Genomic DNA, 113779 nt, shown 5'->3' with positions numbered 1-113779 from the left:
CCAGGTCGCGGGGCGGGACCGTCTCGCCCTTCACCCCAGCGCGGTCCGCGAGCGGATGTCGGCCGAGGAGGCGCCGACCAGGACGTCGTACGTGCCGCTCTCCACCACCCACTTCGACCGGGTCACGTCCCAGTGTGCGAGGTCCTTCGTGTGCAGCGGGAGCCGGACCCGCTTCGTCCGCCCCGGCTCCAGCGACACCCGCTCGTACGCCTTGAGCTGCTTGAGCGGCTGCTCGTCGCGGGAGGCGCGCTGGTGGGTGTAGAGCTGCACGACCTCGTCGCCCGCGCGCGTGCCGGTGTTGGTGACGGCGACCTCGTACCCGCCGTCGACGCGCTTCACCTCGCCGTAGCGGAAGGAGGTGTACGACAGCCCGTACCCGAAGGGGTACAGCGGCCGGCCCTCGCACTCCGGTGAGTCCCGTCCGCCCGCTCGTCGCGGAGCGCCGCGCAGCGGCCGTCGAACCGGTTCGACGGTTCACGTCGAAGCGCTTCGACGGGGGAAGGTAGGTGGGGCCGGAAGCGCGTCAATGGGATGCGCGTGAATTGCGACGGAGGTTCGACGGGCCGGACGGGGCGGAAGGGGGCGAGGGCGGCGGCGCAGGTCCGGACGCGGCCCGGTGAGGGGCGCAGGCGGCTGCCGGAGGCGGAGCGGCTCAGGCCCGGACGCGGCCCGCCAGGGCGATCAGCAGGGCCAGGGCCGCCGCCGCCACCGGCACGCCGTAACCGGCCCGCGCCGACACGTGCTCCACCAGCCAGCCGCCGAGCGCCGAGCCGCCGGCGATCCCGCCGAGCAGCCCGGTCACCGCGAGCGTCATGCCCTCGTTCAGCCGCCCGCCCGGCGTACGGCCCTGCACCAGCGTCATGCCGGTGACCATCGTCGGGGCCGTCGCCATCCCGGCCACCAGCAGCGACGCGGCGAGGACCACCAGCGAGCCGGTGAGCGCGGCCGCCAGCAGCGGCAGCGTCATCAGGGCGGTCATGGCGGCGAGGGCCACGGGGTAGCGGCGCCCGGCCGGGCCCGCGGGCCGCCACGCGCCGTACACCAGCCCGGCCGCGCACGAGCCCGCCGCCTGGAGCGCGAGGATCACGCCCGCCGCCGACCTGTGCCCCCGGACGTCCGCGAACGCGATCGTGACGACCTCCAGCGACCCGAACACCGCGCCCGTGGCGAGGAACCCGGTCAGCAGCGCGGGCATGCCGGGCGTCCGCAGCAGGCTCGGGGCCCTGCCGCCACCCGCCGGGCGCGGCCGCGGCGGCGGTTCCGTGGCGCGCTGCGCGGCGAACACGAGCACGCCCGTGACCAGCAGGACCACCCCGGTCAGCGTGCCCGCCTCGGGGAAGAGTGCCGTGCACAGGAACGCGGCGAGCACCGGTCCGAGCATGAAGCACAGCTCGTCGGCGGCCTGCTCGAAGGAGTTCGCGGTGTGCAGCGCCCCGGAGTCGCCCTTGAACAGGTGCGCCCAGCGCGCCCGCGACATGCCGCCCGTGTTCGGCGTCGTGGCGGTCGCCGCGTACGCCGCGAACAGGGTCCAGTCCGGCGCCCCGTACCGCACGCACAGCAGCAGGGCGAGCGAGCCCAGCGCGGCGAACAGCGTGGCGGGCACGGCGATCCGGGCCTGTCCGAAGCGGTCCACCAGGCGCGCCGTCCAGGGGCCGACCACCGCCGTGGCCGCCAGGCCCGCCGCGGTGACGGCGCCGGCGAGGGCGTACGAGCCGCGCGAGCCCGCGATCATGACCACGGCGCTCACGCTGAACATGCCCATGGGCAGCCGCGCGATCAGGTTCCCGGCGGTGAAGGCGCGGGCGCCGGGGACGGAGAAGAGCCGGAGGTACGGGTTCCGGACACGCTCGCCGCGGGACGTACGCGAGGACGCGTTCGGGGACGTGCCCGAGGATGCGTCAGGGGACGTGCCTGAGGATGCGTCAGGGGACGCGCCGGAGGGGGCGTCAGGGGACGTGCCGGAGGGGGCGCCTGGAGCCGTGTCCGGGGAGGACCAGGAGGGGGCGCCCGGAGACGGACCCCGGAACGTGCCGGAAGGCGCACCTGAAGAGGCACCCGAAGTCGTGCCGGAAGGCGCACCCGAGGTCGTGCCCGGGAACACGCCGGAAAGGGCGTCCGGAGACGTGCCGGCGGAGGAGCGGCGGGGTGATCGATGCATGGGTCAACGGTCGGCCGGGCCGCTCTCGGGGGTCCAACACTTTCTCCGTGGCCGTTCACGCGGCCGCGTTGTAGATTCGCGCGGTGCCCGATCCCGACCGTCCGCGGGCGGCCCTGCCGGCCCACCTCGAACCCCGCCTGCTGCGCGCCTTCCTCGCCGTCGCCGACGAACTGCACTTCACCCGCGCCGCCGCCCGTCTGTACGTCGCCCAGCAGGCGCTCAGCCGCGACATCCGGCGGCTGGAGCGGGAGCTCGGCACCGTCCTCTTCGTCCGCACCACCCGGCAGGTGGCGCTCACCGCCGACGGCGAGCGGCTGCTGCCGTACGCCCGCCGGGTCCTGGAGGCGCAGGACGCGCTGCTCGCCGCCTTCGCGCGGGGCGGACCCGACGCGGACCGCCCGCTGCTGGTGGACGTGAACAGCCCCGGACTCGTCACCGGCCGCATCCTGGAGCGGGCCCGCGAACTCGCCCCCGACTGCGAGCTGATGGCCCGCTTCGAGAGCGGTCTGACGGGCGCGGCCGCGGAGATGCTCGCCGGACGGCTCGACGCCTCGTTCGGGCGGTTCGCGGGCCTGGACCCGGCGGTGCGCGCCCGGCTCGTCCAGCAGCCCGTGCGGTACGAGCCGATGGCCGTCGTCCTGCCCGAGGACCACCGGCTGGCCGGTTTCGGGGAGGTGCCGCTGGCCGCGCTGGCGGGCGAGACGGTGTACGCGGGCGCGGGGAACCCCCGAACGCTGGAATGGACCGATCTGGCCCGTCACCTCTTCGAGGGACGCGGCATAGAGGTCGCGCCGCCGGCTCCGCTCGCCGTGGGGGTCGAGGAGTTCCGGAGGATCATGGCCAAGACGCGTACCCCCGTTTTGGCGACTGTGAATTTTCCGGCCATGCCGTACACGGTGGTGCGGCCGCTCGTCGATCCGGTGCCGCTGTCACCGTTGTCGCTGGTGTGGCTGAAGGGGCTGGTGCATCCTGGTATCGATGCGCTTCGATCGGCTGCCCTCGAACTGGCGAACGACAAAGGGTGGCTCAAAAGGCCGGGCGGTGGTTGGATTCCAGCCATCGACGCACTCATCATGACGAGTCGGAACTGACGCACTGCGACGCCCGTCACCGGCGTGCGCTACATTCGTGGCCGAGCGCAATGTGGTAAAGGGGGCACTGGGGGCGGATGGGGTCGTCGTCATCCTGACGCGCTGGGGGGCGATGCGGACGTGCGGCGGCATGAGTGGAGGCCGGACGACGCCGGGGTGAATGCCGTTGGCGGCCTGACGAGGAGTGTTACCGCCCGTATACCGACATGCCTCTTATGTTCAACTGCGCCCGGTTATATATGGTTCTGGTGCGTGAAGGAATGTTGAAGAGCGCTGGTAATTTGTGAGGACGCCGGACTGCCGGGTCAGTGGTCGACTCGCAGTCGTGTCGATGGTGGGCGGGGCGGGCTCTCGTACGCCTGCCTGCGCGAGAGGTGTCGAATGCGAAGGGGGATGTGGTGACGCCGACGGGGGGTGGGGAGGAGCCTCGGGAGCCGGACGCCACCATGCAGCTGAAGCAGTTGAAGGTGCCCGATTCGCCCACGGCGGACGAGACCATGCAGTTGCGGGTACCGTCACCGGACGGGGCCGACGCTGGAGGGGAACCGGAGATATCCGGAACGACCGTCCCTTCGGGGGCGGAGCCGTCGCACCGAATACGCAGCGGCGGCACGACCGGACGACCCGGCCGCCGCAGAAGCCGGAACCCGCGCAAGGCGCCCGCCCCCTCCCTCCGCTCCCGCCTCGCCGCCGCCCCTCACCTGGCATCCCTGCTGGGAGCCCTTGCTGCGCTCGCCGCCCGCCTCGCGCCCTACGCCCGCCGTGTGCGGCCGCAGTACCCCAGACCCGGACGCACCGGACTACGCCGATGGCTGCCCTCCTGGCGGCAGTGGCTCGGCGCCTCCCTCGCCGGCGTGGGCCTCGGCGGACTCTTCCTGACCGTCGCCTACGCGGCCACCGACATCCCGGACAATCTCAACTCGTACGCCACCCAGCAGGACAACGTGTATTTCTGGGCCGACGGGACGCCCATGGCCCGTACCGGCTGGGTGCAGCGGCAGGCGATGTCGCTGAAGAACATTCCGGCGGACGTCCGCTGGGCGGTCCTCGCGGCCGAGAACGAGAGCTTCTACAGCGATCCCGGTATCTCCTTCAAGGGCATCAGTCGTGCTCTGCTGCGCACGCTCGGCCAGGGCGACACCCAGGGCGGCTCGACCATCACCCAGCAGTACGTCAAGAACGTCTACCTCAACCAGGACCAGACGGTCCGCCGCAAGCTCACCGAGGCGATGATCGCCCTGAAGCTCGACAACCGGATGAGCAAGGACGAGATCCTCGAGAGCTACCTCAACACCAGCTGGTTCGGCCGCGGCACCTACGGCATCCAGCGCGCCGCCCAGGCCTACTACGGCAAGGACGTCGACGACCTCAACGCCAGCGAGGCCGCGTTCCTGGCCTCCCTGCTCAAGGGCGCCGGACTGTACGATCCGACCCTGAGCAGCGCCAACCGTGCCCGGGCCGAGGAGCGCTGGTCCTGGACCCTCGACCGCATGGTCGAGATAGGCAAGCTCTCGAAGGCCGAGCGTGCCACGTACCGGAAGTTCCCCGAGCCGCTGGAGAGCAACCCGCTGTACGACACCGGTGAGCAGAGCGACTATCTGGTCGAACTGGCCTCCCAGTACGCCAAGAAGGCCGGGAAGATCTCCGAGAAGGACTTCGACCTCGGCGGCTACCAGATCTACACGACCTTCGACAAGGAGCGGGAGAAGCAGCTCACCGACGCTGTCACCGAGGCGCGCGAGAAGACTTCGAAGGACCACCCGAAGACCGCGAAGGCCGCGCACTACGGGGCGGCCTCGGTGGCCGCCGACGGCCGGATCCTCGCCGTCTACGGCGGCCCCGACCACCGTAAGCAGGGCTACAACGAGTCCAACGCCAGCACTGTCCCGGCCGGCTCGGCCTTCATGCCGTTCGTGTACGCGGCCGGTCTGGAGCACGGCGTCCGCAGGACCCGTGACGGGGAGACGGCCCCGGTCACCGGGGACTCCCTCTACAACGGTGACGACGACGTGCCAGTGACCACGCCGGAGGGGCCGTACTGGGACCGGGGCGGCCGCAAGGTCGCCGCCAGCAACGACGGAGACGAGTCCTACGGGCAGATCTCGCTCCACCGCGCGCTGGAGCTGTCGGTGAACACACCGTTCATGCAGCTCGGCATGGACACCGGCCTGGACAAGGTGCGTGCCACCGCCGAGGCCTCGGGTCTGCTGCCCTCCAGCATCGGGGCCCAGGTGCCCGCACTGTCGACGGGGAGTTCCACACCCAGCGCCATCCGTATGGCCAGCGGCTACTCCACGTTCGCCGCGGCCGGCAAGCATACCGAGCCGTACTCGGTGCGCCGGATCACCCACAACGGCTCCGGGGTCCCCCTGGACCTGCCCGACCCGAGCCGGGCGGTCCGCGCCGACGTGGCCGAGGAGGTCACCTCCGCGCTCACCGACGCCTTCCGCACAGCCCACCCCGACGACGCGCCCGCCACCGCGCAGGTGGCGGGGAAGGTCGGGACCACGCAGGACGACAACGCCGCCTGGTATGTCGGTACGCACGAGTCCGTCTCCACGGCGGTCGTCGTCTACCGCATCGACCTCGCCAAGAGCCTCGAACCGCTGCCGTTGGAGGGCATCGCCGGTGCTGCCGGTGACAGCGTCCCCTACCGCATCTGGTTCGGCGCCACGAGGCCCCTCGGCTGACCACCGACGGGAGCCGCAGCCCTCAATCGTCTGGAGAATGAGCCGCACATGAAGCAACCGTCGGGGCGCCGCCGCAAGGCCCGGGCACCGCGCCGCACCGCTGCCCTCCGTCCGGGGTTCCTGGCCCTGGCGGCGCTTCTCGTGCTCGCCTCGCTCACGGCTGGTTACCTGGTGCTGAACCGCACGGACACCACCGCGCCGACCGCGTCCTCAGGGGGGCAGAAGAAGACGGGGACGGTCAAGGAGCCGCAGTGGGACGGGAAGACGGAGGTCCTGGGGGACGGTTCTACGTCCTACACCGGCCCGAAGAAGGACCAGCTGAAGCCGGAGCCGCTCAAACCGGGTGAGAAGCCGCCCCAGTTCGTCGTCTTCTCCTGGGACGGCGCGCTGCAGGGCGACGACGAACTCTTCTCGCACTACCGAGAGCTGGCCGAGCAGTACGACGCCCATATGACGTTCTTCCTCACAGGGATCTACCTGCTGCCCAAGGACAAGAAGACGCTGTACGACCCGCCCCAGCACGAGAAGGGGGAGGCAGCGATCAGTTACCCCACCGACGAGCACATACGCACCACGCTGGAACAGCTCGGCAAGGCCTGGGAGGAGGGGAACGAGATCGGCACCCATTTCAACGGGCACTTCTGCGACGCGAAGGGCGGCGGCGACTGGAGCGTCGCGGAGTGGAAGAGCGAGATCGACCAGTTCAACTCCTTCGTGCAGAAGTGGAAGACCAACACCGGTTACACGGATCTGCCCCCACTGCCCTTCGACGTCACCAAAGAGGTCGTCGGCGGCCGCGCCCCCTGCCTGGAGGGCCAGGAGAACCTGCTGAAGGCCATCAAGGACTACGGCTACCGCTACGACGCCAGCTCGGCGGGCGACTTCCAGATATGGCCGACCAAGAAGAACGGCATATGGGACTTCCCGCTGCAGATGCTCCCGTACGAGAACGGTGACTATCAGGGCCTCTCCATGGACTTCAACTTCCTCTACAACCAGTCCGGCGGCGAGACCGAGAGCGATCCGGCCCAGTACCTCCAGTGGGAGAAGGAGACCGTCGACACCTACATGGCCGGGTTCGACCGCGTGTACTACGGCAGCCGGGCGCCCCTGTTCATCGGCAACCACTTCGAGGACTGGAACGGCGGCATCTACATGAAGGCCGTAGACCAGGTCATCGAGAACGTGTGCACCAAGAAGGACGTCAAGTGCGTGTCCTTCAAGGAGCTCGCGGACTGGCTGGACGTGCAGAAACCCGCGACGCTGGAGCGTCTGCGCTCCCTGGACCCGGCCCAGTCCCCGAACTGGTCGACCGTCGTGCAATGACGTTCTTCTAACGTTCTCGGTCCACAGGCGCATCCCCCTTCACAAAGGCCTCACACGCCATGCAAGGATGCGCTTCCCCGGCATCCCATCGCCGGGGACAAGAGGGGAACCATCAGTGAAGTCAAGGAAGATAAGGCGCACACGACGCCGCGTCACCATAGGCGGAGCAGCGGTGGCCTCGGTCGCCGCCGGAGCGGCGCTGCTGCCCAACTGGAGCGCGGGTGCCGCGGTCACCGACGATCCCACGGTGGACGCCAGGACCAAGGCCACCTTCCAGCGGCTGGCGGACGCGGTCCTGACCGACCGTACGGAGGTCCTGGTCGACGGCGGACAGGACAACCGAAAGAAGCCGCTGACCGACGCCTTCTCCGGGAGGGTCCGGCTGTCCTCGGGCACGGCCCGCGGCGAGGACTCCGCCCTGTCCACGCTGAAGCAGCGCAAGGACAAGCTCGCGAAGCTGGGCGAGAAGTACAGCAAGGCCAGCACGACCGTCACTCTGGACGCCACGAGTGTGAAGGGCCGCAAGGCCAAGGTCGCGGTCACCGAGACCACGACCCTCACCTACGAGAAGGTCCGCGGCGACGAGCCGAAGAACACCGGCTTCCAGGCCCACCACGAGCTGACGTTCACCGCTGACCGGCACGGCAACTGGCAGCTGACCGGGATCCGGGCGACCGACGAGGGCGACCTCGCGGTGAACCAGCCGGTCAAGCCGGACGTCGGGCCCGTGACCGTGGAGACCGCCGACGACACGATGCCCTCGGCCCCCAAGGCGTCGACCGCGTATCCCGGTCCGGCCAACGCCAAGAACTTCACCGCCAGCGGCTTGAACTACCAGGCGATGGCCGACTACGCGAAGAAGTACTGGTCCAACTACAACCCGGACTACCCGAACTTCAACGGGCAGGGCGCGGGCGGCGACTGCACCAACTTCGTCAGCCAGGCGCTGAAGGCCGGCGGCTGGAAGCACGTCCCCGGCTACGTGTACGACTACACCAAGTGGTTCGGCAACGCCGACATCCAGTCGGACTCGTTCGTCGGCGTCAACGAGTGGTCCTGGTTCGCCCAGAACTCGAAGCGGACGACCAGCCTCGCCAACGTCTACCAGATGGACATCGGCGACGTGCTGCAGGTCGACTTCGACAAGGACGGGTCGAAGGACCACACCATGGTCGTCACGTCCCGCACCCGGGGTGTGCCGTACCTGACGTACCACTCCACCAACACCTACAACAGGTCGGTGGCGAGCATCATCGCGTCGTACCCGAACGCCTCGTACTACGCGTACCGGACCTGATCCGGGCGGGCCCGGTCACCGCGGACGACGCGGCGGACGCCTCCGTCCCCGGCCGCGCGCGCCGGAGGCCGACGCCCGGTGCCGCGGTCCCTGGTGGGATGCCGGGGACCGCGGCGCGCAGGAGTGGCTCAGAACGCCAGGGTCCAGCTGTTGAGGGTGCCCGTGGCCCCTTGGGAGATGTCCTCGACGCGAAGCTTCCAGATGCCGTTCGCAGGGGAGGCGCCGGCGTCGACGGTGTAGATCTGCTGGATGGTTCCGCCGCTCTCCGTCGAGGAGTCGGGCTTCACCGGGTACAGCTTGCCGTTCGGATCGACCAGGTGGATCTCCAGGTCACCGCGCCACTCGTGCGTGGCGTCCACGTACACCCGCAGCTTTTTCGGAGCGGCCCCCGTGAGCCCGCTGACGGTGACCGGCGAGCTCAGGCCGCCGGGGTCGGGCACGCTGTACCTGGTCTGGTTCTCATACGAGGGGAATGCCAGCGACCATCCGTTGAGGGTGCCGGTGGCGCCGTCGGACGCGTCCCGGACCTGGAGCTTCCAGGTGCCGTTCGCAGGGGAGGTGCTGGCGTCGACGGAGTAGGTGGCCTTGATGTCACCGCCGTTCTCCGTCCCGGACGTCGACTTGACGGGGTACGACGTGCCGTCGGGGCCCACCAGGTCGATCTTCACGTCGCCGCGCCACTCGTGGGTGACGTCCACGTATACCTGCAGCGCGGAGGGCGCGTTGCCGGAGAAGCCGGACACGGTGATCTCGGAGGTGACGGTGCCAGGGTCTGGGATGGCGAAGGAACCGGTCTTCGTGAACGGGGTGGGGAACGTCAGCGACCAGTCCTTGAGCGTGCCGGTGGCGCCCGAGGAAGTGTCCTGCGCCTGGAGCGTCCAGGTGCCGTTGGCAGGAGAGGCGCTGGCATCGACCGTATAGGTGGTGTCGATGGTGCCGCCGTTCTCCGTCGGGGACGTCGTCTTCAACGGGTACAGCTTGCCGTTCGGATCGGCCAGGGAGATCTTCAGTTCGCCGCGCCACTCGTGCGTGGCCTCCACGTGCACCTGGAGGTTCTTCGGCGCGTTGCCGGGGATGTTGGCCACCGTGATCGGTGACTGGGCCGTTCCCGGATCGGGGACGGCGTAGTCCGTATTGTTCACGATCACGGAGGGCCTGGGCTTGGCGGTCGGCTCGGGCTCCGGGGCCGGCTGCGTTCCATCCAGTGCCGCGCCGATGTCGATACGCGGGGTGCCGGCGCCGGTGTAGGTAATGGTCTTCCCGGTGGACTCCAGGAGCGACTCGAGCTCCTGGACGCTCTTGGTCGGGAACGCCTCCCGGAGAATCGCGAAGGCACCGGCCACGTGCGGCGCGGCCATGGAGGTGCCGTTCTTCGAGGCGTAGCCATCGCCGGGAACGGAGGAGACGATGCCCGTGCCGGGGGCAAGGACGTCCAGCAGCGTTCCTCGGTTGCCGAACGAGGACAGCTGGTCGTCGTCGGTGGTGGAACCGACCGCGATGGCGGAGGAGATGCAGGCGGGGGCGCTCACCGCGTCGCCGTAGCCGTTGTTCCCGGACGCGACCACGGTGGCGACACCAGAGGTGAACAGGTCGTCGATGGCCAGTTTGCGCGGGTCCGTCTCGCAGGCGGCGGTGTACCGCCCGCTGCCGAGGCTCAGGTTGGCCGCGACGACGGGAGTGCCGGACCGACGGAGCTGCAGCACCTTCTCCAGCGCAGCGATCTGGGCGCTGGTGAAGCTGAGCACGCAGGGTGCGGCACCGGGACCGCAGAAGTCCTCGGAGGTGAACTTGCTGAAGATCTGGATGGCGACGATATCGGCGCCGGGGGCGACACCTCGCGCGGGGGCTCCGGCGATGCCGGTGCCGTTGCCCGCGGCGATACCGGCCACGTGCGTCCCGTGGGAACAGGCGTCGATGGTTGCGCACGCCCCGGTCTCGGAGTCGGCGGTGCCGGGGCCCTCCTCCGCCGCGGTGCCGTCCGGGCAGAGGCTGGTCGCGGAGTACTCGTCGTCGGCCGGCGAGAAGCATGCCTCGGCGATGACCCGATCCTGCAGGAACGGGTGGCCGGTGGCGACGCCGGTGTCTAGGACGGCGATGGCACTGCCCGTACCGGTCATGCCCGCCGCGGCCGCCTTGGTACCGCCGATGAGCGGGACGCTCTGGTCCAGGCTCGGCGGTACCGGTACGTCCTCGGTGACGCTGACCACGCCGGGCTGGGCGGCCAGCTCGTCCAGGCCGCTTCTGCCGACCTTGAGGGTGATCACCGGCAGGGTGTCGAAGGACTGCAGTGTGTCACCGGCCTCCGCCGCGTCGACCAGGTCCGTGCGGCTCTCGGTGACGACGTTGACGCGGACGGTGCCACCGTCAGCGGTCTCGTCGTACAGCGGCGGGTCGACCGGACCGTTCATCGCTCCGGCCGCTGCGGTGCTGCTTGGCGGCGCGGCCGCATGGGCCGGTGCCGCACCGAGGGACGCGGTGATCATTGCTATGACGACCGCGGACCATATCGGTCTCTTCACTTTGACTCCGTCAGAGAAGCGGGCATGCCGATGCCCGAGGGATGGGCGTGAAGCCGGAGGCCGGACGGCGGGGGAAGCCCGCCGTCCGGCCTTCGTGCCTGAGTCGTGTCGCTCGTCAGTGGGTGCGCTCGAGGATCAGGTCGCTTTCGCGCCGTTCTTCGCCCGGCCGAACACCGTCACCGCCGCGTAGTACAGGTTGGCGGTGGAGCGGCAGGGGCTCTTGAAGAAGTAGCCGTTACAGGTCTTGGTGTAGAGCGAGGTCCAGAAGACGCCGTCCACGTTGAGTCCCTTGTTGCGGGATAGGTACTTGTAGTAGCCCTTGTACGAGTTACCGATGGTGCCGTAGCCGTAGTCGTGCTGGTCGCAGGCGGGACGGAAGTCGTAGCCGAGCGGCCTGTCGGGAGCACTGGTGCAGTGGTCGTGGTTGATGCCGCGCACCTTGGTGCCGTTCGGGAGCTTCTTCCACGAGGGGGAGTGCCAGCCGTAGTGCGCGACCTTGGTGGTGCAGCCGGACTTCGTGTAGTACATCCAGCTCGTCGCGGTGCTGCACTTCGACGGGTACGACTGCGGACCCGAGAGGTCGTCGTCGACGAACTCCGAGGCGGCCGGCGGGTCGGTGAGGGTGGAGTCCGGGCTTGGGGCGTCGCCCTCGACCGCGGCGCCCGGGGTCGGCACCGCCTCTCCGGTGGGGGTGGCGCCCGGCAGGGCGGACCCGGCCGGGAAGTCCAGATGCCAACTGCCGTTGGTCGTCGAGGTGACGTCGGACAGCCGGTCGGTGGAGTCGTAGGCGTACGTGGCCTGCGGATCGCCGGACTCGGCCGGGTTGGTGACGATGCGCAGCAGGCCGGACGAGTCGTAGGCGTACCGGGCGAGGGTCTGTGTGGTGGCGCCCTCGGTGACGGTGATCTCCTTGACCTGGCCGGCGTAGTCGCCGGCCGAGGAGGACGTGGCCGTGGTCGCGTTGGCGTAGGTGACCGTGGTGGACGTCTCCGGCTTCTCACCGAAGGCCGGGTTCGTGATCTCGGCGACGCGTCCCCGGGCGTCGTACTCGACGTCGGTGGCGTAGATGTTGCTGCCGACACTGGTGACACGCCAAGTGTCGACGCCAGTGCCGGCCTGCTCCCACTTGTAGGTGGGCTTGAGGTCCGCTGCTGGGATCGGCGCGCCGGACGCGTCGGTGAAGGCGTCGTCACCCTCCGCAGTCGTGGCGAGGTCTACACCGATGACCTCCATGACGGAGGTCTCCAGGGCTCCTTTCGCCTCATTCCATCTGGAGGTCTCGGTGAGCTGCGACCCGTCCGAGGTCGCATACTTTTTCACGCCGCCACCGCTGGGGTAGTCGACGCTGGACCTGAGCTTGTACTGCAGCGTCTCGTTCACTCCGAGGTCGGTCACCAGGATGGTGTTGTCGCGCTGCTCCAGCTTCCGGTTGAGCTGGCCGCCCACGAACTCGGCTTCCCAGCTGGGGCCGAAGACTCCCATGTCGGCACGGGTGTCCGGGGCGTCCTCGGGGGAGGCGACGCCGTCGGCCCCGGCCCTCACCGAGTGCCTGCGGTTGAGGAGGATGCCGGGCACGTCGGTCTCGGTGACCTCGAAGGACCGGGTCTCGGAAAGATACTGGCCGGGGCCGACGTCCTGGGTCGTTCCCTCGGCCAGCGGCTGGTCGATGGTCTCTGCTGCTAGCGCCTGATGTTGCGGAAGCATCAGCGATATGCCGAGCACGACGACAACAGGCAGCGCAGTTCTGCGCACAAGTCCCCCCTGTGAAGATCCTTTGAGTGATCGCGAGGTAACGTAAAGTACTTGTAAGAGCTTCCGCAAGGGTTAGTAAGGGGAGGTGGGGGATCCGATTGGTTGCGGCAGTGAAAACCGTCAAATACGGATAAAGGATGGTAGATCGGGCGCGCCCTCTGTGCGGTGGGTGGTGGGGCGGGAACAATCCGTGATGCGGTTGCCTGCTCCGCCGTTGTCCCCTCATGGGTCCATGGTTCGCAGTCGTGAATCAAATGAAGCGACCGCAGGTAAATGTGGCCCTGATCACTTGCGCGTTGCATGAGTGAGGCGCGGTTCGAGGGTGCCCGGCGGGCGGCCGGCTCCGTCCTGTCGGCAGTCGCTTGCCCATGGTGTCCGCCCCGGTGCGGTGGTCGAGCCCACTCCGCACGGCATGCCACAGGCGGAACTCCGGTACGTCCTGAAACTCCCGTACGGAGCTGAGTACTTGTACTCATGTCTGGGTGTGCTTCCAGGGCCATCGTAGGGAACGCCGATCCCGGACCGACCCGAAGGAACCCGCGATGCCGCACGCCTCCCGCCCGTTCCGCCTCCCGCGTCTGCACCGGCTCCTGAAGCTCGCCACGGGCAACCGGGCCGCCCGGGGTTATCTGGCCGTCCTCGCCGCCTCGGTCTTGGCCGTGTTCCTTTTCCCGGAGGGCGGTCTCGACCTGATCCCCCTGCTGCTCACCGCTCCACTCTCCTTCCTGGCCGTGGTCCTCCCCTTCGGTCCGGGAACCGAGGGCGGCACGGCGGTCGAGGCGCTGGCCGTCGGTTCCTGGGTCGCCTGGCTCCTGGTGTGCGCCCTCGTGAACGCCGCCATGCTCGGCGGCCTCACCAAGGGGTCCGTGACCGCCACGCCGCCCGACGTGCGCGCTTCCCGCCCGCACGTCCCACACCCCTCCTGGCGGGAGGGAGCGGACACGGCGCGTTCCGCGGCTCCCCGCCCGCGGGGGGTTCGGACCTTGCTGGCGCCCGCGGTGGACAACTGGCTCGCGCGCGGATACCTCGCCGTGGTGGTGGCGTCGCTGGGGTTCTTCCTGTACGCCGCCTACTTGTCGCAGGACCCGGGGTTCGCCGGGATCTGGCCGCTCGTCACCACGGCGCCGCTCGGCATCGTCGCCTCCGTACTGGCGGCACCCGTCGACTGGGTTCCCTCGTTCTCCTGGCTGAGCCCGTTGGTCTTCACCACTGGTACCGCCCTGTCCGGACTGCTCAACGCCGTGCTGATCGGTCGGCTCGCACACAGGATCCGGAGGGAACCGCACGCGGCAGCCTGAGGGGCGCAGGACCGGTCGGCCGGATCGTTCGTTCCCGGTGCGGCCGGTCCGTCTCTCCCGCGATGAAGCGCTTCCACGCCAAGAGAGGTATTCATGGGTCACGACCCGCTGCAGTTACGCACCGCCACTCCGGGGGACCTCGAGTGGATCCACGAACTGCGCCACCGGGTGTACGCACAGGAGCTGGGCCAGCATGCGCCGGATCCGGCCGGGCGGCTCCGCGACGGACTGGACGGCGACAACGTCTATCTGGTCGCGGCGCGGGGCAGGGCCCGGGTCGGTTTCGTCAGCCTGACGCCGCCCTGGCTCGGGCAGTACGGGCTGGACAAGTACCTGACCCGTGAGGAGCTGCCGCTGCTGGCCGAGGACGATATGTTCGAGGTGCGTATCCTCACCGTCGAGCCGCGCTGGCGGGGCTCCGCGGCGGCACCACTGCTGATGTACGCGGCGCTGCGCTGGATTGCCGCCCGGGGCGGTCGCCGGGTGGTGGCGATGGGGCGCACCGAGTTGCTCAGCATGTACCTGGCCGCCGGCCTGCGTCCGGTCGGCCGTACCGTCCGTAGCGGCGCGGTGACGTTCGAGGTGCTGACCGGCGACGTGGCCGAACTGACGAAGCTTGCGACGGACCGTTACGCCACCCCGCTGGAACGGCTGCGTTCCACGGTGGACTGGCGGCTGGACGTGCCGTTCGCGCCCAGATCGGACGGCTGCGAGCACGGAGGTGCCTCATTCACCGCCGTCGGCACGGACTTCCGCAATCTGCACCGGCGTCACGAGGTGGTCGCGGCCGACGTGCTGGACGCCTGGTTCCCGCCGGCCCCGGGGGTACGGGCCGTGCTCACGGAGGATCCGGGCTGGGCCGCGCGGACCTCACCGCCGGCCGGTGCCGAGGGCCTGCTGGCGGAGATCGCCGCGGCCCGGACGCTGCCGGCGGAGACACTCGCGGTCGGCGCCGGCTCGTCCGACCTGATCTTCAGAGCGTTCGGCCGGTGGTTGACCCCGCGGAGCAGGGTGCTGCTGATGGATCCCGGCTACGGCGAGTACGCCCATGTCACGGAGAGGGTGATCGGATGCAGGACGGACCGATTCCGGTTGAGCCGTGAGGATGGCTGGCGGATCGATCCGGACCGGCTGGCCGCCGCCGTCGGCTCCGGCCGCTACGACCTCGTGGTGGTGGTCAACCCGAACAACCCGACCGGACGCCATCTGCCGGCCGTGCGGCTGCGCGCGCTGATCGCCGCCGCGCCGGCCTGCACCCGCTGGTGGATCGACGAGGCGTACCTGGGCTACGTCGACCCGGACGAATCGCTCGCCGGCCTCGCCGTGACGGACCCGCGTGTGGTGGTGTGCACCTCACTGTCCAAGATGTACGCGCTCTCCGGCATGCGGGCCGCGTATCTGGTGGCCGAGCCGACCACCGCGGCGCAGCTGCGCCGATGGACGCCGCCCTGGCCGGTCAGCCTTCCGGCGCAGCTGGCCGCGGTGGCAGCCCTGCGCGATCCGGCGTACTACGGTGACCGCTGGCTCCGCACCCACGCGCTGCGCCGGCAGCTGGCCGCCGGCCTGGCCGGGGCGGACGAGTACGTGGCGGTCGAGGAGGCCGTGGCGAATTTCCTGACCGTGACCCTGCCGTCCGGCGGACCGAGTGCCGCCCAACTGGTGGACGCGTGCCGCCGCCACGACGTGTACCTGCGCGACCTGTCACCGTTGTCGCCGCAGTACGAGGGGCGCACCGTACGCATCGCGGTCAAGGACACCGCAGGGAACGCACGCGTCGTGGCCGCCTTCCGGGCCGCCCTGGACGAGCTGAGGCCAGGACCGGCCCCGCTTGTCGCGACGCCCCGGTCCGTTGCGGCTGCCGGACCCGTCCGGTGATCACTGCGACGTCGCTGATGCCCTACCTCGGCGGGGCACTGGCGCTGGGCGGCGTCGCGGTGGCGGCATCCCGGCGCCGCGAGTTGATGGTCCGGTGGTGCGCCTGGGCGGTCGGGGTACCACTGGTCACCGGTGCGTTCTGGCTGGGCCGACCGGGAGCCGCGGCCGTCGCCGGCGCGGCTGGAGTGATCGCCTCGCTGGAGTTCGGCGGGCTGATGCGGCTGGGACGGACGGACCGGGTGGTGCTGGCCGCGGCGGTGACAGGCGTGGTGCTGGCCGCCTGGCTGGCGCCCGGACAGGTGCTCCGGGCGGCCGCAGCCGGAGCGCTCGCGGTGGCCGCGGTGCCGCTCCTGGCCGGCGACACCGATTACGGTCTGCACCGGCTCGGCGCCGGGCTGCTCGGGTTGTCCTGGCTCGGGGTGCTGGCCGCGCTCGTGCCGCTCGGCGCGAGCGCGCTTGCGCTGTTCGTCGCGGTCTCGATCGCCGACATCGTGGCGTACTTCGTCGGCCGGAGGATCGGCGGACCCCGGCTTTCGCCCCTGTCACCGGCCAAGAGGTGGAGCGGAACCCTGGCCGGGGCCGCGGCCGGCCTCGGCGTGCTCGCCCTGCTGTCCGCACTGAGCTGGCCGACGGCGGTGGCGGTGGCAGTGGGCGGTCCGGTCGGGGACCTCCTCGAATCCATGGTCAAAAGAGGTGCGCAGGCCAAGGACGCCGGCCGCTGGCTGCCCGGCTCCGGTGGTCTGCTGGACCGGATCGATTCGCTGCTCGTCGCGCTGGCCGTCCTGCTCGTCCTGCGCTGATCCTCACCGGGCGGCGGCGAGGGGGACCGTAGGCACCGCAACGGCGAGCCCCCTTCCACCGTCCGCGCGGAGCCCGGCTCAGCCGCGCGCCGGGGCCGGCGGAACGACGGCGTACGCGAGAAAGTTCGCCCAGACGGGGGAGCGACGGCGAGTCGGGAGCCGTCGGCGTTCTTCGGGTCGCGTATGCGGACGGCGTCGGGGTGGCGGCTGCCTCAAGGCAGTGCGGCTTTGGCGCTGTAGGCCGACTTCTGCCAGGCGAGTTCGGGCACTGCGGCTCCTCAGAGGTCTCGGGCATGCGGCGGACGAGGTCCCGGGACTGCGCGTCGGGCGGGGCTCGGGATTCCATCCGGTCCGGTACACGGCGGTAGCGATCCGGTCGTGCTTCGGCGTCGAGGAACTCACAGCCGTGGTCGGTGTCCAGGGCCACGGTGCCGAGCGGAGGAATCGGCCCGTGCGCGTAGGCGACGGGCTGCCCCGAGGAGGGAAAGCCCGTCTGCCCGAAGGGGATCACCAGGACGGTGGCCTTGTCCAGCTCGCTGCTCGTGGAGTCGCCACGGTGCTCGTGAAGTCGCCGATGTGGTGAAGCTGCTGGTGTCCGAGCTGGTCACCAACGCCTACCGCCATACGAGAGGGCTCGCCTCACTGCGGCTGACCGCACCGGCGGGCGGCCGGTACGGCAGAAATGTCACGGAGAGTGTCAGCCGGTGACAGGGAAACGTCTAGCCCGACTCCATTTAGGCTAACCGGAGTCGGGCTGAGCGGACGCCGAGCCGTCCCGACCTCTCACCCCGCCCCCGCCCGCCGTGAGAGCAACGTTCCACCGCGGTCACCCGCAGCCACAGCGCGGAAACGCGCCCTCCCTACCTTCAGGATCACCACCCGGTGATACGTGGAGCACGTGGAGGCGTGAGATGACAGCCCCGAGCAGCAGCACCGCATCGCGCAAGGGGGGCCGCTGGATCGAGCAGTGGGACCCGGAGGACGAGGCCTTCTGGAAGGAGAAGGGCGAGAGGATCGCCAACCGGAACCTCCTCTTCTCCGTCCTCTCCGAGCACATCGGGTTCTCGGTCTGGACGCTGTGGTCCGTGCTCGTCCTCTTCATGGGGCCGGAGTACGGGCTCACCCCCGCCGACAAGTTCCTGCTCACCTCGATGGTGACCCTCGTCGGCGCCGTCGTGCGGGTGCCCTACACCTTCGCCGTCGCGCTCTTCGGCGGGCGGAACTGGACGATCGTCTCCGCCGGTCTGCTGCTCGTCCCGACCGTCGCCGCCTTCACGGTGATGGAGCCGGGCACCTCCTTCTCGACCTTCCTGATCGTCGGCGTCCTCGCGGGCATCGGCGGCGGCAACTTCGCCTCCTCCATGACCAACATCAACGCCTTCTTCCCGCTGCGCAGGAAGGGGTGGGCCCTCGGGCTCAACGCCGGCGGCGGCAACATCGGCGTCCCGGTCATCCAGCTGATCGCGCTCGCGATCATCGGGGCGAGCGGCGGGCCGCGCGTGCTGCTCGGGATCTACATCCCGTTCATCCTCCTCGCCGCCGTCCTCGCCGCGCTCTTCATGGACAACCTCGCGTCCGTGAAGAACGACACCGGCGCCGCCCGGGACGCCGCCCGCGAGGGGCACACCTGGATCATGTCCTTCCTCTACGTCGGGACGTTCGGGTCGTTCATCGGCTACAGCTTCGCCTTCGGGATGGTGCTGCAGAACCAGTTCGGGCGGACCCCGCTGCAGGCCGCGTACCTGACCTTCATCGGGCCGCTGCTCGGGTCCCTGATCCGGCCCGTGGGCGGGTGGCTCGCCGACCGGTACGGCGGCGCCCGCATCACCCTCTACAACTACGTCGGCATGGCCGCCGCCACCGCCCTGCTCATCGTCGCCGGCATGCAGGACTCGCTGCCCGTCTTCGTCGCCGTCTTCGTCGTGCTGTTCGTCCTCAGCGGGCTCGGCAACGGCTCCACCTACAAGATGATCCCCGGGATCTTCCAGGCGAAGGCGCAGGCGAAGGGGTTGCGCGGAGAGGAGGCCGCTGCGTACGGGCGGCGGCTGTCCGGGGCCTCCATGGGGCTCATCGGGGCCGTCGGCGCGCTCGGCGGCGTCGGCATCAACCTCGCCTTCCGGCAGTCCTTCCTCTCCTACGGTTCCGGCACCGGCGCCTTCGTGGCCTTCCTCGCCTTCTACGCCGCCTGTTTCGCGGTGACCTGGGCCGTATACCTTCGCCGCCCGATCGGCGGGAAGGCCGCCGCACCCGCTCCGGGTACGAAGTCGCAGCTCAGCTACGCGGAGGTGTGACGTAACACGGGCGACATAGAGTCGAACCGGGCCTGTCACGCGCCGTTGACAGGCTCGTCCGACTGCCGACGCACTCCTCTCTAGCCGCGGGACGACCCTCATGTACGACGAACTGCAGCGAACGGACCACGGGCCCCTCGCGGGCTTCACCGTCGGAGTGACGGCGGCCCGGCGCGCCGACGAGCTCGGGGCCCTGCTGCGCCGGCGCGGGGCCGCGGTCGTGCACGCGCCCGCCCTGCGCATCGTGCCCCTCGCCGACGACGGCGAACTGCTGGACGCCACCAAGGAGCTGATCGACCGGGCCCCGGACGTCGTGGTCGCCACCACCGCCATCGGCTTCCGCGGCTGGGTCGAGGCCGCCGAGGGGTGGGGGCTGGGCGAGGCCCTGCTCGACCGGCTGCGCGGCGTCGAGCTGCTCGCCCGCGGCCCCAAGGTCAAGGGCGCCATCCGGGCCGCGGGGCTCACCGAGGAGTGGTCCCCGTCGTCGGAGTCCATGGCCGAGGTGCTCGACCGGCTGCTCGGCGAGGGCGTCGACGGGCGGCGCGTCGCCGTCCAGCTGCACGGCGAGCCGCTGCCCGGCTTCGTGGAGTCGCTGCGGGCCGCGGGCGCCGAGGTCGTCGGCGTGCCCGTGTACCGGTGGATGCCGCCGGAGGACCTCGGGCCCGTGGACCGGCTGCTCGACGCCACCGTCTCCCGCGGCCTGGACGCGCTGACCTTCACCAGCGCCCCCGCCGCCGCGTCCCTGATCGGCCGGGCCGAGGACCGCGGACTGCTGCCCGAGCTGCTCGCCGCCCTCCACCACGACGTGCTGCCCGCCTGCGTCGGGCCGGTCACCGCGCTGCCGCTGCAGGCCCGCGGCGTCGACACCGTGCAGCCCGAGCGCTTCCGGCTGGGCCCGCTGGTCCAGCTGCTGTGCCAGGAGCTGCCCTCCCGCGCCCGTACGCTGCCCGTCGCCGGCCACCGGGTGGAGATCCGCGGGCACGCGGTGCTGGTCGACGGCGCGCTGCGGCCCGTACCGCCCGCCGGGATGGCGCTGCTGCGCGCGCTGGCCCGCCGCCCGGGGTGGGTGGTCTCCCGGGCCGACCTGCTGCGGGCGCTGCCCGGCGCGGGCCGCGACGAGCACGCGGTGGAGACGGCGATGGCCCGGCTGCGCACGGCGCTCGGCGAGTCCAGGCTGATCCAGACGGTCGTCAAGCGCGGCTACCGGCTCGCCCTCGACCCGGCGGCCGACTCCAAGTACGGCGACGCCTGACCGGACACGGCCGCCACCGGCCGGCTCCGCTCGCTCCGGTACGGCGCTGTCCCTCGTGCCGACGGCCCACCGCCGTCGGCGGTACGAGGACTTCCGGTCGCGCCCCGGGAAAGGCACTGTAGGAGGACGGACCTCCGCCGTCCCCCCCGGCGGCCCGGACCTCCTGCGGCCCGGGTCCCCGCGTGGTCCGTCCTGCCGGTACCCCCCGAGGCGGTGACAGGCACATGGCATCCGGTGCGGCCACGCCCGCGTACGAGCTGCGGTTCGACTCCGGGCGGATCTGCCTGGACCTGGTGGCGACCACGCACCCCGGGGAGCGGCTCGACTCGGCGGACCGGCTGCGGGCGTGGATCGCGGGGGCCGGGCTCGTGCCGGCGGGCACGTCGCTGGCCGCGGTGGACGCGGGCTGGCTGCCGCCGTTCCGCGAGTTGCGCTCCTGCGTGGGGGAGCTGGTGCGCGGCGGGCCCGTCCCCGCCGACGGCGCGCTGACCCGGGTCAACGACCTCGCCCGCCCCGCGCCGCCCGCGCCCCGCGCCGTCCGCGCCGCCGACGGCACCCTCGTCCGCGTCCTGTACGCCCCGCCCGGCCGGGCCGAGCTGCTCGCCGCGGTCGCCCGGGACGCCGTGGACCTGCTCACCGACCCCGCCGCCCGGGCCCGGCTGCGCCAGTGCGAGGGCGACGACTGCCCCATCGTGTACCTCGACACCTCGCGCGGCCGGCGCCGCCGCTGGTGCTCCAGCGAGGTGTGCGGCAACCGGGAGCGGGTCGCCCGCCACCGCCGCCGCGCCGCCCTCGCCCGCGCGTGAACCGGACCACGGCGCGGCCACCGCAGGGGACATGACGACCCATCAGCATCACTTGCATCGCAAAACATCACCCGCCCCGGAAGTTTTGAGGCCGCTTTGAACAGCGGGCCCGCCGCGTGCGTATCCGACGGTGAGCGACCGACTGGGGGAACCCCCGGACACCGGAGGTAGGCGTGCGCAAGGATTCCGCCGTGGCTGACGAACGAAGGCGCAGGGCCCGACATCGCATGACACCCTCCTCGCCGGCTTCGTCGACCGAACCGGACGAGGAACTGATGCGCGCGCTCTACCGCGAACACGCCGGTCCGTTGCTCGCCTACGTCCTGCGGCTGGTCGCCGGAGACCGCCAGCGCGCCGAGGACGTCGTGCAGGAGACGCTCATCAGGGCCTGGAAGAACGCCGGTCAGCTCAACCGCGCGACCGGCTCGGTACGCCCCTGGCTGGTGACGGTCGCCCGGCGCATCGTCATCGACGGTCACCGCAGCCGGCAGGCCCGGCCGCAGGAGGTCGACCCGTCGCCGCTGGAGGTCATCCCCGCGGAGGACGAGATCGACAAGGCGCTGTGGCTGATGACACTGTCGGACGCACTGGACGACCTGACCCCGGCCCACCGGGAGGTACTGGTCGAGACGTACTTCAAGGGGCGTACGGTCAACGAGGCCGCCGCGACGCTGGGCATACCCAGCGGCACGGTGCGCTCCAGGGTGTTCTACGCCCTGCGTTCGATGAAGCTCGCACTGGAGGAGCGGGGGGTGACGGCATGAGCATTTACGGGGGATTCGGAGCGGGTAGTCCTGGATCCATGCAGGGATCGCAGGGCCCGAACGACATGCACGAGACCGTCGGCGCCTACGCCCTCGGCATCCTGGACGACGCCGAGGCCACCGCTTTCGAGGCGCACCTCGCCACGTGCGAGTGGTGCGCGCGGCAACTGGACGAGCTGGCCGGCATGGAACCGATGCTGGCGGCGCTCGCCGACATGCAGACCTCCCAGGGGTCCCAGGGCAGCCCGGCCGTCGCGGAGTCGCTGTCCGCCAAGCCGAGCCCGCGCCTGGCGGAACGGCTGGTCGACGAGGTCGCCGAGCGGCGCGCGAGGAAGCGGCGGCGGGGCATGTACCTGGTCGCGGCCGCGGCGGCGCTGATCATCGGCGGGCCGCTGACGGTCGTGGCGGCCTCCGGCGGCGAGACCGAGGACGTCGCGCGGCCGGGCCCGGCGGCCTCCTCCGCGAGCCTCCTGGCGGACATGGGCGAGAAGGTGTCGGCCACCGACCCGACCACCAAGGTCAGCGCCACGGTCGGCATGACCGGGAAAGCCTGGGGCACCGACGCCCTGCTGGAGCTGAGGAACGTCACGGGACCCGAGAAGTGCTCCCTGGTCGCCGTCGGCAAGAACGGCGAGCGCGAGACCGTCAGCTCCTGGTCCGTGCCGAAGTGGGGCTACGGCATCCCGGGCAGCACCCACGAGAAGGCCAGGGACCCGCTGTACGTGCAGGGCGGCGCGGCCTTCGACCGCGACGACATCGACCGCTTCGAGGTCGTGACGTTCGACGGCGACGTGCTCGTGGAGGTGGACGCGTGAGCCGCCCGGCGGCGCACGCGTAGCACCGCCGGGCCCCCTTCGCGTACGGTTGACGGCTGCCATGCACGTCAGAAGGGGGCCAGGTGGCCGCTCAGCAAGCCGCGATCGACTCGGTCGGGGACTCCGTACGCGACCGGGAGATCGGCGTCGAACAGGAACACCTGGACCGGGTGTACCGGCGCCTCGAGGAGAAGATCCACGAGGCCGAGTTCCTCATGAACGACGCGGCCAAGCGCGGCCAGGTCGGCACGCCCGGCGCGCTCGCCGAGCGCGACGCCCAGGTCTTCCGGGCCGGGATCCACCTCAACCGGTTGAACAACGAGTTCGAGGACTTCCTCTTCGGCCGCATCGACCTGCTGCTCGGCAAGGACGGCAAGAAGGGCCCGGACGGCGCGTACACCGCGGTCGAGCCGGCCGAGGGCGCCGTCCGCGACGACAACACCGCCGACATCGCCGAGACGCTGCACATCGGCCGCATCGGCGTCCTCGACGCGGACTACGCGCCGCTGGTCATCGACTGGCGGGCGCCCGCCGCCGCGCCCTTCTACCGCTCCACGCCCGTCGACCCGGGCCGGGTGGTGCGCCGCCGCGTCATCCGCTCCAAGGGCCGCAGGGTGCTCGGCGTCGAGGACGACCTGATGCGCCCCGAGCTGCGGGCGAGCCTGGACGGGCAGGAGCTGGCGGTGGTCGGCGACGGCGCCCTGATGGCCGCGCTCGGCCGGGCCCGCAGCCACTCCATGCGCGACATCGTCGCCTCCATCCAGGCCGAGCAGGACCTGGTGATCCGGGCTCCCGCCGCCTCCGTGACCTACGTCGAGGGCGGCCCCGGCACCGGCAAGACGGCCGTCGCCCTGCACCGGGCGGCGTACCTGCTCTACCAGGACCGCCGCCGGTACGCGGGCGGCATCCTGGTCGTCTCGCCGACGCCGCTGCTCGTGGCGTACACCGAGGGCGTCCTGCCCTCCCTCGGCGAGGAGGGCCAGGTCGCGATCCGCGCGGTCGGCTCGCTCGTCGACGGCGCCGAGGCCACCCTGTACGACTCCCCGGCCGTGGCCCGGATCAAGGGCTCGTACCGGATGCTGAAGGTGCTGCGGAAGGCGGCGCGCGGGGCGCTGGAGACCCCGGCCGCCCCCGCCCCGGCCGCCCCCGCGCAGGGGCAGCTCGCCCTCGGCGAGGACGACGACGCCCCCGCCGCGGCCGCCGGTACGCCCACCCGGCTGCGCATCGTGGCCTTCGGGCGGCGTCTTGAGCTGGAGGCCGAGGAGCTGGACCGCGTCCGGCGCACCGCGCTCGGCGGCACCGCGCCGGTGAACCTGCTGCGCCCGCGCGCCCGCAAGCTGCTCCTGGACGCCCTGTGGGAGCGGTCCGGCGCGGGAACCCGGCACACGGACCCGGAGCTGGCCGCCGAGCTGCGCTCCTCCTTCGACGAGGACGTCACCGGCGAGGACTCCTTCACCGCCTTCCTCGACGCCTGGTGGCCCGAGCTGACCCCGCGCGGGGTGCTCGCCGCCATGGCCGACGAGAAGCGGCTGGGCCGCTGGGCGCGCCGGGTCCTCAACCCCGGCGAGGTGCGCCGCGTGGCCAAGTCGCTGAGGCGCGACGGGCTGTCCGTGCACGACGTGGCGCTGCTCGACGAGCTGCAGGCGGTCCTGGGCACCCCGGCCCGCCCCCGCCGCAGGCGCGAGCTCGACCCGCTGGACCAGCTCACGGGTCTGGAGGAGCTGATGCCCGTGCGCGAGGAGTCGCAGCGCGAGCGGGCCGAGCGGCTGGCGCAGGAGCGCACCGAGTACGCGCACGTCATCGTCGACGAGGCGCAGGACCTGACGCCCATGCAGTGGCGCATGATCGGCCGCCGCGGCCGGCACGCGACGTGGACGGTCGTCGGCGACCCCGCCCAGTCGTCCTGGTCCGACCCGGACGAGGCGGCCGAGGCCCGCGACGAGGCCCTCGGCACCCGCCCGCGCCGCCGCTTCACGCTCACCGTGAACTACCGCAACCCCTCCGAGATCGCCGAGCTGGCCGCCCGGGTGCTGGCGCTGGCGATGCCGGGCTCCGAGGCGCCGTCGGCCGTCCGCTCCACGGGCGTGCGGCCGCGGTTCGCCGTCGTCGGCGAGTCGCTGGGCCGCACGGTCCGCGAGGAGGCGGCGCACCTTCTGGACCAGGTGGACGGCACGGTGGGCGTCGTGGTCGCCATGAACCGCCGCGAGGAGGCGGCCCGCTGGCTGGCGGGCCTGGGCGACCGCGTGGTGGCGCTCGGCAGCCTGGAGGCCAAGGGCCTGGAGTACGACGCCACGGTCGTGGTCTCGCCCGCGGAGATCGCCGACGAGTCGCCGGCCGGCCTGCGCGTGCTGTACGTGGCGCTGACCCGGGCCACCAGGCAGCTGACGGTCGTCTCGGCGGACCGCGACGAGCCCGACGCGGACGGGGTGCCCGACCTGCTGCGGGACTGACCGGGCCGCCCCCGGAAGAGGCGACCCCGCCTCTTCCGGGGGCGGCCCGCGCGGTTCCGGCCGGGGGCGGAGCGGGTGACCGCGGGGCGAACTTCCGGGACGGGAATTGCCTTACGGGGATCGTTTGTTACCTTGGATGTGGCACCGGCCCGATCCAAGCCCCCGGGCCCAACCTTCGTCGCTACGAGCGACCACTTGCCGCGAGGCGAGCATGGCGGGTCGGTGTCACTGAACGTTCGAAGAGGTCCACGTCACCGTGACGTGGACCTCTTTCGTCTGTCCGGCCATTGCCCTTCTTTCTCGTATCGCGGAAACTTCTTTCCGATAGTGTCGCCCGGGCGTCCGTAATACCACGGATACCGGCGAACAAAACGTTCGCAACCCGGGGCGGCTAACACGTACTCCGCGGTAGGTGCGACGATCGGACGACGCCTGTGGCGCACACGCGCTCCGGGCGTGACAGCGACACACGGTGAAAGCAGAGGAAGTCGGCCATGGCAACGGCGCCCAGCGTCTCCTACTCGATGACGGTCCGGCTGGAGGTACCCGCGAGCGGAACGGCGGTCTCCCAGCTCACCACGGCCGTGGAGTCCTCCGGAGGCTCGGTCACCGGCCTCGACGTCACGGCCTCCGGCCACGAGAAGCTCCGCATCGACGTCACCATCGCCGCCACCTCGACCTCGCACGCGGACGAGATCGTGGAGAAGCTGCGCGGCATCGAGGGCGTCACGCTGGGCAAGGTCTCCGACCGTACGTTCCTGATGCACCTCGGCGGCAAGATCGAAATGGCGTCCAAGCACCCCATCCGCAACCGTGACGACCTGTCCATGGTCTACACGCCGGGTGTGGCCCGGGTGTGCATGGCGATCGCGGAGAACCCCGAGGACGCCCGCCGCCTGACCATCAAGCGCAACTCCGTGGCGGTCGTCACCGACGGCTCGGCCGTGCTGGGCCTCGGCAACATCGGCCCCAAGGCCGCGCTGCCGGTGATGGAGGGCAAGGCGGCCCTGTTCAAGCGGTTCGCCGGCATCGACGCCTGGCCGATCTGCCTGGACACCCAGGACACCGACGCCATCGTGGAGATCGTCAAGGCCATCGCGCCGGGCTTCGCGGGCATCAACCTGGAGGACATCTCCGCGCCTCGCTGCTTCGAGATCGAGGCCCGGCTGCGCGAGGCCCTGGACATCCCCGTCTTCCACGACGACCAGCACGGCACCGCCATCGTCGTGCTCGCGGCGCTGACCAACGCGCTGCGCGTGGCGGGCAAGGACATGGGCGACATCCGCGTGGTGATGTCCGGCGCGGGCGCGGCCGGCACCGCGATCCTGAAGCTGCTGCTGGCGGCGGGGGTGAAGAACGCCGTGGTGGCCGACATCCACGGCGTGGTGCACGCCGGGCGCGAGGACCTGGTGGACGCCGACGGCGACTCGCCGCTGCGCTGGATCGCGGACAACACCAACCCCGAGGGTCTGACCGGCACCCTGAAGGAGGCCGTGCGCGGCGCGGACGTGTTCATCGGCGTCTCCGCCCCCAACGTCCTCGACGGCGACGACGTGGCCGCGATGGCCGAGGACGCGATCGTGTTCGCGCTGGCCAACCCCGACCCCGAGGTCGACCCGGCCGTCGCCCGCCAGACGGCCGCGGTGGTGGCCACCGGCCGCTCGGACTTCCCCAACCAGATCAACAACGTGCTGGTCTTCCCGGGCGTCTTCCGCGGCCTGCTGGACGCCCAGTCGCGCACCGTCAACACCGAGATGATGCTCGCCGCCGCGGCCGCCCTGGCCGACGTGGTGAGCGAGGACGAGCTGAACCCGAACTACATCATCCCCAGCGTCTTCAACGACAAGGTCGCGGGCGCCGTCGCCGGCGCCGTGCGCGACGCGGCGAAGGCCGCCGGGGCGACGGTGGCGGGCGCGGCCTCGTCCTGAGGCCCTGAACTGCACGGCTGTGACGGGCACCACGCCCGCCGCCGGTCCGGCGCGTCGCGGAATCCGCGCTTCCCGCCACCCTCTAGGGTGGCGGCCGGGCGCGGGTCGCGCGCACCTGCGGACCGCTGCCGGAGGCGGACGGAGCGTCACCGTTTCCGGTCGGTGGCGCTTTTCGTGTGACTCTCATGGGTGCCGGATTGGCTTTACCGCCGCAGGTGGGGGCAGGATGCATCCCCAAGGGCTTCGTCCCGGGGCAACCTCCGGGACGCGGGGGTCGTGAGAACGGACCCGGGCCCGGGCAGGCATCGACGGCCCTGGCAGCATCGGCTTCGATCTCACGCCCCAATGGCAAGAAAGACACGGGAGTAACAACATGAACCGCAGTGAGCTGGTGGCCGCGCTGGCCGACCGCGCCGAGGTGACCCGCAAGGACGCCGACGCCGTTCTGGCCGCGTTCGCCGAGACCGTCGGCGAGATCGTCGCCAAGGGCGACGAGAAGGTCACCATCCCCGGCTTCCTCACCTTCGAGCGCACCCACCGTGCCGCCCGCACCGCGCGCAACCCGCAGACCGGCGACCCCATCCAGATCCCGGCCGGCTACAGCGTGAAGGTCTCCGCGGGCTCCAAGCTCAAGGAAGCCGCCAAGGGCAAGTGAGCCGCGCCCGTGCGCCACGGGACGGCGCACGGCACGAGCGGACGCCGAGGGGCGGCCACCCGGCACCGGGTGGCCGCCCCTCCGGCGTTCCCGCACGGCCCCGGAAGGCCCCGCGCGCGGGCGGGGAACGCATGTGCGGGTCCTGGCCGGAACAGGCACCCTGACACCCCCTGCGCGGGCCGTGGGAACGCCGACGGGCCCGGCGCACGAGGCGACCGGGCCCGTCGGGCGGAGGAGGCCGTCAGGCGTCGGCCGAGGGCCTCACCGGGCGGCGGAGGGCGTCAGCCGAGGGCCTTGCCCGGCAGCTCGACCTTGGCGCCCAGCTCCACGAGCTTCTCCATGAAGTTCTCGTAGCCGCGGTTGATCAGGTCGATGCCGTGCACCCGCGAGGTGCCCTGCGCGGCCAGCGCCGCGATGAGGTACGAGAAGCCGCCGCGCAGGTCGGGGATGACCAGGTCGGCGCCCTGCAGCTTGGTGGGGCCCGAAACGACCGCCGAGTGCAGGAAGTTGCGCTGGCCGAAGCGGCAGTCGGAGCCGCCCAGGCACTCGCGGTAGAGCTGGATGTGCGCGCCCATCTGGTTGAGCGCGGAGGTGAAGCCGAGCCGGGACTCGTACACCGTCTCGTGGATGATCGACAGGCCCGTGGCCTGCGTCAGCGCCACGACCAGCGGCTGCTGCCAGTCGGTCTGGAAGCCGGGGTGCACGTCCGTCTCCAGCGCGATGGACTTCAACTGGCCGCCCGGGTGCCAGAAGCGGATGCCCTCGTCGTCGATCTCGAAGGCGCCGCCCACCTTCCGGTAGGTGTTGAGGAACGTCATCATCGAGCGCTGCTGGGCGCCGCGCACGTAGATGTCGCCCTCGGTCGCCAGCGCGGCGGACGCCCAGGAGGCGGCCTCCAGCCGGTCCGGTATGGCCGCGTGCGTGTAGCCGCCCAGCGAGTCGACGCCGGTGATCCGGATGGTCCGGTCGGTGTCCATGGCGATGATCGCGCCCATCTTCTGCAGCACGCAGATGAGGTCCTCGATCTCGGGCTCCACGGCCGCGTTGGACAGCTCGGTGACGCCCTCCGCCAGGACGGCGGTCAGCAGCACCTGCTCGGTCGCGCCCACGGACGGGTAGGGCAGCTTGATCTTGGTGCCGCGCAGCCGCTGCGGGGCCTCCAGGTACTGGCCGTCCGCCCGCTTGTCGATCGTCGCGCCGAACTGCCGCAGCACGTCGAAGTGGAAGTCGATCGGCCGGCCGCCGATGTCGCAGCCGCCGAGGCCGGGGATGAACGCGTGCCCGAGGCGGTGCAGCAGCGGGCCGCAGAACAGGATCGGGATGCGCGAGGAACCCGCGTGCGCGTCGATGTCGGCGACGTTCGCGCTCTCGACGTGCGTCGGGTCGAGCACCAGCTCGCCCGGTTCGTCACCGGGGCGGACCGTCACGCCGTGCAGCTGCAGCAGTCCGCGTACGACGCGCACGTCACGGATGTCGGGGACGTTGCGCAGCCGGCTCGGAGCGCTGCCGAGCAGGGCGGCGACCATGGCCTTCGGTACGAGGTTCTTCGCACCGCGGACACGGATCTCGCCCTCCAGCGGGGTTCCGCCGTGGACAAGCAGGACATCGTCGTTGACGGTCATGTATCTCGCGTTCCGATGAGTTGGGCTGGGTCCGGAGAGGCAAGCGTAATGGCCGTACACCCCCCTGGAGTAAGTGAAGGCGGGTCCGGGGCACGTCATGGATTCGCCACAATACGAACCGTTCCGGCGCGGGCACGGTGGGTCACCGGGGCGCCTGTGCGCCGGGGCCGCCCCCACGCGCCCTGAGCTGCGACCGCCCGCGTCGCGGCATTGGCTCCCCACACCGGGGGTACTTGCGGGATCATGTCTGGCATGACCGAGGTGTCCTCGCTCACAGGGCGGCTGCTCGTGGCCACGCCCGCCCTGGCGGACCCGAACTTCGACCGCGCGGTCGTGCTCCTCCTCGACCACGACGAGGAGGGCTCGCTCGGCGTCGTCCTCAACCGCCCGACCCCGGTCGGGGTGGGCGACATCCTCGAAGGCTGGGCGGACCTCACCGGCGAGCCCGGCGTCGTGTTCCAGGGCGGTCCGGTCTCCCTCGACTCGGCCCTCGGCGTCGCCGTCGTCCCGGGCGGCGGCGACGCGGGGGAATCGGCCCCGCTCGGCTGGCGGCGCGTGCACGGCGCGATCGGCCTGGTCGACCTGGAGGCCCCGCCGGAGCTGCTCGCCTCGGTCCTGGGCTCGCTGCGCATCTTCGCGGGGTACGCGGGCTGGGGCCCGGGCCAGCTGGAGGACGAACTGGTCGAGGGGGCCTGGTACGTCGTGGAGTCCGAGCCGGGCGACGTCTCCTCGCCGGCGCCGGAGCGGCTGTGGCGCGAGGTGCTGCGCCGCCAGCGCAACGAGCTGGCGATGGTGGCGACGTACCCGGACGACCCGTCCCTGAACTGACGGACGCCCCCGTCCCGGACCGGCGGGTGCCGGCCGCGAGGCGGTGGCGGGGCCGCCCCGGCCGGTGCGTGCCGGGCGTACGGACGGGCCCGGTCCCGTGAAGCCGCGCGGGTGGATTCTCCGTACCGGAACGCCTCGCCCGCGCCCGGGCGCCCGCGGCCGGCGATTCAGTACCCTTGGCTGTTATGAGCACTCTTGAGCCCGAGCGCGGGACTGGTACGGGGACCCTCGTCGAGCCGACGCCGCAGACCTCGCACGGCGACGGCGACCACGAGCGCTTCGCCCATTATGTCCAGAAGGACAAGATCATGGCGAGCGCACTCGACGGGACGCCCGTCGTCGCGCTGTGCGGCAAGGTGTGGGTGCCGGGCCGCGACCCGAAGAAGTACCCCGTGTGCCCCATGTGCAAGGAGATCTACGAGTCCATGGGCTCCGGCGGGGACAAGGACAAGGGCGGCGACGGCAAGTAGCCGCCCGCGCCCGCGGTCCCCGCGCCGGGTGTGACCGCGGCACCCCGTCACCGGGGTGCCGCGGTTTTGTCATGCCCTTCTGCGGTTTCCACGGTTTTCCACGGGCCTCCCGTTGCAGGGAGTGCTTCCGGTGGTCACAGAGTGGTTGAGACCTCTTGTGGGCATGTTCATGTACTTCTAGCCTCCGACGTGTTGTGCAGAGCGAAACCCTTATTGCACATGGTGCAACGCGTGCCCGCTCGGAGGACGCTGATGAAGCTCTCTGCCCGTATGTCCGTTTCCGTGGCGGCGCTGCTCGCCGCCGGACTGACCGCCACCGCCTGCGCGCCGCAGACGAGTGACAACGGCTCTGCCGGGGACGAGAAGAGCGGCACGCTGCGCGTGTGGCTCTTCCAGGAGGTCAACAACAAGCCGAAGGAGAAGGTCGTCGACAGCGTCGTCGCCGCCTTCGAGAAGGCCCACGACGGCACCGAGGTGGACGTCGAGTACATCCCCGTCGAGACCCGCGCCCAGCGGATCAAGGCCGCCTTCAACGACCCGGAGAGCGCTCCGGACCTCGTCGAGTACGGCAACACCGACACCGCCGGGTACGTCGAGGACGGCGGACTGGCGGACGTCACCGAGGACTTCGCCGGCTGGAGCGAGGCGAAGGACACCGACCCCACGGCGAAGAGGTCCGTGACGGTCGGCGGGAAGGTGTACGGGGCCCCCTACTTCGTCGGCGTACGGGCGCTCTACTACCGCACCGACGTCTTCGAGGAGCTGGACCTCGACGTCCCGAGGACGCAGAAGGAGCTGATCTCCACCGCGAAGGAGATCCGGCGGGCGAGGCCGGACCTGTACGGCCTCGCGGTCGGCGGCGCGTACACCTACGGGGCGATGCCCTTCATCTGGGCCCACGGCGGCGAACTCGCCGAGGAGAAGGGCGGTTCGTACGTCTCCGCCGTCGACGGCGCGGACGCGAGGAAGGGCATCGAGGCGTACACCTCGCTCTTCGGCGACGACAACTGCCCGGCCGCCAAGTGCGCGGGCATGGGCGGCAACGACACCGTCACCGCCTTCGCCTCCGGCAAGGCCGCCATGGCCATCGGCGGCGACTTCAGCCACCAGGCGGTCGAGGCGGGGAAGGTCAAGGGCGAGTACGCGGTCGTGCCGCTGCCCGGCGTGGAGTCCGGCGAGATCGCCCCGGCGTTCGCGGGCGGCAACAACCTCGGCGTCCTCAGGAGCACGTCGCACCGCACCCTCGCGGTCGACCTGATGAAGCGGCTGGCCTCGAAGGAGGCGCAGGAGGACCTCTTCGACGCGATGGGCTTCCTGCCGACGTTCACGGACGTGCGCGGGAAGGTCGCGCAGAAGGAGCCGTTCGTGGAGCCCTTCGTCGAGACGCTGGACGCGGGCACCGAGTTCGTGCCCGCCTCCCCGGCGTGGGCGCGGATCGACTCCTCCCAGGTGCTGCCGACGATGTTCCAGGAGATCGTCAGCGGCCGGAAGGACGTCGGCGCCGCCGCGCGGGACGCGGCGAGGAAGATGGACGACGCCTTCGGCTCCGCGGGATGAGGCGCGCGACCGAGCCCGCGGCGTCCGGCCCCGCCCGGGGAGCGGACGCCGCGGCGGACGCCCCGGCCGTGCCGGTACCGGTGCCGGGCGCCCGTACCGGCGCGTCCGCCGGGCCGGGGGCCGGACCCGCGAAGAGGTCCCGGGGAGGGTCCCCGGGGCGCCCGTCCCGCCCCGGCGGCACCGGCGCCTCGGCCGGGCGGGCCCGCCGGGGGAGCGGCGGCTGGACGCCGTGGCTCTACCTCGCCCCCGCCCTCGTCGTCCTCGCCGGACTGCTCGTCTACCCCATCTACCAGCTCGGTCTGATCTCGTTCCTGGAGTACACCCAGGCGCAGGTCAGCGGCGGCGAGCCGACCACGTTCCAGGGCCTCGGCAACTACGCCGCGCTCTTCGGGGACGGCGAGTTCTGGCGGGTGCTGCTGGCGACCGTGCTGTTCGCGGCCGCCTGTGTCGTGTCCACCCTCGCCGTCGGCTGCGCCCTGGCCGTGCTGCTCACCCGGGTGCGGGCGGTGCCCCGGCTGGCGCTCGTGCTGGCCGCGCTCGGCGCCTGGGCGACCCCGGCGATCACCGGCTCCACGGTCTGGCTGTTCCTCTTCGACCCCGATTTCGGTCCGGTCAACCGGGTGCTGGGACTGGGCGATCATTCGTGGACGTACGGCCGTTTCAGCGCCTTCGCCCTCGTACTCCTCGAAGTCGTCTGGTGTTCCTTCCCGTTCGTCATGGTGACGGTGTACGCCGGTATTCGCGCCGTGCCCTCGGAAGTGCTGGAGGCGGCGGCCCTGGACGGCGCCTCGCAGTGGCGCGTCTGGCGTTCGGTGCTGGCGCCGATGCTGCGGCCCATTCTGGTGGTCGTCACCCTCCAGTCCGTCATCTGGGACTTCAAGATCTTCACGCAGATCTACGTGATGACCAACGGCGGCGGCATCGCCCAGCAGAATCTCGTGCTGAACGTGTACGCGTACCAGAAGGCCTTCGCCTCCTCGGAGTACAGCCTCGGTTCGGCGATCGGCGTGGTGATGCTGCTGATCCTGCTGGCGGTCACGCTGGTGTATCTGCGGCTGCTGCGCAGACAGGGGGAGGAACTGTGAGTACGCCGAGTGCGCCGACTTCCCCGGGACCGTCGGTTCCGCCGGTTCCGGTCCGCGCGGCACGGCCCGCGCGCCGGTTCGTGCGCCGGCCGTGGCGCCTCGCGGCCGAGGCGTCCGCCCTGATCGTCGCGGTCGTCGTGGCCTTCCCGCTGTACTGGATGGTGCTGAGCGCCTTCAAGCCGGCGGGCGAGATCGAATCGAGCGAGCCGCGCCCGTGGACGCTCTCACCGTCGCTCGACTCCTTCCGCCGCGTCTTCCAGCAGGAGGAATTCGGCCGGTACTTCGTCAACAGCGTGGTCGTCGCGGTGAGCGTGGTCGTCGTCTCGGCGCTGATCGCATTCCTCGCCGCGACCGCCGTGACGCGATTCCGTTTCCGCTTCCGCACCACTTTGCTGATCATGTTCCTGGCCGCGCAGATGGTGCCCGTGGAGGCACTGGCGATTCCGCTCTTCTTCCTGATGCGGGACTTCGGCCAGCTGAACACGCTGGGGTCGCTGATCCTGCCGCACATCGCCTTCTCGCTGCCCTTCGCGATCTGGATGCTGCGCGGTTTCGTGAAAGCCGTTCCCGAGGCGCTGGAAGAGGCCGCGTACATCGACGGCGCGAGCCGCGCGCGATTCCTGTGGCAGATCCTTTTCCCGCTGGTGTTCCCGGGGCTCGTCGCCACGAGCGTCTTCTCCTTCATCTCGGCCTGGAACGACTTCCTGTTCGCCAAGTCCTTCATCATCAGCGACACCTCGCAGTCCACGCTGCCGATGGCGCTGCTGGTGTTCTACAAGCCGGACGACACGGACTGGGGCGGCGTGATGGCCGCGTCGACGGTGATGACCGTCCCCGTGCTGGTCTTCTTCGTGCTGGTGCAGAGACGGCTGGTGTCGGGGCTCGGCGGAGCCGTGAAGGACTGAGGGCGGGCGGGGCACGGGACCACCGGGGACATGACCGGTACGGCGGAGAAGGCACACCGGTACGGCGGACAGGAGTACGGAGCGTATGGAGACCGACACGGCCGCGGCGCGGCTGATTCCCGCCCCCCGCAGCGTGCGGGAGGTACCCGGCGGGGGCGACTTCGTCCTGGACGCGGCGACGGTGGTCGACGCCGGTCCGGGCACCGGGGCGACGGCGCGCTGGCTGCGCGGCGCGCTCGGCGCGGCCACGGGGTTCCCGCTCGACCCGGCGCCGGGCGGCGGCCACGGCCGGGACGGCGGTGTGATCCGGCTGCGCACGGCGTCCGGGGACGCCGCGGGGGAGGCGGCGGGCGAGGCCGCCGGGCTCGGCCCCGAGGGCTACCGGCTGACCGCAGGTCGGGACGGCGTGAGCATCCTCGGCGGCGGCCCGGCCGGGGTCTTCTGGGGTGCCCAGACGCTGCGCCAGCTGCTGGGCCCCGCCGCGTTCCGCCGCGCGCCCCTCGCCCGCGGCGGCCGGTGGACCGTGCCGGCCGTCGCCGTCGAGGACGCGCCCCGCTTCCGCTGGCGCGGGCAGATGCTCGACGTGGCCCGGCACTTCACGCCCAAGGACGGCGTCCTGCGGCAGCTCGACCTGATGGCCGCGCACAAGCTGAACGTCTTCCACTTCCACCTCACCGACGACCAGGGCTGGCGGGTGGAGGTCAAGGGCCGCCCCCGGCTGACGGAGGTCGGGGCCTGGCGGGCACGCACCAAATCCGGCCACCGCGCGTCGCCGCTGTGGGAGGACAAACCGCACGGCGGCTTCTACACCCAGGACGACCTCCGCGAGATCGTCGCGTACGCCGCCGAGCGGCACATCAGCGTCGTGCCGGAGATCGACGTACCGGGCCACTCGCAGGCCGCGATCGCGGCCTACCCGGAGCTGGGCAACACCGACGTCGTCGACACCGCCGCCCTCTCCGTCTGGGACACCTGGGGCGTCTCGCCCAACGTCCTGGCCCCCACCGACACCGTCCTGCGCTTCTACGAGGAGGTCTTCGAGGAGCTGCTCGGCCTGTTCCCCGCCGACGCCGCCCCGTTCTCGCACTTCTTCCACATCGGCGGCGACGAGTGCCCCAAGGACCAGTGGCGGCGCTCGCCGGCCGCGCAGGCCCGCATCCGGGAGCTGGGGCTCGACGGCGAGGACGGGCTGCAGTCGTGGTTCGTCCGGCACTTCGACGGCTGGCTCGCCGCGCGCGGCCGCCGGCTGATCGGCTGGGACGAGATCCTGGAGGGCGGACTCGCCGAGGGGGCCGCCGTGTCGTCCTGGCGCGGCTACGGGGGCGGCGTCGCGGCCGCGCGCGCGGGCCACGACGTCGTCATGTGCCCCGAGCAGCAGGTGTACCTGGACCACCGCCAGGACGGCGGCCCGGACGAGCCGGTGCCGATCGGCTACGTGCGCACCCTGGAGGACGTGTACCGCTTCGAGCCCGTGCCCCCGGAGCTGACGCCCGCCCAGGCGCGGCACGTGCTGGGCACGCAGGCCAACGTGTGGACCGAGGTGATGGAGGACCGCGCGCGCGTGGACTACCAGACCTTCCCGCGGCTCGCGGCCCTCGCCGAGGTCGCCTGGAGCGCCCTTCCGGCCCCCGGGGAGCGGGACTTCGCGGACTTCGAGCGCCGGATGGGCGAGCACTACGAGCGGCTCGACGCCCTGGGGGTGGCCTACCGCCCGCCCACGGGGCCGCGGCCGTGGCAGCGTCGCCCCGGAGTGCTCGGCCGCCCGATCGAAGGGGCGCCCCCGAACGTGTGAGTCGGGCGCGGTTCCGCGGGCCGTACCGCCGCGGGGCCGCCCCGCCGTCCGCCGGCGGGCCAGGGGCGGGCCACGGGGGAGCCGCCGGAGGTCCGGCCGGAGGAGCGGTTTCCGGCCGCGCGGGCGGGGCGGCCCCCGGCCGCGCGGCCCCGATGGTCCCGATCGCCTCGTATGTCCCCCATGGTCCGGATCGCACGCCGCTCCGCAGGCCGGGCGGCGTGTCGGGCCGCGCGCCGGTCCGCGGGCGGCGGCGCGGCCGTCGCCCGGAGCGGTTCCGCGACCGGGGCCCGCGCCGGTCCCCGGTCCGGGCGCGGACCTCGTGCCGGATCGTCCCGCCGTCTCCGGATCGCGCCGCCCGGCCGCACGCCCCGAAGCCGCTCAACCGTCCGCGAAGGGAGTCAATTCGCCGTGACCGCCGATGTCGGGAGAAAATGGACGATCGGCTGGTGGGAGGGAGGAATGCCTCCTAGCGGACCCCCGCGTCGGGGCACTGGTTGAATGTGCCAGAGTTGCCACGTCCGCCCTGTCGGCACGTACCGTACGACAGCAGGTGGGACCAGGTGGGCAGCGGGAAGGGGCAGCCGGTTTTGACCACGCACGCACCGCAGGCGGCGCAGGCCGTGACGCTGCCCGCCTCGCTGGACGAGGCGGTGGCGGCACTCGCCGCGATGCCGGCCGCCGTCCCCGTGGCGGGCGGCACGGACCTCATGACCGCGGTCAACTCCGGGCAGCTGCGCCCCTCCGCGCTCGTCGGACTCGGCCGCATCAGCGAGATCCGCGGCTGGCAGTACCAGGACGGCCACGCGCTGCTCGGCGCCGGCCTCACCCACGCCCGCATGGGCCGCCCCGACTTCGCCGCCCTCATCCCCGCCCTCGCCGCCGCCGCGCGCGCCGCGGGACCGCCGCAGATCCGCAACGCGGGCACCCTGGGGGGCAACATCGCCTCCGCCGCCCCCACCGGGGACGCGCTCCCGGTGCTCGCCGCCCTGGAGGCGACGCTCGTCATCGCGGGCCCGGGCGGCGCCCGCCGCGAGATCCCGGTCTCGCACCTGCTCGCCGGGGTGGACATGCTCCGCGGCGGCGAACTCATCGGCTACGTGCGCGTACCGCTGCTGCACGCCCCGCAGGTCTTCCTGAAGGCCACCGGGCGGACCGGGCCGGGCCGCGCGACGGCGTCCGTGGCGCTCGTCCTCGACCCCGCGCGGCGCGGCGTGCGGTGCGCCGTCGGCGCCATAGCGCCGATGCCGCTGCGGCCCCTGGACGCCGAGCAGTGGGTCGCCTCGCTGATCGACTGGGACAACAACCGCGCGCTCGTCCCCGAGGCGCTGCACGCGTTCGGCGAGTACGTCGCGGCGGCCTGCATCCCCGACCCGGTGCCCGCCGAGGACGGTTCCGTGCCGCCGCTGCCGCCCGCCGTACTGCACCTGCGGCGCACCGTCGCCGCACTGGCCCGACGAGCACTGGGGAGGGCGCTGTCGTGACCGACGACCAGCACGGAGAGGGCGCCCCGCAGCCGGGGAACACCTGGGAGCCGCTGCCCCAGGGCGACTACGACGACGGCGCCACGGCCTTCGTCAAGCTGCCCGAGGGCGGCATCGAAGCGCTCCTCGACGCGCACTCGCCGCTCGCCGCGCCCGGCCACGGCTACGTCCCGCCCCAGATCCCCGTCTCCCCGGCCGCGACCGCGGGCACCGACCCCGCGGCCCTCGGCTGGCCGGCCCCGGCCGACGACGGCAGGGGCGGACAGCACGCCGGGTACGAGCAGTACGACGAGTCCCGGGCCGGGGGGTGGCCCGAGCCGGGCGAGGCCCAGGAGGCCCCCCAGCAGCCCGCCCAGGGCGATTTCGCGTACTACTCGGGTGCCACGGGCCAGAACAGCCAGTGGACCTACGAGGAGCCCGTCTACGAGGAGCCCGCCCAGGGTTTCCAGGACCCCCAGGCCCCGCAGGCGCCCGTGTCCGGGCACGACGTCACCGGCCAGTGGTCCATCCCCGTCGCGGGCGGCGATCTGCCGGACGAGTCGGGCGAGTTCACCACCTCCGCCCTGGTCGAGCAGTGGGGCGGCACGCCCCCGTCCACCCTGCCGGGCGGCGCGCCCGCGCCCTGGGCGACCGAGCCCTGGTCGCAGCAGCAGCCCGCGGCTCCGGCCGGGCACGCGCCCGAGGAGTACGCCCCGGCCGGGTACGAGCAGCCCGCGGAGTACGCCCCGGCCGAGCAGGAGCCCGCCGGCCCCACCGTCTCCGAGTACGGGCCGGACGGCGGGGACGACGGCCGGGCCGCGGCCGAGCAGGCGGCGGCCGGGGGCACGTCCGTCGAGGACGCGCCCGCAGAGGACGCGCCCGCAGAGGACGCAGGGGCCGCCGCGGACGCAGGGGCCGCCGCGGACGGACAGCCGGCCCCGGACGGACCCGCCGAGGAGGCGGCCCCTGAGGCGCCCGAGGAGCACGAGGAGCCCGACGGGACCGCCGACGCCGCCCCGGAGGGGCACGCCGCCCCGGAGGAGCCCGCGAGCGACCAGGACGCGGGGGAGCCCGCGCCCGAGGCGGCCGCCGCGGCGGGGGAGCCCGAGGACGCCGCCCAGGACGCCGTCCAGGACACCGCCTCCGAGGCCGGCGCCCCCGAAGAGGCCCCCGCGGGCCCGCCGCCGCAGGAGGAGCGCCCCCTGGCCTCCTACGTCCTGCGGGTGAACGGCGTCGACCGGCCGGTGAGCGACGCCTGGATCGGCGAGTCCCTGCTCTACGTCCTGCGCGAGCGGCTCGGCCTCGCGGGCGCCAAGGACGGCTGCTCGCAGGGCGAGTGCGGTGCCTGCAACGTGCAGGTCGACGGGCGCCTCGTCGCGTCGTGCCTGGTGCCGGCGGTGACCACGGCCGGCAGCGAGGTGCGCACCGTGGAGGGCCTGGCCGCCGACGGGCAGCCCTCGGACGTGCAGCGGGCGCTCGCCCGGTGCGGCGCCGTGCAGTGCGGCTTCTGCGTCCCGGGCATGGCGATGACCGTGCACGACCTCCTGGAGGGCAACCCCGCCCCCACGGACCTGGAGACCCGCCAGGCGCTGTGCGGCAACCTGTGCCGCTGCTCCGGGTACCGGGGCGTCCTCGAAGCCGTGCGGGAGGTCGTCGCCGAGCGCGAGGCGCACGCGTCCGCCGAGGCCGAGCCGGAGGCGGAGCGGGAGCAGGAGCAGGAGCAGGCGGCCGAGGGGCTCCGTATCCCGCACCAGGCGGGCCCGGGCGACGGCGGGGTCAACCCCGCGGCGTACGACGGGCACGACGGGCACGACGGGCACGACGGCCACGCACCTCAGGACCCGTACATGCACGACCAGCAGGACCCGTACATGCACGACCAGCAGGACCCGTACGCGCACGACCCGCAGGTGCAGGCGCAGGCCCCGCACCAGCACGAGCACCCGCCGCACCCGCACCCGCACGACGGCGGGCACGAGCAGCCGTACGGCCAGGACGGAGGCCAGGCGTGAGCAACGAGACCGCGGCCGCCACGGCGGCCCCCGCGCCGCCCGCACCGGCGGCCGAGCCCATCCCGCACGGCCTCGGCGCGTCCCTGCCGTCCGCGGAGTCCCGCGCCAAGACGGAGGGCACCTTCCCGTACGCGGCCGACCTGTGGGCCGAGGGCCTGCTGTGGGCGGCCGTCCTGCGCGCCCCGCACCCGCACGCGCGCATCCTGTCCATCGACACCACCCACGCGCGCGAGATGCCCGGCGTCCGCGCCGTCGTCACCCACGAGGACGTGCCCGCGGACGCCCGGTACGGCCGCGGCCGGGCCGACCGCCCGGTCTTCGCCTCCGAGGTCGTGCGCCACCACGGGGAGCCCATCGCGGCGGTCGCCGCCGACCACCCGGACACCGCGCGGATGGCCGCCGCCGCGGTCATCGTCGAGTACGAAGTGCTCGACCCGGTGACCGACCCGGAGCAGGCATTCGAGGCCGAGCCCCTGCACCCCGACGGCAACCTGATCCGGCACATCCCGCTGCGCCACGGCGACCCCGAGGCGGCCGGCGAGGTCGTCGTCGAGGGCCTGTACCGCATCGGCCGCCAGGACCCCGCCCCGATCGGCGCCGAGGCCGGGCTCGCCGTGCCCCGCCCCGACGGCGGCGTCGAGCTGTACACGGCCTCCACGGACCCGCACACCGACCGGGACACCGCGGCCGCCTGCTACGGCCTGCCGCCCGAGCAGGTGAAGATCGTCGTCACCGGTGTCCCCGGGGCCACCGCCGACCGCGAGGACCAGGGCTTCCAGCTTCCGCTCGGCCTGCTCGCGCTGAAGACCGGCTGCCCGGTCAAGATCACGGCTACGCGTGAGGAGTCCTTCCTCGGCCACGCCCACCGCCACCCCACCCTGCTGCGCTACCGCCACCACGCGGACGCCGAGGGCCGGCTGGTGAAGGTCGAGGCGCAGATCCTGCTCGACGCGGGCGCGTACGCGGACCAGTCGTCGGAGGCCCTGGCGGCGGCCGTCTCCTTCGCCTGCGGCCCGTACGTCGTCCCGAACGCCTTCATCGAGGGCTGGGCCGTGCGCACCAACAACCCGCCCTCAGGGCACGTGCGCGGCGAGGGCGCCATGCAGGTGTGCGCCGCCTACGAGGCGCAGATGGACAAGCTCGCCAAGAAGCTGGGCGTCGACCCGGCGGAGCTGCGCCTGCGCAACGTCATGGCGACGGGCGACGTGCTGCCCACCGGCCAGACGGTCACCTGCCCGGCCCCGGTCGCCGAACTCCTCCAGGCCGTACGGGACTTCCCCCTGCCGCCGCTGCCCAAGGACACCCCCGAGGACGAGTGGCTGCTGCCCGGCGGTCCCGAGGGCGCGGGCGACCCGGGCGCCGTGCGCCGCGGCGTCGGCTACGGCCTCGGCATGGTGCACATGCTCGGCGCCGAGGGCGCGGACGAGGTCTCGACGGCCACCGTGAAGGTGCAGGACGGCGTCGCCACGGTGCTGTGCGCGGCCGTGGAGACCGGGCAGGGCTTCGCGACGCTGGCCCGGCAGATCGTCCAGGAGACGCTCGGCATCGACGAGGTGCACGTCGCGGCCGTGGACACCGACCAGCCGCCCGCGGGCCCGAGCGGCCACGGACGGCACACCTGGGTGTCCGGCGGGGCGGTCGAGCGCGCCGCCAAGATGGTCCGCGCGCAGCTGCTGCAGCCCCTGGCCCACCAGTTCGGGATGTCCACCGAGCTGCTCCAGATCACCGACGGCAAGATCACCTCGTACGACGGGGTGCTGTCGACCACCGTCACCGAGGCGCTGGACGGCAAGGAGCTGTGGGCCACCGCGCAGTGCCGCCCGCACCCCACCGAGCCGCTCGACGCCCAGGGCCAGGGCGACGCCTTCGTGGGCCTCGCCTTCTGCGCGATCCGCGCGGTCGTCGACGTCGACATCGAGCTGGGCTCCGTACGGGTCGTGGAACTGGCGCTCGCCCAGGACGTGGGCCGGGTGCTCAACCCCGCGCAGCTCGCCGCCCGCATCGAGGCCGGCGTCACCCAGGGCGTGGGCGCGGCCCTCACGGAGAACCTGCGCACCGCGCGCGGCGTGATCCGCCACCCCGACCTGACGGGCTACGCCCTGCCGACCGCGCTCGACGTCCCCGACATCCGCATCGTCAAGCTCGTCGAGGAGCGCGACGTGGTGGCGCCGTTCGGCGCGAAGGCGGCCAGCGCGGTACCGGTGGTGACCTCCCCGGCGGCGGTCGCGTCGGCGGTGCGCGCGGCCACGGGCCGCCCGGTCAACCGCCTCCCGATCCGCCCGCAGGCGGCGGTGGTGACGGACCCGCGATGACGCGGGAGGGACGACGGACCCGCGACAGCGCGGAGAGGTGACGGCGGCACACCGCCGTCACCTCCGTCTGCTCGCCGTCGTGGTGACGCCCCGGCAGGGCCCGGGACCCTTGCGGCGCTTGGGTTCCGGGGCGTTGTCAGTGGTGCCGCGTAGGGTTTTCCCAGCAGTGGGGGACCGGCGCCCGGCGGGCGGCCGGTGCCCGGCGGGGCAGCATCATGCGATCACATGCGCGGGGGAGCCATGAGCACGATTCACGCGGAAGCGGGCACCGTCACTTTGGACCGGCACGCGCCGTACCGGCCGGTCCCGGACGTGTACGACGCGCCGCGCCGGCCGGTTCCGTACGGGTTCGGGTACGGGGAGGGCGCGGGGGCCTTCGCGTACGCGCGGACGGACGCGGTCGTGCGGGCGGGCGCGGACGCCGGGTGCCGTTCCGCGGGGCCGTTCGCCCGGGTCGCGGAGCCGGGCGCGGGCCTCGTCCTGAAGTTCCCGTCCCGGCTGCTGGAGAGGGAGTTCGGGGCCGGCCGGATCATGCGGTTCGAGGACGTCGACTTCCCGTCCGCGCTCACGCACGGGCCGACGCGGCGGTTCCTGCGGGAGCACGGGCTGCCGGAGGAGGCCGGGGTGTTCCGGCTGGGCACGGACATGCCGCTGCCGACCCTCGCCGAGCACTACGACGGCGCGGGCGACGGGGAGGCGTGGCTGCCGGAGGAGGAACTCCCGGCGGGGGCCGGGCGCTTGATACGGCTCGGCGGGCTGGCCGGCGGCCGGGACCTCCTCCTCGACGGGACCACCGGCACGGTGCTCGTGTGGCGCCCCGCGGACCCCGCCCCGCGCCCGTTCCGCGCGGACGTCTCGGCCCTGGCGTTCACCCTGTGCCTGCTCCACCGCGAGCGGCGCTCCTGAGGGCTTCCCGGCGCCCTGCGGGCGGGGCGCTCCGGGGGAGGGGCGCCCTCCGGGAGGGGCGTGACGGCGGCCGGGTGCGATGGGCGCGGGACCGTTCATGAACGGCGTGTGGCAGTCGTGTTGCGGCCCCGCCCGATCGCTTGAGGGGCGGGCGGGCCGGGGCCTACGGTCGAGGCAACGAGTTCGGAGCGGACGTACCGGCCGAGGGCCCCGTCCACGGTCTCCGGACCCGGCTCGACCGTGTGCCCGAGCGGCTCAGGGGCTCGTCTGCAAAGCGAGTTACGCGGGTTCGAATCCCGCCACGGTCTCCACCGCCTTGACCAGGCAAAACGAAGGGGCGGCACCCTCACGAGGGTGCCGCCCCTTCGCGCGCTCGTCTCGTTTACCGTCTCACTTACGGCTCCTTGTCCCTACGGACACGACAGATGAGTCGATCGGTGCGGACAGCAGCATGATGGGAGGGCACAATCTGAGACACCGCTCAGCGCGCCGCAGCCCGCAGTACGTACCTAGGGGGAAGGTAGGACGTGGAACCAGAGTGGCTCTTTCAGTTGCTTCCGGCGGGAGCATTGTTCGCGGCAATACTTAGCAGCGCCACTGTGCGCAGCATTCTGCACACAATTTTTAGACGTCCACGAGCCACCACAGTGATCGTCGAGGTGGAGGGCAAGCGGCTGGAGTTTAATGGTACCGAGGCCGCCAAAAAGTTTTCCGAAGAACATGGATTGCTTAAGGTTGCAGAGATTCAGGACGAAAAACGACAACGCGTGCGTGGTACTTACCGGCCGTATAGAGTAAAAGGTTATGCTCGCTTTCGTGGTGATACTAGAAAATACAGGAACAGCGCCAAGAAGGTAAAGAGGGGTAAGAAGGATGAGTGATGGTGTTGCGAACGCTGCACCTAACACCGTCGATCCCTCATCGACCGTTGGTCAGCAAGATGATTCCGCCGTTCCTGCGGTTACCACAATTACCGCTCACTTCAAGCTAGTTTTTATCTGTGTGGCGTTGATTACTGTCCTGACGTTGATGGCTAGTCTCTACATAGGAATTTTTGTGGAGAAGCCAACTGAGGCTGCGAAATCCGCCATGGATACATGCTCCACTCTTGCTAATCTCGGCTTCGGAGCAATGGTGGGCCTCCTAGGTGGAAAAGCGGTCCAATAGTAGGGCTGCTCGGGGCGTAACCGCTGCTACGCCCCGAGTTGCTTATTCCCAAATAAGTCCGTCGACCTGGCGTGCGATGTCAGTACGAACCGCGTCGACCATGTGTTGATACCGGGCCGCCATTGCGGTTGTTGACCATCCCATGAGTCCCATGAGCGGGCGAACCAAGAGCGCCAGTCATTAAGTTGGTCGTGAGCCTCTGTGAATTCGCCTGTAGGGCGGCCATCTTTTCTGAACCATCGTTTCGATGGCTTCTCGATCTCAATAAGAATTGGTGTGACGAGACCAGAGGATCTGGTGACCCACATGAAATCTGGTTCAAACGTCCGGCCGCTACCGATCAGCTTGGGTCGCCTAAAGACTGCTCCCATATCCGAGCCGTGGTGTCCACCTGGACCAACATCACCGCTACCGCCTGGGATCATTGACGGATGCAGCTCAAGGAAGCGCTGAACCTCATCCTCCTCCGGGTTCAGACTCAGAAGCTTGTACCATTCTGCAAGCGCCATGTCTGAGTAGGTATCCCAAGCGAGGGCTCTCGGGCGCATTGGATCCGTGTCGGGTACGACTGTGTCCCCGAGAATGCTTGGTGATGGCCGGCAGTCTTCCATGGACATAGGCTCCTCAGCGCTTCTTGCCTAGACCAGGCAACCCACCACTTACCGTCCGAACGCTGGTTGATGAATCGTCTGCGACACGTTGAGGGTGCTTAGGAACTACTGGTGCATGTCGAGGGCGCAGTGGCGGAAGTCTCAGCGGTTCACCCCCCCAGCGGGGGCGCCACTATGCCTCCGGATGCTGGACAAACGCGAATATTTTCTGGCGGTTGATGCGAGTAGAGGCGTCCCGTTCGCACGTTGACCTTGGTCATCTTTCCACATTCGGTGCACTCGTATTGAGTCGAGTCCGGATTTTGCACTCTGCCCCCTCAAGCTAGTCATGCTGCGGCTCGCTCGGCCCTAATGGGCGCCCAGGTGCTTCAAGAAATCAGTTACAAATTTTTCCACTTCGGATCTTTGAGTAGAATCAACGACGTCGATGCGGTCGATGTGTCTGATACCCGCATTTCTTAAAAGTCGCTCGCGTCCGGCGTCGTCGGACCTTCGGCCCTTGTGATGCGGTCCGTCGACCTCGATAACTCCAACGCGGCCACGATATGTAACTATTAAATCCGGCTCGAATGTATGCTCCAGAACTCGCATTCCCGCAAGAGGGATGATGCCGATAGTCTCATTGTCTGGGAAACTTGCCTGCCGCTCCCTAAGGACTTGATAGACCCTATGCTCCCACTCATTCGTGAGATGCAAGTCATCAACTCGGGGATGTGTTGGCGTGTAGCGAACCTTTCGGCCCTGATTGCTTACGCCTTTGCCTTCCAGTTCACGAGCGAGCCTGTTCCTCCAATCTGGACCAACTTCAGGTATGACCTCGCGAACCGTAACTTCGCCAAAGTATCGCTTCCATTTGTACCCAACGGCGTCAAGGGCGGAGCTGATCTGGTTGACCATTGACTGATCGAAGCGGCTGGCTAGGTAAGGCTCGACCTCAAGGATTACGTCCTCGTATTCGAGCTCGGAAGTAAAGTCCATGCTCTCTTCGTGATGCATACGTCTTTGAAAGACGAATGCCGTCACATCGAGCATGAGTGAAGCTGCGGTGGTCTGGCCACGCTGCGCCAGCAAGATTGCTGCAGCGCCGATCGCTCCGTCGTCCGTGAGTTCATCCTTGGAAGACGTGACTTCTGGCTCGTCTGGCGAGCGGTGTGATCCCCCCATGTAGGCATTTTGACATCATCAGCAGACAACTGCACCAGACGTGAACGATGTTGGCCGCCCCAGTTCGTCATACGTGGCCCCTCGGTAGGCAGCGGGACAGCGTCGGGGCCCGTCAGTCCGTCTCGGTTTCTGTCTCGGGGCAACCGCTGCCCCAGTCTCCGGGGCAGGCTGCGTGTCAGCGGTCGGCGATAGCCTGATCTCCGCACATGGTGGGGGAGGGGCTGGATGCCGAAGGTGCCTGAGAGTCGGCGTATTGGGCGCATGGCGGTGAATGAGGTGCGTGCGCTGCTGGAGCGGCACGGCCACATCGTGCAGGAGATCGACGGTGGCAACGACCACGGCGAGGACCTACACGTCACCTTCGTTCAGGACGGGCGACGGACGGAGGACTCTGTGGCCATACAAGTGAAGGGTGGGGTATCGACCCGGACTAGGCGCGGACACCGCGTTCCAGTCGGCGACCATGGGGACAACTGGCGAGATGGCAGCCTTCCCGTTCTCTGTGTGGTTCACGACCCCGAGCGGGGTGGCCTCCTCTGGGCCAATGCGACTCGCCAGCTCCGCCGTGCGAGAACCCTGCGCAAGACGTTGAAGTCCATCGTCATCACCAGGGAGTCAGTGCTGGATGACGTAAGCCTCGGCACGTTCGTGCAGGGTATGCGGCACTACCTAGCCTGGGAGCGTGAGGGGGTTGGCAGGTGGGCGGACATGGCGGACGTTGAGTTCGCCCCGGGTGACATCGTCAGGTCCTTCGAGAACGAGGTGGCCGAACCGATGGTCTTTTGGCAGCGTCGCGGGGAGCCGTACGCGATCCTGCTCCACCACGATCTGGACTGGGAGCCCATACCCATCCAGGAACGGATGCTCCGTTTCGAGCCGATTCCGTCGATCGGCCACATCATCCTCGACGACGCGGAAGCGTACTGGCTCATGGGTTGCTTCAAGTCCACGGAGTGGTGGCGCCGGCCGATCGGGCAGCACGACCCCGCCTGACTCCCATCGTTCCTCTATATAGGGGTACTGATCTCGGGCTGGGGTATCAAAGTCACGACTGCGCACTACGGGGTCGCGTCCGAGCCCCAGCATGATCAGGAACCCAGGTTGCTGAAGCCGTAACCTCCCAGCACTACGAAGCCGGATCGGCGGGCGAGCCGTAGGTGGCGGGACATCTTCTCCATGAGGAGCTCTGTCGTGTCGTACTGGTTGAGTAGCTTCGGCGCTGTCGTCCTCGTGTTCCTTACGCTGATTACCTTCTGCACTGTTCTTGGGGTACTGCACCCGGACAGGGAGAGAGCGAAGCACGCCCGCGAGACTCTTCGACTGCTGCTGCGTTCCTTCATGCGTTGGTAGGACGTACCGACGGGCGAACAGGCAGTCCACACGGGGTGGGAGCAGCCGCAAGGCGCTGCCGCGTCCGTCTCAGTTCCCGTCTCGTTCGTGCCCGTGCACGACCGTCCGGAGCCGTTCACGTGGCTCCATGATCAGTGCACACGAACGTGACTGAACTCCGGTGAACGTACCGGGATCATGCTCTGAGCAGCGCGGACAAACCTGCAAAGCGAGTTACGCGGGTTCGAATCCCGCCACGGTCTCCACCGCCCGGGAAGGCGGACGGCGGGGGGGCATCCACGGGATGCCGCCCCGCCGTCGTTTGCCCCGGAATGTACGCGCACGGGGCGCGGTACCCGCGGAGCGCGACGTGGTCTTCGCCACAGCGTCGGTGCAAATTTCCGGAATCAGCGGCATGGACAGGAGCCCGCCGCGCGCCGCGATGCGCAATGGCTTACTGTCCTGAATGCTGCCGGATCAGGGATTCCCATAACGCGAAGTCCCCCTCGAACCGGCTGCTTTATGATCGTGAACGAGCCGCCTCCCTTCGTGCCCGCGCCCTGTTCCCGGGTGCTCTTGGCGACCGTGAACGCAGTCGGTCGCGCGGGCCCGCAGGCGACTCCGACAAAGGTGGAGAAAGGTGAACAGCATGGCTCTCGGACTGCTCCGACGCCGGCGTTCCAGGGGCGCCCACGGTGCCGCGGCGGGCCTCACGGTCCCCCTGCCGTCCGGCGCGGGCGCGCTCGGCTGCGAGGTCGTGGACCCCATGGGGCAGCCCATGGGCGGCGCCGACGTCACGGTGACCGCACTGGACACCCACCGCGTCGTGGCCCGCGGCACCACCGACCCCTACGGCTTCTTCATGGCGACGCTGCCGGCGGGCAGTTACAGCATGATGATCGCGGCCGAGGGACTGGCGCCCGCCCGCGAGGCCGTCGAGATAACCGACGGCGTCTCCCTCCCCACGCTGCGCGTCGGTCTCGAAACGGCCCGCCAGCTCGAACTCCCGCCGCCCGGCACCTGGCTGTTCGACCCGCCGCATACCGCGATCCGCTTCATCGCCAAGCACGTCGGCATGGCCCATGTCCACGGCCGCTTCACCCGCTTCGAGGGCGGCGTCCAGGTCGCGCAGAACATGGCCGACTCCCGGGTCTCGGTGCGCATCGAGGCGGCCAGCATCGACACGGGCAACAACACCCGCGACAACCACCTGCGGTCCGCCGACTTCCTCGACGTCGAGCGGTACCCGTACATCGACTTCACGAGCAACCGCTTCCTCTACCGCGGCGGCTCCAAGTGGACGCTGCAGGGCACGCTCAGCATGCACGGCATCAGCCGCTCGGTCGGCCTGGACACGACCTACCTCGGCACCGTGAACGGCGGCTACGAGCAGGAGCTGCGCTGCGCGGCGCTCGCCAAGGCGGAGCTGCACCGCGAGGACTACACGCTCAACTGGCGTTCGATGCTGGCCCGCGGCATCGCCGTCGTCGGCCCCACCGTCCAGCTGGAGCTGGACGTGCAGGCGATGTACCGCACGACCGACACGCCCACACCGCCGGAGTAGGCGGCGGGAGGCAGGAGCGGGGAGGGCGGAGCGGGACGGGGCGCGGCGCGGTCCTACGACCAAGGTCCCGGCGGGAGCCCGACTCCCGACAGGGGTCATGACGGCTCATGCCACTTACCCTGGCGGCATGAGCGCCCTGGAACCACGCGACATCGACGTCGCCCCCGCCCCGGCCGTACCGAACGCGCCCCCCACCGGGGGCGCCGGGAACGCCGGGGGTGCCGAGGACACGGTGCTGAGCCGCCCCTACCGTGCGCTCAGCATCGGCATCGTCTCGGTCGTCCTGCTGATCGCCTTCGAGGCCACGGCGGTCGGCACGGCGATGCCGGTCGCGGCGCGGGAGCTGGACGGCGTCCCGCTCTACGCCTTCGCGTTCTCGGGGTACTTCACGACGAGCCTGTTCGGGATGGTCTTCGCCGGCCAGTGGTCCGACCGGGACGGGCCGCTCGCCGCGCTCACCACCGGGATCGCCGCGTTCGCGGCGGGGCTGCTGCTGTGCGGCACGGCGGGTTCGATGTGGCCGTTCATCGCCGGGCGGGCGGTGCAGGGGCTCGGCGGCGGACTGGTGATCGTCGCCCTGTACGTCGTCGTGGGCCGGGCCTACCCCGAGCGGCTGCGTCCGGCGATCATGGCGGCGTTCGCGGCGAGCTGGGTGATCCCGTCCGTGGTCGGCCCGCTGGCCTCGGGCGCGGTGACCGAGCACCTCGGCTGGCGCTGGGTCTTCGTCGGCATCCCGGTCCTGGTCGTCCTCCCGCTCGCCCTCGCGCTCCCGCAGATCCGGCGGCGGGCCGCGGGCCCGGCGAAGACGGCCGGAGCGGCCGAGTCCGACGCGGCCCCCGCCCCCGCCGCCTCAGCCCCCACTGCGGCCGACCCGGCCACCACCACAGGTGCGTCCGAGGCCGCTCCCGCTCCGGCCACCGCCACCGGCGCGTCCGATACGTCCGATACGCCCGAAGCCGCCCTCGCTCCTCCCGCTCCCGCTTCCGCGCCCTCCGACGAGGCGAAGGCCGTGCGGGCGACGGAGGCGGCGTGCGCCGCCGAGGCCGCGGGCGCGCCGGTCGCCGGAAAGGCCGGCAGGCCGGCCCGGCAGCCCTTCGACCGGCGCCGCATCCGCCTGGCGTTCGCGGTCTCCCTCGGGGCGGGCCTGCTGCAGTACGCCGCCCAGGACCTGCGGTGGCTCTCGCTCCTGCCCGCCGTCCTCGGCGCCGCGCTGCTCGTGCCGGCCGTGCGGGGACTGCTGCCGCGCGGCACCTGGCGGGCGGCCCGCGGGCTGCCGTCCGTGGTGCTGCTGCGCGGCGTGGCGGCGGGGTCGTTCATCGCCGCCGAGTCGTTCGTGCCGCTGATGCTGGTCACCCAGCGCGGGCTGTCCCCGATGCTGGCCGGCCTGTCGCTGGCGCTGGGCGGCCTGACATGGGCGCTGGGCTCGTACGTGCAGTCCAGGCCGCGCACGGAGCCGTACCGGGAGCGGCTGATGGTGGTCGGGATGGTGCTGGTCGCGGCGGCCGTGGCGACCGCGCCGAGCGTGCTGGTCGAGGCCGTGCCGGTGGGCACCGTCGCCGTCGCGTGGGGCTTCGGCTGCTTCGGCATGGGCCTGGTGATCTCCTCCACCAGCGTGCTGCTGCTGAAGCTCTCGGCACCCGAGGAGGCGGGCGCCAACTCCGCCGCCCTGCAGATCTCCGACGGGCTCTCCAACGTCCTGCTCCTCGCGGCGGGCGGCGCTGCCTTCGCCGCCCTGGGCGGCGGCGCGGTGGCCGCCGCCCACGACACGGCCGCCGCGGCCGCCGGGACGACCGGCTCGCACCCGGCCGCCTTCGCCGCCGTCTTCCTGCCGATGGCGGCGGTCGCCCTGGCGGGCGCCTGGGTGGCGACGCGGCTGCGGTCCACCGGGCCCGCGCGGTGACGGCACGGACCGGGCGGTGACGGCGGCGGCACCCGACGGCGGTACGGGCCGCGCGGCGGCGGCACGGACTGTGCGGCGAGCCCAAGGGCGCCCGGCGGCGGCACGGACTGTGCGGCGACGCCAGGGGCGCCCGGCGGCGGTACGGACCGGGCGGGTCGTGGGATGGCGGGGCGGCCGACTGGGGCGTCCGGCGGCCGCGAGGACGCCGGGTGACCGCGGCGACACACGTCGACACGTGGAGGCACGCGGGAGGTACGCGGCGCGTACCGGCCGCCCGGACCGGCCGCCCGGACCCGGTCGCGGCCCCGCCCGCCGGCTCGTCTGTGAGCTGACTCGCATCCGCGTCCGGCGCCGGGTCGTCCGCGCGTTGACGGGGGCGGGCCACCGGTAGGGTGGCCCGGTTGTCGTACGTAACCGAGGGCCCCCGAATCGGAGACCGTGACTACCACCGCCGCCACCTCCTCGCACCACCTGTCTCCCGCCTTCCCCGGCCGTGCCCCCTGGGGCACCGCCAGCAAGCTGCGCGCCTGGCAGCAGGGAGCGATGGAGAAGTACATCCAGGAGCAGCCGCGCGACTTCCTCGCCGTCGCCACCCCCGGCGCCGGCAAGACGACCTTCGCCCTGACGCTCGCCTCGTGGCTGCTGCACCACCACGTCGTGCAGCAGGTGACCGTGGTCGCACCGACCGAGCACCTGAAGAAGCAGTGGGCCGAGGCCGCCGCGCGCATAGGGATCAAGCTGGACCCGGAGTACAGCGCCGGCCCGCTCGGCCGGGAGTACCAGGGCGTCGCCGTGACGTACGCCGGCGTCGGCGTGCGGCCGATGCTGCACCGCAACCGCGTCGAGCAGCGCAAGACCCTCGTGATCCTCGACGAGATCCACCACGCCGGTGACAGCAAGTCGTGGGGCGAGGCGTGCCTGGAGGCGTTCGAACCGGCCACCCGCCGCCTCGCGCTCACCGGCACGCCCTTCCGCTCCGACACCAACCCCATCCCCTTCGTCACGTACGAGGAGGGCGACGACGGGATCCGGCGCTCGGCCGCCGACTACACCTACGGCTACGGCAGCGCACTCGGCGACGGCGTCGTCCGCCCGGTGATCTTCCTCTCCTACAGCGGCAACATGCGCTGGCGCACGAAGGCGGGCGACGAGATCGCCGCGCGCCTCGGCGAGCCCATGACCAAGGACGCGATCAGCCAGGCCTGGCGCACCGCGCTCGACCCGCGCGGCGAGTGGATGTCCAGCGTGCTGCGCGCCGCCGACCAGCGCCTCACCGAGGTCAGGAAGGCCATCCCGGACGCGGGCGCCCTGGTCATCGCCTCCGACCAGGACTCGGCCCGCGCGTACGCCAAGCTGATCCGTGAGATCACGGGGACGAAGGCGACGCTCGTCCTCTCCGACGACGCGGGCGCCTCCGACCGGATCGACGAGTTCAGCAACAACGACGACCGGTGGATGGTCGCCGTCCGCATGGTGTCCGAGGGCGTCGACGTGCCCCGGCTCGCGGTCGGGGTGTACGCCACCACCATCTCCACGCCGCTGTTCTTCGCGCAGGCCGTCGGCCGCTTCGTGCGGTCGCGGCGGCGCGGCGAGACCGCCTCCGTGTTCCTGCCGACCGTGCCCGACCTGCTCACCTTCGCCAACGAGATGGAGGTCGAGCGCGACCACGTCCTCGACCGGCCGAAGAAGGAGGGCGAGGAGGACCCGTACGCCGAGTCCGAGAAGGAGATGGAGGAGGCGAACAAGGAGCAGGACGAGGACACCGGCGAGCAGGACATGCTCCCCTTCGAGGCGCTGGAGTCCGACGCCGTCTTCGACCGGGTCCTCTACGACGGCGCCGAGTTCGGCATGCAGGCGCACCCGGGCAGCGAGGAGGAGCAGGACTACCTGGGCATCCCCGGGCTCCTCGAACCCGAGCAGGTCCAGCTGCTGCTCCAGAAGCGGCAGGCGCGGCAGATCGCGCACAGCCGCAGGAAGCCCGACGAGGAGGCCGACCTCCTCGAACTGCCCGCCGAGCGGCGCCCGGTGGTCTCCCACAAGGAGATGATGGAGCTGCGCCGGCAGCTCAACAACCTGGTCGGCGCGTACGTCCACCAGAGCGGCAAGCCGCACGGCGTGATCCACACCGAGCTGCGCCGCGTGTGCGGCGGCCCGCCGAGCGCGGAGGCCACGGCGGGCCAGCTGAAGCAGCGCATCGCCAAGGTGCAGGAGTGGGCCACCCGGATGCGGTGAGACGGACCCGGCCCGCGGGGGAGCGCCGCGCGGGCCGTCGTGCCGGGCGGCGAGAGGCGGGCGGTCGGCCCGTTCCGCTCGCCGCGGCCCGTATCGCCCGGAGCGGCCCGTTCTGATCACTGCGGTCCATGTCGCCCGGGGCTGCCCGTGTCGACCGGAGTGGACTCCTTCAGCTGAAAGATCCCCTTCTGTCCGGAGCGGACTGCTCCGATCGGAAGAGGATCTTCCGTATAGGGGCTCGCTGTGAGTGACGGGACGAGCGGCCCCCTTATGCGGACAAACTGTCCGCTCCTCGGCGGGCGTTGCCCGGATTCTGGACGGAGCCTTCCGCTGAGCGGACCTGCTCGCTACTGTCACGCTACGCACACGCCCCGTGGCAGCGCAGCCGCGGAGCGCAGCCGGTGCCCGCCCGGGGTGTGCCCGGGACGCTTGCCACCGGCGGCCTCTGATGCGCGTCGCCGACGGGACCGGCGACCCACCCGCCGCGAAGGAAGGCCGCCGGCCCTCACCACGAAGGAGTGGGCGTCGTGACCGCGGAGACCTCCCAGACACTCGACCGGGGACTGCGTGTCCTCAAACTGCTCGCCGACACCGACCACGGCCTGACCGTCACCGAGCTGTCCGCCAGGCTCGGCGTGAACCGGACCGTCGTGTACCGGTTGCTCGCCACCCTGGAGCAGCACGCCCTCGTCCGCCGGGACCTGGGCGGACGGGCCAGGGTCGGCCTCGGCGTGGTGCGCCTGGGCCGCCAGGTGCACCCCCTGGTACGCGAGGCCGCGCTGCCCGCGCTGCGCTCGCTCGCCGAGGACATAGGCGCGACGGCGCACCTGACCCTCGTCGACGGCGCCGAGGCGCTCGCCGTCGCCGTCGTCGAGCCCACCTGGACCGACTACCACGTCGCGTACCGGGCCGGCTTCCGGCACCCGCTGGACCGGGGCGCGGCGGGCCGGGCGATCCTGGCCGCACGCGCCGCGCGCGCCACGTCCGCCCACGACCCCGGTTACACGCTCACCCACGGCGAGCTGGAGGCCGGGGCGAGCGGGGCCGCGGCCCCGCTCGTCGGCGTGACGGGCGTGGAGGGCAGCGTCGGCGTGGTCATGCTGTCCGACGCCGTGCCGGAGCGGGTGGGGCAGCGCGTGGTCGACGCGGCGCGGGAAGTGGCCGAGGCGCTGAGCTGAGCCCCGGCCCCGCCCGGCGGCCGCCCTCCGGGCGCCCCCGCGTTAGATTGATCCCGTGCTCTCTCGTCTCTCCCGCCTTGCGCGCCCCAAGGCCGTAGCCGTCTGTGCCGTGCCCTTCGTGGCCCTGCTCGCCACGGCGGTGTTCGCGCCGCTGCCGTTCTCGGTGGCCGAGCCCGGCACGACGGCGGACGTGCTGGGGGAGAACAAGGGCGAGCCGGTCATCACCATCAAGGGCGCGTCCACCCGGAAGACCACCGGTGAGCTGCGGATGACGACGATCCTCGCCACCGGCCCGGACGCGCGGACCAGCCTCGGCGACGTGGTCGACGGCTGGTTCCGCACGGACCGCGCCGTGATGCCGCGCGACGCGGTCTACCCGGGCGGCGGCAGCGTCGAGGAGATCGAGCGGTACAACCTCGACGAGATGAGGAAGTCGCAGGACACCGCCACCGAGGCCGCGCTGTCCTACCTGGGCGAGGACGCCGGCGACGTCGACGTCACGCTGCGGCTGGCCGACGTCGGCGGGCCGAGTGCGGGGCTCCTCTTCTCGCTCGGCATCGTCGACAAGCTGGAGGGCGACGGCAGCGGGGGCGACCTCACCGGCGGCCGCACCGTCGCCGGCACCGGCACGATCGCGGCCGACGGCACCGTGGGCCCGGTCGGCGGGGTCGCCCTCAAGACGCAGGCCGCGCGGCGCGACGGCGCCACGGTGTTCCTGGTGCCCGAGGCGGAGTGCTCGGACGCGAAGACGGAGCTGCCCGACGGCCTGCGACTCGTCCCGGTGACCACCCTCAAGGGGGCGGTCGCGTCCTTGGTGGCCCTGCAGAAGGGCGAGGGCTCGGTCCCGGCCTGCTGACGGCCATGGCGCCCGGCACTCAGACGTCCGGCACTCAGACCCTCGCCGGCACCGGCGCCTGCCCGGCCCTCAGTCGGCACAGCGGTCTCCGGCCGCCCCTGCCGCTCACGGCGCCGCACCCCGGCCGACCCCGGTCCCGCCGCTGACGGCGGCGGGACCGACGGGCGACAGCCGCCGACCGACGGCCGGCGACGGCCGCCGACCACCGACGGCCGCCGACCGGCGGCCGTCGCGCGCCGGCGACAGCAGTCGCCCGCCCGCGTCTCAGCCCTCCTTCACCAGCCCCTCCCGCTTCATCCAGTCCAGTGCCACCTGGTGCGGGTCCTCGCCGTCCACGTCGACCTTCGCGTTCAGCTCCTGGGCGACGTCGTTGGTCAGCTTCGCGGTGACCGGGGCCAGCACCTCGGCGATCGCCGGGTACTTCTCCAGCGCCTTCGTGTTGATCTCGGGGGCGGCGTTGTAGTTCGGGAAGAAGCGCTTGTCGTCCTCCATCACCACCAGGTCCATCGCCTTGATGCGCCCGTCCGTGGTGAAGACCTCGCCGAAGGTGCAGCTGCCCTTCGCCGCCTCGGTGTAGATGATGCCGGTGCCCATCTGGGTGAGGTTGCCCGGCGGCACCTTCATGCCGTACTTCTTCTCCATGCCCGGCAGGCCGTCCGCGCGGTTGGCGAACTCGCCCTCGATGCACAGCGTGACCGCGTCCGGATTCTTCCTGGCCAGTTCGGCCACGTCCGAGAGCGTCTTCGTGCCGTACTTCTCGTAGTTCTCGCGGTTCATCGCCAGCGAGTACGTGTTGTTCAGCTTCGAGGGCTCCAGCCAGGTCAGGCCGTTGCGGGCGTCGGCGTCGCGCACCGCCTCCCACTGCTCGCGCTCGTCGGTGAGGGGCTCGCTCTCGCCCAGGTAGGTGATCCAGGCGGTGCCGGTGTACTCGTACGTCGCGTCGGCCTCGCCGGTCCTGACCGCCTCGCGGTTGCCGACGGACCCCTGGATGCCGGTGCGGTCCAGGACGTCCGCGCCGGCCGCCTCGAAGGCGATGCCCATGATCGCGCCGAGGATCAGCTGCTCGGTGAACTCCTTCGAGGTGACGGTGAGCTCGGCGCCCTTCAGGGGCTGCCCCCGGCCCACCGTGCCCGGCCGTACCTCGTCGACCATGGGGGAGCCGCTGGTCAGGCCGCAGCCGGCGGTGCCGAGCAGGGCCATGGCGGCCAGCGCGGCCACGGCGGACGTTCTCGTGCGTCGCATCCTCACGCGCGCGCCTCCAGACCCCGGGGGCTGAGGACCAGCTCGGCCAGTGACGCCAGCCAGTCCACGAGCAGTGCCAGGACGACGGTGAGGACCGAGCCGAGCATCAGGACCGGCATCCGCTGGTTGGTGATCCCCACGGTGATCAGTTCGCCGAGGCCGCCGCCCCCGCCGAAGGTGGCGAGGGTGGCCGTGCCGACGTTCAGGACCAGTGCCGTGCGCACGCCCGCCAGGATCAGCGGGACGGCCAGCGGCAGCTCGACCCGGGTCAGCACGCCCAGCGGGGACATGCCGATGCCGCGCGCCGCCTCCAGCAGCGTCGGGTCGTTGGCCCGCAGCCCGGCGATGGTGTTGGACAGCACGGGCAGGACGGCGTAGACGACGATGCCGATCAGGGCCGCCTTCTGGCCGGTGCCGAGCCAGATCACCAGCAGGGCGAGCAGGCCGAGCGCCGGGGTGGCCTGGCCCGTGTTCGCCACGGTCATCGCGACGGGAGCGGCCCGGCGGAAGGGGCGGCGCGTGAGCAGGACGCCCAGCGGGATCGCGATGATCAGCACGAAGAACGTGGAGATCACGGTGAGTTCCACGTGCTGGCGCAGCGCCTTCCAGACCTGTCCGCCCCCGATCGCGTTCCGTGAGAGCTGGTCCAGGTCGGCCTGGCGGAACCAGAGCCAGGTGGCCAGCAGCACCACCGCGAGCACCAGCGGCAGGAACGTCAGCTTCTGCCAGGTGACGCGCCGCTCCCGGTCCGCGTCGGGCGGCGGGGAGGCGTCCTGCGCCTCGTCCGCCCCGGCCCCGTCCGCGCCCTCGTCGCGGAAGGCGAGGCCCTCGACCTCGTACTCGCCCTCGGGGCGGGTGCCGCGCCCTGCGGACGGCGTCCGCGAACCGCTCACGCCTGCACCTCCCCGGGACCGGTGCCCTCCTGCTCGGCGTGCGTCCGCGGGGACCGCGCCTCCTGCAGCTCGTGCTGGTGCTCCAGCGCGTCGAGCCGGTCGGCCTCCAGCAGCTCGTGCACGGAGTTCATCAGCGTCTCCATGTCGACCACGCCCGTGTACTCGCCGCGCCGCCCGGTCACCGCGACGCGTCCGGCGTTGTCGGTGAGCACCGCCTCCAGCGCGTCGCGCACCGTGGCGTCCCTGGTCACCGTGTCGTGCACCAGCGTGCCCGCCCGCGCCAGTGAGCCCCTGGCCCGCATCAGGTCGCCGCGGCGCAGCCACTTGTAGGGCCGGCCGCGCTTGTCGAGCAGCAGGATCTCGTTGGTGCCGGACGAGCGGAGCTTGTTGAAGATCTCCTGCAGCGGGTCGTCGACGGTCACCGTCGGATAGTCGGTGATCTCCACATCGCGTACGCGGGTGAGGTTCAGCCGCTTCAGGGCCGCGCCCGCGCCCACGAAGCCGGAGACGAAGTCGTCGGCCGGGTTGGTGAGGATCGCCTCGGGGGTGTCGAACTGCGCGATGTGCGAGCGCTCGCGCAGGACCGCGATCCGGTCGCCCAGCTTGATCGCCTCGTCGAAGTCGTGGGTGACGAAGACGATCGTCTTGTGCAGCTCGTGCTGGAGCCGGATCAGCTCGTCCTGGAGGTGGTCGCGGGTGATCGGGTCGACCGCGCCGAACGGCTCGTCCATCAGCAGCACGGGCGGGTCGGCCGCGAGCGCCCGGGCCACGCCGACCCGCTGCTGCTGGCCGCCGGAGAGCTGGCGCGGGTAGCGGCTCCGGAACTCGCCCGGGTCGAGCCCCACCAGGTCGAGCATCTCCTCCACCCGCGCCCTGATCCGCGCCTTGGGCCAGCCGAGCATCTTCGGCACGGCCGCGATGTTCTGCGCGACGGTCAGGTGGGGGAAGAGGCCGGAGGACTGGATCGCGTACCCGATCTTGCGGCGGAGCTTCACCGGGTCGATGTGGGTGACGTCCTCGCCGCCGATGCGGATGCGGCCGCCGGTCGGCTCGATCAGCCGGTTGATCATCTTCAGCGTGGTGGACTTGCCGCAGCCGGACGGGCCCACGAAGACGACCAGCTCGCCGGCTCTGATCTCCATGTTCACGCTGTCCACGGCCGGCTCCCGGCTGCCGGGGTAGCGCTTGGTGAGGTTCTCCAGCTCGATGGTGGCGCCGGTGGTCCGCGCCTCCGTGGGCCGGGCGCCGGACTCCGAGGTCGCGGTCTTGGTCTCGGTCGTCTCAGGCACGGATCCCCCTCGGGATGGTCAGCCGTCCGATCAGGACGTAGGCGGCGTCGAAGAGCAGCGCGAGGACGATGATCCCGAGCGTGCCCGCGAGCACCTGGTTGAGCGCGTTCTTGCTGCCGAGCGAGCCGATGCCGCGGAAGATCTCGTTCCCGAGGCCGGGCCCGGAGGCGTAGGCGGCGATGGCCGCGATGCCCATCAGCATCTGGGTGGAGACCCGGATGCCGGTCAGGATCGGCGGCCAGGCCAGGGGCAGCTCCACCCGCAGCAGCCGGGCCGTCCGCGACATCCCGATGCCCCGCGCGGCCTCCACCAGCGAGGGGTCGACGCCGCGCAGCCCGACGATCGCGTTGCGGACGACCGGCAGCAGCCCGTACAGCACCAGGGCGGTGACCGTCGGCGCCACCCCCAGGCCGACGACCGGGATGAGCAGGCCGATCAGGGCGAGCGAGGGAATGGTCAGGACGGTGGAGGTGGCCGTCGTGGCGATGTTGCCCGCCCAGCCGCTGCGGTAGGTGGCGACGCCGATGAGCACGCCGATGACCGTGGCCAGCACCATGCACTGGAACACCGCGCTGGCGTGCTGGAACGCGTCGCTCAACAGCTGCTGGTGGCGGTTGCCGAGGTAGTCCCAGAAGCTCACAGGCCGTCACCCCGCCGCTCGGTCGTCCACTGCCGGTCGCGGTCCTCCGCGGCCTGCTCCACCAGCGGGAGGATCCGCAGGGGGACCGGGTTCTCCATGACGATCGCCGTGGAGGCCCGGACGATGCCATCAAAGCCCACCACGAGATCGATCACTCGTTGGAGATCGGCGTTCGAACGGGCGACGAGCCGGCAGAGCATGTCGCCGTGACCGGTGGTCGTATGCAGTTCCAGCACCTCCGGGACGGTGTCCAAGTGGGCCCGCACCCGGGCCCCTTGGCCTTGCTTGATCTCCAGCGTGGCGAACGCGGAGACGGGATAGCCCAGTGCCGCGGGGTCGATGTCGGGGCCGAAGCCCCGGATGACTCCGTTCGACTGAAGCCGGTTGAGCCGGGCCTGCACGGTGCCGCGCGCCACGCCGAGCCGGCGCGAGGCCTCCAGCACCCCGATGCGCGGCTCCCGGGCCAGCAGCACGATGAGCCGGCCGTCCAGCCGGTCGATCCCCATGAGCCCACCCCTCGGCCTGTCGTTGGTCATCCTGTACACATCGACCGCACCTACTGGCGGGTCTGTGTGCAACTTGCCCAGCGATCGCGCAAACAATTGCGCAGGTTGCGGAAGAGGGGGAATCTGCCGCCATGACTGAGACCCTCGGGCACACCCCCGGAACCGTGCGGCAGGACGACCCCTTCCCGGTGAAGGGGATGGACGCGGTCGTCTTCGCCGTGGGCAACGCCAAGCAGGCCGCCCACTACTACTCGACCGCCTTCGGCATGCGACTGGTCGCCTACTCCGGACCGGAGAACGGCAGCCGCGAGACCGCGAGCTACGTGCTGGAGAACGGCTCCGCGCGTTTCGTGTTCACCTCCGTCATCAAGGCGTCCACCGACTGGGGCCGCTTCCTCGCCGACCACGTGGCCGAGCACGGCGACGGCGTCGTCGACCTGGCCATCGAGGTCCCCGACGCGCGCGCCGCGTTCGCGTACGCCGTCGAGCAGGGCGCCCGCCCCCTCGCCGAGCCGTACGAGGTCAAGGACGAGCACGGCACGGTCGTCCTCGCCGCGATCGCCACGTACGGCAAGACCCGGCACACCCTCGTCGAGCGCACCGGCTACGAGGGCCCGTACCTGCCCGGCTACGCGGCCGCCGACCCGATCGTCGAGCCGCCGGCCGAGCGCACCTTCCAGGCGGTCGACCACTGCGTGGGCAACGTCGAGCTCGGCCGCATGAACGAGTGGGTCGGCTTCTACAACAAGGTCATGGGCTTCACGAACATGAAGGAGTTCGTGGGCGACGACATCGCGACGGAGTACTCCGCGCTGATGTCGAAGGTGGTCGCGGACGGCACCCTGAAGGTCAAGTTCCCGATCAACGAGCCCGCCGTCGCCAAGAAGAAGTCCCAGATCGACGAGTACCTGGAGTTCTACGGCGGCGCGGGCGTGCAGCACATCGCCCTCAACACCAACGACATCGTCCGGACCGTGCGCACCATGCGCGCGGCCGGGGTCCGGTTCCTGGACACCCCGGACTCCTACTACGACACGCTGGGGGAGTGGGTGGGCGACACCCGCGTCCCCGTCGACACCCTGCGCGAGCTGAAGATCCTCGCCGACCGCGACGAGGACGGCTACCTGCTGCAGATCTTCACCAAGCCGGTCCAGGACCGCCCGACCGTCTTCTTCGAGCTCATCGAGCGGCACGGGTCCATGGGCTTCGGCAAGGGCAACTTCAAGGCCCTGTTCGAGGCGATCGAGCGCGAGCAGGCCAAGCGCGGCAACCTCTGACGGCCGTACGTCCCCTCGCGTCAGGGGGCCGCGGCCCGGCGGTCCGCCGCCGGGCCGCGGCGCCCGCCGCACGCCGGCCGGAGGAACGCGGTCCGGCACGCGAGGGTGGCGCAGACGGGTTCACACCGGATGCGGCCGGTGTCACGCTGTGATCATGAGCCGTATCGAAGCCGCACCGGACGCGGTCCAGGGCAACCTCGTGGACCGGCTGCTCGCGGGCCTGCCGCCCGAGACCCTGCTCACCGACCCCGACGTGACCGCCTCCTACGCCCACGACATGGCGAGCTTCTGCGCGGCGGGCGCACCCGCCGTCGTGGTGCTGCCGCGCACGGTCGAACAGGTCCAGCATGTCATGCGCACGGCAACCGAACTGCGCGTCCCCGTCGTCCCGCAGGGGGCCCGCACCGGCCTGTCGGGCGCCGCCAACGCCTCCGAGGGCTGCATCGTGCTGTCCCTGGTCAAGATGGACCGCATCCTGGAGATCGACCCCGTCGACCGGATCGCCGTCGTCGAGCCCGGCGTCCTGAACGCCACCCTCTCCCGCGCGGTCGACGAGCACGGCCTGGCCTACCCGCCGGACCCCTCCAGCTGGGAGATGTGCACCATCGGCGGCAACATCGGCACCGCCTCGGGCGGCCTGTGCTGCGTGAAGTACGGCGTCACCGCCGAGTACGTCCTCGGCCTCGACGTGGTCCTCGCGGACGGGCGGCTGCTGCGGACCGGCCGCCGCACGGCCAAGGGCGTCGCCGGCTACGACCTCACGCGCCTCTTCGTCGGCTCCGAGGGCTCGCTCGGCGTCGTCGTGCGCGCCGTCCTCGCCCTCAGGCCCCGGCCGCCGCGGCAGCTGGTGCTGGCCGCCGAGTTCGCCTCGTCCGCCGCCGCCTGCGACGCGGTCTGCAGGATCATGGCCGAGGGCCACGTGCCGTCCCTGCTCGAACTCATGGACCGCACGACGGTCAAGGCGGTCAACGACCTGGCGCACATGGGCCTGCCGGAGACCACCGAGGCGCTGCTGCTCGCCGCCTTCGACACCCCCGACCCGGCCGCCGACCTCGCCGCGGTCGGCGCCCTGTGCGAGGCCGCGGGCGCCACCCAGGTCGTGCCCGCGGAGGACGCGGCGGAGTCCGAACTGCTGCTGCAGGCGCGGCGGCTGTCGCTCACCGCGCTGGAGGCGGTCAAGGGCACCACGATGATCGACGACGTGTGCGTACCGCGCTCGAAGCTCGCCGCCCTCGTCACGGGGGTCGAGAGCATCGCGGAGAAGTACGGCCTGACCATCGGCGTCTGCGCGCACGCCGGAGACGGCAACACGCACCCGACCGTCTGCTTCGACGGCGCCGACCCCGACGAGTCGCGGCGCGCCCGCGAGTCGTTCGACGAGATCATGGCCCTCGGCCTGGAGCTCGGCGGAACGATCACCGGCGAGCACGGCGTCGGCGTCCTGAAGAAGGAGTGGCTGGCCCGGGAGATCGGCCCGGTCGGCCTGGAGATGCAGCGGGCGGTCAAGGCGGCCTTCGACCCGCTGGGCCTGCTCAACCCGGGCAAGCTCTTCTGACCCCGTCCTGGCCCCGGCCCGTCCCGGTCCCGACCCGCCCGGTCCCGGCCCGCCCGGTCCCGCCGGGCGGGTCAGCAGTCCCCTTCCTTCTCCTTGGAGTCGTCCCACAGGCGGAACTCGTCGGCCGGGGTCGGCGCGAGCAGTTCCGCGAGGCCGTCGTCGATGGCCAGCCGCTCGCTCTCGGTGCCCGGCGGCACCACCCGCAGGGTGCGCTCCAGCCAGCCCGAGATCTGGGCCGCGGGCACCTCCAGCAGGGCGTCCCCGTCGGGCGAGCTCAGCGCCATCAGGACGACGCTGCGCCCGGCGACCTTCGTCGGCCACACCCGCACGTCGCCGTGGCCGCAGGGCCGGAACACCCCCTCGACCAGCAGTTCGCGGGAGAAGGTCCAGTCGACCGGGTGGTCGGTGCCGACGTGGAAGGTGACGTGCACGGCGTAGGGGTCGTCGGTGTAGTACCCGAGCCGCGCGGGCACCGGGACACTGCGCTCGGGGGACAGGACGAGGCGGAGCTCCAGCTCACGTTCCACGACGGTGTGCATGACGTGCGGTTCCTCTCTCGGTCAAGGCCTCGGGGTTCGGGCCCGTACGAGTGGAGAGGGCGTGGGACCCGGAGCATTACGCGAGTTCGGAGGGTTTTCTTCCGGCCGGTTGCGTGTGCCCCGGATGCCGGCGTGCAAGCCCCTCCGAGCCCGCGGACCGAGTGCCCCGCAACCCGGAGAACATGACCGAAGTTCCCCCGAAAGGTGGCACCCACACCTAGGTGGCTTCGAGCCGTATCCGTGGCAAAGAGGCGCTCGAAGGGGGGAGGTACGGCGGGACCGGCCGTGGCGGATGGTCCCGTCTGATAGATGTGGGGGACCCCATATGACCCCCGAGCAGATACGGGACGACGGACATGAGCGCCCCAACCCCGGCACCCGGTGACGACAGGCCCCGTGAGGGGTACTACCCGGACCCGTCCATCCCTGGATACGTCCGGTACTGGAACGGCACGGCCTGGGTGCCCGGCACCAGCCGTCCGGCGCCGTCCGACGGCACGCCGCTCCCGGCGCCGCCCGGCGCGTCGGCCCCGTCCGCGCCCGCGGCACCGGCACCCGCGGACCCCCCGCCCGCGACGCCCGCCACCTCCGTGCCCGCGTCCGCAACGCCCGCCGCCTCCGTGCCCGCGTCCGCGACGCCCGCCGCCTCCGCGCCCGCGTCCGCGTCGACCGAGGAGACGGGCCCGCACTTCTTCGACGAGGACCCGCCGGCCGCGGCGCCCGCCGACGCCGGGCACGGCAGCCGTCCCGAGCCCGCGTCGGCCTGGGGCGCCGACCGCTCCCGGCAGTCCGGCTTCGGCGGCGACCAGGACCACCGGGTGTCCTGGGGCGCGCCGCAGGGCGCCGACCCCCGCGTGCCCGCGGAACCGGCCCGGCCCGGAGACGACTCCGGGCGCACGGACGGCACGGTCACCTTCCGGCGCCCCACGGCGGACGACGCCCCCGCCGAGCGGCCCCCGGCCTCCGACGGCACGTTCGTCTTCCGCCGCCCGACCGGCCCGGCCCGGCCCGCTGCCGCCGGCACGGGGTCCGCGGCCGGGCCCGACGCGGCCGGCGGAAGCCGCACGCCCGCGGCGAACGCACCGACCGCACCGAGTGCGGCGGCCGCGTCGGGCGCGCCGCAGGCGGGCGCCTCCGCCCCCGCGGCCGGCTCCGGCGCGGCGGCGGCCGGCGGCGAGCGCCGCGACTCGCTGTCCCCCGAGGGCACGATGGCGTTCCGGGCCCTGTCCCAGAAGGTTGCCCAGGAGCGCGCGGCCCGCGTCGCCGCCGACCCGGCCCCTCCGATCGGCCCGCAGGCCGCGGCACCCGCGGCGCCCCGGCAGAACGGCCCCGTCCTGCCCCCGCAGGGCACCCGCTCCGCCCAGCCGCAGCAGCCGCAGCAGCCGTCCGCCGCGCCTGTCGGCCCGATGACCTCCGGCCCCGGCGGCGGGCAGCCGTCCTGGGCGCAGCAGGTGCACCGGCTGGCCGGCGCCGAGGGCGGTCAGCCCGTGGTGCCGTGGAAGCCGGTGACGGAGGACCCGTTCCAGGCGGCCGCCCGGGCGCAGGCGGCGGCCCGGCCCGCCGGGCTCGGCAGGCGGCTGGCCGCGCGGCTCGTGGACACCCTCGTCCTGGCCGCCGTCACCGGCGCGGCCGCCGTGCCGCTCTGCCTCAGGGCGGTCGACCACGTCGACGGCAAGATCGAGGAGGCCAGGCTCTCCGGCGAGACCGTCACGGTGTGGCTGATCGACGGCACCACCGGCGTCTACCTCGGCATCGTCCTGGCCGTCCTGCTGCTCTTCGGCGTCGTCTACGAGGCGCTGCCCACCGCCAGGTGGGGCCGCACCCTCGGCAAGAAACTGTGCGGCCTGGAGGTCCGCGACATCGAGGGCCACGAACCGCCGTCCTTCGGCGCGGCCCTGCGCCGCTGGCTCGTCTACAGCGTCCCCGGCGTCCTCGTCGTCGGCGTGGTGGGCGTCCTGTGGTGCCTGTTCGACCGCCCGTGGCGCCAGTGCTGGCACGACAAGGCGGCCCACACCTTCGTGGCGGGCTGACCGGCACCGGAGCCGCGCTCCGGCCCGCCCGGCGGGACCGGTTCCGTACCGGACGGGAGGGTACCCCGGACGGCCGCCCGCCGGATGCGGAGGCCACCGGTTCGCGGTCGACTCGGGCCATGAGCACCGAACCGCCGCCCTCCGACCCCGGGCAGCCCCCGGACGACGACCCGTTCAGGAAGCGGCAGCCTCCGCCCGGCGGCGGCTCCCCGTACGACACGCCGCCCCCGCCGGGCGGCTCGCCGTACGGCAACCCGCCTCCGCCGGGCGGCGGTTCCCCCTACGGCTCCCCGCTTCCGCCGTACGGCGGCGACCCGTTCGGCGGCGGCCCCCTCGGCGGCGACCCGCTCGCCGGGATGCCGCCGCTCGCCGACCCGGCCAGGCGCGTGTTCGCCCGGCTCGTCGACATGGTCCTCGTGGGCGTCGTGGTGTACCTGGTGTGCCTGCTCTTCGGCGTGCACCAGTACAAGGTGGACGACAACGGGGTCCGGCTCGACGACGGGTTCTGGCAGTCCCTGATCGCCGCCGTCCTCTACGTCGCGTACGACACCTTCATGGTCTCCCTCGACGGGCAGACGCTCGGCAAGAGGCTGTTCCGCCTGCGGGTGGCGAACCTCCGGGACGGCTCCACCCCGCTGGTGCCGACCGCGCTCGTGCGCGCGCTCGCGCTGTGGCTGCCGTTCGCCTTCTGCTGCGCCTGCGTCTGGACGGCCGTCGCGGGCGGCTGGAGCCTCATCGACCGGCCCTACCGGCAGGGGCTGCACGACAAGGCGGCCAGGACCGTGGTGGTGAGCACCGCTTGACGACCCGGCGGGCGAAGCGTCCGGGATGTCCGGGCCGGGCGGGCGGGACGCGGCGCGGGAGCCGCCGCGGGGATCGTACGGAACGGCGGGCTCCGGTGCGTACGGGTCCGCCGTTCCGGATGTCGCCCGTACGAGGGGTCAGGGGTTCGCGGGTTCCCTGGCGGACGCGGGGACCGGCACGCGCTCGCGCTCGGCGGGCGCGGCCTTCTCCGCCTCCGGCTTCGGCAGGGGCACCGTCCAGGCGACCAGCAGTCCCAGGATGAGCGCCGAGACCGCTATCACCGCGATGGCGGGGACCGAGGTCGTCCCGGAGAGCAGCAGCATGGCCAGCGTCGAGAGGACCACGGTGCAGGAACCGTAGACGAGCTGGATGACGGTCGGACGAGGCATGGCAATCCGTCCTCAGGGGTGGAACTCCCCCCGTGCCTCTCGATGGGGGAGTGCGCGGACAGAAATCGGTGCACGACAACGCTGTCGGCTTGGCGTCGCCGGTGTGTACCGGTACTCCGCCAATCGACTCTATTCGCCTGCATGCCCGAGGGGAACAACGAGTAAGCGGCGCCTTACCAGCGGTGCCGGTGCACGGGGGGCGCACGGATTCATGCGCATCCGCCACATGGGCGTTCGAACGCGCCCGGTGCGAGGGCGCGGGAGGTCACGGGGCGGGCCGGTGCGGACGCGTGAACGTCCGGATGACGGACAGTTGACCCTGCGTATAGTGCACTTGGCCTGCACAAGTCAAGTCTGTCTTTTCTCTCGTAAATTCGATCGAATGTCGTCACTTGACACGCGTATACCGCGCGCGGACCCACCCCAAGAGGCCCCTCCATCCGCGCGACCGGGCGCGGGGGAGGACATCAAGTGACCAGCAGACCCTGGACGTTCAGAACGGCCGCAGTGGGAGTCGCGCTCGCCGCGGCCACCGCCGGCTTCTCCACCTTCGCGGTGGCGCAGGCGGCCGACGGCTCGGCGCCCGCTCAGGTGGACCGGCGCGACCCGCAGCCGGAGAAGGCCAAGGAGCACGACTTCGACGGCCCGCTGAGCAAGACCCAGGAGGCCCAGCGCCAGGAGGCCCTGAACCAGGTCATATCCGGCGAGGCCAAGGCGACCGACCGCAAGGGCTCGAAGGTCGTCAAGCTCAAGGGCAAGAACAAGTACGTCGAGCTGGGCCGGGAGAAGACCGACAAGATCTTCACGATCCTGGTCGAGTTCGGCGACAAGGTCGACAGCAGGTACGGCGGCACTCCCGGCCCGCTGCACAACCAGATAGCCGCGCCGGACCGTGCCACGGACAACAGCACGGACTGGAAGGCCGACTACGACCAGAAGCACTACGAGGACCTGTACTTCGGCGCCGGCAAGGACACCGAGTCGCTGAAGAAGTACTACGAGAAGCAGTCCTCGGGCCGCTACTCGGTCGAGGGCGAGGTCTCCGACTGGGTCAAGGTGCCCTACAACGAGGCCCGCTACGGCTCCAACAAGTGCGTGCCCGACACCTGCGCCTGGAACGCCGTCGCCGACGGCGTGACCGCGTGGGTCGCCGACCAGGAGGCGGCCGGCAAGTCGGACGCCGACATCAAGGCGGACCTGGCCCAGTACGACCAGTGGGACCGCTACGACTTCGACGGCGACGGCGACTTCAACGAGCCCGACGGCTACATCGACCACTTCCAGATCGTGCACGCCGGCGAGGACGAGTCCGCGGGCGGCGGCGCGCAGGGCGAGGACGCGATCTGGGCGCACCGCTGGTACGCGTTCGGCACCGACGCCGGCTCCACCGGCCCGGCCGGCAACAAGCTCGGCGGCACGCAGATCGGCGACAGCGGCATCTGGGTCGGCGACTACACCATCCAGCCGGAGAACGGCGGACTCGGCGTCTTCGCCCACGAGTACGGCCACGACCTCGGCCTGCCGGACGAGTACGACACCAACGGCGGCGAGAACGGCACCGGCTTCTGGACCCTGATGTCGTCCGGCTCCTGGCTCGGCACCGGCAAGGAAGCCATCGGCGACCTGCCCGGCGACATGAACGCCTGGGACAAGCTGCAGCTCGGCTGGCTGAACTACGACGTGGCCCAGGCCGGCAAGAAGTCCACCCACACGCTGGGCGTGGCCGAGTACAACACCAAGAACAAGCAGGCGCTGGTCGTCGAGCTGCCCGACAAGGAGGTCACCACCGAGGTCGTGACGCCCGCCCAGGGCGCCACCCAGTGGTGGAGCGGCAGCGGTGACGACCTGAAGAACACGCTGACCCGGTCCGTGGACCTCACCGGCAAGTCCTCCGCCTCGCTGTCGCTCGACGGCTGGTGGGACATCGAGGAGGGCTACGACTACCTCTACACCGAGGTGTCCACCGACGGCGGCGCCAACTGGACCGCCCTGGACGGCACGGCCGACGGTGCGGCGATCCCGCGCGACGGCGCCGACAAGCCCGCGCTGACCGGCAGCGTCGACGCGTACAAGAAGCTCGCCTTCTCCCTCGACGCCTACGCGGGCAAGAAGATAGACCTGCGCTTCCGCTACCAGACGGACGGCGGCGTGGCCCAGAAGGGCTTCACGGCCGACGAGATCTCCGTGACGGCCGACGGCGCGACGCTCTTCGGTGACGACGCCGAGACCGCGGACGCCGCCTGGACCGCCGACGGCTTCTCCCGGGTCGGCGCCTCGTTCACGAAGGACTACCCGCAGTTCTACATCGCCGAGAACCGCCAGTACGTGTCGTACGACAAGACCCTCCAGGTCGGCCCGTACAACTTCGGCTTCTCGACGACCCGCCCGGACTGGGTGGAGCACTACCCGTACCAGAACGGTCTGCTGATCTCGCTGTGGGACACCTCCCAGGCGGACAACAACACCGCCGACCACCCGGGCCAGGGCCTGATCCTGCCGGTGGACGCGCACCCGAAGGCCATGAAGTGGTCGGACGGCACGCTGATGCGGAACAAGATCCAGACCTTCGACTCGACGTTCAGCACCTACCGGACCGACGCGTTCACGCTGCACAACGCCGGCAAGGCGCTGAAGGTCAAGTCGCAGAAGGGCGTCTCGGTCTTCGACGACCGCAAGGGCTCGTACTACGACGGGGCGAACCCGACCGGCAGTGTGAAGGTCACTGACACCAACACCCGGATCAAGATCGTCAAGGAGCCGCGCGACGGCTCGACGGTCACCGTCCAGGTGGGTCCGTCGACCAAGTAGTTTTACGTTTTCCCTGGTCAGAGCATGATCGGCCGCGACCCCCTTGGCGGGGCGCGGCCGATCGTGTTTAGGTGCGTGCTGTGACCCGCTTATTGACACCGCAGCGCACGAGGGGATGACCGCATGGCCGCAGGAGGCTTCAGCAGACTGCCGAACGGGACGGTCGTGGTGGCACTGAACCTGCCCAGCCCGCTCCCCGGGGGCGACCCCGTGCGCGTCCTCGTGCACGCCGGGAACCGCGCCCGCGCGCTGACCCGGCTGCGCAACCTCGGCCTGCGCGCCGTCTACCTGCGCGGCAACACCGAGCCGCCCACGCCGGACGAGATCACGGCGGTGCTGCACCACCCGGACGGCCTGATATGGCGCACCCCGCCCGCCGCCGACGCCGCGGTCACCGAGCTGTGGCGCCCGATCCGGGCCCTGTTCGCCCGCCCGGCGACACCGCCGGCACCGCAGGGCGTCTAGCCGGCCGCCGCAGGGAGCGGGGAGGCCGGCCGAGGGGTCAGACGACCGGCTTGCCGGTCAGCTCCACGCCCGCCGCGCGCAGCTCCTCCAGGGCCCGCTCGGTGGTCTCCTCGGCCACCCCGGCGGTGAGGTCGAGCAGCACCTGCGTACGGAAGCCCTCGCGGGCCGCGTCCAGGGCGGTGGCGCGCACGCAGTGGTCGGTGGCGATGCCCACCACGTCGACCTCGTCGATCTCGCGCGTGCGCAGCCAGTCGGCCAGCGGCGTGCCGTTCTCGTCGACGCCCTCGAAGCCGCTGTAGGCGGCCGCGTACGCGCCCTTGTCGAAGACGGCGTCGATCGCGCCGGAGGCGACCGCCGGAGCGAAGTTCGGGTGGAAGCCCACGCCCTCGGTGCCCGCCACGCAGTGCGCGGGCCAGGAGTGGACGTAGTCGGGGTGGTCGGCGAAGTGGTTGCCCGGGGCGATGTGGTGGTCGCGGGTGGCGACCACGTGGCGGTAGCCGGCGGGGGCCTGGGCGATCAGCTCGGTGATCGCGGCGGCCACGTCGGCGCCCCCGGCCACCGCGAGGCTGCCCCCTTCGCAGAAGTCGTTCTGCACGTCTACGACGATCAGTGCGCGGCGCATGGTCGGTGTCCTTCGGCTGTGGGGTCGGCGGGTGGGTGCGGGCCCGGCCGTCGGTGCCGAGCCTAGGGACTGCGAGCCGGGGGCGGGAGGGCTCGAACGCGCTGCCGTGGGTCACGGCGGACCCTGCGTGCATTCCCGCTCGCCGCCCGTTCATGCCCGTCGAGGGGCTGGAGGGGCCCGTGTGTGCCCGGAGTCACGGAGCCGCGCCGGCTCCGTGACGCTCCGGCCGCCCGCCGGGTCAGACGTACTCCGTCGGGAGCACGGGCTCCCCGCGGGAGAGCTGGGTCGCGGACAGGGGGAGGTTCGCGCGGGCCGTGGCGTGCCGGTCGCGGACCACGTCGAGGGGCTCGCGGGACAGCACCCGGCCGTCCTCGACGAGCTTCACCAGCAGCTGCCGGTCGGCGAGCTCCTGCGGGACGGGGCCCGTGCCGACCACCTCGGCCTGGGCGGTCCCGTGCTCGTCGACGCGCCGGGCGGCCCACTTGCGGCCGCCCACGGAGGTCTTGCCGCTCGACGACCTCTTGGCCACCGGCGTCAGCGGGGCCTTCGGGTCCGCGGAGTCGGCCCGGGCCACCAGCTTGTAGACCATGGAGCTGGTCGGATGGCCGGAACCCGTCACCAGCTGGGTGCCCACGCCGTACGCGTCGACGGGCGCCGCGGCCAGCGAGGCGATCGCGTACTCGTCCAGGTCCGAGGTGACGACGATCTTCGTCCGGGTGGCGCCCAGCTCGTCGAGCTGCTGGCGCACCCGGTGGGCGACGAGCAGCAGGTCGCCCGAGTCGATGCGCACGGCGCCCAGCTCGGGCCCGGCGACCTCCACGGCCGTGCGGACGGCCTCGGCCACGTCGTAGGTGTCGACCAGCAGCGTCGTGCCCCCGCCCAGGGACTTCACCTGCGCCCGGAAGGCGTCCCGCTCGCTGTCGTGCAGCAGCGTGAAGGCGTGCGCGCTGGTGCCCACCGTCGGGATGCCGTAGCGGAAGCCCGCGGCCAGGTCGGAGGTGCTGGCGAAGCCGCCCACGTAGGCGGCCCGGGAGGCGGCCACGGCGGCCAGCTCGTGGGTGCGCCGGGCGCCCATCTCGATCAGCGGCCGGTCCCCGGCGGCCGAGGACATCCGGGAGGCCGCGGCCGCGATGGCGGAGTCGTGGTTGAGGATGGAGAGGATCACCGTCTCCAGCAGCACGCACTCCGCGAAGCTGCCCTCGACCCGCAGCACGGGCGAGCCGGGGAAGTACACCTCGCCCTCCGGGTAGCCCCAGACGTCGCCGGAGAAGCGGTAGCCGGACAGCCACTCCAGGGTCCGGTCGTCCACCACCCGCTGCTCGCGCAGGAAGCCGAGGACGTCCGCGTCGAAGCGGAAGTTCTCGACGGCGTCCAGCACCCGGCCGGTGCCGGCCACCACGCCGTAGCGGCGGCCCTCCGGCAGGCGCCGGGTGAAGACCTCGAAGACCGAGCGGCGGTCGGCGGTGCCCCCCGCCAGCGCGGCCTGCAGCATCGTGAGCTCGTAGTGGTCCGTGAAGAGCGCTGTCGACGGCACGTCCACCGGCAGCCCCAGGTCCGCAGTGTTCATGGCGGGGATGCTACGCCAATCTCGTCACTTTGACGATTTCTGGGCTCCGTTTGTGCGCGACCCCACCCCAAGTGGCAGCATGGGCACTGTGACGGCTCCCGCACCCCTAGAGATCGAGCAGACCGAGTCGGTGGAGGAGGTCTCCGCCGTACCGGAGCCGGACCTCCCCTGGGTCACCATCGTCCACAACGACCCGGTCAACCTCATGAGCTATGTGACGTACGTCTTCCAGACGTACTTCGGCTACCCCAAGGACAAGGCCACCAAGCTCATGCTCGACGTGCACAACAAGGGGCGGGCGGTGGTCTCCAGCGGCACCCGCGAGGAGATGGAGCGCGACGTGCAGGCCATGCACGGCTACGGGCTGTGGGCCACCCTCCAGCAGGACCGCAAGTAGCGCCGTCCGCGGCCGCCAGGACCGGAAGAACCGGAAGCAGCGAACTCACTTCATGCCTGGACAATTCGAACGGATCTCGGGCGGCGGCGCGGCCGTCGCACTCGACGAGGTCGAGATCTCCATCATCCGCTCCCTCGCGGTGCAGCTCCTGGAGCTGATCGGCCCCGGGCCCGCCGAGGACGCCCCCGACGACCCGCTCGCCGAGCTGTTCGCGCAGGGACCGACCGAGCCGCCCAAGGACCCGGTCCTGCGACGGCTGTTCCCCGACGCGTACGGCGGTCCCGGCGGGGAGGCGGAGTCGCCCGGGGAGGCCGAGGAGCAGCGCGCGGCCTCCTCGGAGTTCCGCCGCTTCACCGAGAACGACCTGCGCGCCGGCAAGCGGGAGAACGCCCTCGCGGTGGTCCGCTCGCTGGACGCGCTGACCCTCGCGGGCGACGGCGGCGCGGTGCTGAAGCTCTCCGCCGAGGAGTCCCGGCAGTGGCTGGGCGCCCTCAACGACCTGCGGCTCGCCCTCGCCTCCCGGCTCGACATCGTCGACGAGGAGGACACCGACCTGATGTACCGGCTGCCGGACGAGGACCCGCGCAAGCCGATGGTGATGGCCTACCTGTGGCTGGGCGGCCTGCAGGAGACGCTGGTCGAGACGCTGCTGCCCTGAGCCCCCGGCGGCGACCCGCCCGCCCCGGGCCGTCCGCGATGCCGCCCCGGGCCGCCGGGCGGCCCGCCGAGGCGTCCGGCGCGGCCTGCCGTCCCGAGCCGCCGGCGGCGCCCTGCCGCCCTGGGTCATCCGGCGGCCTGTCACGCCGGGTCACCCGACGTCCCGCCCGGTGGTCCGCCGCCGCGGCTCGTCCGGCGGTCCGCCGTTCCGGGCCGTTCGGCGGCCGACGGTCGCGGGCCGTTCGGCGGCTCGTCCCCTTCTGTTCGCTCAGCGGGTACTCAAATCCGCATAACGATCCAGTCACCACGATGTGGCCGTTCGCACCTGCAAGCGCTTTTCGTCCGCTTTTCTCTGTGGAGTGCGCCACACGCGCTGCCGTCGATCATCTCGCGAGCCGTGATAGATCTTCACGATCGCCCGACGGGACACCACCCATGCCCCGCCGGGTGCGCCACCCAGCCGGCTGACCGCCGGCACGGCAGACAGCTCCATCATCCGGGGGGATCGGGACCCGATCCGAAGCCGCCGCACGGCTCGGATCGACATGGAGAAAGGCGCACCAAGAATGACCTCATCGCAGGTCGGAAAGAAGTACGACGGCAGTGAGGCCGTGAGCGGCGACGCCCCCGAAGAGGGATACGAGCGCGGGCTCAACAGCCGTCAGGTCCAGATGATCGCCATCGGCGGCGCCATCGGCGTCGGCCTCTTCCTGGGGGCCGGGGCGAACATCGCCAAGGCGGGACCCAGCCTGATCGTGATGTACGCCCTCGCGGGCGTGATCATCTTCTTCATCATGCGGGCGCTCGGGGAGCTCCTGCTCTACCGCCCGGTGTCGGGCTCGTTCGCCGAGTACTCCCGCGAATTCCTCGGCCCGTTCTTCGGGTATCTGACCGGCTGGACGTACTGGCTGCTGTGGGTGGTCACCGGCATGGCGGAGCTGACCGCCGCCGCGATCTACGTCAACTACTGGTTCCCGGCGATTCCGCAGTGGGTGACGGCACTCGTCTTCCTGGTCGTCCTGTTCGTGGCCAACCTGATCTCGGTGAAGCTCTTCGGCGAGATCGAGTTCTGGTTCTCGATGGTCAAGGTCACCGCCATCATCGGCATGATCGTGATCGGTCTGGGCGTCCTCACCTTCGGCTTCAGCTCCGCCGGCGACACCGCCGCCGTCTCCAACCTGTGGGCCTTCGACGGCTTCTTCCCCAAGGGCATCGGCTCCTCGCTCATGACCCTGCAGGGCGTGATGTTCGCCTACCTCGCCGTCGAACTGGTCGGCGTCACGGCCGGTGAGTCGGAGAACCCCGAGAAGACCCTGCCCAAGGCGATCAACACCCTGCCCTGGCGCATCGCCCTGTTCTACGTCGGCGCCCTCACCGTCATCCTGTGCGTGGTGAAGTGGACGAGCTTCAGCGCGGGCGTGAGCCCCTTCGTCGAGGCCTTCGCGCAGATCGGCATCCCGGCCGGCGCCGGCATCGTCAACTTCGTCGTCCTCACCGCGGCCCTGTCCTCCTGCAACTCGGGCATGTACTCCACGGGCCGCATGCTGCGCAGCCTCGCGGACAACGGCGAGGCCCCCAAGGTCTTCAACAGGCTCTCCGCCTCCAAGACGCCCGCCTTCGGCATCACCGTCTCGGTGCTCTTCATGGGCATCGGCGTGGTCCTGAACTACGTCGTCCCGGAGAAGGCCTTCGGCTACGTCACCTCCGTCGCCACCGCGGCCGGCATCTGGACCTGGCTGATGATCCTGATCAGCCACATCCTGTACCGCCGGGCCGTCGTCGCCGGGCGCCTGCCCGCCTCGTCGTTCCCGGCGCCGGGCGGCTCGGTGTGCAGCTGGATCGCCGTCGTGTTCCTGCTCTTCGTCACCGGCCTCATCGCCTACGACTCCGAGGCGCGGATCTGCCTGTACGTGATGGCCGGCTGGGCCGTCGTCCTCGGCATCGGCTGGGCCGTGCTCAAGAGCCGGAACCCGCAGGTCACCCAGCGCGACCAGAGCGTCCTGGAGAAGACCGGCTGACCGGTCCCGCCCAGCATGCGGGCCGCTCCGTACCACCCCTCGGTACGGGGCGGCCCTTCTGTCTATCCTGGCCGACATGCTGACCCTCACCCAGGCGCTGTACGACCAGATCGTCGCGCACGCCCGCGCCGACCACCCCGACGAGGCCTGCGGCGTCGTCGCCGGGCCCGCCGGATCCGGCCGCCCCGAGCGGTTCGTCCCCATGCTGAACGCGGCCCGCTCGCCCACGTTCTACGAGTTCGACTCGGGCGACCTGCTCAAGCTCTACCGCGAGATGGACGACCGGGACGAGGAGCCCGTGATCATCTACCACTCGCACACGGCCACCGAGGCCTACCCCTCCCGCACCGACATCAGCTACGCGAACGAGCCCGGCGCCCACTACGTCCTGGTCTCCACCGCGGACGCCGACGACGCCGGCCCCTTCCAGTTCCGCTCGTACCGGATCGTGGACGGCGAGGTCACCGAGGAGGAAGTGAAGGTCGTCGAGGCGTACTGAGCCCGGCTCCGGCGGCGGCCGGCGGGACCGCCGCCCGCCCGCCGCCGTCTCGCATGGCGGAGGGAACGTTCCACGATGTGGGATCAGCTTCCGGGATCCCGGCCGGGAATCGATACGATGACCCCATGGTTCTCCACGACGTGAGCAATGAGACCCCGGGCGCCCTGCTCGTGGCGCGGCTGCACGTCGACCTGTGCCGGCTCGCCAGCGCCATCTGTTGACACGTTCCGCCGCACGGCCGTGAGCCGCGGCTTCCCACGCGCAAGACGGACGCTCTCCCGTGCTGCCGCGCGCCCATCGACCCCCTCTCCCGACAGGAGCTCCCAGCCATGGCCATCGAGGTCCGCATCCCCACCATCCTGCGCCAGTACACCGACGGCCAGAAGGCCGTGGAGGGCAGCGGGGAGACCCTCGCCGAGCTCTTCGCCGACCTGGAGACCCGCCACGCCGGCATCCAGGCCCGCATCGTCGACGGCGGCGAGCTGCGCCGCTTCGTCAACGTCTACCTGAACGACGAGGACGTCCGCTTCCTCGACGGCATCAGCACCAAGCTCACCGACGGCGACAACGTCACGATCCTGCCGGCCGTGGCCGGCGGCATGGCCTGATCCCGTATGCGGTACGACTCCCCGATCGCCGCGGTCGGCAACACCCCCCTGGTGCGCCTGCCGCGGCTCTCGCCGTCCGAGGACGTACGGATCTGGGCCAAGCTGGAGGACCGCAACCCGACCGGCTCGATCAAGGACCGTCCCGCGCTCCACATGATCGAGCAGGCCGAGAAGGACGGCCGGCTCACCCCCGGCTGCACCATCCTCGAACCGACGTCCGGCAACACCGGCATCTCCCTCGCCATGGCCGCGAAGCTCAAGGGCTACCGGATGGTCTGCGTGATGCCCGAGAACACCTCGCAGGAGCGCCGCGACCTGCTGGGCATGTGGGGCGCCGAGATCATCTCCTCGCCGGCCGCGGGCGGCTCCAACACCGCCGTGCGCGTCGCCAAGGAGCTGTCGGCCGAGCACCCGGACTGGGTGATGCTCTACCAGTACGGCAACCCGGACAACGCGGGCGCCCACTACGCCGGCACCGGCCCGGAGATCCTCGCCGACCTGCCGTCGATCACCCACTTCGTGGCCGGGCTCGGCACGACCGGCACCCTGATGGGCGTCGGTCGCTACCTGCGCGAGCACAAGCCGGACGTACGGATCGTCGCCGCCGAGCCGCGCTACGACGACCTCGTCTACGGCCTGCGCAACCTCGACGAGGGCTTCGTGCCGGAGCTGTACGACGCGTCCGTGCTGACCACCCGCTTCTCGGTCGGCTCCGCCGACGCCGTCACCCGCACCCGCGAACTCCTCCAGCAGGAGGGCATCTTCGCGGGCGTCTCCACCGGCGCGGCGCTGCACGCCGCCATCGGCGTCGGCAACAAGGCGGTCAGGGCGGGCGAGTCCGCCGACATCGTCTTCGTGGTCGCCGACGGCGGCTGGAAGTACCTCTCCACCGGCGTCTACACGGCGGCCACCACCGAAGAGGCCATCGAGACGCTGCACGGCCAGCTCTGGGCGTGATCCGCCCCGCCGGGCCGGAGAGGAAGCAGGCGGCCCGGCGGCGCGGACCCCGCGCCGTGCCCCGCGCGGCCCGCCCCCGGCGGAGCCGCGTGGGCGTTTCGGCGGCGCCGCCGTGCGTGCCGGACGCCGCGCGGCCGCCCTGCGGGCGACGACGGGAGTACGACGACAGGACCTGGCACTAGCGCGCGAGGTGCCGGACCTGGTCCCACACGATCGGGTCCACCACCCCGACCCGCCGCCGGAAGTCCGCCATCCCCACGTCCCGCAGCTCCGCGGTCTCCAGGAAGCTGGGGCGCCCCCGGGCGTCGCCCACCGACCCCGGCGGCAGCGGGATCACGCCCGGCCGCTCGTCGCGGTACCTGCTGGTTATCTTGGCGACCACGGCGGCGCCGCCCCGCACGGACAGCACCAGGCAGGGCCGGTCCTTGCCCCCGGGCCCGTCCTCGTAGGGCACGACCGCCCACCAGATCTCCGCGGGCCGCGGGCCCGTCCCCCGGCGGCGCGGTCCCGTCGGCCGCCCCGGCGGGCGGGTGCGGCCGGCCGGGCGCCGTCCGCGCCCCCACCCGTCCACCAGCGTCGCCACGATCGCGAGCAGCACGACGGCGGCCAGCGCGAGCCACCATGACGTGTCCATAACGCCGACGGTACCGGTGCGCGCGGGCGCCCGCCCGCCGTCGCCGGATTCCGGCGGATCCGCCCCCACCGGATCCGGACCGTACCGCGCCCGCCCGGCGGGCGGCACCCCGAAACCGGCGGATTCCGGCCCCCCGGACCACCACCGGGAGCCCCGTCGCCGACCGTCGCCCGCTTCCGCCGCCCGCCGGGCGGACCGCGCCGTCGCGGGAGCCGGGACAGCCGGGGCCCGCTCGTCGCGGCCGGCGCGCCCCGGCCGGACGCGGGCCGTCCGCGGCGGGTCCCGGGCGGTCCGCGCCCCGGGCGCCCGGGGCGGCCCCGGCCGTCCGGAGGTCCGCCGTCCACCGGGGACGGGCGGCCCGCCGCCGGCGGGGCGCCGGGCGGCACCGGCGCGTCAGTTCGAGCGTCCGCGCACCGGCGCGAGCCGCGCCGCCGGAGGCCATCCGAACCGGTGACAGCCCAGGTGAGTTCGCCCACAACGGCCCCCGGCGGTGGAGCGACCCGCCCTTTCGCGCCTTACGCTCGACGAACCGCACGACCCCCGTTTCTATCCGCCTTCCTGCCAGCGCGGAGGTTCCAGCTCTATGAAGCTCACCGTCGTCGGCTGCTCGGGGTCGTTCCCGTCCGCGGAATCGGCCTGCTCGAGCTACCTCGTAGAGGCCGACGGCTTCCGGCTGCTTCTCGACATGGGCAACGGCGCCCTGGGCGAGCTGCAGCGCCACTGCGGTCTCTACGACCTCGACGCGATCTTCCTCAGTCATCTCCACGCCGACCACTGCATCGACATGTGCGCCTACTTCGTGGCGCGCTACTACCGGCACGACGGCGGCCGCTGCGCGCCCATCCCGGTCTACGGACCCGAGGGCACCGAGCACCGGCTGACCACCGCCTACGCCGACACCCCCACCGCCTCCTCGATGAGCGAGGTCTTCGACTTCCACACGGTCAAGCCCGGGTCCTTCGACATCGGCCCGTTCTCCGTGCACACCGAGCGGGTGAGCCACCCCGTGGAGGCGTACGGCATCCGCGTCGAGCACGGCGGGAGGTCGCTGACGTACTCCGGGGACACCGGCGTCTGCGACCGGCTGGACGAACTCGCCCGGGACACGGACCTGTTCCTGTGCGAGGCGGCGTTCACGGACGGCAAGGAGAGCATCCCCGACCTGCACCTCAACGGCCGCGAGGCGGGGGAGAGCGCGGCCCGGGCCGGCGCCCGCCGCCTGGTCCTCACCCACATCCCGCCGTGGACGGACCCGCAGACCAACCTCGCCGACGCGCGCGCCGTCTACGACGGCCCCGTGGAGCTGGCGCGGCCCCGGGCGACGTACGGGATCTGAACCGTCCGCGGCCGCGGACGCGCCGGCGGACGCCGGCGCCCGGGACGCGCGAAGGCCCCCGGAACCGGTCGGGTTCCGGGGGCCTTCGTCATGTCCGCACCGGCCGTCGCGCCGCGCGGGATCGCACCGCGCGGCACCGGGCCGCCGTACGGCCGGGACTCACGCCTTGGTGAGGTCCTCGACCTCCTCCTCGGGCTCGCGGCCCGGGGTGGGGAGGTTGAACTTGGTGATCGCGAAGCGGAAGAGCACGTAGTAGACCGCCGCGAAGACCAGGCCGATCGGGATGATCAGCCAGGGCTTGGTCGCCAGGTTCCAGTTCAGCGCGTAGTCGATGAAGCCGGCGGAGAAGGTGAAGCCCGCGTGGACGCCGAACGCCCAGGTGATCGCCATCGACAGGGCCGTGAGCACCGCGTGGATCGCGTACAGCACCGGCGCGATGAACATGAACGCGAACTCGATCGGCTCGGTGACGCCGGTGACGAAGGACGTCAGCGCGAGCGAGACCATCATGCCCATCACGGCCTTGCGGCGCTCGGGGCGGGCGCTGTGCGCGATGGCGATCGCGGCGGCCGGCAGGCCGAACATCATGATCGGGAAGAAGCCCGACATGAACTGGCCGGCGTCCGGGTCACCGGCGAAGAAGCGGTTGAGGTCGCCGTGGACGACCTCGCCGGCCGCGTTCGTGAAGTCGCCGATCTGGAACCAGGAGACGGTGTTCACGAACTGGTGCATGCCGACCGGGATCAGCGCACGGTTGATCAGACCGAACAGGCCCGCGCCGAGGGAGCCGAGGCCGGTCATCCACTCGCCGAAGTCGGAGATGACGTTGCCGATCGGTTCCCACACCAGACCGAAGAGGACGCCCATCAGGGTGCCGACGAAGGCCATGATGATCGGGACCAGGCGGCGGCCGTTGAAGAAGCCGAGCCAGTCGACGAGCTTCTTGCGGTGGTAGCGCTGCCACAGCACCGCGGCCAGCAGGCCCATGATGATGCCGCCGAGCACACCGGGGTTGTTGTACGTCGCGGCGACGTCCGCGCCGTCCTGGATCTTGGCCTCGGTGACCGGGAACGCCTTCAGGACGTTGCTGTAGACGAGGAAGCCGACCAGGGCCGCGAGGGCCGTGGAGCCGTCCGCCTTCTTGGCGAAGCCGATCGCCACGCCGATGCAGAACAGCATCGGCAGGTTGTCGAAGACGGCACCGCCCGCGGTCGCGAAGACCGAGGCGACCTTGTGCCAGCCGAGGCCGTCGTCGCCGAAGACGTCGGGCTGGCCGAGCCGGAGCAGGATGCCGGCCGCGGGCAGGACGGCGATCGGGAGCTGTAGGCTTCGGCCGACCTTCTGCAGACCTTGGAACAGTCCGGCCCCCCGCTTCTTCGCGGGAGCCGCCGTCTCACTGGCGGTGCTCATACTTCCTCCATCGGTGGCGTGGTCTACACCACTCAGTGGTGTAGACCTTTTGTAGCACGGTGAAGGTGAGATAAGGAACCCGCGATTCGCCCCCGGAATCCCGTGTTTTTCACGTCCGAATCCGTTCCGAATCCATACCGTGACACGAGCGCGGCGAACACCCGCGCGCACGGTTTCCGAGGAGTGGTCCCCGGCGTCGCCCCCGCCCTTCTGCACCGGCCCCGGGACTTCGCGCGGCACCGACGCGTTTGGCGGTCGGCCGAAACTGGTGTAGACCAGCCGTGGACCCACGGCCGGCCCCCGCGACACCGCGGGCGCCTCCTCCGGTACGGGCGCCGCGGCCCGCGAAGCCGGGCCGACTGTGGGTTACCTTGACCGGACGGACCGCCGTGACGTCGCGTCCTTTTCCGGTATCAGGTGACATCGGGTGACTTCAGGGAGAGAACATGGCCACCAAGGCTGAGAAGATCGTCGCCGGGCTCGGCGGCATCGAGAACATCGAGGAGATCGAGGGCTGCATCACCCGGCTGCGCACCGAGGTCGTCGACCCGAGCAAGGTCGACGACGCCGCGCTCAAGGCCGCCGGCGCGCACGGCGTCGTCAAGATGGGCACCGCGATCCAGGTCGTCATCGGCACCGACGCCGACCCGATCGCCGCCGACATCGAAGACATGATGTGAGCCGCTGACCCCCTCGGCCTCCACGCCTCCGAGCCACTCGGGCACCGAGTCACCGAGCCCCGGCCGGCCCGTCCACGAGCCGCCCACCGGGCCGCCCGGCCGCCGGGCCGCCCGGCCGGCGAATCCGCCGGACCGCCGGGCCGCCGCGGCGCCCGGCCCGCGGACCCACGAGCACGGACGGCCCCCTTCCGTAAGCCGTCCGCGCCCGTCCGAGGGACCGCGACCGGGGGCCGCATCCGTCACCGGAGGCGGTCCCCGCCCCATCTGCGACTAGGCTCGTCGCCATGTCTCGCATCGACGGCCGCACCCCCGAACAGCTCCGCCCCGTCACCATCGAACGCGGATGGAGCAAGCACGCCGAGGGCTCCGTCCTCGTCTCCTTCGGCGACACCAAGGTCCTCTGCACCGCCTCCTTCACCGAAGGCGTCCCGCGCTGGCGCAAGGGCAGCGGCGAGGGCTGGGTCACCGCCGAGTACGCCATGCTGCCCCGCGCCACCAACACCCGCGGCGACCGCGAGTCCGTCCGCGGCAGGATCGGCGGCCGCACCCACGAGATCAGCCGCCTCATCGGCCGCTCCCTGCGGGCCGTCGTCGACTGCAAGGCCCTCGGCGAGAACACCGTCGTCCTCGACTGCGACGTCCTCCAGGCCGACGGGGGCACCCGCACCGCCGCCATCACCGGCGCCTACGTCGCCCTCGCCGACGCCGTCGGGTGGGCCCGCGGCAAGAAGCTGGTCAAGGCGGGCCGGCAGCCGCTCACCGGCACCGTCTCCGCCGTCTCCGTCGGCATCGTCGACGGTGTCCCCCTGCTCGACCTCCGCTACGAGGAGGACGTGCGCGCCGAGACCGACATGAACGTCGTCTGCACCGGCGACGGCCGCTTCGTCGAGGTCCAGGGCACCGCCGAGGCCCAGCCCTTCGCCCGCGAGGAGCTGAACGCCCTGCTCGACCTGGCCGTCGCCGGCTGCGCCGAGCTGACCGCCGCCCAGCGCGCGGCGCTCGACGCGACCCTCGAAAGGTAAAGGGCTCACCAAGAACACGGGCGGGGGCGGGCAACCGGCACGCCGCCGCCCGCGTCTTGACGGGTGCGGACGAACGGCACGGGCCGTCCGTCCGGCCGTCGCCAACGGGGCCCCAGGGCCTGACGAAGGGAAGGACCGTTCCATGGGCGCGAGCCGCCGCCGTAGCCTCACCGCCGTCGCCGCCACCGTCGCGGCCGTCGCCCTGACCGCCGGACTGACCACCGGCTGCGACGCCGTCGACCGCGCGCTGGACTGCGTCCAGACCGCCGACGCCATCGCGGACAGCGTCACCGACCTCCAGCAGGCCGTGGAGAACGCGGCGAACGACCCCGCCCAGGCCGACGAGGCGCTGGACAACATCGACAAGAACCTGGACAAGATCGGCGACAGGACCGAGGACACCGACGTCAACAAGGCGGTCGACGACCTCCAGACCTCCGTGGGCAACGTCCGCGAGGCCATCAGGAACGGCGACGCCACGCCCGACGTCAGCCCCGTCACGGACGCGGCGGGCGAACTGACGAAGGTCTGCACGCCGTAACGACCCGCGCGAGAACCCGCCGGTCCCGACAAGCCGCCGCCCGCCCCCGGGACGAAAACGGCCGGCCCCCGGCAGCCCCGGTCCAGAGAGGGGAACGGCCGGTCCTCGGCGGTCCCGCCCCAGGGACGGGAACAGTCGCTTCCCCGCGGTCCGGTCCAAGGACGGGAACGGCGGTTTTCAGCGGTCCGCTCCAGGAACGGGCACGGCCGGTCCTCCGCGATCCGGTCCAGGGCCCGCTCCGGGGCCGGGAACGGTCCGTCCCCGGCCGGTCAGGTCCGGGGACAGGGGCCGCCCGCCTCCGGCGGTCCGGCCCCGATGCCGGAACCCGGCGGCCCGGGCGCCGATACTGGACGGCATGACCCGCCTGATCCTCGCCACCCGCAACGCCGGAAAGATCACCGAACTGAAGGCGATCCTCGCCGACGCAGGGCTGCCCCACGACCTCGTCGGCGCGGACGCCTACCCCGACATCCCCGACGTACGGGAGACCGGCGTCACCTTCGCCGAGAACGCCCTGCTCAAGGCCCACGCCCTGGCGCAGGCCACCGGGCTGCCCGCCGTCGCCGACGACTCCGGCCTCTGCGTCGACGTCCTGAACGGCGCCCCCGGCATCTTCTCCGCCCGCTGGGCCGGCCGCCACGGCGACGACAAGGCCAACCTCGACCTGCTGCTCGCCCAGATCTCCGACATCGCCGAGGAGCACCGCGGCGCCCACTTCGCCTGCGCGGCGGCGCTCGCCCTGCCCGACGGCACGGAGCGGGTCGTCGAGGGGCAGCTGCGGGGCGTGCTGCGGTACGAGCCCGCCGGGACGAACGGCTTCGGCTACGACCCGATCCTCCAGGTCGAGGGCGACACGCGGACGTGCGCGGAGCTGAGCCCCGAGGAGAAGAACGCCATCAGCCACCGCGGAAAGGCGTTCCGTGCGCTGGTGCCCGCGGTGCGGGAGCTGCTGGGCTGAGGGGCCGCGCAGAAGGGCGCCGTCCTTCGGGACGACGCCCTTCACGGGGTGGGCCCGGTGGGACTCGAACCCACGACACACCGGACCTAAACCGGCGCCCTCTTGCCAGCTGGGGTACGGGCCCTCAGCGTTGCCTACTCTACTGGGCGTTGCGGATCACCCGAGTCCGAACCCTCATGTGCGTAGGCGTCGGCCCCCACGGCACCAGGTGCTGGTGATCGCATGGCAGTTGGGGCAGAGCAGCCGTAGATTCTCCCGCCGGTCGTCCCTCCAGTCCCCGTTGATGTGGTCCACTTCCAGTGTCATGGGCCTGCCGAACCACTCGGGGCCGATGCCACAGCGTGCACACTGCTCCGGCACACCGACCTCGCGCAGCGCGCGACGCAGGCGCTTGCCCGGTGTCCGATGGGAGTCGTCGTGCCGCACAAGGACCTCCTCGGACGGTACGGCCGTGGAGGCGGCCCTTCCCCGTTGGTGTGCCTGCCCGAGGAAGTGCGAGGTCGTGAGACGGTCGTCGGTGATCCATGCACGGCACCGCGCCCGCTGCCTGCCGTTACCAGGCAGTCCCAGTCGGCGCAGGACTTCGGCGAGGGAGATCGATTCGGCCACCGCTGTCCGCAACTCCTCCGGCGAGGGCCTGGGCCTTCTGCCCTTGGGCCGGAAGTGCGACGTATCGATACCGAAGTGAGCGAACCGCATCATCAGGTACTGGCCGAGATAGGCGTACGGGCGGACACCGAGGAAGGCGATGACCTCGTCGATGTCGGAGCACCGGGCGGCGGCTTCGGCGAGCCGTTCACGCGTGTACCGCACACCGTCGGTCATGGGGTGCGGCCTTTGGTACGTGACTTGGCGCGGCCTCGGTAGCTGTCCGTGGTCGAGTGGCAGTTGGGGCACAACATGCGCAAGTTCTCGACGCGGTTGTCCCGCCAATCGCCATTGACGTGGTCGACCTCGAGCGGCAGCGGTTCGCCGAGCCACGTCGCTTCGATCCCGCACTGTGCGCAGCGCTCGTCGACACCGAGTTCGCGCAGCGCTCTTTTCAGCCGGCTGCTCGGAACGCGCGAAGTGTGTGCCGAGGTGTCCTCGACGAGGATTTCTCCGGCGGAGCGACGGCGTTGGTTGTGACGCTGCCGCTCCGTACGCACCGTCGGTGTGAAGTGCGAGGTGTCGATGCCGTAGGTCCTGATGCGCCGCGAGATGTTCGTGTGGTGCCCGCCGACCGGATCGAGCCCGAGCCGGCGCAGGACCTCGTAGACGCTGGTCGACCGGGCGACCACGGGCTCGAGGATCTCTCTCGTCCACTTCGCCCCCTCCCGCTCGAAGTGCGAGATGTCCACCCCCAGCTTCCTCATCCGCCCCAGGACGTAACGCCGGGTCGGACTCCTCGGATCGATCCCCAGCCTCTCCAGCGCCTCCGACAGCGTCCGGGCTCCCCGGGCCGCCTCCTCCAGCCGCTCCTTGGTGTACACGCTGGCCCCCACGGCTCCTCCTCCGCTCCGGTCACGTGTTCGCGACCTCGTACGGAGCAACGAACCGGTCGTCGGCCTGTCACGCGCGGTATGCGGAACGGCCCGTGCCGGATCATGTCCGGGCGGGCCGTTCGGGAGGGACGGGATCCTGGGGGCGGGCCTCAGAACCGCGGCGTCGGTGCCTGGGCCTCCACCAGGCGGGCCGCCTCCTCGGGGGTGCCCACCGACGGAGGGGAGCCGGCCAGGGGCTTCCGGGCCGTCTCCTTCATGCAGGCGACCGCGACGACGCCGACCAGGGCCGCGGCCATCGCGTAGTAGGCGGGCATCATCTCCGAGCCGGTGGCGCTGATCAGGGCCGTGATCACCAGGGGCGTCGTGCCGCCGAAGAGCGAGGCGGAGAGGTTGTAGCCGACCGACAGGGAGCCGTAGCGGACCTGGGTCGGGAACAGGGCGGGGAGCGCCGCGGACATCGTGCCGAGCATGCAGACCAGGGAGAGGCCGAGCATCAGCATGCCCGCCGAGACGGCGACCAGGCCGCCCTGCTGGACCAGCAGGAAGGCCGGGGCGGACAGGACGAGGAAGCCGAGCATGCCGGTCATCAGCAGCGGCTTGCGGCCGTAGCGGTCGGAGAGCCTGCCGATCTGGGCGATGACCGCCATCAGGACCAGCATGGTGGCGATGAGGATCAGCAGGCCGTGCGCCTCGGAGTAGCCCATCTCGTCGGACAGGTACGTCGGCATGTACGACAGCAGCATGTAGTCGGTGATGTTGTAGGCGCCGACCAGGCAGACGCAGAGGATGAGCGTCGGCCAGTAGTTCCGGAAGATCTTCGCGAGGTCGCCCTTGGCGGTCGTCTCGACGGCGGAGGCGGCGTCGCCCGCCTTGTGCGCGGACTCCTCCTCCAGCTTCTGGAAGGCGGGCGTCTCGTCCAGGCGCAGCCGCAGGTAGAGGCCGACGAGGCCGATGGGCCCGGCGACCAGGAACGGGACGCGCCAGCCCCAGGACTCCATGCCGTCGCTGCCCAGCAGCGCGGTGAGGAGCGTGACGAGACCGGCCGCGCCGACGTAGCCGGCAAGCGTGCCGAACTCCAGGAAGCTGCCGAAGAAGCCGCGCTTCTTGTCGGGCGCGTACTCGGCGATGAAGGTGGAGGCGCCGCCGTACTCGCCGCCGGTGGAGAAGCCCTGGACCAGCCGGAAGAGGATCAGCAGGACGGGTGCCCAGAAGCCGATGGTGGCGTACGAGGGGATCAGGCCGATGGCGAAGGTGCCGACCGCCATCATGATCATGGTGAGGGCGAGCACCTTCTTGCGGCCGACCTTGTCGCCCATCGGGCCGAAGACCATGCCGCCGACGGGCCGCACCAGGAAGGAGACGGCGAAGGTGGCGAAGGACGACAGCAGCTGGACCGTGTCGTTCCCGGACGGGAAGAACACGTGGCCGATGGTGACGGCCAGATAGCTGTAGATGCCGAAGTCGAACCACTCCATGGCGTTGCCGAGGGAGGCGGCTTTGACCGCGCGCTTGACCGCCGCCTCGTCGGTGACGGTGATGTCGGTGCGCCGCAGCGGCGGGTTTCTGCGCCGTCTGACCGCTCTGAACAGGGCGGGGTGGCGCTTCACCGCTTCGGGATCGGCAACGGCCTCGACGGGATCGTGCTCGGTGGCCGTCATGGAGTGATCCTTCCGTTTCCGGATACACGTGGTTCGCAGGATCACCTGCTCGGCGATGGCCGGTGCAAACGAAAGTCCCCGTGGCCGGGGACTTTCATCACAAAGGCGGTATCGAGTGGACGCAACGTGAGGGGCAGGCACCGGCCGGGGGCGCCGGGCCGGTCGTCCGCGCAGGACCGCTCAGGGGCACCGGGCCGGGGCAGCCGTCCGCGTCGGACCTGCCGCCCGTTCCGGCCCCGCCCCGTGCCCCGCCGTGCCGGGCGGTCAGATGCCCAGGTCCTTGATGATCTTGGCTACGTGGCCCGTGGCCTTGACGTTGTAGAGCGCCCGCTCGACCTTGCCGTCCTCGTCCACGACCACCGTGGAGCGGATGACACCGGTCACCGTCTTGCCGTACAGCTTCTTCTCGCCGAAGGCGCCGTACGCCTCCAGGACCTCCTTGGAGGGGTCGGAGACCAGCGTGACCCGCAGGTTCTCCTGCTCGCGGAACTTCGCCAGCTTCTCCGGCCTGTCGGGGGAGACGCCGATCACGTCGTAGCCGGCGCCGGCCAGCACGTCGAGGTTGTCCGTGAAGTCGCAGGCCTGCTTCGTGCAGCCGGGGGTGAGGGCCGCCGGGTAGAAGTAGACGATGACCTTGCGGCCCTTGTAGCCGGCCAGGGAGACCTCGTTGCCGTCGGCGTCGGGCAGGGTGAAGGCGGGGGCGGTGTCGCCGGGCTGAAGTCGCTCGCTCATCTGGGGTCTCCTAGCGGGTACGTGATGACGGACCCGAGCGTAATGGGGGTGCCGGGCGGTGTGCGGCGGGCGGAGCTGACAGACTGTCCACCAGAACAGAACATCCCTTATACGACCACGGAGGCAACGCGGTGACGGACACGTCGAGCACGCCGGACACCAGGACTCCGGCGCAGATCGAGGCGGACATCAAGCGCCGCCGGGAGAACCTCGCCGAGACGCTGGACGAGATCGGCGTCCGGGTGCACCCGAAGACGATCGTCGGCGACGCCAAGGCCAAGGTCGCCTCCAGCGTCGACCACTCGCTCGGCCGCGCGTACGTGGGCGTGAACCGGGTCGTCACCGACGTGAAGCACCAGTTCGTCACGGAGGCGGGCGCGCCGCGCCTGGAGCGGATCGTGCCCGTGGCGCTCGTCGCGGTGGGCCTGGTCGGGCTCCTGGTGGTGAACAGCCGCCGCAAGGGCTGACCCGGCGGCGTACGCCCGCCGGAAAGCCAGGTAGGTTTCGGACCGTGAGCGCCAACACGACTGAGCACAGCACGCAAGACGACAAACTGCCCATCCGTATGCTGCACGACCGCGTGCTGGTGCGGCAGGACGCCTCCGAGGGTGAGCGCCGGTCCGGCGGCGGCATCCTGATCCCGGCCACCGCGGCGGTCGGCCGGCGCCTGGCCTGGGCGGAGGTCGTTGCGGTCGGGCAGAACGTCCGCACGGTGGAGCCGGGCGACCGCGTCCTGTACGACCCGGAGGACCGGGCCGAGGTCGAGGTGCGGGGCATCGCGTACGTGCTGATGCGCGAGCGCGACCTGCACGCGGTGGCCGCGGACCGCTTCGAGGGGTCCGAGGACTCCACCGGGCTGTACCTGTAGGTGTCTGCGGCCCCGTGACGCCGCGCCCCTCGGGCGCGGCGCCGCAGGACGCGCCGGAGCACCGGGCGGCCGCGGGCGCGTCCGGGAAGAGGGCTGCGCACGGGGGCCGGTGACCGTTGTCACCGGCCCCCGGTGTCTTCCGCACCGCTCTTCCCGCGCCCGCTCGGCTACCGTGGAAGGCACCCGACGAGACGCGCCGTACCGGGACAGGCAAAGACGACGCACCCCTGTTGATCTCTCATACGGAGGTGCCTCTCATGGCCTGGTTCCTGCTCGTCGTCGCCGGTCTGCTGGAAGTCGCCTGGTCGGTCGGGATGAAGTACACCGACGGTTTCACCCGGCTCGTGCCGAGCGTGCTCACCGGCGCCGGGATCGTCGCGAGCATGCTCCTGCTGTCGTACGCCACCAGGACGCTGCCCATCGGGACCGCCTACGGCGTGTGGGTCGGCATCGGCGCGGCCGGCGCGGCGGTCCTCGGCATGGTCGTGCTGGGCGAGCCGGCGACGGCGGCCCGGATCTTCTTCGTCTGCCTGCTGCTGGTGGCCGTGGTCGGCCTGAAGGCCACCTCCGGGCACTGAGCCGCCGCACGCCCCGTACGGAGCGTCCGGCCCGTACGAAGGGCGAGGCCCGCACGGAACGTCCGGGGCGCATCCGGGCGCGGGACGCGCGGGCGCGCCGCCGTACGGAATGCGCGGGCCCCGGTCCGGGTCACCAGGTGCGGTGGTCCGGACCGGGGCCCGTCGGCGTCCGGACCCGTCCGGGAGGGCAGGGCCCTCCCGGACGGATCCCCCGCGGCTCAGTCGTCCCGGCCGCTCAGCGTCCGGGGCGTTGTCCCGGTGCCGGTGGTCGTCCCGCCGGTCGAGCCCGTGCCCGCGCCGCCGTCGGCCGTGCCGCCGGTGACGCCGCCCGTCGTCGGTGTCCCGCCGACGGCCCCCGTGCTCGTGCCGCCGTCGGCCGCGCCGCCCCCGGTCGCGGTGCCGTCGCCGGTGGTCCCGCCGGTGTCGGTGGTGCCGCCCGTGCCGGTCGTCGCGTCGCCGGTGGTGCCACCGGTCGTGGTGCCGCCGTCGGCCGTCCCGCCGGTGGTGCCGCCGATGTCCTGGCCGCCGTCCTGGCCCGAGACGTCGCCGCCGCCGGTCGTGCCGTCGCCGGTGGTGCCGCCGGTGCCGGGCTCCGGGGCGCTCGGCATGCCCGTCGGCATCCCCGCGTCGCCGCCGCCCTCCTTCACGTCGAGGTCGAAGTCGCTCACCTCGGTGCCGCTCAGCGCCGCCTTGGTGTACTGGGCCCAGATCTGCGCGGGGTACCCGCCGCCGTTGATGCGGGCCTGCCCCAGCGCGTTGTACAGCGGGGTGTGCTCGGCCGTCTCGGGGTCCTGGCCCATGATGGCGACGACCGTGGCGAGCTCCGGGGTGTAGCCCGCGAACCAGGCGGCCTTGTCCTCCTCGGCGGTGCCCGTCTTGCCCGCCGCGGGCCGGCCCGCGGCCTGCGCGGCGGTGCCGGTGCCGCCCGAGACGACGCTCTGCAGGACCGAGGTCGTGGTGTCGGCGGCCTCGCGGCTGATCGCCTGCTTCTCCGAACGCTCGGGCAGCCGGACGTCCGCCGCGCCCACCTTGGTCATCTTCGAGACGAGGGTGTACGTGCCGTGTTTGCCGTGGTTGGCGAGCGTCGCGTACGCCTCCGCCATGTCGAGCACGCTCGCCGTGGCCGTGCCGAGCGCGATGGAGGGGTAGGGGTTCATGTCCGGGGTGTCGGACGGGAGGCCGAGGGCGACCGCGGTCTTCTTGACCTCGGCGGGCCCGACGTCCACGGCCATCTGCGCGTACACGGCGTTGACGGACTTGTCGGTGGCCTCGCGCACGCTGATCGGCCCGTACGAGACGTTGTCCTCGTTCTCGGGTGCGTACGAGCCGCCGTTCCAGCCCTGCACCGGCCGCTGGTCCGTGCCGTCGTAGATCGTGTTCGGGGTGATGGCGCGGCCGTCCTGGGTGCGCGAGTCGTTCTCCACGGCCGAGGTGAACACGAACGGCTTGAAGGTGGAGCCGACCTGGTAGTCGCGGCGGGTGGCGTTGTTGACGTACTGCTGCGTGTAGTCGATGCCGCCGTACATGGCGACCACTTCGCCGGTCTTGGGGTCGATGGAGACGCCGCCCGCGCGGACGTTGCGGTCGACCTTGCGGTTCTCCTTGTCGAGGTTCTCCATCACCTGGTCGTCCACGGCCTTCACGAAGGCATCCTGCTTCTTCTTCTGCAGGGTGGTGGTGATGCGGTAGCCGCCGGCCTCCAGGGTGTTCTCGTCGATGATCTCGTTGTCGAAGAGGTAGTCCTTGACGGCCTGCACGAGGTAGCCGCGCTGGCCGGACAGGCCGGCCGCGCCCTTCGCCTCCTTGGGCGTCGGGAACTCGAAGCCGGACCGCTCGGAGTCGGTCAGCCACTTCTCCTCGACCATGCCGTTGAGGACGTACTTCCAGCGGGCCGTCGCCGCGCCCTTGTTCTGCGGGTGGGCCACCACGTCGTACGCGCTCGGGGCGTTCAGCAGCGTGGCGAGGTAGGCGCCCTGGTCGGCGGTCAGGTCCTTGGCGTCGACGCCGTAGTAGGCCTGGGCGGCGGCCTGGATGCCGTAGGCGTTGCGCCCGAAGTAGCTGGTGTTCAGGTAGCCCGCGAGGATCTCGTCCTTGCTCTTCTCGCGGTCCAGCTTGATCGCGATGAAGAACTCCTTCACCTTGCGGGTGACGGTCTGCTCCTGCGCCAGGTAGTAGTTCTTCACGTACTGCTGGGTGATCGTGGAGCCCGACTGCTTGCCCTTGCCGGTGAGGGTGTTCCAGGCGGCGCGGACCATCGCCTTGGGGTCGACCGCGGACTCGGTGTAGAAGTCCCGGTCCTCCGCGGCGAGCGCGGCGTGCTGCATGTCGCGGGAGATCTGGGAGAGGGGCACGTTCTCGCGGTCGACCTCGCCGTCGCGGGCGAGCTGGCTGCCGTCCGCGTACAGGTAGACGTTGCTCTGCTTGACCGCGGCCGCGTTGGCGGCCGGGATCTCGACCATGTAGTAGCCGAGCGCGAACAGGCCGATGAGCACGAGGAGTCCGCCGAGGACCGTGCCGAGCACCAGGCGCCAGGTGGGGACGAGGCGGCGCCAGCCGGTCCGCTTGGGGCGCTTGGCCTTGCCGGACTTGCCCGGCTTGCCGGAGTCGCCGTTCTGTCCGGACCCGCCGTTCCGCCCGGGGCCGCCGGGCGCTCCGTCGGAGGCGTCCGCGGAGGGGAACGCCGCCGTGGCCCCGAGCGCCCCGGCCGCCCCTGCGGACGCGGCGGTTCCGGTCGCGCCGTGCTCTCCGGCCGCCGGGTACTTGCCGAGCTGCATGGTGGTCTCGGCGGCCCTGGGGGCACCACTCGCCGAGCCGGCGGCGCCCGCTCCGGCGGCAGCACCCGCTCCGGCGGAGCCTGCCGCCCCGGCGGTCCGGTTCGCCCGGCCGGCCCCGGCGGCTCCGGGCGTCCCGGTGCCTCCGGGCGTCCCGGCCGTTCCGTTCGCCGCGGCCGGGCCGGCCGTTCCGTTCCTCTTGGCGGCGGCTCTGGCGGCCCTGGCCGCCCGGGCCGCCGCGGCGTTCCCCGCGGCTCCCGCTCCGGCGGCCCCGGCGGCCGCCGCACCGGCGGACGCGGCCTTGCCGGTCGTCCCGGCACCGGCGGGCCCCGCAGGACCGGAGGACCCCGCGGCGCCGGAGGACTTCGGGGCACCGGCGGCCCCGGCCGGTCCGGTGGGCCGACCGGCACCAGTGGGCCGAGTCACGCCCGTGGGCCGACCGGCGTCGGTGGGCCGAGTGGCACCCGCAGGTCCGGCGGCCTTGCCGGACTCCGCCGTCCCACGGGGCTCTGCCGTCCCGCGGGAGTCCGTTCCCCCAGGGGGCTTCGACGCCCCGCGGGACTCCGGCGCCCCACCGGGCTTCGTCGCCCCGGGGGACTTGGCGGGTCCTGCGGTCCCGGCGGGTCCTGTGGCCCGGGTGGGCCCTGTGGTCCCAGTGGACCCTGCGGCCTCGGCGGACTTCCGGGCCGCGTCGGCCCCGGAGGCGGCTCCGTCGGTCCGGCGGGGCCCGTCGGCCCTGCCGGCTCCGCCGGACCCGGCGGGCGGGACGGCCGGGCCGGACCCGGCCGCCCCGTCCCCTCCGTCGGTCGCGGCCGCCCCGTCCGCCCCGTCCGCCGCGGATGCGGGCGGGGTGCCGGGATCTCGTGATCCCCGGCCCTCACTCGGCTGCTGCGGCTGCGGCTGGTCGCTCATGCTGTGCGGAACTCCGTTTCGCGTTGTACGTGGTGTGCGTACCCGTACGCCTTGGTGCGCCCCCTCTTGAAGACTCTCGCACCCTGCGTTCCGTTCCCGGCGCGTGGCGCGCGCCGTGCGGAGAAAATGCGTGGCACCCCTGGAGAGCCCGCCGTTACGCTCTTGCGCTTTGGCTCGCACGATCAGGGAGGACGACTGCCGTGGGCACTGGACGGTTGTACGCGACCGTCGCGGCGGGGGGCTTCAGACGGTACGCGACCTACCGAGTGGCCACGGCGGCGGGGGTGTTCACCAACACGGTGTTCGGCCTCATCCTCGCCTGCACGTACATCGCGCTGTGGGACGAGCGGCCGGATCTCGGAGGATACGACCAGTCCCAGGCGCTCACCTACGTGTGGCTCGGCCAGGCGCTGCTGACCACGATGGCGATCATGGGCGGCGGCTTCGAGAACGAACTGATCGAGCGTATCCGCACCGGCGACGTCGCCATCGACCTGTACCGGCCGGTCGACCTCCAGATGTGGTGGCTGGCCGGGGACGCGGGCCGCGCCCTGTTCCAGCTGCTGGGCCGGGGTGTCGTGCCGATGCTGTGCGGGGCGCTCGTCTTCGACCTGGCGCTGCCCGCCGACCCGGTCCGCTGGCTCGCCTTCCTCCTCGCCGCCGTGCTCGGGCTGGTCGTGAGCTTCGCGCTCCGCTTCCTGGTCGCGCTGAGCGCGTTCTGGCTGCTCGACGGGACGGGCGTGACGCAGATGGCGTGGCTGGCCGGAAACTTCTTCTCCGGGATGCTGCTGCCGCTGAACGTGTTCCCGGGCGCGCTCGGCGAGATCGCGCGCGTGCTGCCCTGGTCCTCGCTGATCCAGGTGCCCGCCGACGTGCTCCTCGGCCGGCACACCGGGTCCGGCCTGCTCGGCGCGTACGCCTTCCAGGTGCTGTGGGCGGCCGCGCTGCTGGCGGCCGGACGGCTGCTGCAGACGGTGGCGACGCGCAGGGTGGTGGTCCAGGGTGGCTGATCCGCTCCGTCCGGCCCGCCCGGCGCATCCGGTCCGTCCGGCGCATCCGGCCCGCCCGGTACCTCCGGTACGTCCCGCCGACGAGGAAGGCACGGCCGCCACGGCGCAGGCGGGGGAGAGGCCCGGCCCGGGCGGGCCCGGTGGCCCGGACGGGCGTGGCGGTCCGGGTGGATCCGGTGGTCCGAACGGGCGCGGTGGCCCGGGTGGATCCGGCGGTTCCGGCCGCGGGGGCGGTCCGGGGCGTGCGGCGGAGGGCGTACGCGCCTACTGGCTGATCGCCGGCATGTGGATCCGGTCCACGATGGCCTACCGCCTGTCCTTCGCCATGACCGCCCTCGGCAACCTCCTGACGACGGCCCTCGACTTCGTCGCCATCCTGCTGATGTTCTCCCGCGTCGACGCCCTCGGCGGCTACGGGCTGCCCGAGATCGCCTTCCTCTACGCCACCTCCTCCACCGCCTTCGGCCTCGCCGACCTCGCGCTGGGCAACATGGAGCGGCTGGGCCGCCGGGTGCGCGACGGCACGCTGGACACGCTGCTGGTCCGTCCGGTGCCCGTCCTCGCGCAGGTCGCCGCCGACCGGTTCGCACTGCGCCGGCTCGGCCGGATCGTCCAGGGCCTGGCCGTGCTGGGGTACGCCGTGGCCGTGCTGGACGTCGACTGGACCGCGGGCAAGGTGCTGACCGTCCCGGTGATGGTGCTCAGCGGCGCCGGGATCTTCTGCGCGGTGTTCCTGGCGGGAGCGGCGTTCCAGTTCCTCGCGAACGACGCCGCCGAGGTGCAGAACGCGTTCACGTACGGCGGCACGACGATGCTCCAGTACCCGCCGACCGTCTTCGCCCGGGAGATGGTGCGCGGCGTGACGTTCGTGCTGCCGCTCGCCTTCGTCAACTGGCTGCCTGGCCTGTACGTGCTCGGCCGCCCCTATCCGCTCGACCTGCCGCGGTGGGTCGCCTTCACCCCGCCGCTGGTGGCCGTGGCGTGCTGCGCGCTCGCGGGCCTGGCCTGGCGCGCGGGCCTTCGTTCGTACCGGAGCACGGGGAGCTGAACCACATGACGACAGCGGACGGCACAGGACGCACGGGTGGCACCGGCGGAACGGGCGGCACCGGCGAAGCGGGCGGCGCCGGCGAGGCGCTCATCGAGGTCGACGGCGTGGAGAAGGTCTTCGACGTGCGCAGGAAGACCGGGTTCCTGCGCAGCGAGCGGCGGCGGGTGCGGGCGGTCGACTCGCTCTCCTTCACCGTGCGGCGCGGCGAGATGGTCGGCTACATCGGCCCCAACGGCGCGGGCAAGTCGACCACGATCAAGATGCTCACCGGCATCCTCACCCCGAGCGCGGGCCGGCTGCGCGTCGCCGGCATCGACCCCTCCCGCGAGCGCACCCGGCTCGCCCGCCGCATCGGCGTCGTCTTCGGACAGCGCACGACCCTGTGGTGGGACCTGCCGCTGATCGACTCGTACCGGCTGGTGCACCGCATGTACCGCGTCCCCGACGCCCGGTACGCCGAGAACCTCGACCGCTGCGTCGAACTCCTCGGCCTCGGCGGCCTGCTGGACGTGCCGGTCCGCCAGCTCTCGCTCGGCCAGCGGATGCGCGGCGACATCGCCGCGGCCCTGCTGCACGACCCCGAGGTGCTCTACCTCGACGAGCCCACCATCGGCCTCGACGTGGTCTCCAAGGTCAAGGTGCGCGGGTTCCTGCGCGACCTGAACGCCGAGCGCGGCACCACCGTCCTCCTCACCACCCACGACCTCACCGACATCGAGCAGTTGTGCCGCCGCGTGATGGTCATCGACCACGGGCGCCTGATGTACGACGGCCCGCTGACCGGGCTGCACGAGGTGGGGGAGAGCGAGCGGACCCTGGTCGTCGACTTCGCGCGCGAACTGCCGCCCGTGGAGACGGACGCGGCGCGCGTGGTGCGGGTGGAGGGGCCGCGGCAGTGGCTCGCCTTCCCCGCCGGGCGGTCGGCCGCCCCGCTGGTGGCGCGGCTCGCGGCCGAGTACCCGGTGGTGGACCTGTCCGTGCGCGAGCCCGACATCGAGGCCGTCATCGCGAAGATGTACGCGGGGCAGGTCGTCCCGTAGCCGCCCGGGGCCCGTACGCGCGACCGCCCGGCGGTCCCGTACTCGTAGCCGCCCGCGCGGCTACCTCGTAGGCTGCTTCCATGACCGACGAACTCCCCGATCTGCGGGCCTCGGACGCCGACCGCGAGCGGGTCGCCGAACAACTGCGGGATGCCGTCGCCGAGGGCCGCCTCACCATGGAGGAGTTCGAGGAGCGGCTGGAGGCGGCCTACCGGGCGCGCACGTACGGCGAGTTGGCGCCGCTCACCCGCGACCTGCCCGCGCCGGGCGTGAGCGCGCCCGTGGTGGACCTGTCCAAGCACTCGGCGCGGCCCGCCGCGACCGGTGCCTGGGCGGACCGCGTCGTCGGCGGCGAGGGCTCGTCGTCGTGGGGCGTCGCGGTCATGGCCGGGTTCCAGCGCAAGGGCCGCTGGACGGTGCCCAGACGGTTCAACTCCTTCGCGTTCTGGGGCGGCGGCGAGATCGACCTGCGCGAGGCGTACTTCGCCGACCACGAGGTCGTCGTCAACTGCGTGGCGATCATGGGCGGGGTGAACGTCGTCGTGCCGCCCGGCGTCGAGGTCGTGGTGCGCGGCATCGGCATCATGGGCGGCTTCGACCACCGCGAGGACGGCGTGCCCGGCGAGCCCGGCGCCCCGCGCGTGGTCGTCCAGGGCTTCGCCTTCTGGGGCGGCGTCGGCGTCGAGCGCAAGCTGACCCGGGCCGAGCGGCAGCGCCTGAAGGAGGAGCGCCGCCAGGAGAGGCTGGAGCGCAGGGCGGCCCGCAAGGAGCCGAGGTCGCCCGGCGCGCAGGCACTGGGCCACGGCTACCAGGGGATGCTCGACGCCCACCGCGACGCGATGGACATGCTGGAGGACCTGCACGAGCGGCGGGAGGAGAGCCGCGAGCGCCGGGAGGCCCGCCGCGAGGCGCGGGAGGAGCGCCGGGACCGCGGCCGGGGCACGGACGCGAACTGAGCGGACCGGCGGAGCCGCAGCCGGGGCGCGCACGGGGACCTGACGGGCCGGCGGGACCGGAGCCGGGACGGGGACCGAGCGGGCCGGCGGGACCGGGATGCGGGCGGGGGCCGGACGCGGACCGGTGGAGCCGGGGCCGGGACGGGGCCGAGGGTGCCGACGGGGCAAGGGCGGTCGCCGGGAACGGCGAACGCCCCGGGCGGCCGGTCACCGGCCCCGGGGCGCTGCCGCGCCGTACGGCTGACGCCGTGTCAGAGCTCGGCCGGGGCCGACCCCTTCAGGACGGACAGGTCGAAGCTGTTCGCCATCTTCTCGTACCCCTTGTCGCTGGGGTGCAGATGGTCGCCCGAGTCGTAGTCGGCGCGCAGCCTGCGCGGGTCGTACGGGTCGCGCAGCGCCTCGTCGAAGTCGACGTGGGCGTCGAAGACCCGGCCTGCGCGGATCTGCGCGTTCACCGCCTGGCGCGTCGCCTCCAGGTCCGGCCGGTAGCCGCGGTGACCCTGGAACGGCATCAGCGTCGCGCCGACGACCCGCAGCCCGCGCGCGTGGGCCCGCTGGACCAGGGTGCGCAGCCCGTCGGTGATCCGGTCCGGGTCCGTCACGTGCGGGGTGCGGAGGATGTCGTTGACGCCGAGGTCGATCACGACGACGCGGACGCCCGCCCGGCCGAGCACGTCGCGCTCGAAGCGGTCCAGGCCGCTGGGGTTGTCGGCGGGGCGGCCGCGGCCGCTGCTGAGGACGCGGTTGCCGCTGATGCCCTGGTTGACGACGCTGTAGCGGGGCCCGCCGTCGGCGGCCGCCGCGCGCAGCCGGTCGGACAGGACGTCCGTCCAGCGCCGGTTCTCGCCGACGGTCGAGCTGACGCCGTCGGTCAGCGAGTCGCCGAGGGCGACGACCGTGCCCTCGGACTCGCGGCTCAGCACGTCGACCGCCGTCAGATACCGCCAGTACGGGGTCTGCTCGGTGTACGCGGCGCCGGACACGTCCTCCGTGCGGTCGCCCTGCGCGACGTAGGAGGTCTCGCGGGCGTGCGGGTGGTAGGTGACCGGGCCGGACGGGGTGGGGGAGTACGTGGTGACCAGCAGGTCGGTGTCGTGCGGGACCACGATGCGGACGGCGTCGCTGACGACCTGCCGGCCGGCCGGGATCGCGACGGAGGTGCTGCCGCCGAAGGTGAGGCGGCGCATGGTGTCGGCGACCGCGGACGCGCCCGTGCCGCCGGTCGCGGTTGCGCCGTCCGCGGTTCCGCCGTCCGTGGGGGCACTGTCACCCGAAACGGTGTCGTCGCCCGGAGCGGCCCCGTTGCCGGTGCCGTCGTCGGTGTCGGTGCCCGCCGCGACGGCGATGGAGGCGTGCGTGACGGTCAGCGGCCGCTGTCCGTAGAGATTGGACAGCGTGATGCGGGCACTCGTCCCTCCGACGCCCGCGTGGACGACGTTGCGGACCGAGCGCCCGGCCAGGCCCTCGGTCTCGGTGCCGGGCTCGGCCCCCGCGGGGGAGGCCGACCAGGCGCCGACCCAGGTACCGGCGGCGGCGGGGGCTGCGGTGTTGTGCGGTGTGCGGCCGCTCGCGAGCGTCTTCCGGTCGTCGGTACCGCCGTCGGAGGCGGCTCCGGCGTAGATGGCGGCCGAGACGAAGGCGATCACGGCGATCATCGCGGCGAGCAAGGCATAACCGTGACGCTTGGTCATGCGGTGCGTGTCTCCTCGAGCAGAGGGAGCCCGAGGCTCCGATGTGATGACCCCATCATGCGGCATGGGGCAGGAGGAAGCGGACAGGACCCCTGGCGACTTCTCCCGCGAGAACAGACGCGGGGAACTCGTGTTTTGTTCCGGGAGTCGGTCAGGAAGGGACAATGGGTACGGGGAACCGGGAACGGGTGGAGTGGATGGATCCCTCGAATTTCGACGAATCTCATACGCCGCGGGGCGCGTCCGGGGACGCGCGGGAGACGGACGGCCCGGGCACGCGGGGCACGCCCGGAGCCACGCGGAGGACCGACGCCCCGAGCGGGCGGGAAACCGACGGCCCGAGCGGGCGGGAGGCCGGCGACCCGGGTGCGCGCGGCGCGTCCGGGGGCGGGCGCGGGGCCGGCGGCTCCGAGGGCCGCCACCGCTCGCTCTCCGAGCGGATGCTGCGGGCCTCCGCCGCCCGCGCGGCCGCCGGCGGCTTCGCGGAGAGCCCCACCGACGAGGAGCGGCGGCGCGGCGTGCGGCGGATGAAGCTCACCGCCACCGGCCTGCTGCTCCTCGTCGCCGTGGTCTACGCGCTCGCCACCTGGGCGGGCAACGCGGGCGCGGGCGCCTGGACCGGTTACGTGGCCGCGGCCGCCGAGGCCGGCATGGTCGGCGCGCTGGCGGACTGGTTCGCGGTCACCGCCCTGTTCCGCCACCCGCTCGGTCTGCGCATCCCGCACACCGCGATCATCCCGACCAAGAAGGACCAGCTCGGCGCCTCCCTCGGCGACTTCGTCGGCGAGAACTTCCTCTCCTCCGGCGTCGTCCGCGACCGCCTGCGCGCCGTCGGCATCGGCAGCCGCCTCGGCGCCTGGCTCGCCCAGCCGGACCACGCCGACCGGGTGACGGCCGAACTGGCGACGGCCCTGCGCGGCGCCCTCGCCGTCCTGCGCGACTCCGACGTCCAGGCCGTCGTCGGCGAGGCGATCACCCGCCGCGCCGACGCCCGCGAGATCGCCCCCGGCCTCGGCAAGATGCTGGAGAAGATCGTCGCGGACGGCGGCCACAAGCGCGTCGTCGACCTGGTCTGCGCCCGCGCCCACGACTGGCTGGTGCTGCACGGCGACTCCGTGATGGACGCCGTGCAGGGCGGCGCCCCCGGCTGGACCCCGAGGTTCGTCGACAAGAAGGTGGGCGAGCGGGTCTACAAGGAGCTGCTGCGCTTCGTCACCGAGATGCGCGACATGCCGGGCCACCCCGCCCGCGCCGCCCTCGACCGCTTCCTCACCGACTTCGCCTCCGACCTGCAGTCCGACACCGACACCCGTACGCGCGTGGAGCAGCTCAAGCGGGACGTGCTCGCCCGCGGCGAGGTCCAGGACCTGATCGCCTCCGCCTGGACGGCCGTACGGTCGATGATCGTGTCCGCCGCCGAGGACGAGCGCAGCGAGCTGCGGCTGCGGGTGCGCGCCGCCCTGCTGTCGCTGGGCGCCCGGATGGCCACCGACGCCCGTCTCCAGGGCAAGGTCGACGGCTGGGTCGAGGGCGCGGCCGTGTACGTCGTGACGACGTACCGGGACGAGATCACCGCCCTGATCACCGACACCGTCGCCGGCTGGGACGCCGAGCACACCTCGAAGAAGATCGAGGCGCACATCGGCCGCGACCTGCAGTTCATCCGGATCAACGGCACGGTGGTCGGCTCCCTCGCCGGCCTCGTCATCTACGCGGTCTCCCACGCGCTCGGCGGCGCCTGACGCCGGGACGCCCGGTGCCCGTCGTCCGCCCCCGCCCGGTACCCGCCGACGGGGGCGCACCGACGGCGTAACCAGGCATTCCGCGGGAACACGGTGGGCGTTCGTCCGTCGAGGCGAGGAGGGAGCCCATGTCCGAAGCCGCCGCAAGGGGGGCCGGAAGCGCCGCCACCGGGGCCGAGAGCACCGTCACCACGTCCGTACCGGCCCGGCTCGACCGCCTGCCGTGGTCGCGCTGGCACTGGATGATCGTGATCGGCCTCGGCACCGTCTGGATCCTGGACGGTCTGGAAGTCACCATCGTCGGCAACGTCGCCGGCCGCCTCGCCGAGGACGGCAGCGGCCTGGCCATCACCTCCGCCCAGGTCACCGGTATCGCCGCCGCTCTGTACGTGGCGGGCGCCTGTTCCGGCGCCCTCTTCTTCGGCTGGCTCACCGACCGCTACGGCCGCAAGAAGCTGTTCATGGTGACGCTCGCCGTCTACCTGGCGGCCACGGCGCTGACCGCCCTCTCCTTCGAGTCCTGGTGGTTCTTCCTCTTCCGCTTCCTCACCGGCTTCGGCATCGGCGGCGAGTACGCGGCCATCAACTCCGCGATCGACGAGCTGATCCCCTCCAAGTACCGCGGCCGGGTCGACCTGATCATCAACGGCAGCTACTGGCTCGGCGCGATCGGCGGCGCCCTGCTGTCCATCGTGATGCTGGACACCGACATCTTCCCCAAGGACCTCGGCTGGCGGCTCAGCTTCGCCCTCGGCGTCGTCCTCGGCCTGGTCGTCCTGCTGGTCAGGCGGCACGTCCCGGAGAGCCCGCGCTGGCAGTTCATCCACGGCCGCGGCGAGGACGCCGAGGAACTGGTGACGTCGGTGGAGCGGGAGATCGAGGAGGAGAAGGGCGAGCGGCTGCCGCCCGTCGACACCGAGCTCACCATCCACCAGCGCAAGAGCATCGGCTTCGGCCTGATCGCCAAAACGGTCTTCGGCCGCTACCCGCGCCGCGCGGTCCTCGGCCTGGCCCTGTTCATCGGGCAGGCGTTCCTCTACAACGCGATCACCTTCGGTTTCGGCGCCATCCTGACCACGTTCTTCGACGTGCCGACCGGCAGCACCGGCTACTACTTCGCCGTGATCGCCGCGGGCAACTTCGTCGGCCCGCTGCTGCTCGGCAAGCTCTTCGACACCGTCGGCCGCCGCATCATGATCTCGGGCACGTACCTGCTCTCGGGCATCCTGCTGTTCGGCACGGCCTGGCTGTTCGACCAGGGCTCGCTCTCCGCCACCACCCTGACCGCCTGCTGGAGCGTGGTGCTGTTCTTCGCCTCCGCCGGCGCGTCCAGCGCGTACCTCACCGTCTCCGAGATCTTCCCGATGGAGACCCGCGCCATGGCGATCGCCTTCTTCTACGCCATCGGCACCGCGGCCGGCGGCATCAGCGGCCCGCTGATCTTCGCCGACCTCACCGAGAGCGGGCAGGTCGGCGACACGGTCCTCGCCTTCCAGATCGGCGCGGGCCTGATGTGCGCGGCGGGCCTGGTCGCGGCGTTCCTCGCGGTCAAGGCCGAGGGCCGGTCCCTGGAGGACATCGCCGCGCCGCTGTCCTCGGCGGCCGCGAAGGCGAAGACGGCCGCGTCGCCGCAGCCCCCCACGGCCCCGACGGGCGGCACGGGCTGACGCGGCCCCGGACCTCCGGCGCGCACGGCGCACACGGCGGGGCCCCCGGCACGTACGGCGGCGGTACGCACGCGAGTGGCGTACCGCCGCCGCGCGCGTGACGCCCCGGGGGGCCGGAAGACCGGGGGGCCGGAAGACCAGGAGGCCGGAAGGCCGGGACGCCGGGAACCCGGGGCTCCGGGGACCGGTGACCCGAATCGAATGACTCGAATCGAATGAGTACGCGTACTCTGTCGGGCCCCGTACGGACGAGGAACCCTCGTCCCCATGACCGAGAAGCTGCTGGGGCGCCTCTCGAAACGCCCCTGGACGGAACGCTGGCTCATCCGCCTGCTGGGCGCCGCCCTGTCCGCGGCGGCCTATCTGCTCTTCATCCCCTGGGACCTGCGCGACCGCCCCGAGGGCCCGGGCTCCACGGCCGGGACGACCCCGGTGACGGGCGCCGGCGTCGTGGCCCTCGCGCTGACACTGCTCCTGCTGGCCGCGTACCTCGGCCGCCGCGACGCCCGCGGCTGGCCCCTGCTGCTGGTGGCGGCGCCGCCCACGGCCCTGCTGTACGCCTCGTTCCGCGCCCACCCGGACCCCGACGCCTCACCGTGGCCTCTGACCTGGGCGTTCGTCACCCTTCTGATCGCCGCCGGAACCCTGGTCGCGGCGTCGGCGGCCCGCGGCTCCCTCGGGGACGAGGAGGACGCCGCGGAGGGCCTGTTCCGCGCGGGGGCGGCGGGGGCCGCGGGAGCCGCGGGGACTTCGGTGGGCGGGCCGGTGTGACGGCCTCCGTACGGCCCGTCCGTCCGGCGGGACGGGCGGGTCAGGCGCCGGTGGTGGAGCCGGGGCGGACGATCATCAGGACGGTGACGGCCGCCCAGAGAAGGTTGAAGACGCCGGTGAACATGGCGAGCCGGACGGTGGCGCGCGGATCCGCGACGGCGGCGGGAGCGGTGGCGGAGGAGGCGGCAGCGGTGGCGGAGGCGGCGGGGGTGCCGGTGGCGGCGGTGCCTTCGCCGGCCGCCGCCGGCGAGGGCACCGTACCCGCCGCGGACGTGGCTCCCGCCCCGGCACCGTCCCCGTACCCGTGCTCGTGCTCGTCGCCCGCCCCGGCGGCTTCGAGCAGGGCGGTCTGCCGGGGCAGCACGAACGCGACGAGGACGGCGGCGGCGAGCGCGGTCAGGACGATGGAGACGACCAGCCAGGTGTCGCCGAGGACGCCCATGCTGTTCGCGGTGGCGAGCCCGAAGACCGGCACGACGACGCCCATCGTGGCGTACACCCGGCAGATCCGGTGCAGCAGCCGCAGGGTCTCCGCGGCCCGGGGGTTCCCGGGGCGGGCGAGGGCCCGCCGCGCGGCGGGCGGGAACATGCTGGCGGCCACGGTGACGGGCCCGACGGCGACGATCGCGGCGAGGACGTGCACGGCGAGGAGGAACTTGGTCACGCGGGAACGCTAGTGAGGCGGCCCGGCCCCCGAGAAGCGGCAGGAATGCCAGGGTTCAACGGATTCTCGCCACGGGCCCCGCAACCCGGCGGAACCCGCCCGGCCCGACGACAGGGCCCATGACCTGCCCGTACCCGCGACCACGGCCCACCACGACGCGCCCTGAACCCGCCGGTGGAGGCACAAGGCACCGATTGGCGGGAACCCGGCGCAGCCCTACGCTCCCGCCATGCACACCGTGGCCGTACTCGCCCTCGACGGGGTCATCCCCTTCGACCTCTCCGCCCCGATCGACACCTTCGGCCGGGCCCGGCTCCCCGACGGCCGCGCGCCCTACCGCGTCCGGGTCTGCTCACCGGCGGAGGAGGTGAGCGCGGGCCCCTTCACCGTGCGCGCTCCGTACGGCCTGGAGGCGCTGGCCGAGGCGGACACGATCGTCCTTCCGGGCACCGAGGACCCGGCGCTCCCGCTCCCGCCGGGCGTGGCCGAGGCCCTGCGCGAGGCGGCCGCGAACGGGACGCGCATCGCCTCGATCTGCGTCGGCGCGTTCCTCCTCGCCGCCACCGGCCTGCTGGACGGGCTCCGCGCGACCACGCACTGGATCGCGGCCGGCGACCTGGCGGCCCTGTACCCGGAGGTGGAGGTCGACCCGAACGTCCTCTACGTCGACAACGGCCAGTTCCTCACCTCGGCGGGCGCCGCCGCCGCGATGGACATGTGCCTGCACATGATCCGCCTGGACCACGGCTCGGCGGTCGCCGCCCACGCGGCCCGCCTGTCCGTCATGCCGCTGGAACGGGAGGGCGGCCAGGCCCAGTTCATCGTCCACGCCCGGCCGCCCGCCCCGGCGGGCGCCACCATGGAACCGCTCCTGCGCTGGATGGAGGAGAACGCCGACCGCGACCTGACGCTGGACGACATCGCCGCCCGCGCCGGCACCAGCGCCCGTACGCTCAACCGCCGCTTCCGCGAGCAGACGGGCACGACGCCCCTCCAGTGGCTGCACCGGGCCCGGGTCCGCCGCGCCCAGCACCTCCTGGAGACCACGGGCCACCCGGTCGAACGCATCGCGCACCAGGCGGGCTTCGGCTCCCCGACGGCGTTCCGCGACCGCTTCAAGCGGGTGGTGGGCCTCAGCCCGCAGGCGTACCGCAGGGCGTTCCGGCCGACCACGCGGCCGTAGCCGACCCGCCGCCCCGTTCTCCCTCTGCTGCTCCGCCCGTGCCCGTGCCCGTATCCGCGCCCGTCAGGACCGGGCGGCGCGGCGGTCGGCGACGGCCCACGAGGCCAGCGCCACGGCCCCGGTGACACCGAGGACGGCGGGCCAGGCGCCGACCTTCCTGGCCAGCGGGTGCGACCCGGCGAAGGCGGCGACGTACGCGGCGGTCAGCGCCGACGCGGCCCTCCCGCCGGCCCGCTGCCGCCACTGCTGCGCGGCCGCGGCCCCCGCGACGGCCAGCACGGCCCCGCCGAGCTGCCGCTTCTTCGTCCACCGGGCCACGCCGTACCCGCCGATGAGCCCGGTCGCGGCCACCGCCGCGCTTGGAACCTTCGCCATGCCTGCCTGCCTCTCGCGGTGCGGCCCGATGTGCACCGGGCCGCACCCGGCCGTACCGATGTGCGCCGATGAGCACCAGCGCGTGCCGGTGCGTACGCGCACGTATGCGTCTGTTCCGCCCGAGATTAGTCTCCTGGCGGACGCCGTCCGCGACCGCCCCCGCACCCGCCCGCGCGGGTCGCGAACCGGCCATGAGTCGGGTGTTGTCAACTTTCCTCCTTCGAGCTATATAAGAAGGCGTTAGGGCATCGCACTTGGCCCCCTTACGGAAGGAGTGATCTGTGATGCTCGTGCGCACCGACCCGTTCCGCGAGCTCGACCGGCTCGCCCAGCAGGTCTTCAGCTCCGGGCGTCCCGCCGCCATGCAGATGGACGCCTACCGCGCCGGTGACGACCTCGTGGTCCACTTCGACCTCCCCGGCATCGACCCCGAGACGGTCGACCTGGACATCGAGCGCCATGTCCTCAACGTCCGCGCCGAGCGCCGTTCCCCCGCCCCCGAGGGCGCGGAGATGATCGCTTCCGAGCGCCCGACCGGCGTCTACAGCCGCCAGCTGTTCCTCGGCGACACCCTCGACACCGAGCGCATCGAGGCCTCGTACGAGGCGGGTGTCCTGACGCTGCGCATCCCGCTGGCCGAGAAGGCCAAGCCCCGCAAGATCCAGATCAGCGGCGGCAGCGAGCGCCGGCAGATCGGCAAGTGACGGACGCGTGACGGGGCGGCCGCCGCTGCCTGACGGCCGCCCCGCCCCTGCCCGCCCGAGCCCACGGGCCCGCCGCACCCGGCCGGGCCCCGGCAGGACCGGACTGACCGGACCGAACCGACCTGAAGAGAACCGACCGGATCGGAATCGGAGGAGAACCCCGCACGATGAGCGCGACCAGCACGCCGCCGACGACGTCCACCGCGCCGAGAACGACGCCCGCGCCGACCGTACCGACCGTGCACGTGTCGACCGTCTCCGAGTCCACCGCGCCGACCGTGCCCGCGGTGACGATCAGATCCACCGTGCCGGGCCCGGCACGGACCCCGGGGACGAGGACGCGGACGCCGTCACCGGACGCGCCACTGCCCCCGGTGACCTGGGAGGACCTGATCGCGGCGGTGCGGCTGGAGGGCCAGTACACCTCGGCCGCGGAGGCCGGGCGCGTCACCCGCGCGGTGCTGTCCGCCCTCGGCGCCCAGGTGATCGGCGACGAGCGCGTGGACCTGGCCCACCGCCTGCCCCGCGAGGCGGCCCGCGCCCTGGCGTCCCAGGTGCCCGCCACCCGCCGGGTGACGGCCGCCGAGTTCGTCGACGACCTGGCGTCCCGCGAGGACATCCCCCCGGCGACGGCCCGCTGGCACGCCGGCTCGGTCCTGACCGCGGTCGCCTCCCTGCTGGAGGACGACCTGATCACCCGCGTGCTCGCCACGCTCCCCTCGGGCTACGCCCTCCTGTTCGGCCGCGCGGAACTGCCCCCGGCGGCCTGAGCGGGGCCGACCGCGTCGTACGCGAACGGGACGAGGGGCGGACCGCACCGGCCCGCCCCTCCCGCACGTGCCTCACCGGTCCCCCGTCGAAGTGGTCACCTCCCCGTCCTCTCCGGGGGAAGCGAGACGCATACGTCCGGTCAGCAGCACTTCGTGATTCGCGAAGAGCGAGTCGAGAACGAAGCTCCGACGGATGTACGCAGCCCAGCGCGTGCCGGGCCGATCACCGCAGCGGTCGGCTCTCACGTACCGGGCCCGGCCGGCCTGGGTGAGAATCCAGCGGGCTTGCTCCTGCGTCCCGTTCCGCCCGCCCAACTCCCTGGCCAGGAGCCACAGCTCCTCGCCGTCGGCCGCCTCGTCCACCACGGCGACGACTCCGATCTCGCCGAGCCCGCGGGCGTCGCCGGACCGCGTGGTGTAGGCGACGACGAGCCCTTCCAGCGGAAACACGGTGACGCGGCCTACTGCGGTGATCTCGTTCCGACCGGCGACGGCCGAACGGTCCCCGCTCAGCAGCACGGACCATCGCCGCAGCAGGTGGGTTCATTGCACTCGGCCGCCACACCCCACAGGTCGCGGTCGACGGTGAACCCGGCAGCCTCGATCGCGTCCACGGTCCGCCGGACGGCGACGCCGTCCCGCAGCCGCTGACCCTTGAACGGGTTGTGGTGCAGGAACCGCCCGAACTGCTCCTGGCACCACCGCGCGTACTCGCGCGAGTGGAGCAGGAAGACGTGCCACCCGGGATCGACCTGCTTCGACGGCGACAGCGGCACGTCCTTGCGGTGCCCGCTCATCCAGAGGAAGGCCAGCGCCTGGTCCATGACCTTCTCGGCCTTGGCCCGGGGCACTTTCTCCTCGTACTCCAGGAAGGAGACGAGACGGTCGAACAACTCGTGGTCGACCAGGGATCGACCGGTACGGCTCGTGGTGACGGCAACGCTCATGGTCATGACGTGGGTTCCTTCTCGCTCAGGCCCATGACGGGCGGGGGTGGGACCCGGCGAGGGCCCATCCCGGACAGGTGCGGACACGGCCAGGACGAAGGACGGATTCACAGCAGTTCGCCCCTGCTGCGGGCATTGGCCTCACGAACCCGCTCGATCAACGGCGGACGGCCGTCTACGGGAGCGGTCATGGCGGAGTGCGGAGCGGGATCCGCTCCTTCCGGGCTCTCACCCAGGAGATCCCCGGGCTTCCCGACGACGAACAGGCGTCCCTCGTGTCCGAAGGGCTCGATCGCCTCGCCGAGCCGTTCCCGCGCCTCGTTCGCCATGACTGCTCATCCCTCCTGGTTGCGTCCCAGGAGAAACAAGCTAGGAACGGCGGGGGAGCCGCCTCAACGAACGTGTACGGACTTGCGCGGTCACCCGAGGGAGTCGATGGCAGACGTGATCAGCGTTCGGGCGGAGGCGCCGTACACCGCGAGATCCGCCAGAGCGGTGAAGGCCTGGGCGTACATACGCACCTCATGCGGCTGCGTGATGGTCAGGAAGGCGGTGACCAGTTCGACGTTGACCTGCGCGTCGTCGAAGATCCAGAAATCTTCCACGGGCCACAGCGCCGTGCGGTCCGCGCTGAGCGGGATCACGCCCAGGCTGATGTTCGGCAGGGTCGCCAGAGACAGCAGGTGGCCGAGTTGTCCGGCCATGGTCTCGGCGCCGCCGATGCGATGCCGCAGCGTGCTCTCCTCCAGGAGCACCGCGAAACGACGGGGTCCCTCGTACAGCACCTGCTGCTTGTCCACACGGACCTGCACGGCCTGCTCCAGATCGTCCGGCAGTGCGCGGCGGTCGCGAATTGACCTGAGCAGCGCCTCGACGTACGCGCGGGTCTGGAGCGGGCCGGGAACGAGCCATGACGAGTAGGCACGAAAGTGCCGGGTGCGTTCCCACAGCGGTATCACCGACTCCTGCGCACGGCGCAGTCCGGAGCGCTCCATGCGCCGCCACTCGACGTACGCACCCTCTATGTTCCGGGCCGTGGCGATCAGGTCGGCCGTCTGACCGGTGGCGCCGCAGTGCAGCGTGTACGCACGCAGGTCGTCGTCCGCAGGAGTGGTACGGCCGTTCTCGATGCGGCTGCATTTGCTCTCGTGCCAGCCGGCCCGGGAGGCGAGCTCGCGCGCTGTCAGTCCCGAGTCCTTGCGGATCTCGCGCAGCCGCTTGCCCAAAGCCTCCCGAGCCCGCCGGATAGGGGACGGTGAGGTCACGTGGATCGTTCCGGATACGTACGTCAGGCGAGTCGGTACTCCTCGTGCGGGATCGCAATCTCCCACACGGAGTCGAACGCGGAGGAACACAGCGACACGATGGTCGGGTCGGTCACCAGTTCCTCACCGGTCATCGTCCCGTCGCCGGCGAAGTGGTTGAAGAGCACCGACTCGTCGTCGAACAACCAGAAGTCGTTGCCGGGCAGCGCCAGCCCGGAGGCCTGCCTGCGGGGGAGCCAGCGCACGGCCTCGCCGGCCTTGACGTTGTGCCCGCCCGTCAGCTCGTACTCGTACCGAACGTACGGGGAGACGGGTTCCGAGACGATGCGCGCCCGGTGCACCGCCACGCCGCGGTTCACCGCCGCGGAGACCAGCTCGATCCACCAGGGCCAGCGCTCCGCCGGGTCGAACCGGTTGCCCGAAGCCCACTCCCGGTAGTCGTCGTCGAGCCCGTACGCGTCCCGCATCTCCAGGTGGTAGGCGCTGCGTCGAGCGGAGCGGAACAGATCCTCAAACGTTGGCTCCTGCGCCACCGCTCACCTCCGGGAAGAACCGCATCATGCGCCGCGGGAACTCGATCACTGTTTCATGGTCGGGGACGTCCAGCTGTGCCAGACGCCCGGCGTCCGTCACCCGCCACCCTTGCAGGATGTAGTTGCCGGTCTCGTCGTCCAGGTAGACGGTCGGAGACCCGTTGTTGGGACTCTCCGGATCCTTGCCCAGCCGGTGCAACGCCACGTTGTCCTCCGATGCCCTCAGTGACGATCGATGTGACCAGGCTTGCGGCGGACCGTGCCGACGCGCCATGGACTTGCACGAACTTCTACGGGCCTGCCGCCCCGGCCCCTTCCGCGCGCTCCCGGCGGTAGCTCAGCCCTTCATCCGGCCGTCCAGCAGTGCCCGTGTGAACGCGTTCCAGGCCGGACCCCGAACGACGAGCACAGGGCCCTCGCCGCGCTTCGAGTCGCGCACGAGGACGTCGTCCTCCACACGTGCGCATTCGACGCACTCGGTCTCGTTCCCGCCGCTGTACGACGACTTGAACCATGCCGACTCCGGCAACCTGTCTGTACCGAGGCCAAGGGACATCTCACAACTCCTCACGAGCGCGCCTGATCACCAATGATGAGGCGTCGATGTCCAAGGCTTGTGCGCGCAAGTATTCGAACGCAAGCCGGTAACGTCGCAGTTCCTCTTCTTTCTCCATGAAGAGCGAGCCGACATGGAGGTCGACGTACACGACGTCGAGGGATGGCTCGACGCCCCCAAGGATCACGAAGCTGCCGAGCGCGGCGGCATGGGCGCCCTTGGCGAATGGCAGGACCTGCAGCGTGATATTCGAGGATTCGCTCGCGGTCGTCAGGTGGTCGAGCTGCTCGCGCATGACGGCGCGTGATCCGACCACGCGGCGGATCACCGACTCATCGAGGATGGCCCACAGGTGTGGCGCATCAGGACGGGCCAGAATCTCCTGTCGTTTCATGCGGATGTCGACCAGCCGCCCGATCTCCTCCGGTGACCGTCGCATCTCGTTGGCCTGCTGCAAAGCGGTGGTGTAACTCCGGGTCTGCAGAAGTCCCGGCACGTAGACGCAGGAGAAGTGGTCCTCGCGGGTGGCCTCGTCCTCAAGGGTGAGCAGCAGGTTCATGCTCTCTGGGATGAAGTCGGCGAAGGAGTTCCACCAGCCCTGCTGCTTGGTGTCCTTGGCGAGGGCGACGACTGCTTGCCGCTCGGCTTCACTCACCCCGTAAATGCGGCAGAGCGCATCGATGACCAGCCATTTCACCGGTCCGGCCTGGGTCTCGTACCGGCTGACAGTCGCCTTTGAGACCCCGACGAGACGGCCGGCCTCTTCCAGCGTCATGCCCTTTGCGGCTCGTAGCTTCCGCATGGTTGCGCCCAGCTGGCGGCGACGGGTCGTGGCTCTGACGGACATGTGGTCTTTCCTCCCCGGCGTGGCAGCGCACCACATACCTGGTGAGCACCCGTCAGGCTAGGTCGGGCGGAAGCTGGCGTACTACCAGATTCACTCGACCGAGTTTCGTGAGAAGTTACACAGCAATACTTCTCGCTGTCATACTCGGCATAGGTAGTCACAGAGTGCAGCCGTACGGATACGGCAGGCGCAGTGCTGTGTGATGCGGAGGGAGAGCGATCGTGCCGTACTACAGCGACGCCGAACCGCGCTTGCGAAGTGTGATGCCGTTCCGGGCGGTACCCGAGGAGATCGGATTGCTAAGAGGGTCCGGTTCACCCTCGGGCAGTGGGGGGTCTCGGCCGTCGCGGAGGAGACCGAGCTGGCAATGACCGAACTGGCGACGAACGTGATCAAACACGTGGGAGAGGGGGCTGCGGCCACCCTCGTCCTGGAGCCGGCCCATGACAGGCTCCGGGTGGAACTTCACGACAAGAGCCATGTCCTATTGACTCAGCGCTTGGCGGACTGTGAGGACGAGTGCGGCAGAGGGCTTCACCTGCTCGCCACCATGAGCCTCGCATGGGGCACGCTGCTCACTGCCACGGGCAAGGCGGTGTGGTGCGAGATCCCTCTGACCTCCGTGCGTCACTGCGCCCGGGTCCAGCGGGCCACGGCGCTGCTGGAGGAGTACCGGAGGACTACCGGCGCCGGCTCCGCGACGGTGCCGACGTGCGCGGTGCTGGAGGAGTCGGCCACCGGCGCCATCGCGGACCTGCTGCACTGGCTTGCTGCGCAGGGTGGCGACCCGGATGAGCTGCTGGACCGGGCTCAGGTGCGTTACGAGGCAGAGGTGGCGTGAAACGTACTCGGCCTGGACGTGTGCCTCAACGCCTATAGGCATAAGGCGTGCGTCAGAATCCTTAATCGGTCGGCCCGAGAGCTTCAGGAGCTTTCGAGCCGACCGATTGCTATGCGCGATAAGTCCCGAAGGGAACTGTAAAAAAGCTACGATTGCGCAGCCCAAAGCAGGCGGCTGGCCTGCTTAGTCATGTGGCGAGGGCGATGCTGTGCGTTCGGGCTGGTATCGTGCGAGTTCAGCTAATTCTGGCCCGGTGCTGGTTGAACAGATCGTGTCGCTGGTGGTCTTCCTGCCCGGTGAACGCCTTGAATTCGCCGAGGGTATAAGCGACAGCTCCGCTAGATCGGGTTGTCATCGTCACCGTGAAGTCATGGCCGAGATGGTTCAGATGCCGCTCTACTTCTGGCTGCTCAAGAGAAACGCCCTGCTTGGCGAGCTTGTCGATGATCTGGTCGAGCGTCAGCGGGCGGGCGTTGCTGCGGAGCAGCTTGTACACGGGGTCGAGAACGCGATTGGTGTTCTCTACGAGAGTCTTGCGTTCACCCTCCTGGCGAATGGCCTTCCTGATGGCCACACCCAGCGCCTTGGCCACCGGAGGAGGGAAAGCATTGCCGATCTGCCGGTACACAGATGTCTTACGTCCGTGAAACTTCCAGCGGAACTCACCCTCTGTGGCCGGGTCGCTGCCTTCAAGTGGCTCGATGTCGTCCCAGCCCTGAATCCGGGCCACCATGGCAGTGGTGAGCTTCGGCCCAGGTACACCGTCAGGAGCTCGCCACCCCTTCTCGGGAGCGCTGTTGGCCACGCCCATAGCGTCCACGCCGAGCTTCGCCCATGCGCGCTTTGCGCGTGTAGGACCCAGGTCGGCACCGCCGTGCTTCTTTGAGCCGCCTACAATCGTCGGCGCGATATCATTTGCCTTCTCAACCCACTCGGCGACTTGGTCTTCCTCCCAGCCTTCGCTCGCCATGAGGTCCTTAAGGAGTTCTCCCACCGTAGGTGGTTCTTCCTTGTTGGGTGTGGGCCACTCGAAGTACTCCGCGAACTCTTGCTTAAGGGCAACTAGTACAAAGCGCGGCCGGAGCTGGGAGACGCCGAATTCATTAGCGTGGAGCAGCTTCCAGTCGCCGATGTAGCCGTATTCATGGAGCAAGTCCAGAACATGCTGCCGGTAGGCGGTGAAGCGGTTAGCGCTGAGGCCTCGGACGTTCTCCAGCAGGAGCGCCTTGGGCTGGATTTCTCCGCAAAGCTTTACTGCCCAGGCGAAAAGGTCGCGTTCATCATTGGCGCCGAGCTGCTTACCCGCGATACTGAAAGGCGGGCATGGTACACCGCCAGCGAGCAGATCGATGTCCTTGTACTCAGAGGGCTCCCAGACACTGGAGTCAGCAACATCGCCGATTGCTACGGAGCTCTTTGCCTCTTTCTCGCTGTAGCCGAGGACGTCCCGCAGATTGAGGCGGAGGGTCCGTGCGGCATTCTCGTCGAGCTCCACGGCGAGACGATGGCGGAATCCCGCCCGCTCCAGCCCGAGGGTCTGGCCTCCCGCGCCCGCGCAGATCTCGACGACCTCGAGCTGTCTGTCGCGCTCCGACGCCGTCATTCGATCTCCTTCCAGACGCGCGGGCCAAGCCAGCGCGAGGCCGAGACTCTGCTCGGCTCACTATCACAGCGGGCACCCGCCTGAACACAGATCCCGCAGCGGCGCTCTGACTGTCGCTCTTCAGCGACATCACCTGGCGGGGATGACGAACCGGGCGGGTGGTGCAGTCTACGGCTGACCGCTGACGAGCATAAAACCCGCATGCCTTACGCGTTTCGCGACAGGGCGGGGAGCGATCAGTTCTTGAGTGCTGCGCGTACCTCGTCACGGGCATCGGCTGGCAGCCGTCGGTAGGCGTTCCAAGCCCGATCCAGAGGCACAGGGCTTCGTCTGCCCCGCTCTATCCACCGGAGAAGCCGGCGCTGGTCGGCGGGGTCGAGTGCCTCGATGTCGGCCAGCGTTTCATCGGCGCGAGCGGGCTGGCCGTCACCACCCGCACGGCACCGCTTGCATTCCGTGACGAGCAGCATGCGCTGCCGTCCATCCGGAAGTACCGTTTCGCGTCGGGTGACAGAGAGTACGGCGGTCTGGTTCGAGTCATCTACGTAGGCCTCGCCGCCAGAGATGCCGCAAATGCTGCACATGTAGTCGTCGCGGGCCATGACGGCCTGCTTCTCCTTGTTGGAGATGGCCTTCTGTGGCGCGGCTGCGCGGCGGGCCGCTGGGTCCCAGACAGGGACACCCGCTTTGACGAAGCGCTGGTCCTCGGCCGCCAGCGTCGCATCGTCAGAGTTAGTGAGGATGACCCAGTGGAAGTCCCGAAGGTCGCGAATGCGGCGGTCAGCTTGGGACACACCGGGAAAAGCTTCGCGAATCTGCTCTTTGGTGAAGGTGTTTCCCTCACCGACGACCTGCACCAGCCACAGGGCGCCGCGCACCATCGTTCCGGCGTCGACCTTGTTCCAGGCAGGTAGGGACACCGCTCACTCCGTTCTCCGGCAGCTCGAGATGCTGATTGTCCTTGATCACATGCCCTTTGTCAGCGGGTCCTGCCATCATGCACGGTGAGCGGGTTACGTGAGGTTGTGCGGTCTTTTTTGGAGGCTCTAGCTATGGCTGTGAAGTTCGGCGTCCCCCCGGAGGGCAAGGAGATACGTTCCCTCGTAGAGGAGCGCCTCAAGATCGCCATGAAGGAGCAGGGCGCCAAGGTCACCGTCGAGTTCCGTGGGGAGCAGAAGCATCTGCACGTGATCTCCATGCCGGTGGACATGCTCTACTTCAACCCCGCGACCCACCGCATCCGCGCGCAGCTGACTCTGGACCCGAGGCGGAAGAGGGTCCTGGAGGAGGAGCCCTGGGGCGAGGAAGCGCAGACCTACCTGCACGACCTTCTGCGGTGCAACCCCTCCAACCCGACCCAGACCGACCCCGATTACACAGCGCTGCAGGAAGAGCTGGAAGACTTCGGCCAGCGGCAGCCCGGGATCATCACGCCGGACGGCATCCTCGTCGACGGGAACACCCGGTGTGCCGCGCTCCGGGACCTCGGAGAATCGCACA

Annotated in this window: 104 protein-coding genes, 2 tRNA genes, 2 pseudogenes and 1 riboswitch (2 of these 109 only partly in view); of the genes and pseudogenes, 68 read left to right on the top strand and 40 right to left on the bottom strand. The window is 71.6% G+C overall.

The window, feature by feature from the left end; translation table 11 throughout:
• The 3 genes from IE271_RS41790 to IE271_RS09920 all read right to left on the bottom strand — a co-directional run.
• On the bottom strand, positions 1-34 hold the 5' end (the start) of the coding sequence (locus IE271_RS41790) for a carbohydrate-binding protein (RefSeq protein WP_229919224.1). It extends 365 nt beyond the left edge of the window; 34 of the gene's 399 nt are visible here — the first part of the coding sequence; its start codon is at positions 32-34; its stop codon lies beyond the left edge, outside the window.
• Positions 31-339: a fibronectin type III-like domain-contianing protein gene (locus IE271_RS41785; RefSeq protein WP_229919223.1), complete on the bottom strand. Its 309-nt coding sequence runs from the start codon at positions 337-339 to the stop codon at positions 31-33. Before IE271_RS41785 ends, IE271_RS41790 begins: the two co-directional genes overlap by 4 nt.
• A gap of 313 nt (positions 340-652) precedes the next feature.
• Positions 653-2158 (bottom strand): MFS transporter, encoded by a 1506-nt coding sequence (locus IE271_RS09920; protein WP_444546142.1) that lies wholly within the window; start codon positions 2156-2158, stop codon positions 653-655.
• Between the two features lie 83 nt (positions 2159-2241).
• On the opposite strand from IE271_RS09920, the gene IE271_RS09915 reads away from it, so the two are divergent.
• From IE271_RS09915 to IE271_RS09900, 4 genes are all read left to right on the top strand, one after another.
• Complete coding sequence (locus tag IE271_RS09915; RefSeq protein WP_308435168.1) at positions 2242-3249, top strand: LysR family transcriptional regulator; 1008 nt, start codon at positions 2242-2244, stop codon at positions 3247-3249.
• A gap of 446 nt (positions 3250-3695) precedes the next feature.
• Positions 3696-5939 carry a transglycosylase domain-containing protein gene (locus IE271_RS09910; RefSeq protein WP_190189828.1) on the top strand — a complete coding sequence of 748 codons (2244 nt, stop codon included), beginning with the start codon at positions 3696-3698 and terminating at the stop codon, positions 5937-5939.
• 48 nt (positions 5940-5987) lie between these two features.
• Positions 5988-7265: a polysaccharide deacetylase family protein gene (locus tag IE271_RS09905; protein WP_190189827.1), complete on the top strand. Its 1278-nt coding sequence runs from the start codon at positions 5988-5990 to the stop codon at positions 7263-7265.
• 115 nt (positions 7266-7380) lie between these two features.
• Positions 7381-8562 carry an amidase domain-containing protein gene (locus IE271_RS09900; protein ID WP_229919222.1) on the top strand — a complete coding sequence of 394 codons (1182 nt, stop codon included), beginning with the start codon at positions 7381-7383 and terminating at the stop codon, positions 8560-8562.
• Between the two features lie 128 nt (positions 8563-8690).
• On the opposite strand, the gene IE271_RS09895 is transcribed toward IE271_RS09900, so the two are convergent.
• Positions 8691-11081: a proprotein convertase P-domain-containing protein gene (locus IE271_RS09895; protein ID WP_308435167.1), complete on the bottom strand. Its 2391-nt coding sequence runs from the start codon at positions 11079-11081 to the stop codon at positions 8691-8693.
• Positions 11082-11216: 135 nt separating this feature from the next.
• Positions 11217-12785 carry a phospholipase A2 gene (locus IE271_RS09890; protein WP_229919221.1) on the bottom strand — a complete coding sequence of 523 codons (1569 nt, stop codon included), beginning with the start codon at positions 12783-12785 and terminating at the stop codon, positions 11217-11219.
• A gap of 590 nt (positions 12786-13375) precedes the next feature.
• Here IE271_RS09890 and IE271_RS09885 point away from each other — a divergent pair.
• The 3 genes from IE271_RS09885 (at position 13376) to IE271_RS09875 (ending at position 16806) form a co-directional block, all read left to right on the top strand.
• Positions 13376-14131 (top strand): SCO4225 family membrane protein, encoded by a 756-nt coding sequence (locus IE271_RS09885; RefSeq protein ID WP_190189825.1) that lies wholly within the window; start codon positions 13376-13378, stop codon positions 14129-14131.
• A gap of 93 nt (positions 14132-14224) precedes the next feature.
• A complete protein-coding gene (locus IE271_RS09880; RefSeq protein WP_190189824.1) occupies positions 14225-16006 on the top strand; it encodes a histidinol-phosphate aminotransferase family protein in 1782 nt (593 codons plus the stop codon).
• Positions 16007-16023: 17 nt separating this feature from the next.
• Complete coding sequence (locus tag IE271_RS09875; RefSeq protein WP_190189874.1) at positions 16024-16806, top strand: phosphatidate cytidylyltransferase; 783 nt, start codon at positions 16024-16026, stop codon at positions 16804-16806.
• Here IE271_RS09875 and IE271_RS41780 read toward each other — a convergent pair.
• Positions 16691-17317: a hypothetical protein gene (locus tag IE271_RS41780; protein WP_229919220.1), complete on the bottom strand. Its 627-nt coding sequence runs from the start codon at positions 17315-17317 to the stop codon at positions 16691-16693. The two genes, IE271_RS09875 and IE271_RS41780, sit on opposite strands and share 116 nt — an antisense overlap.
• A 65-nt stretch (positions 17318-17382) precedes the next feature.
• Here IE271_RS41780 and IE271_RS43570 point away from each other — a divergent pair, with 65 nt between their 5' ends.
• The 9 genes from IE271_RS43570 to IE271_RS09830 all read left to right on the top strand — a co-directional run bounded on the left by IE271_RS43570 (position 17383) and on the right by IE271_RS09830 (position 27767).
• On the top strand, positions 17383-17514 hold the full coding sequence (locus IE271_RS43570; RefSeq protein ID WP_308435166.1) for an ATP-binding protein: 132 nt from the start codon (positions 17383-17385) through the stop codon (positions 17512-17514).
• 203 nt (positions 17515-17717) lie between these two features.
• Complete coding sequence (locus IE271_RS09865; RefSeq protein ID WP_190189823.1) at positions 17718-19097, top strand: nitrate/nitrite transporter; 1380 nt, start codon at positions 17718-17720, stop codon at positions 19095-19097.
• A gap of 100 nt (positions 19098-19197) precedes the next feature.
• Positions 19198-20349, top strand: coding sequence for a uroporphyrinogen-III synthase (locus IE271_RS09860; RefSeq protein ID WP_190189822.1), 1152 nt, complete (start codon positions 19198-19200; stop codon positions 20347-20349).
• Positions 20350-20573: 224 nt separating this feature from the next.
• Positions 20574-21155 (top strand): CGNR zinc finger domain-containing protein, encoded by a 582-nt coding sequence (locus IE271_RS09855; RefSeq protein ID WP_190189821.1) that lies wholly within the window; start codon positions 20574-20576, stop codon positions 21153-21155.
• 227 nt (positions 21156-21382) lie between these two features.
• Positions 21383-21919 (top strand): sigma-70 family RNA polymerase sigma factor, encoded by a 537-nt coding sequence (locus tag IE271_RS09850; protein WP_190189873.1) that lies wholly within the window; start codon positions 21383-21385, stop codon positions 21917-21919.
• A 38-nt stretch (positions 21920-21957) separates the two neighbouring features.
• Entirely contained in the window at positions 21958-22734 is a 777-nt protein-coding gene (locus IE271_RS09845) for an anti-sigma factor family protein (RefSeq protein ID WP_190189820.1), read from the top strand.
• Between the two features lie 83 nt (positions 22735-22817).
• Complete coding sequence (locus IE271_RS09840; protein WP_190189819.1) at positions 22818-25184, top strand: HelD family protein; 2367 nt, start codon at positions 22818-22820, stop codon at positions 25182-25184.
• Between the two features lie 494 nt (positions 25185-25678).
• Positions 25679-27112: an NAD-dependent malic enzyme gene (locus IE271_RS09835; RefSeq protein ID WP_190189818.1), complete on the top strand. Its 1434-nt coding sequence runs from the start codon at positions 25679-25681 to the stop codon at positions 27110-27112.
• 373 nt (positions 27113-27485) lie between these two features.
• Positions 27486-27767 carry an HU family DNA-binding protein gene (locus IE271_RS09830; RefSeq protein WP_007382399.1) on the top strand — a complete coding sequence of 94 codons (282 nt, stop codon included), beginning with the start codon at positions 27486-27488 and terminating at the stop codon, positions 27765-27767.
• 281 nt (positions 27768-28048) lie between these two features.
• Here IE271_RS09830 and murA read toward each other — a convergent pair whose 3' ends face one another.
• A complete protein-coding gene (gene murA, locus IE271_RS09825) occupies positions 28049-29389 on the bottom strand; it encodes a UDP-N-acetylglucosamine 1-carboxyvinyltransferase (protein ID WP_190189817.1) in 1341 nt (446 codons plus the stop codon).
• Positions 29390-29641: 252 nt separating this feature from the next.
• Between murA and IE271_RS09820 the strand changes: the two genes are divergently transcribed.
• The 13 genes from IE271_RS09820 to IE271_RS09760 all read left to right on the top strand — a co-directional run bounded on the left by IE271_RS09820 (position 29642) and on the right by IE271_RS09760 (position 43883).
• Positions 29642-30217 carry a YqgE/AlgH family protein gene (locus IE271_RS09820; RefSeq protein WP_190189816.1) on the top strand — a complete coding sequence of 192 codons (576 nt, stop codon included), beginning with the start codon at positions 29642-29644 and terminating at the stop codon, positions 30215-30217.
• Between the two features lie 185 nt (positions 30218-30402).
• The gene (locus IE271_RS09815; RefSeq protein WP_190189815.1) at positions 30403-30687 is read left to right on the top strand and encodes a DUF3039 domain-containing protein; all 285 of its coding nucleotides are present in this window, start codon (positions 30403-30405) and stop codon (positions 30685-30687) included.
• Positions 30688-30939: 252 nt separating this feature from the next.
• Positions 30940-32244, top strand: coding sequence for an extracellular solute-binding protein (locus IE271_RS09810; protein WP_190189814.1), 1305 nt, complete (start codon positions 30940-30942; stop codon positions 32242-32244).
• The gene (locus IE271_RS09805; RefSeq protein ID WP_229919219.1) at positions 32241-33329 is read left to right on the top strand and encodes a carbohydrate ABC transporter permease; all 1089 of its coding nucleotides are present in this window, start codon (positions 32241-32243) and stop codon (positions 33327-33329) included. Before IE271_RS09810 ends, IE271_RS09805 begins: the two co-directional genes overlap by 4 nt.
• 80 nt (positions 33330-33409) lie before the next feature.
• Positions 33410-34234 (top strand): carbohydrate ABC transporter permease, encoded by an 825-nt coding sequence (locus IE271_RS09800; RefSeq protein ID WP_190189871.1) that lies wholly within the window; start codon positions 33410-33412, stop codon positions 34232-34234.
• An 85-nt stretch (positions 34235-34319) separates the two neighbouring features.
• Complete coding sequence (locus IE271_RS09795; protein WP_190189813.1) at positions 34320-36026, top strand: beta-N-acetylhexosaminidase; 1707 nt, start codon at positions 34320-34322, stop codon at positions 36024-36026.
• Positions 36027-36613: 587 nt separating this feature from the next.
• Entirely contained in the window at positions 36614-37507 is an 894-nt protein-coding gene (locus IE271_RS09790; RefSeq protein WP_190189812.1) for an FAD binding domain-containing protein, read from the top strand.
• On the top strand, positions 37504-39498 hold the full coding sequence (locus IE271_RS09785; protein ID WP_190189811.1) for a 2Fe-2S iron-sulfur cluster-binding protein: 1995 nt from the start codon (positions 37504-37506) through the stop codon (positions 39496-39498). Before IE271_RS09790 ends, IE271_RS09785 begins: the two co-directional genes overlap by 4 nt.
• Positions 39495-41810, top strand: a complete 2316-nt coding sequence (locus tag IE271_RS09780) for a xanthine dehydrogenase family protein molybdopterin-binding subunit (RefSeq protein ID WP_190189810.1) — start codon at positions 39495-39497, stop codon at positions 41808-41810. The genes IE271_RS09785 and IE271_RS09780 overlap by 4 nt, the downstream gene beginning before the upstream one ends.
• 240 nt (positions 41811-42050) lie before the next feature.
• The gene (locus tag IE271_RS09775; protein ID WP_229919218.1) at positions 42051-42716 is read left to right on the top strand and encodes an SUKH-4 family immunity protein; all 666 of its coding nucleotides are present in this window, start codon (positions 42051-42053) and stop codon (positions 42714-42716) included.
• A 236-nt stretch (positions 42717-42952) separates the two neighbouring features.
• A tRNA-Cys gene (locus IE271_RS09770) sits at positions 42953-43027 on the top strand.
• A 216-nt stretch (positions 43028-43243) separates the two neighbouring features.
• Positions 43244-43597 carry a hypothetical protein gene (locus IE271_RS09765; RefSeq protein ID WP_190189808.1) on the top strand — a complete coding sequence of 118 codons (354 nt, stop codon included), beginning with the start codon at positions 43244-43246 and terminating at the stop codon, positions 43595-43597.
• Entirely contained in the window at positions 43590-43883 is a 294-nt protein-coding gene (locus IE271_RS09760) for a hypothetical protein (protein ID WP_190189807.1), read from the top strand. The genes IE271_RS09765 and IE271_RS09760 overlap by 8 nt, the downstream gene beginning before the upstream one ends.
• A 42-nt stretch (positions 43884-43925) precedes the next feature.
• On the opposite strand, the pseudogene IE271_RS41775 reads toward IE271_RS09760, so the two are convergent.
• The 3 genes and pseudogenes from IE271_RS41775 to IE271_RS09750 all read right to left on the bottom strand — a co-directional run.
• A pseudogene (locus IE271_RS41775) lies at positions 43926-44045 on the bottom strand (tyrosine-type recombinase/integrase); the annotation flags it as partial.
• A 56-nt stretch (positions 44046-44101) separates the two neighbouring features.
• Positions 44102-44308 (bottom strand): annotated as a pseudogene (locus tag IE271_RS43890) (hypothetical protein); the annotation flags it as partial.
• 534 nt (positions 44309-44842) lie between these two features.
• Positions 44843-45658 (bottom strand): putative endonuclease domain-containing protein, encoded by an 816-nt coding sequence (locus IE271_RS09750; RefSeq protein ID WP_190189805.1) that lies wholly within the window; start codon positions 45656-45658, stop codon positions 44843-44845.
• Between the two features lie 261 nt (positions 45659-45919).
• Between IE271_RS09750 and IE271_RS09745 the strand changes: the two genes are divergently transcribed.
• From IE271_RS09745 to IE271_RS09720, 6 genes are all read left to right on the top strand, one after another.
• A complete protein-coding gene (locus tag IE271_RS09745) occupies positions 45920-46651 on the top strand; it encodes a DUF4365 domain-containing protein (RefSeq protein ID WP_190189804.1) in 732 nt (243 codons plus the stop codon).
• A gap of 985 nt (positions 46652-47636) precedes the next feature.
• The gene (locus IE271_RS09740) at positions 47637-48551 is read left to right on the top strand and encodes a YceI family protein (protein ID WP_190189803.1); all 915 of its coding nucleotides are present in this window, start codon (positions 47637-47639) and stop codon (positions 48549-48551) included.
• Positions 48552-48678: 127 nt separating this feature from the next.
• The gene (locus IE271_RS09735) at positions 48679-50451 is read left to right on the top strand and encodes an MFS transporter (RefSeq protein ID WP_190189802.1); all 1773 of its coding nucleotides are present in this window, start codon (positions 48679-48681) and stop codon (positions 50449-50451) included.
• A gap of 438 nt (positions 50452-50889) precedes the next feature.
• Positions 50890-52683 (top strand): DEAD/DEAH box helicase, encoded by a 1794-nt coding sequence (locus tag IE271_RS09730; RefSeq protein WP_190189801.1) that lies wholly within the window; start codon positions 50890-50892, stop codon positions 52681-52683.
• Between the two features lie 527 nt (positions 52684-53210).
• Complete coding sequence (locus IE271_RS09725; RefSeq protein ID WP_190189800.1) at positions 53211-53861, top strand: IclR family transcriptional regulator; 651 nt, start codon at positions 53211-53213, stop codon at positions 53859-53861.
• Between the two features lie 55 nt (positions 53862-53916).
• Entirely contained in the window at positions 53917-54717 is an 801-nt protein-coding gene (locus IE271_RS09720; RefSeq protein WP_190189799.1) for a S16 family serine protease, read from the top strand.
• Between the two features lie 264 nt (positions 54718-54981).
• Here the strand turns inward: IE271_RS09720 and IE271_RS09715 are convergent, their stop codons facing one another.
• From IE271_RS09715 to IE271_RS09695, 5 genes are read right to left on the bottom strand one after another with little or no spacing between them, the layout of a single operon-like run.
• Complete coding sequence (locus tag IE271_RS09715) at positions 54982-55959, bottom strand: glycine betaine ABC transporter substrate-binding protein (RefSeq protein WP_190189798.1); 978 nt, start codon at positions 55957-55959, stop codon at positions 54982-54984.
• Between the two features lie 2 nt (positions 55960-55961).
• The gene (locus tag IE271_RS09710; RefSeq protein ID WP_190189797.1) at positions 55962-56852 is read right to left on the bottom strand and encodes an ABC transporter permease; all 891 of its coding nucleotides are present in this window, start codon (positions 56850-56852) and stop codon (positions 55962-55964) included.
• Positions 56849-58141 (bottom strand): betaine/proline/choline family ABC transporter ATP-binding protein, encoded by a 1293-nt coding sequence (locus IE271_RS09705; RefSeq protein ID WP_373308740.1) that lies wholly within the window; start codon positions 58139-58141, stop codon positions 56849-56851. The genes IE271_RS09710 and IE271_RS09705 overlap by 4 nt, the downstream gene beginning before the upstream one ends.
• Positions 58134-58781, bottom strand: coding sequence for an ABC transporter permease (locus IE271_RS09700; RefSeq protein WP_190189796.1), 648 nt, complete (start codon positions 58779-58781; stop codon positions 58134-58136). Before IE271_RS09700 ends, IE271_RS09705 begins: the two co-directional genes overlap by 8 nt.
• Positions 58778-59287, bottom strand: coding sequence for an Lrp/AsnC family transcriptional regulator (locus tag IE271_RS09695; RefSeq protein ID WP_190189795.1), 510 nt, complete (start codon positions 59285-59287; stop codon positions 58778-58780). Before IE271_RS09695 ends, IE271_RS09700 begins: the two co-directional genes overlap by 4 nt.
• A 131-nt stretch (positions 59288-59418) precedes the next feature.
• On the opposite strand from IE271_RS09695, the gene hppD reads away from it, so the two are divergent.
• Together hppD and IE271_RS09685 are read left to right on the top strand one after the other, a co-directional pair.
• Positions 59419-60564 carry a 4-hydroxyphenylpyruvate dioxygenase gene (gene hppD, locus IE271_RS09690; protein ID WP_190189794.1) on the top strand — a complete coding sequence of 382 codons (1146 nt, stop codon included), beginning with the start codon at positions 59419-59421 and terminating at the stop codon, positions 60562-60564.
• Between the two features lie 148 nt (positions 60565-60712).
• Positions 60713-62119 carry an FAD-binding oxidoreductase gene (locus tag IE271_RS09685; protein ID WP_190189793.1) on the top strand — a complete coding sequence of 469 codons (1407 nt, stop codon included), beginning with the start codon at positions 60713-60715 and terminating at the stop codon, positions 62117-62119.
• 71 nt (positions 62120-62190) lie between these two features.
• Here IE271_RS09685 and IE271_RS09680 read toward each other — a convergent pair whose 3' ends face one another.
• Positions 62191-62658, bottom strand: coding sequence for an SsgA family sporulation/cell division regulator (locus IE271_RS09680; protein ID WP_190189792.1), 468 nt, complete (start codon positions 62656-62658; stop codon positions 62191-62193).
• Positions 62659-63014: 356 nt separating this feature from the next.
• On the opposite strand from IE271_RS09680, the gene IE271_RS09675 reads away from it, so the two are divergent.
• Complete coding sequence (locus IE271_RS09675; protein WP_190189791.1) at positions 63015-64688, top strand: RDD family protein; 1674 nt, start codon at positions 63015-63017, stop codon at positions 64686-64688.
• A gap of 119 nt (positions 64689-64807) precedes the next feature.
• Positions 64808-65491, top strand: coding sequence for an RDD family protein (locus tag IE271_RS09670; RefSeq protein ID WP_190189790.1), 684 nt, complete (start codon positions 64808-64810; stop codon positions 65489-65491).
• 138 nt (positions 65492-65629) lie between these two features.
• Here the strand turns inward: IE271_RS09670 and IE271_RS09665 are convergent, their stop codons facing one another.
• Positions 65630-65881: a hypothetical protein gene (locus tag IE271_RS09665; RefSeq protein ID WP_190189789.1), complete on the bottom strand. Its 252-nt coding sequence runs from the start codon at positions 65879-65881 to the stop codon at positions 65630-65632.
• 471 nt (positions 65882-66352) lie between these two features.
• Between IE271_RS09665 and IE271_RS09660 the strand changes: the two genes are divergently transcribed.
• The gene (locus tag IE271_RS09660; protein WP_190189788.1) at positions 66353-68689 is read left to right on the top strand and encodes an immune inhibitor A domain-containing protein; all 2337 of its coding nucleotides are present in this window, start codon (positions 66353-66355) and stop codon (positions 68687-68689) included.
• A gap of 123 nt (positions 68690-68812) precedes the next feature.
• Positions 68813-69154 (top strand): hypothetical protein, encoded by a 342-nt coding sequence (locus IE271_RS09655; RefSeq protein ID WP_190189787.1) that lies wholly within the window; start codon positions 68813-68815, stop codon positions 69152-69154.
• A gap of 37 nt (positions 69155-69191) precedes the next feature.
• On the opposite strand, the gene IE271_RS09650 is transcribed toward IE271_RS09655, so the two are convergent.
• Both IE271_RS09650 and IE271_RS09645 read right to left on the bottom strand, forming a co-directional pair.
• Positions 69192-69776 (bottom strand): isochorismatase family protein, encoded by a 585-nt coding sequence (locus IE271_RS09650; protein WP_190189786.1) that lies wholly within the window; start codon positions 69774-69776, stop codon positions 69192-69194.
• Between the two features lie 238 nt (positions 69777-70014).
• Positions 70015-71343 (bottom strand): nicotinate phosphoribosyltransferase, encoded by a 1329-nt coding sequence (locus IE271_RS09645; RefSeq protein ID WP_190189785.1) that lies wholly within the window; start codon positions 71341-71343, stop codon positions 70015-70017.
• A gap of 79 nt (positions 71344-71422) precedes the next feature.
• Between IE271_RS09645 and clpS the strand changes: the two genes are divergently transcribed.
• The 7 genes from clpS to IE271_RS09615 all read left to right on the top strand — a co-directional run bounded on the left by clpS (position 71423) and on the right by IE271_RS09615 (position 76479).
• Positions 71423-71740: an ATP-dependent Clp protease adapter ClpS gene (gene clpS / locus IE271_RS09640; protein WP_190189784.1), complete on the top strand. Its 318-nt coding sequence runs from the start codon at positions 71423-71425 to the stop codon at positions 71738-71740.
• Between the two features lie 52 nt (positions 71741-71792).
• The gene (locus IE271_RS09635) at positions 71793-72398 is read left to right on the top strand and encodes a DUF2017 domain-containing protein (RefSeq protein ID WP_190189783.1); all 606 of its coding nucleotides are present in this window, start codon (positions 71793-71795) and stop codon (positions 72396-72398) included.
• Between the two features lie 565 nt (positions 72399-72963).
• Complete coding sequence (locus IE271_RS09630; protein ID WP_190189782.1) at positions 72964-74415, top strand: amino acid permease; 1452 nt, start codon at positions 72964-72966, stop codon at positions 74413-74415.
• Between the two features lie 76 nt (positions 74416-74491).
• Positions 74492-74914: a M67 family metallopeptidase gene (locus IE271_RS09625; RefSeq protein WP_190189781.1), complete on the top strand. Its 423-nt coding sequence runs from the start codon at positions 74492-74494 to the stop codon at positions 74912-74914.
• Positions 74915-75039: 125 nt separating this feature from the next.
• Positions 75040-75135, top strand: coding sequence for a putative leader peptide (locus IE271_RS43885; RefSeq protein ID WP_351279469.1), 96 nt, complete (start codon positions 75040-75042; stop codon positions 75133-75135).
• A gap of 108 nt (positions 75136-75243) precedes the next feature.
• Entirely contained in the window at positions 75244-75522 is a 279-nt protein-coding gene (locus IE271_RS09620) for a MoaD/ThiS family protein (RefSeq protein WP_190189780.1), read from the top strand.
• A 6-nt stretch (positions 75523-75528) separates the two neighbouring features.
• A complete protein-coding gene (locus tag IE271_RS09615; RefSeq protein ID WP_190189779.1) occupies positions 75529-76479 on the top strand; it encodes a PLP-dependent cysteine synthase family protein in 951 nt (316 codons plus the stop codon).
• A 178-nt stretch (positions 76480-76657) separates the two neighbouring features.
• On the opposite strand, the gene IE271_RS09610 is transcribed toward IE271_RS09615, so the two are convergent.
• Positions 76658-77113 carry a type II toxin-antitoxin system PemK/MazF family toxin gene (locus IE271_RS09610; RefSeq protein ID WP_190189778.1) on the bottom strand — a complete coding sequence of 152 codons (456 nt, stop codon included), beginning with the start codon at positions 77111-77113 and terminating at the stop codon, positions 76658-76660.
• 583 nt (positions 77114-77696) lie between these two features.
• On the opposite strand from IE271_RS09610, the gene IE271_RS09605 reads away from it, so the two are divergent.
• Positions 77697-78449 (top strand): MBL fold metallo-hydrolase, encoded by a 753-nt coding sequence (locus tag IE271_RS09605; protein ID WP_190189777.1) that lies wholly within the window; start codon positions 77697-77699, stop codon positions 78447-78449.
• Between the two features lie 159 nt (positions 78450-78608).
• Here the strand turns inward: IE271_RS09605 and IE271_RS09600 are convergent, their stop codons facing one another.
• Complete coding sequence (locus IE271_RS09600) at positions 78609-79859, bottom strand: PTS transporter subunit EIIC (RefSeq protein WP_190189776.1); 1251 nt, start codon at positions 79857-79859, stop codon at positions 78609-78611.
• 446 nt (positions 79860-80305) lie between these two features.
• Between IE271_RS09600 and IE271_RS09595 the strand changes: the two genes are divergently transcribed.
• From IE271_RS09595 to rdgB, 4 genes are all read left to right on the top strand, one after another.
• On the top strand, positions 80306-80539 hold the full coding sequence (locus tag IE271_RS09595) for a PTS sugar transporter subunit IIB (RefSeq protein WP_190189775.1): 234 nt from the start codon (positions 80306-80308) through the stop codon (positions 80537-80539).
• A gap of 284 nt (positions 80540-80823) precedes the next feature.
• Positions 80824-81561: a ribonuclease PH gene (gene rph / locus IE271_RS09590; protein ID WP_190189774.1), complete on the top strand. Its 738-nt coding sequence runs from the start codon at positions 80824-80826 to the stop codon at positions 81559-81561.
• Positions 81562-81703: 142 nt separating this feature from the next.
• The gene (locus IE271_RS09585; RefSeq protein WP_190189773.1) at positions 81704-82102 is read left to right on the top strand and encodes a DUF8711 family protein; all 399 of its coding nucleotides are present in this window, start codon (positions 81704-81706) and stop codon (positions 82100-82102) included.
• A 355-nt stretch (positions 82103-82457) separates the two neighbouring features.
• On the top strand, positions 82458-83060 hold the full coding sequence (rdgB, locus tag IE271_RS09580) for an RdgB/HAM1 family non-canonical purine NTP pyrophosphatase (RefSeq protein ID WP_190189772.1): 603 nt from the start codon (positions 82458-82460) through the stop codon (positions 83058-83060).
• A gap of 49 nt (positions 83061-83109) precedes the next feature.
• Here the strand turns inward: rdgB and IE271_RS09575 are convergent.
• The 5 genes from IE271_RS09575 to bcp form a co-directional block, all read right to left on the bottom strand.
• Positions 83110-83184 (bottom strand) — tRNA-Leu (locus IE271_RS09575).
• 50 nt (positions 83185-83234) lie between these two features.
• Positions 83235-83885 carry an HNH endonuclease signature motif containing protein gene (locus IE271_RS09570; RefSeq protein WP_190189771.1) on the bottom strand — a complete coding sequence of 217 codons (651 nt, stop codon included), beginning with the start codon at positions 83883-83885 and terminating at the stop codon, positions 83235-83237.
• A complete protein-coding gene (locus IE271_RS09565; protein WP_190189770.1) occupies positions 83882-84544 on the bottom strand; it encodes an HNH endonuclease signature motif containing protein in 663 nt (220 codons plus the stop codon). Before IE271_RS09565 ends, IE271_RS09570 begins: the two co-directional genes overlap by 4 nt.
• Positions 84545-84693: 149 nt before the next feature.
• The gene (proP, locus tag IE271_RS09560; protein WP_190189769.1) at positions 84694-86202 is read right to left on the bottom strand and encodes a glycine betaine/L-proline transporter ProP; all 1509 of its coding nucleotides are present in this window, start codon (positions 86200-86202) and stop codon (positions 84694-84696) included.
• A gap of 264 nt (positions 86203-86466) precedes the next feature.
• Positions 86467-86934: a thioredoxin-dependent thiol peroxidase gene (bcp, locus tag IE271_RS09555; RefSeq protein WP_190189768.1), complete on the bottom strand. Its 468-nt coding sequence runs from the start codon at positions 86932-86934 to the stop codon at positions 86467-86469.
• A gap of 131 nt (positions 86935-87065) precedes the next feature.
• Here bcp and IE271_RS09550 point away from each other — a divergent pair, with 131 nt between their 5' ends.
• The 3 genes from IE271_RS09550 to sugE all read left to right on the top strand — a co-directional run bounded on the left by IE271_RS09550 (position 87066) and on the right by sugE (position 88380).
• Positions 87066-87401 (top strand): DUF3618 domain-containing protein, encoded by a 336-nt coding sequence (locus IE271_RS09550; RefSeq protein WP_190189767.1) that lies wholly within the window; start codon positions 87066-87068, stop codon positions 87399-87401.
• A 98-nt stretch (positions 87402-87499) separates the two neighbouring features.
• A complete protein-coding gene (locus IE271_RS09545) occupies positions 87500-87802 on the top strand; it encodes a GroES family chaperonin (protein ID WP_373308741.1) in 303 nt (100 codons plus the stop codon).
• Between the two features lie 161 nt (positions 87803-87963).
• Positions 87964-88028, top strand: a riboswitch (guanidine-III (ykkC-III) riboswitch).
• Between the two features lie 31 nt (positions 88029-88059).
• Positions 88060-88380 carry a quaternary ammonium compound efflux SMR transporter SugE gene (gene sugE, locus IE271_RS09540; protein ID WP_190189765.1) on the top strand — a complete coding sequence of 107 codons (321 nt, stop codon included), beginning with the start codon at positions 88060-88062 and terminating at the stop codon, positions 88378-88380.
• 218 nt (positions 88381-88598) lie between these two features.
• Here sugE and IE271_RS09535 read toward each other — a convergent pair whose 3' ends face one another.
• The gene (locus tag IE271_RS09535) at positions 88599-91154 is read right to left on the bottom strand and encodes a transglycosylase domain-containing protein (RefSeq protein ID WP_229919217.1); all 2556 of its coding nucleotides are present in this window, start codon (positions 91152-91154) and stop codon (positions 88599-88601) included.
• A gap of 1109 nt (positions 91155-92263) precedes the next feature.
• Between IE271_RS09535 and IE271_RS09530 the strand changes: the two genes are divergently transcribed.
• The 4 genes from IE271_RS09530 (at position 92264) to IE271_RS09515 (ending at position 96120) form a co-directional block, all read left to right on the top strand.
• Entirely contained in the window at positions 92264-93073 is an 810-nt protein-coding gene (locus tag IE271_RS09530; protein ID WP_190189763.1) for an ABC transporter permease, read from the top strand.
• The gene (locus IE271_RS09525; RefSeq protein WP_373308739.1) at positions 93066-94121 is read left to right on the top strand and encodes an ABC transporter permease; all 1056 of its coding nucleotides are present in this window, start codon (positions 93066-93068) and stop codon (positions 94119-94121) included. Before IE271_RS09530 ends, IE271_RS09525 begins: the two co-directional genes overlap by 8 nt.
• A gap of 5 nt (positions 94122-94126) precedes the next feature.
• On the top strand, positions 94127-95164 hold the full coding sequence (locus tag IE271_RS09520) for an ABC transporter ATP-binding protein (RefSeq protein WP_190189761.1): 1038 nt from the start codon (positions 94127-94129) through the stop codon (positions 95162-95164).
• Positions 95165-95244: 80 nt separating this feature from the next.
• Positions 95245-96120, top strand: a complete 876-nt coding sequence (locus IE271_RS09515) for a DUF1707 SHOCT-like domain-containing protein (RefSeq protein ID WP_190189760.1) — start codon at positions 95245-95247, stop codon at positions 96118-96120.
• 251 nt (positions 96121-96371) lie between these two features.
• On the opposite strand, the gene IE271_RS09510 is transcribed toward IE271_RS09515, so the two are convergent.
• A complete protein-coding gene (locus IE271_RS09510) occupies positions 96372-97811 on the bottom strand; it encodes an SGNH/GDSL hydrolase family protein (protein ID WP_190189759.1) in 1440 nt (479 codons plus the stop codon).
• A 440-nt stretch (positions 97812-98251) separates the two neighbouring features.
• On the opposite strand from IE271_RS09510, the gene IE271_RS09505 reads away from it, so the two are divergent.
• The 3 genes from IE271_RS09505 (at position 98252) to IE271_RS09495 (ending at position 101991) form a co-directional block, all read left to right on the top strand.
• Entirely contained in the window at positions 98252-99553 is a 1302-nt protein-coding gene (locus IE271_RS09505) for a DUF445 domain-containing protein (protein WP_190189869.1), read from the top strand.
• 128 nt (positions 99554-99681) lie between these two features.
• On the top strand, positions 99682-101220 hold the full coding sequence (locus tag IE271_RS09500) for an MFS transporter (RefSeq protein ID WP_190189758.1): 1539 nt from the start codon (positions 99682-99684) through the stop codon (positions 101218-101220).
• A 267-nt stretch (positions 101221-101487) separates the two neighbouring features.
• The gene (locus IE271_RS09495) at positions 101488-101991 is read left to right on the top strand and encodes a hypothetical protein (protein WP_190189757.1); all 504 of its coding nucleotides are present in this window, start codon (positions 101488-101490) and stop codon (positions 101989-101991) included.
• 40 nt (positions 101992-102031) lie between these two features.
• On the opposite strand, the gene IE271_RS09490 is transcribed toward IE271_RS09495, so the two are convergent.
• A complete protein-coding gene (locus IE271_RS09490) occupies positions 102032-102655 on the bottom strand; it encodes a DUF2269 family protein (protein WP_190189756.1) in 624 nt (207 codons plus the stop codon).
• A 229-nt stretch (positions 102656-102884) separates the two neighbouring features.
• On the opposite strand from IE271_RS09490, the gene IE271_RS09485 reads away from it, so the two are divergent.
• Positions 102885-103838 (top strand): GlxA family transcriptional regulator, encoded by a 954-nt coding sequence (locus tag IE271_RS09485; RefSeq protein ID WP_190189755.1) that lies wholly within the window; start codon positions 102885-102887, stop codon positions 103836-103838.
• A gap of 63 nt (positions 103839-103901) precedes the next feature.
• Here IE271_RS09485 and IE271_RS09480 read toward each other — a convergent pair whose 3' ends face one another.
• On the bottom strand, positions 103902-104213 hold the full coding sequence (locus tag IE271_RS09480) for a hypothetical protein (RefSeq protein ID WP_190189754.1): 312 nt from the start codon (positions 104211-104213) through the stop codon (positions 103902-103904).
• A 284-nt stretch (positions 104214-104497) separates the two neighbouring features.
• Here IE271_RS09480 and IE271_RS09475 point away from each other — a divergent pair, with 284 nt between their 5' ends.
• On the top strand, positions 104498-104917 hold the full coding sequence (locus tag IE271_RS09475; protein ID WP_190189753.1) for an Hsp20/alpha crystallin family protein: 420 nt from the start codon (positions 104498-104500) through the stop codon (positions 104915-104917).
• A 167-nt stretch (positions 104918-105084) separates the two neighbouring features.
• The gene (locus IE271_RS09470; RefSeq protein WP_190189752.1) at positions 105085-105687 is read left to right on the top strand and encodes a DUF2267 domain-containing protein; all 603 of its coding nucleotides are present in this window, start codon (positions 105085-105087) and stop codon (positions 105685-105687) included.
• 72 nt (positions 105688-105759) lie between these two features.
• On the opposite strand, the gene IE271_RS09465 is transcribed toward IE271_RS09470, so the two are convergent.
• The 8 genes from IE271_RS09465 to IE271_RS09430 all read right to left on the bottom strand — a co-directional run bounded on the left by IE271_RS09465 (position 105760) and on the right by IE271_RS09430 (position 109835).
• Positions 105760-106137 carry a hypothetical protein gene (locus IE271_RS09465; RefSeq protein ID WP_229919216.1) on the bottom strand — a complete coding sequence of 126 codons (378 nt, stop codon included), beginning with the start codon at positions 106135-106137 and terminating at the stop codon, positions 105760-105762.
• Positions 106138-106196: 59 nt separating this feature from the next.
• Positions 106197-106640 (bottom strand): glycine-rich domain-containing protein, encoded by a 444-nt coding sequence (locus IE271_RS09460; protein ID WP_190189751.1) that lies wholly within the window; start codon positions 106638-106640, stop codon positions 106197-106199.
• Between the two features lie 101 nt (positions 106641-106741).
• Entirely contained in the window at positions 106742-106963 is a 222-nt protein-coding gene (locus IE271_RS09455) for a hypothetical protein (protein WP_190189750.1), read from the bottom strand.
• A gap of 90 nt (positions 106964-107053) precedes the next feature.
• Positions 107054-107899, bottom strand: coding sequence for a helix-turn-helix domain-containing protein (locus IE271_RS09450; RefSeq protein WP_190189749.1), 846 nt, complete (start codon positions 107897-107899; stop codon positions 107054-107056).
• A gap of 23 nt (positions 107900-107922) precedes the next feature.
• Positions 107923-108432 carry a DUF6879 family protein gene (locus IE271_RS09445; protein ID WP_190189748.1) on the bottom strand — a complete coding sequence of 170 codons (510 nt, stop codon included), beginning with the start codon at positions 108430-108432 and terminating at the stop codon, positions 107923-107925.
• Positions 108410-108637: a hypothetical protein gene (locus tag IE271_RS09440; protein ID WP_190189747.1), complete on the bottom strand. Its 228-nt coding sequence runs from the start codon at positions 108635-108637 to the stop codon at positions 108410-108412. Before IE271_RS09440 ends, IE271_RS09445 begins: the two co-directional genes overlap by 23 nt.
• A 132-nt stretch (positions 108638-108769) precedes the next feature.
• Positions 108770-108988 carry a DUF397 domain-containing protein gene (locus IE271_RS09435; protein ID WP_190189746.1) on the bottom strand — a complete coding sequence of 73 codons (219 nt, stop codon included), beginning with the start codon at positions 108986-108988 and terminating at the stop codon, positions 108770-108772.
• A 1-nt stretch (position 108989) separates the two neighbouring features.
• Positions 108990-109835 carry a helix-turn-helix domain-containing protein gene (locus IE271_RS09430; RefSeq protein ID WP_190189745.1) on the bottom strand — a complete coding sequence of 282 codons (846 nt, stop codon included), beginning with the start codon at positions 109833-109835 and terminating at the stop codon, positions 108990-108992.
• Positions 109836-110202: 367 nt separating this feature from the next.
• Here IE271_RS09430 and IE271_RS09425 point away from each other — a divergent pair, with 367 nt between their 5' ends.
• On the top strand, positions 110203-110676 hold the full coding sequence (locus IE271_RS09425) for an ATP-binding protein (RefSeq protein WP_308435165.1): 474 nt from the start codon (positions 110203-110205) through the stop codon (positions 110674-110676).
• Between the two features lie 235 nt (positions 110677-110911).
• On the opposite strand, the gene IE271_RS09420 is transcribed toward IE271_RS09425, so the two are convergent.
• Together IE271_RS09420 and IE271_RS09415 are read right to left on the bottom strand one after the other, a co-directional pair.
• On the bottom strand, positions 110912-112279 hold the full coding sequence (locus IE271_RS09420) for a DNA cytosine methyltransferase (RefSeq protein ID WP_190189744.1): 1368 nt from the start codon (positions 112277-112279) through the stop codon (positions 110912-110914).
• 236 nt (positions 112280-112515) lie between these two features.
• Positions 112516-113199 carry a KpnI family restriction enzyme N-terminal domain-containing protein gene (locus IE271_RS09415; RefSeq protein ID WP_229919215.1) on the bottom strand — a complete coding sequence of 228 codons (684 nt, stop codon included), beginning with the start codon at positions 113197-113199 and terminating at the stop codon, positions 112516-112518.
• A gap of 132 nt (positions 113200-113331) precedes the next feature.
• On the opposite strand from IE271_RS09415, the gene IE271_RS09410 reads away from it, so the two are divergent.
• On the top strand, positions 113332-113779 hold the beginning of the coding sequence (locus IE271_RS09410) for a ParB/RepB/Spo0J family partition protein (RefSeq protein WP_190189743.1). It continues 962 nt past the right edge of the window; only the first 448 of its 1410 coding nucleotides appear in the window; it begins with the start codon at positions 113332-113334; its stop codon lies off the right edge, out of view.

The organism is Streptomyces minutiscleroticus (assembly GCF_014650875.1).
Taxonomy (GTDB): domain Bacteria; phylum Actinomycetota; class Actinomycetes; order Streptomycetales; family Streptomycetaceae; genus Streptomyces; species Streptomyces minutiscleroticus.
This window is presented reverse-complemented; position numbering and strand designations above follow the sequence as displayed.

What these genes read in the sequence shown, in the direction of transcription:
- IE271_RS09920 (WP_444546142.1), bottom strand. Translation starts at nt 2,158, where the DNA reads ATGCATCGATCACCCCGCCGCTCCTCCGCCGGCACGTCTCCGGACGCC.
- IE271_RS09910 (WP_190189828.1), top strand. Translation starts at nt 3,696, where the DNA reads ATGCAGCTGAAGCAGTTGAAGGTGCCCGATTCGCCCACGGCGGACGAG.
- IE271_RS09905 (WP_190189827.1), top strand. Translation starts at nt 5,988, where the DNA reads ATGAAGCAACCGTCGGGGCGCCGCCGCAAGGCCCGGGCACCGCGCCGC.
- IE271_RS09890 (WP_229919221.1), bottom strand. Translation starts at nt 12,785, where the DNA reads ATGCTTCCGCAACATCAGGCGCTAGCAGCAGAGACCATCGACCAGCCG.
- IE271_RS09885 (WP_190189825.1), top strand. Translation starts at nt 13,376, where the DNA reads ATGCCGCACGCCTCCCGCCCGTTCCGCCTCCCGCGTCTGCACCGGCTC.
- IE271_RS09880 (WP_190189824.1), top strand. Translation starts at nt 14,225, where the DNA reads ATGGGTCACGACCCGCTGCAGTTACGCACCGCCACTCCGGGGGACCTC.
- IE271_RS09875 (WP_190189874.1), top strand. Translation starts at nt 16,024, where the DNA reads ATGCCCTACCTCGGCGGGGCACTGGCGCTGGGCGGCGTCGCGGTGGCG.
- IE271_RS09865 (WP_190189823.1), top strand. Translation starts at nt 17,718, where the DNA reads ATGACAGCCCCGAGCAGCAGCACCGCATCGCGCAAGGGGGGCCGCTGG.
- IE271_RS09860 (WP_190189822.1), top strand. Translation starts at nt 19,198, where the DNA reads ATGTACGACGAACTGCAGCGAACGGACCACGGGCCCCTCGCGGGCTTC.
- IE271_RS09855 (WP_190189821.1), top strand. Translation starts at nt 20,574, where the DNA reads ATGGCATCCGGTGCGGCCACGCCCGCGTACGAGCTGCGGTTCGACTCC.
- IE271_RS09850 (WP_190189873.1), top strand. Translation starts at nt 21,383, where the DNA reads ATGACACCCTCCTCGCCGGCTTCGTCGACCGAACCGGACGAGGAACTG.
- IE271_RS09845 (WP_190189820.1), top strand. Translation starts at nt 21,958, where the DNA reads ATGCAGGGATCGCAGGGCCCGAACGACATGCACGAGACCGTCGGCGCC.
- IE271_RS09835 (WP_190189818.1), top strand. Translation starts at nt 25,679, where the DNA reads ATGGCAACGGCGCCCAGCGTCTCCTACTCGATGACGGTCCGGCTGGAG.
- IE271_RS09830 (WP_007382399.1), top strand. Translation starts at nt 27,486, where the DNA reads ATGAACCGCAGTGAGCTGGTGGCCGCGCTGGCCGACCGCGCCGAGGTG.
- murA (WP_190189817.1), bottom strand. Translation starts at nt 29,389, where the DNA reads ATGACCGTCAACGACGATGTCCTGCTTGTCCACGGCGGAACCCCGCTG.
- IE271_RS09820 (WP_190189816.1), top strand. Translation starts at nt 29,642, where the DNA reads ATGACCGAGGTGTCCTCGCTCACAGGGCGGCTGCTCGTGGCCACGCCC.
- IE271_RS09815 (WP_190189815.1), top strand. Translation starts at nt 30,403, where the DNA reads ATGAGCACTCTTGAGCCCGAGCGCGGGACTGGTACGGGGACCCTCGTC.
- IE271_RS09810 (WP_190189814.1), top strand. Translation starts at nt 30,940, where the DNA reads ATGAAGCTCTCTGCCCGTATGTCCGTTTCCGTGGCGGCGCTGCTCGCC.
- IE271_RS09805 (WP_229919219.1), top strand. Translation starts at nt 32,241, where the DNA reads ATGAGGCGCGCGACCGAGCCCGCGGCGTCCGGCCCCGCCCGGGGAGCG.
- IE271_RS09795 (WP_190189813.1), top strand. Translation starts at nt 34,320, where the DNA reads ATGGAGACCGACACGGCCGCGGCGCGGCTGATTCCCGCCCCCCGCAGC.
- IE271_RS09775 (WP_229919218.1), top strand. Translation starts at nt 42,051, where the DNA reads ATGAGCACGATTCACGCGGAAGCGGGCACCGTCACTTTGGACCGGCAC.
- IE271_RS09760 (WP_190189807.1), top strand. Translation starts at nt 43,590, where the DNA reads ATGAGTGATGGTGTTGCGAACGCTGCACCTAACACCGTCGATCCCTCA.
- IE271_RS09750 (WP_190189805.1), bottom strand. Translation starts at nt 45,658, where the DNA reads ATGGGGGGATCACACCGCTCGCCAGACGAGCCAGAAGTCACGTCTTCC.
- IE271_RS09745 (WP_190189804.1), top strand. Translation starts at nt 45,920, where the DNA reads ATGGCGGTGAATGAGGTGCGTGCGCTGCTGGAGCGGCACGGCCACATC.
- IE271_RS09740 (WP_190189803.1), top strand. Translation starts at nt 47,637, where the DNA reads ATGGCTCTCGGACTGCTCCGACGCCGGCGTTCCAGGGGCGCCCACGGT.
- IE271_RS09735 (WP_190189802.1), top strand. Translation starts at nt 48,679, where the DNA reads ATGAGCGCCCTGGAACCACGCGACATCGACGTCGCCCCCGCCCCGGCC.
- IE271_RS09715 (WP_190189798.1), bottom strand. Translation starts at nt 55,959, where the DNA reads ATGCGACGCACGAGAACGTCCGCCGTGGCCGCGCTGGCCGCCATGGCC.
- IE271_RS09695 (WP_190189795.1), bottom strand. Translation starts at nt 59,287, where the DNA reads ATGGGGATCGACCGGCTGGACGGCCGGCTCATCGTGCTGCTGGCCCGG.
- hppD (WP_190189794.1), top strand. Translation starts at nt 59,419, where the DNA reads ATGACTGAGACCCTCGGGCACACCCCCGGAACCGTGCGGCAGGACGAC.
- IE271_RS09680 (WP_190189792.1), bottom strand. Translation starts at nt 62,658, where the DNA reads ATGCACACCGTCGTGGAACGTGAGCTGGAGCTCCGCCTCGTCCTGTCC.
- IE271_RS09675 (WP_190189791.1), top strand. Translation starts at nt 63,015, where the DNA reads ATGAGCGCCCCAACCCCGGCACCCGGTGACGACAGGCCCCGTGAGGGG.
- IE271_RS09670 (WP_190189790.1), top strand. Translation starts at nt 64,808, where the DNA reads ATGAGCACCGAACCGCCGCCCTCCGACCCCGGGCAGCCCCCGGACGAC.
- IE271_RS09665 (WP_190189789.1), bottom strand. Translation starts at nt 65,881, where the DNA reads ATGCCTCGTCCGACCGTCATCCAGCTCGTCTACGGTTCCTGCACCGTG.
- IE271_RS09655 (WP_190189787.1), top strand. Translation starts at nt 68,813, where the DNA reads ATGGCCGCAGGAGGCTTCAGCAGACTGCCGAACGGGACGGTCGTGGTG.
- IE271_RS09650 (WP_190189786.1), bottom strand. Translation starts at nt 69,776, where the DNA reads ATGCGCCGCGCACTGATCGTCGTAGACGTGCAGAACGACTTCTGCGAA.
- IE271_RS09645 (WP_190189785.1), bottom strand. Translation starts at nt 71,343, where the DNA reads ATGAACACTGCGGACCTGGGGCTGCCGGTGGACGTGCCGTCGACAGCG.
- clpS (WP_190189784.1), top strand. Translation starts at nt 71,423, where the DNA reads ATGGGCACTGTGACGGCTCCCGCACCCCTAGAGATCGAGCAGACCGAG.
- IE271_RS09635 (WP_190189783.1), top strand. Translation starts at nt 71,793, where the DNA reads ATGCCTGGACAATTCGAACGGATCTCGGGCGGCGGCGCGGCCGTCGCA.
- IE271_RS09630 (WP_190189782.1), top strand. Translation starts at nt 72,964, where the DNA reads ATGACCTCATCGCAGGTCGGAAAGAAGTACGACGGCAGTGAGGCCGTG.
- IE271_RS09625 (WP_190189781.1), top strand. Translation starts at nt 74,492, where the DNA reads ATGCTGACCCTCACCCAGGCGCTGTACGACCAGATCGTCGCGCACGCC.
- IE271_RS43885 (WP_351279469.1), top strand. Translation starts at nt 75,040, where the DNA reads ATGGTTCTCCACGACGTGAGCAATGAGACCCCGGGCGCCCTGCTCGTG.
- IE271_RS09620 (WP_190189780.1), top strand. Translation starts at nt 75,244, where the DNA reads ATGGCCATCGAGGTCCGCATCCCCACCATCCTGCGCCAGTACACCGAC.
- IE271_RS09615 (WP_190189779.1), top strand. Translation starts at nt 75,529, where the DNA reads ATGCGGTACGACTCCCCGATCGCCGCGGTCGGCAACACCCCCCTGGTG.
- IE271_RS09610 (WP_190189778.1), bottom strand. Translation starts at nt 77,113, where the DNA reads ATGGACACGTCATGGTGGCTCGCGCTGGCCGCCGTCGTGCTGCTCGCG.
- IE271_RS09605 (WP_190189777.1), top strand. Translation starts at nt 77,697, where the DNA reads ATGAAGCTCACCGTCGTCGGCTGCTCGGGGTCGTTCCCGTCCGCGGAA.
- IE271_RS09600 (WP_190189776.1), bottom strand. Translation starts at nt 79,859, where the DNA reads ATGAGCACCGCCAGTGAGACGGCGGCTCCCGCGAAGAAGCGGGGGGCC.
- IE271_RS09595 (WP_190189775.1), top strand. Translation starts at nt 80,306, where the DNA reads ATGGCCACCAAGGCTGAGAAGATCGTCGCCGGGCTCGGCGGCATCGAG.
- rph (WP_190189774.1), top strand. Translation starts at nt 80,824, where the DNA reads ATGTCTCGCATCGACGGCCGCACCCCCGAACAGCTCCGCCCCGTCACC.
- IE271_RS09585 (WP_190189773.1), top strand. Translation starts at nt 81,704, where the DNA reads ATGGGCGCGAGCCGCCGCCGTAGCCTCACCGCCGTCGCCGCCACCGTC.
- rdgB (WP_190189772.1), top strand. Translation starts at nt 82,458, where the DNA reads ATGACCCGCCTGATCCTCGCCACCCGCAACGCCGGAAAGATCACCGAA.
- IE271_RS09570 (WP_190189771.1), bottom strand. Translation starts at nt 83,885, where the DNA reads ATGACCGACGGTGTGCGGTACACGCGTGAACGGCTCGCCGAAGCCGCC.
- proP (WP_190189769.1), bottom strand. Translation starts at nt 86,202, where the DNA reads ATGACGGCCACCGAGCACGATCCCGTCGAGGCCGTTGCCGATCCCGAA.
- bcp (WP_190189768.1), bottom strand. Translation starts at nt 86,934, where the DNA reads ATGAGCGAGCGACTTCAGCCCGGCGACACCGCCCCCGCCTTCACCCTG.
- IE271_RS09545 (WP_373308741.1), top strand. Translation starts at nt 87,500, where the DNA reads ATGCTGCACGACCGCGTGCTGGTGCGGCAGGACGCCTCCGAGGGTGAG.
- sugE (WP_190189765.1), top strand. Translation starts at nt 88,060, where the DNA reads ATGGCCTGGTTCCTGCTCGTCGTCGCCGGTCTGCTGGAAGTCGCCTGG.
- IE271_RS09535 (WP_229919217.1), bottom strand. Translation starts at nt 91,154, where the DNA reads ATGCAGCTCGGCAAGTACCCGGCGGCCGGAGAGCACGGCGCGACCGGA.
- IE271_RS09520 (WP_190189761.1), top strand. Translation starts at nt 94,127, where the DNA reads ATGACGACAGCGGACGGCACAGGACGCACGGGTGGCACCGGCGGAACG.
- IE271_RS09515 (WP_190189760.1), top strand. Translation starts at nt 95,245, where the DNA reads ATGACCGACGAACTCCCCGATCTGCGGGCCTCGGACGCCGACCGCGAG.
- IE271_RS09510 (WP_190189759.1), bottom strand. Translation starts at nt 97,811, where the DNA reads ATGACCAAGCGTCACGGTTATGCCTTGCTCGCCGCGATGATCGCCGTG.
- IE271_RS09505 (WP_190189869.1), top strand. Translation starts at nt 98,252, where the DNA reads ATGCTGCGGGCCTCCGCCGCCCGCGCGGCCGCCGGCGGCTTCGCGGAG.
- IE271_RS09500 (WP_190189758.1), top strand. Translation starts at nt 99,682, where the DNA reads ATGTCCGAAGCCGCCGCAAGGGGGGCCGGAAGCGCCGCCACCGGGGCC.
- IE271_RS09495 (WP_190189757.1), top strand. Translation starts at nt 101,488, where the DNA reads ATGACCGAGAAGCTGCTGGGGCGCCTCTCGAAACGCCCCTGGACGGAA.
- IE271_RS09485 (WP_190189755.1), top strand. Translation starts at nt 102,885, where the DNA reads ATGCACACCGTGGCCGTACTCGCCCTCGACGGGGTCATCCCCTTCGAC.
- IE271_RS09480 (WP_190189754.1), bottom strand. Translation starts at nt 104,213, where the DNA reads ATGGCGAAGGTTCCAAGCGCGGCGGTGGCCGCGACCGGGCTCATCGGC.
- IE271_RS09475 (WP_190189753.1), top strand. Translation starts at nt 104,498, where the DNA reads ATGCTCGTGCGCACCGACCCGTTCCGCGAGCTCGACCGGCTCGCCCAG.
- IE271_RS09470 (WP_190189752.1), top strand. Translation starts at nt 105,085, where the DNA reads ATGAGCGCGACCAGCACGCCGCCGACGACGTCCACCGCGCCGAGAACG.
- IE271_RS09460 (WP_190189751.1), bottom strand. Translation starts at nt 106,640, where the DNA reads ATGACCATGAGCGTTGCCGTCACCACGAGCCGTACCGGTCGATCCCTG.
- IE271_RS09455 (WP_190189750.1), bottom strand. Translation starts at nt 106,963, where the DNA reads ATGGCGAACGAGGCGCGGGAACGGCTCGGCGAGGCGATCGAGCCCTTC.
- IE271_RS09435 (WP_190189746.1), bottom strand. Translation starts at nt 108,988, where the DNA reads ATGTCCCTTGGCCTCGGTACAGACAGGTTGCCGGAGTCGGCATGGTTC.
- IE271_RS09430 (WP_190189745.1), bottom strand. Translation starts at nt 109,835, where the DNA reads ATGTCCGTCAGAGCCACGACCCGTCGCCGCCAGCTGGGCGCAACCATG.
- IE271_RS09425 (WP_308435165.1), top strand. Translation starts at nt 110,203, where the DNA reads ATGACCGAACTGGCGACGAACGTGATCAAACACGTGGGAGAGGGGGCT.
- IE271_RS09420 (WP_190189744.1), bottom strand. Translation starts at nt 112,279, where the DNA reads ATGACGGCGTCGGAGCGCGACAGACAGCTCGAGGTCGTCGAGATCTGC.